Annotated in this window: 94 protein-coding genes and 2 pseudogenes (1 of these 96 running past the window's edge); 41 read left to right on the top strand and 55 right to left on the bottom strand. The window is 66.3% G+C overall.

Annotated features, from left to right (window positions below; genetic code table 11):
* Together AC1DGP_RS03755 and AC1DGP_RS03760 are read left to right on the top strand one after the other, a co-directional pair.
* Nucleotides 1-2,448, top strand: the 3' portion of a protein-coding gene (locus tag AC1DGP_RS03755; protein ID WP_441504720.1) for an efflux RND transporter permease subunit. Its footprint begins 747 nt before the window's first position; 2,448 of the gene's 3,195 nt are visible here — the last part of the coding sequence; the start codon falls outside the window, past its left edge; its stop codon occupies nucleotides 2,446-2,448.
* Nucleotides 2,449-2,453: 5 nt separating this feature from the next.
* The gene (locus AC1DGP_RS03760; RefSeq protein WP_441504721.1) at nucleotides 2,454-3,104 is read left to right on the top strand and encodes a TetR/AcrR family transcriptional regulator; all 651 of its coding nucleotides are present in this window, start codon (nucleotides 2,454-2,456) and stop codon (nucleotides 3,102-3,104) included.
* Nucleotides 3,105-3,171: 67 nt separating this feature from the next.
* Here AC1DGP_RS03760 and AC1DGP_RS03765 read toward each other — a convergent pair whose 3' ends face one another.
* Genes AC1DGP_RS03765 through AC1DGP_RS03775 form a run of 3 tightly spaced genes read right to left on the bottom strand, consistent with a single transcriptional unit; the run spans nucleotide 3,172 to nucleotide 5,404 of the window.
* On the bottom strand, nucleotides 3,172-4,449 hold the full coding sequence (locus AC1DGP_RS03765) for a c-type cytochrome (RefSeq protein ID WP_441504722.1): 1,278 nt from the start codon (nucleotides 4,447-4,449) through the stop codon (nucleotides 3,172-3,174).
* Nucleotides 4,450-4,454: 5 nt separating this feature from the next.
* Complete coding sequence (locus AC1DGP_RS03770; protein WP_441504723.1) at nucleotides 4,455-5,000, bottom strand: (2Fe-2S)-binding protein; 546 nt, start codon at nucleotides 4,998-5,000, stop codon at nucleotides 4,455-4,457.
* On the bottom strand, nucleotides 4,997-5,404 hold the full coding sequence (locus AC1DGP_RS03775; RefSeq protein ID WP_441504724.1) for a very short patch repair endonuclease: 408 nt from the start codon (nucleotides 5,402-5,404) through the stop codon (nucleotides 4,997-4,999). The genes AC1DGP_RS03770 and AC1DGP_RS03775 overlap by 4 nt, the downstream gene beginning before the upstream one ends.
* Before the next feature lie 269 nt (nucleotides 5,405-5,673).
* Between AC1DGP_RS03775 and AC1DGP_RS03780 the strand changes: the two genes are divergently transcribed.
* The gene (locus AC1DGP_RS03780) at nucleotides 5,674-6,027 is read left to right on the top strand and encodes a patatin-like phospholipase family protein (protein ID WP_441504725.1); all 354 of its coding nucleotides are present in this window, start codon (nucleotides 5,674-5,676) and stop codon (nucleotides 6,025-6,027) included.
* A 262-nt stretch (nucleotides 6,028-6,289) separates the two neighbouring features.
* On the opposite strand, the gene AC1DGP_RS03785 is transcribed toward AC1DGP_RS03780, so the two are convergent.
* Nucleotides 6,290-7,072 (bottom strand): hypothetical protein, encoded by a 783-nt coding sequence (locus AC1DGP_RS03785; protein ID WP_441504726.1) that lies wholly within the window; start codon nucleotides 7,070-7,072, stop codon nucleotides 6,290-6,292.
* Nucleotides 7,073-7,189: 117 nt separating this feature from the next.
* A complete protein-coding gene (locus AC1DGP_RS03790; protein WP_113518228.1) occupies nucleotides 7,190-7,435 on the bottom strand; it encodes a hypothetical protein in 246 nt (81 codons plus the stop codon).
* A 211-nt stretch (nucleotides 7,436-7,646) separates the two neighbouring features.
* On the opposite strand from AC1DGP_RS03790, the gene AC1DGP_RS03795 reads away from it, so the two are divergent.
* The 6 genes from AC1DGP_RS03795 to AC1DGP_RS03820 all read left to right on the top strand — a co-directional run bounded on the left by AC1DGP_RS03795 (nucleotide 7,647) and on the right by AC1DGP_RS03820 (nucleotide 10,554).
* Nucleotides 7,647-7,790 carry a hypothetical protein gene (locus tag AC1DGP_RS03795; protein ID WP_441504727.1) on the top strand — a complete coding sequence of 48 codons (144 nt, stop codon included), beginning with the start codon at nucleotides 7,647-7,649 and terminating at the stop codon, nucleotides 7,788-7,790.
* A 1-nt stretch (nucleotide 7,791) separates the two neighbouring features.
* Nucleotides 7,792-8,106: a hypothetical protein gene (locus AC1DGP_RS03800; RefSeq protein ID WP_441504728.1), complete on the top strand. Its 315-nt coding sequence runs from the start codon at nucleotides 7,792-7,794 to the stop codon at nucleotides 8,104-8,106.
* A gap of 5 nt (nucleotides 8,107-8,111) precedes the next feature.
* The gene (locus tag AC1DGP_RS03805) at nucleotides 8,112-8,657 is read left to right on the top strand and encodes a hypothetical protein (RefSeq protein ID WP_441504729.1); all 546 of its coding nucleotides are present in this window, start codon (nucleotides 8,112-8,114) and stop codon (nucleotides 8,655-8,657) included.
* A gap of 3 nt (nucleotides 8,658-8,660) precedes the next feature.
* On the top strand, nucleotides 8,661-8,837 hold the full coding sequence (locus tag AC1DGP_RS03810) for a hypothetical protein (RefSeq protein ID WP_441504730.1): 177 nt from the start codon (nucleotides 8,661-8,663) through the stop codon (nucleotides 8,835-8,837).
* Between the two features lie 174 nt (nucleotides 8,838-9,011).
* Nucleotides 9,012-10,016 carry an ABC transporter substrate-binding protein gene (locus tag AC1DGP_RS03815; protein WP_441504731.1) on the top strand — a complete coding sequence of 335 codons (1,005 nt, stop codon included), beginning with the start codon at nucleotides 9,012-9,014 and terminating at the stop codon, nucleotides 10,014-10,016.
* Between the two features lie 193 nt (nucleotides 10,017-10,209).
* Nucleotides 10,210-10,554 carry a hypothetical protein gene (locus AC1DGP_RS03820; protein WP_441488667.1) on the top strand — a complete coding sequence of 115 codons (345 nt, stop codon included), beginning with the start codon at nucleotides 10,210-10,212 and terminating at the stop codon, nucleotides 10,552-10,554.
* 41 nt (nucleotides 10,555-10,595) lie between these two features.
* Here AC1DGP_RS03820 and AC1DGP_RS03825 read toward each other — a convergent pair whose 3' ends face one another.
* The 9 genes from AC1DGP_RS03825 to AC1DGP_RS03865 form a co-directional block, all read right to left on the bottom strand.
* Entirely contained in the window at nucleotides 10,596-11,588 is a 993-nt protein-coding gene (locus tag AC1DGP_RS03825) for a succinylglutamate desuccinylase/aspartoacylase family protein (RefSeq protein ID WP_441504732.1), read from the bottom strand.
* 149 nt (nucleotides 11,589-11,737) lie between these two features.
* Nucleotides 11,738-12,733: an ABC transporter ATP-binding protein gene (locus AC1DGP_RS03830; RefSeq protein ID WP_441504733.1), complete on the bottom strand. Its 996-nt coding sequence runs from the start codon at nucleotides 12,731-12,733 to the stop codon at nucleotides 11,738-11,740.
* Nucleotides 12,726-13,706 (bottom strand): ABC transporter ATP-binding protein, encoded by a 981-nt coding sequence (locus AC1DGP_RS03835; protein ID WP_441504856.1) that lies wholly within the window; start codon nucleotides 13,704-13,706, stop codon nucleotides 12,726-12,728. Before AC1DGP_RS03835 ends, AC1DGP_RS03830 begins: the two co-directional genes overlap by 8 nt.
* An 11-nt stretch (nucleotides 13,707-13,717) precedes the next feature.
* Nucleotides 13,718-14,539, bottom strand: coding sequence for an ABC transporter permease (locus AC1DGP_RS03840; protein ID WP_441488670.1), 822 nt, complete (start codon nucleotides 14,537-14,539; stop codon nucleotides 13,718-13,720).
* A gap of 8 nt (nucleotides 14,540-14,547) precedes the next feature.
* Entirely contained in the window at nucleotides 14,548-15,483 is a 936-nt protein-coding gene (locus AC1DGP_RS03845; protein ID WP_441504734.1) for an ABC transporter permease, read from the bottom strand.
* Between the two features lie 88 nt (nucleotides 15,484-15,571).
* Complete coding sequence (locus AC1DGP_RS03850) at nucleotides 15,572-17,158, bottom strand: ABC transporter substrate-binding protein (RefSeq protein ID WP_441504857.1); 1,587 nt, start codon at nucleotides 17,156-17,158, stop codon at nucleotides 15,572-15,574.
* A 148-nt stretch (nucleotides 17,159-17,306) separates the two neighbouring features.
* Nucleotides 17,307-18,971: an amidohydrolase gene (locus AC1DGP_RS03855; RefSeq protein ID WP_476831721.1), complete on the bottom strand. Its 1,665-nt coding sequence runs from the start codon at nucleotides 18,969-18,971 to the stop codon at nucleotides 17,307-17,309.
* A 171-nt stretch (nucleotides 18,972-19,142) separates the two neighbouring features.
* Entirely contained in the window at nucleotides 19,143-20,630 is a 1,488-nt protein-coding gene (locus tag AC1DGP_RS03860) for a M81 family metallopeptidase (protein WP_441504736.1), read from the bottom strand.
* Nucleotides 20,631-20,852: 222 nt separating this feature from the next.
* A complete protein-coding gene (locus AC1DGP_RS03865; RefSeq protein WP_441488674.1) occupies nucleotides 20,853-21,980 on the bottom strand; it encodes a saccharopine dehydrogenase family protein in 1,128 nt (375 codons plus the stop codon).
* A gap of 119 nt (nucleotides 21,981-22,099) precedes the next feature.
* Here AC1DGP_RS03865 and AC1DGP_RS03870 point away from each other — a divergent pair, with 119 nt between their 5' ends.
* Nucleotides 22,100-22,531, top strand: a complete 432-nt coding sequence (locus tag AC1DGP_RS03870) for an Lrp/AsnC family transcriptional regulator (protein WP_043239300.1) — start codon at nucleotides 22,100-22,102, stop codon at nucleotides 22,529-22,531.
* A 92-nt stretch (nucleotides 22,532-22,623) separates the two neighbouring features.
* Nucleotides 22,624-22,848, top strand: a complete 225-nt coding sequence (locus AC1DGP_RS03875; protein WP_441488675.1) for a hypothetical protein — start codon at nucleotides 22,624-22,626, stop codon at nucleotides 22,846-22,848.
* Nucleotides 22,849-23,007: 159 nt separating this feature from the next.
* Here the strand turns inward: AC1DGP_RS03875 and AC1DGP_RS03880 are convergent, their stop codons facing one another.
* Together AC1DGP_RS03880 and AC1DGP_RS03885 are read right to left on the bottom strand one after the other, a co-directional pair.
* Nucleotides 23,008-23,631, bottom strand: coding sequence for an alpha/beta hydrolase (locus tag AC1DGP_RS03880; RefSeq protein WP_476831722.1), 624 nt, complete (start codon nucleotides 23,629-23,631; stop codon nucleotides 23,008-23,010).
* An 80-nt stretch (nucleotides 23,632-23,711) separates the two neighbouring features.
* The gene (locus AC1DGP_RS03885; protein ID WP_441504738.1) at nucleotides 23,712-24,644 is read right to left on the bottom strand and encodes a ring-cleaving dioxygenase; all 933 of its coding nucleotides are present in this window, start codon (nucleotides 24,642-24,644) and stop codon (nucleotides 23,712-23,714) included.
* A gap of 196 nt (nucleotides 24,645-24,840) precedes the next feature.
* On the opposite strand from AC1DGP_RS03885, the gene AC1DGP_RS03890 reads away from it, so the two are divergent.
* The 3 genes from AC1DGP_RS03890 to AC1DGP_RS03900 all read left to right on the top strand — a co-directional run bounded on the left by AC1DGP_RS03890 (nucleotide 24,841) and on the right by AC1DGP_RS03900 (nucleotide 26,636).
* Nucleotides 24,841-25,266 (top strand): DoxX family protein, encoded by a 426-nt coding sequence (locus tag AC1DGP_RS03890; RefSeq protein ID WP_113518213.1) that lies wholly within the window; start codon nucleotides 24,841-24,843, stop codon nucleotides 25,264-25,266.
* Nucleotides 25,267-25,476: 210 nt separating this feature from the next.
* Complete coding sequence (locus tag AC1DGP_RS03895; RefSeq protein ID WP_441488678.1) at nucleotides 25,477-26,409, top strand: LysR family transcriptional regulator; 933 nt, start codon at nucleotides 25,477-25,479, stop codon at nucleotides 26,407-26,409.
* 59 nt (nucleotides 26,410-26,468) lie between these two features.
* Nucleotides 26,469-26,636 (top strand): hypothetical protein, encoded by a 168-nt coding sequence (locus tag AC1DGP_RS03900; protein WP_176733240.1) that lies wholly within the window; start codon nucleotides 26,469-26,471, stop codon nucleotides 26,634-26,636.
* A gap of 40 nt (nucleotides 26,637-26,676) precedes the next feature.
* On the opposite strand, the gene sugE is transcribed toward AC1DGP_RS03900, so the two are convergent.
* A complete protein-coding gene (sugE, locus tag AC1DGP_RS03905; protein WP_069876975.1) occupies nucleotides 26,677-26,991 on the bottom strand; it encodes a quaternary ammonium compound efflux SMR transporter SugE in 315 nt (104 codons plus the stop codon).
* A 323-nt stretch (nucleotides 26,992-27,314) separates the two neighbouring features.
* On the opposite strand from sugE, the gene AC1DGP_RS03910 reads away from it, so the two are divergent.
* Nucleotides 27,315-27,776 carry a translation initiation factor 2 gene (locus tag AC1DGP_RS03910; RefSeq protein WP_441504739.1) on the top strand — a complete coding sequence of 154 codons (462 nt, stop codon included), beginning with the start codon at nucleotides 27,315-27,317 and terminating at the stop codon, nucleotides 27,774-27,776.
* Between the two features lie 35 nt (nucleotides 27,777-27,811).
* On the opposite strand, the gene AC1DGP_RS03915 is transcribed toward AC1DGP_RS03910, so the two are convergent.
* The 6 genes from AC1DGP_RS03915 to AC1DGP_RS03940 all read right to left on the bottom strand — a co-directional run bounded on the left by AC1DGP_RS03915 (nucleotide 27,812) and on the right by AC1DGP_RS03940 (nucleotide 32,415).
* Nucleotides 27,812-28,390 (bottom strand): MerR family transcriptional regulator, encoded by a 579-nt coding sequence (locus AC1DGP_RS03915; protein WP_441488680.1) that lies wholly within the window; start codon nucleotides 28,388-28,390, stop codon nucleotides 27,812-27,814.
* A complete protein-coding gene (locus AC1DGP_RS03920) occupies nucleotides 28,387-28,701 on the bottom strand; it encodes an integration host factor subunit alpha (RefSeq protein WP_069876977.1) in 315 nt (104 codons plus the stop codon). The genes AC1DGP_RS03915 and AC1DGP_RS03920 overlap by 4 nt, the downstream gene beginning before the upstream one ends.
* 188 nt (nucleotides 28,702-28,889) lie before the next feature.
* A complete protein-coding gene (locus AC1DGP_RS03925; protein ID WP_441504740.1) occupies nucleotides 28,890-29,867 on the bottom strand; it encodes a beta-ketoacyl-ACP synthase III in 978 nt (325 codons plus the stop codon).
* An 11-nt stretch (nucleotides 29,868-29,878) separates the two neighbouring features.
* Nucleotides 29,879-30,934, bottom strand: a complete 1,056-nt coding sequence (gene plsX / locus AC1DGP_RS03930) for a phosphate acyltransferase PlsX (RefSeq protein WP_069876979.1) — start codon at nucleotides 30,932-30,934, stop codon at nucleotides 29,879-29,881.
* 112 nt (nucleotides 30,935-31,046) lie between these two features.
* Nucleotides 31,047-31,607, bottom strand: coding sequence for a YceD family protein (locus AC1DGP_RS03935; RefSeq protein ID WP_441504741.1), 561 nt, complete (start codon nucleotides 31,605-31,607; stop codon nucleotides 31,047-31,049).
* Nucleotides 31,600-32,415: a ubiquinol-cytochrome C chaperone family protein gene (locus tag AC1DGP_RS03940; protein ID WP_476768166.1), complete on the bottom strand. Its 816-nt coding sequence runs from the start codon at nucleotides 32,413-32,415 to the stop codon at nucleotides 31,600-31,602. Before AC1DGP_RS03940 ends, AC1DGP_RS03935 begins: the two co-directional genes overlap by 8 nt.
* Here AC1DGP_RS03940 and AC1DGP_RS03945 point away from each other — a divergent pair.
* Entirely contained in the window at nucleotides 32,414-32,782 is a 369-nt protein-coding gene (locus AC1DGP_RS03945; RefSeq protein ID WP_476768165.1) for an outer membrane protein assembly factor BamE, read from the top strand. The two genes, AC1DGP_RS03940 and AC1DGP_RS03945, sit on opposite strands and share 2 nt — an antisense overlap.
* A gap of 205 nt (nucleotides 32,783-32,987) precedes the next feature.
* Here AC1DGP_RS03945 and AC1DGP_RS03950 read toward each other — a convergent pair.
* The 11 genes and pseudogenes from AC1DGP_RS03950 to glyA form a co-directional block, all read right to left on the bottom strand.
* Nucleotides 32,988-33,868, bottom strand: a pseudogene (locus tag AC1DGP_RS03950) (DMT family transporter); the annotation flags it as partial.
* A gap of 226 nt (nucleotides 33,869-34,094) precedes the next feature.
* A complete protein-coding gene (locus AC1DGP_RS03955) occupies nucleotides 34,095-36,251 on the bottom strand; it encodes a sodium-translocating pyrophosphatase (RefSeq protein ID WP_441504743.1) in 2,157 nt (718 codons plus the stop codon).
* A 251-nt stretch (nucleotides 36,252-36,502) separates the two neighbouring features.
* Entirely contained in the window at nucleotides 36,503-37,300 is a 798-nt protein-coding gene (allE, locus tag AC1DGP_RS03960; protein ID WP_441504744.1) for a (S)-ureidoglycine aminohydrolase, read from the bottom strand.
* A 76-nt stretch (nucleotides 37,301-37,376) separates the two neighbouring features.
* Nucleotides 37,377-38,582 carry an MFS transporter gene (locus tag AC1DGP_RS03965; RefSeq protein ID WP_476831723.1) on the bottom strand — a complete coding sequence of 402 codons (1,206 nt, stop codon included), beginning with the start codon at nucleotides 38,580-38,582 and terminating at the stop codon, nucleotides 37,377-37,379.
* A gap of 46 nt (nucleotides 38,583-38,628) precedes the next feature.
* Nucleotides 38,629-39,627 carry a thiamine-phosphate kinase gene (thiL, locus tag AC1DGP_RS03970; protein WP_441488690.1) on the bottom strand — a complete coding sequence of 333 codons (999 nt, stop codon included), beginning with the start codon at nucleotides 39,625-39,627 and terminating at the stop codon, nucleotides 38,629-38,631.
* Nucleotides 39,628-39,634: 7 nt separating this feature from the next.
* The gene (gene nusB, locus AC1DGP_RS03975; RefSeq protein WP_441478347.1) at nucleotides 39,635-40,102 is read right to left on the bottom strand and encodes a transcription antitermination factor NusB; all 468 of its coding nucleotides are present in this window, start codon (nucleotides 40,100-40,102) and stop codon (nucleotides 39,635-39,637) included.
* Nucleotides 40,099-40,608 (bottom strand): 6,7-dimethyl-8-ribityllumazine synthase, encoded by a 510-nt coding sequence (gene ribH, locus AC1DGP_RS03980; protein WP_441504746.1) that lies wholly within the window; start codon nucleotides 40,606-40,608, stop codon nucleotides 40,099-40,101. Before ribH ends, nusB begins: the two co-directional genes overlap by 4 nt.
* Nucleotides 40,609-40,642: 34 nt before the next feature.
* Nucleotides 40,643-41,290, bottom strand: a complete 648-nt coding sequence (locus AC1DGP_RS03985; protein ID WP_476831724.1) for a riboflavin synthase — start codon at nucleotides 41,288-41,290, stop codon at nucleotides 40,643-40,645.
* Nucleotides 41,290-42,420, bottom strand: coding sequence for a bifunctional diaminohydroxyphosphoribosylaminopyrimidine deaminase/5-amino-6-(5-phosphoribosylamino)uracil reductase RibD (ribD, locus tag AC1DGP_RS03990; RefSeq protein WP_476831725.1), 1,131 nt, complete (start codon nucleotides 42,418-42,420; stop codon nucleotides 41,290-41,292). Before ribD ends, AC1DGP_RS03985 begins: the two co-directional genes overlap by 1 nt.
* Nucleotides 42,413-42,910, bottom strand: a complete 498-nt coding sequence (gene nrdR / locus AC1DGP_RS03995) for a transcriptional regulator NrdR (protein WP_476831726.1) — start codon at nucleotides 42,908-42,910, stop codon at nucleotides 42,413-42,415. The genes ribD and nrdR overlap by 8 nt, the downstream gene beginning before the upstream one ends.
* A gap of 39 nt (nucleotides 42,911-42,949) precedes the next feature.
* Nucleotides 42,950-44,251, bottom strand: coding sequence for a serine hydroxymethyltransferase (gene glyA / locus AC1DGP_RS04000; RefSeq protein ID WP_441504749.1), 1,302 nt, complete (start codon nucleotides 44,249-44,251; stop codon nucleotides 42,950-42,952).
* A 213-nt stretch (nucleotides 44,252-44,464) separates the two neighbouring features.
* Here glyA and nhaA point away from each other — a divergent pair, with 213 nt between their 5' ends.
* Entirely contained in the window at nucleotides 44,465-45,673 is a 1,209-nt protein-coding gene (nhaA, locus tag AC1DGP_RS04005) for a Na+/H+ antiporter NhaA (RefSeq protein ID WP_476831727.1), read from the top strand.
* Between the two features lie 32 nt (nucleotides 45,674-45,705).
* Here the strand turns inward: nhaA and AC1DGP_RS04010 are convergent, their stop codons facing one another.
* The gene (locus tag AC1DGP_RS04010) at nucleotides 45,706-46,365 is read right to left on the bottom strand and encodes a GntR family transcriptional regulator (protein ID WP_441488697.1); all 660 of its coding nucleotides are present in this window, start codon (nucleotides 46,363-46,365) and stop codon (nucleotides 45,706-45,708) included.
* Between the two features lie 175 nt (nucleotides 46,366-46,540).
* On the opposite strand from AC1DGP_RS04010, the gene AC1DGP_RS04015 reads away from it, so the two are divergent.
* A complete protein-coding gene (locus AC1DGP_RS04015; protein ID WP_476831728.1) occupies nucleotides 46,541-47,518 on the top strand; it encodes a Bug family tripartite tricarboxylate transporter substrate binding protein in 978 nt (325 codons plus the stop codon).
* 72 nt (nucleotides 47,519-47,590) lie between these two features.
* Complete coding sequence (locus tag AC1DGP_RS04020; RefSeq protein ID WP_476831729.1) at nucleotides 47,591-48,700, top strand: isocitrate/isopropylmalate dehydrogenase family protein; 1,110 nt, start codon at nucleotides 47,591-47,593, stop codon at nucleotides 48,698-48,700.
* 90 nt (nucleotides 48,701-48,790) lie between these two features.
* Here the strand turns inward: AC1DGP_RS04020 and AC1DGP_RS04025 are convergent, their stop codons facing one another.
* The 4 genes from AC1DGP_RS04025 to AC1DGP_RS04040 form a co-directional block, all read right to left on the bottom strand.
* On the bottom strand, nucleotides 48,791-50,032 hold the full coding sequence (locus tag AC1DGP_RS04025; protein ID WP_441488700.1) for a L,D-transpeptidase family protein: 1,242 nt from the start codon (nucleotides 50,030-50,032) through the stop codon (nucleotides 48,791-48,793).
* Nucleotides 50,033-50,349: 317 nt separating this feature from the next.
* Nucleotides 50,350-50,862, bottom strand: a complete 513-nt coding sequence (gene ldtR, locus AC1DGP_RS04030; RefSeq protein ID WP_441488701.1) for a transcriptional regulator LdtR — start codon at nucleotides 50,860-50,862, stop codon at nucleotides 50,350-50,352.
* A gap of 309 nt (nucleotides 50,863-51,171) precedes the next feature.
* On the bottom strand, nucleotides 51,172-51,630 hold the full coding sequence (locus tag AC1DGP_RS04035; RefSeq protein WP_441488702.1) for a DUF6163 family protein: 459 nt from the start codon (nucleotides 51,628-51,630) through the stop codon (nucleotides 51,172-51,174).
* Between the two features lie 3 nt (nucleotides 51,631-51,633).
* Nucleotides 51,634-52,689, bottom strand: coding sequence for an enoyl-CoA hydratase/isomerase family protein (locus AC1DGP_RS04040; RefSeq protein WP_441488703.1), 1,056 nt, complete (start codon nucleotides 52,687-52,689; stop codon nucleotides 51,634-51,636).
* A gap of 181 nt (nucleotides 52,690-52,870) precedes the next feature.
* On the opposite strand from AC1DGP_RS04040, the gene hemB reads away from it, so the two are divergent.
* The 8 genes from hemB to AC1DGP_RS04080 all read left to right on the top strand — a co-directional run bounded on the left by hemB (nucleotide 52,871) and on the right by AC1DGP_RS04080 (nucleotide 60,386).
* On the top strand, nucleotides 52,871-53,944 hold the full coding sequence (hemB, locus tag AC1DGP_RS04045; RefSeq protein WP_476831730.1) for a porphobilinogen synthase: 1,074 nt from the start codon (nucleotides 52,871-52,873) through the stop codon (nucleotides 53,942-53,944).
* Nucleotides 53,945-54,069: 125 nt separating this feature from the next.
* The gene (locus tag AC1DGP_RS04050) at nucleotides 54,070-55,401 is read left to right on the top strand and encodes a branched-chain amino acid ABC transporter permease (protein ID WP_476831731.1); all 1,332 of its coding nucleotides are present in this window, start codon (nucleotides 54,070-54,072) and stop codon (nucleotides 55,399-55,401) included.
* 14 nt (nucleotides 55,402-55,415) lie between these two features.
* The gene (locus tag AC1DGP_RS04055; protein WP_441488706.1) at nucleotides 55,416-56,660 is read left to right on the top strand and encodes a threonine ammonia-lyase; all 1,245 of its coding nucleotides are present in this window, start codon (nucleotides 55,416-55,418) and stop codon (nucleotides 56,658-56,660) included.
* 69 nt (nucleotides 56,661-56,729) lie between these two features.
* Complete coding sequence (locus tag AC1DGP_RS04060; RefSeq protein ID WP_441488707.1) at nucleotides 56,730-57,203, top strand: RDD family protein; 474 nt, start codon at nucleotides 56,730-56,732, stop codon at nucleotides 57,201-57,203.
* Between the two features lie 76 nt (nucleotides 57,204-57,279).
* Nucleotides 57,280-58,035 (top strand): arginyltransferase, encoded by a 756-nt coding sequence (locus AC1DGP_RS04065; protein ID WP_441488708.1) that lies wholly within the window; start codon nucleotides 57,280-57,282, stop codon nucleotides 58,033-58,035.
* Between the two features lie 120 nt (nucleotides 58,036-58,155).
* Nucleotides 58,156-58,806 carry an RraA family protein gene (locus AC1DGP_RS04070; protein ID WP_476831732.1) on the top strand — a complete coding sequence of 217 codons (651 nt, stop codon included), beginning with the start codon at nucleotides 58,156-58,158 and terminating at the stop codon, nucleotides 58,804-58,806.
* Nucleotides 58,807-58,872: 66 nt separating this feature from the next.
* Nucleotides 58,873-59,190 (top strand): UxaA family hydrolase, encoded by a 318-nt coding sequence (locus tag AC1DGP_RS04075; RefSeq protein WP_441488710.1) that lies wholly within the window; start codon nucleotides 58,873-58,875, stop codon nucleotides 59,188-59,190.
* Nucleotides 59,187-60,386 carry a UxaA family hydrolase gene (locus AC1DGP_RS04080; RefSeq protein WP_476831733.1) on the top strand — a complete coding sequence of 400 codons (1,200 nt, stop codon included), beginning with the start codon at nucleotides 59,187-59,189 and terminating at the stop codon, nucleotides 60,384-60,386. The genes AC1DGP_RS04075 and AC1DGP_RS04080 overlap by 4 nt, the downstream gene beginning before the upstream one ends.
* Before the next feature lie 169 nt (nucleotides 60,387-60,555).
* On the opposite strand, the pseudogene AC1DGP_RS04085 reads toward AC1DGP_RS04080, so the two are convergent.
* Nucleotides 60,556-60,968: pseudogene (locus AC1DGP_RS04085) on the bottom strand (universal stress protein).
* A 653-nt stretch (nucleotides 60,969-61,621) separates the two neighbouring features.
* Here AC1DGP_RS04085 and AC1DGP_RS04090 point away from each other — a divergent pair.
* The 4 genes from AC1DGP_RS04090 (at nucleotide 61,622) to AC1DGP_RS04105 (ending at nucleotide 65,385) form a co-directional block, all read left to right on the top strand.
* On the top strand, nucleotides 61,622-62,005 hold the full coding sequence (locus tag AC1DGP_RS04090; RefSeq protein ID WP_441488713.1) for a hypothetical protein: 384 nt from the start codon (nucleotides 61,622-61,624) through the stop codon (nucleotides 62,003-62,005).
* 33 nt (nucleotides 62,006-62,038) lie between these two features.
* On the top strand, nucleotides 62,039-63,391 hold the full coding sequence (locus AC1DGP_RS04095) for a PepSY-associated TM helix domain-containing protein (RefSeq protein ID WP_476831734.1): 1,353 nt from the start codon (nucleotides 62,039-62,041) through the stop codon (nucleotides 63,389-63,391).
* A 191-nt stretch (nucleotides 63,392-63,582) separates the two neighbouring features.
* The gene (locus tag AC1DGP_RS04100; protein WP_441488715.1) at nucleotides 63,583-64,575 is read left to right on the top strand and encodes a DUF2336 domain-containing protein; all 993 of its coding nucleotides are present in this window, start codon (nucleotides 63,583-63,585) and stop codon (nucleotides 64,573-64,575) included.
* A 204-nt stretch (nucleotides 64,576-64,779) separates the two neighbouring features.
* The gene (locus AC1DGP_RS04105) at nucleotides 64,780-65,385 is read left to right on the top strand and encodes an outer membrane protein (protein WP_476831735.1); all 606 of its coding nucleotides are present in this window, start codon (nucleotides 64,780-64,782) and stop codon (nucleotides 65,383-65,385) included.
* Between the two features lie 257 nt (nucleotides 65,386-65,642).
* Here the strand turns inward: AC1DGP_RS04105 and parC are convergent, their stop codons facing one another.
* From parC to AC1DGP_RS04120, 3 genes are all read right to left on the bottom strand, one after another.
* Nucleotides 65,643-67,889, bottom strand: coding sequence for a DNA topoisomerase IV subunit A (gene parC / locus AC1DGP_RS04110; protein WP_476776842.1), 2,247 nt, complete (start codon nucleotides 67,887-67,889; stop codon nucleotides 65,643-65,645).
* A gap of 122 nt (nucleotides 67,890-68,011) precedes the next feature.
* Nucleotides 68,012-68,740: a DNA repair protein RecO gene (gene recO, locus AC1DGP_RS04115; RefSeq protein ID WP_441488718.1), complete on the bottom strand. Its 729-nt coding sequence runs from the start codon at nucleotides 68,738-68,740 to the stop codon at nucleotides 68,012-68,014.
* 103 nt (nucleotides 68,741-68,843) lie between these two features.
* Nucleotides 68,844-69,224 carry a tautomerase family protein gene (locus AC1DGP_RS04120; protein ID WP_441488719.1) on the bottom strand — a complete coding sequence of 127 codons (381 nt, stop codon included), beginning with the start codon at nucleotides 69,222-69,224 and terminating at the stop codon, nucleotides 68,844-68,846.
* A gap of 116 nt (nucleotides 69,225-69,340) precedes the next feature.
* Between AC1DGP_RS04120 and AC1DGP_RS04125 the strand changes: the two genes are divergently transcribed.
* Nucleotides 69,341-70,225 carry a LysR family transcriptional regulator gene (locus tag AC1DGP_RS04125; RefSeq protein ID WP_476831736.1) on the top strand — a complete coding sequence of 295 codons (885 nt, stop codon included), beginning with the start codon at nucleotides 69,341-69,343 and terminating at the stop codon, nucleotides 70,223-70,225.
* Here the strand turns inward: AC1DGP_RS04125 and era are convergent.
* The 3 genes from era to lepB are packed head-to-tail and all read right to left on the bottom strand — an operon-like array spanning nucleotide 70,189 to nucleotide 72,603.
* Nucleotides 70,189-71,100, bottom strand: coding sequence for a GTPase Era (gene era / locus AC1DGP_RS04130; protein ID WP_069877010.1), 912 nt, complete (start codon nucleotides 71,098-71,100; stop codon nucleotides 70,189-70,191). The two genes, AC1DGP_RS04125 and era, sit on opposite strands and share 37 nt — an antisense overlap.
* A complete protein-coding gene (rnc, locus tag AC1DGP_RS04135; RefSeq protein WP_441488721.1) occupies nucleotides 71,093-71,824 on the bottom strand; it encodes a ribonuclease III in 732 nt (243 codons plus the stop codon). Before rnc ends, era begins: the two co-directional genes overlap by 8 nt.
* An 11-nt stretch (nucleotides 71,825-71,835) precedes the next feature.
* Nucleotides 71,836-72,603: a signal peptidase I gene (gene lepB / locus AC1DGP_RS04140; RefSeq protein WP_441504768.1), complete on the bottom strand. Its 768-nt coding sequence runs from the start codon at nucleotides 72,601-72,603 to the stop codon at nucleotides 71,836-71,838.
* Nucleotides 72,604-72,938: 335 nt separating this feature from the next.
* On the opposite strand from lepB, the gene aqpZ reads away from it, so the two are divergent.
* Nucleotides 72,939-73,637 carry an aquaporin Z gene (gene aqpZ / locus AC1DGP_RS04145; protein ID WP_441488723.1) on the top strand — a complete coding sequence of 233 codons (699 nt, stop codon included), beginning with the start codon at nucleotides 72,939-72,941 and terminating at the stop codon, nucleotides 73,635-73,637.
* 207 nt (nucleotides 73,638-73,844) lie between these two features.
* Here the strand turns inward: aqpZ and AC1DGP_RS04150 are convergent, their stop codons facing one another.
* From AC1DGP_RS04150 to AC1DGP_RS04160, 3 genes are read right to left on the bottom strand one after another with little or no spacing between them, the layout of a single operon-like run.
* Nucleotides 73,845-74,909 carry a DUF2332 domain-containing protein gene (locus AC1DGP_RS04150; protein WP_476831737.1) on the bottom strand — a complete coding sequence of 355 codons (1,065 nt, stop codon included), beginning with the start codon at nucleotides 74,907-74,909 and terminating at the stop codon, nucleotides 73,845-73,847.
* Nucleotides 74,910-74,923: 14 nt separating this feature from the next.
* Complete coding sequence (acpS, locus tag AC1DGP_RS04155; RefSeq protein ID WP_113518170.1) at nucleotides 74,924-75,328, bottom strand: holo-ACP synthase; 405 nt, start codon at nucleotides 75,326-75,328, stop codon at nucleotides 74,924-74,926.
* A 9-nt stretch (nucleotides 75,329-75,337) separates the two neighbouring features.
* On the bottom strand, nucleotides 75,338-76,090 hold the full coding sequence (locus tag AC1DGP_RS04160) for a pyridoxine 5'-phosphate synthase (RefSeq protein ID WP_476831738.1): 753 nt from the start codon (nucleotides 76,088-76,090) through the stop codon (nucleotides 75,338-75,340).
* A gap of 193 nt (nucleotides 76,091-76,283) precedes the next feature.
* Here AC1DGP_RS04160 and AC1DGP_RS04165 point away from each other — a divergent pair, with 193 nt between their 5' ends.
* The 6 genes from AC1DGP_RS04165 (at nucleotide 76,284) to AC1DGP_RS04190 (ending at nucleotide 83,336) form a co-directional block, all read left to right on the top strand.
* Complete coding sequence (locus AC1DGP_RS04165) at nucleotides 76,284-78,035, top strand: ATP-binding protein (RefSeq protein WP_476831739.1); 1,752 nt, start codon at nucleotides 76,284-76,286, stop codon at nucleotides 78,033-78,035.
* Between the two features lie 97 nt (nucleotides 78,036-78,132).
* Nucleotides 78,133-78,525, top strand: a complete 393-nt coding sequence (rpoZ, locus tag AC1DGP_RS04170; RefSeq protein WP_069877018.1) for a DNA-directed RNA polymerase subunit omega — start codon at nucleotides 78,133-78,135, stop codon at nucleotides 78,523-78,525.
* A 148-nt stretch (nucleotides 78,526-78,673) separates the two neighbouring features.
* Entirely contained in the window at nucleotides 78,674-80,881 is a 2,208-nt protein-coding gene (locus AC1DGP_RS04175) for a RelA/SpoT family protein (protein WP_113518230.1), read from the top strand.
* Nucleotides 80,882-81,098: 217 nt separating this feature from the next.
* Nucleotides 81,099-81,683, top strand: coding sequence for an orotate phosphoribosyltransferase (gene pyrE / locus AC1DGP_RS04180; RefSeq protein WP_113518167.1), 585 nt, complete (start codon nucleotides 81,099-81,101; stop codon nucleotides 81,681-81,683).
* A 177-nt stretch (nucleotides 81,684-81,860) separates the two neighbouring features.
* A complete protein-coding gene (locus tag AC1DGP_RS04185) occupies nucleotides 81,861-82,481 on the top strand; it encodes a LabA-like NYN domain-containing protein (protein ID WP_441488727.1) in 621 nt (206 codons plus the stop codon).
* A gap of 120 nt (nucleotides 82,482-82,601) precedes the next feature.
* Nucleotides 82,602-83,336 carry a superoxide dismutase gene (locus AC1DGP_RS04190; RefSeq protein ID WP_441488728.1) on the top strand — a complete coding sequence of 245 codons (735 nt, stop codon included), beginning with the start codon at nucleotides 82,602-82,604 and terminating at the stop codon, nucleotides 83,334-83,336.
* Nucleotides 83,337-83,431: 95 nt separating this feature from the next.
* Here the strand turns inward: AC1DGP_RS04190 and smpB are convergent, their stop codons facing one another.
* The 3 genes from smpB to dapA are packed head-to-tail and all read right to left on the bottom strand — an operon-like array spanning nucleotide 83,432 to nucleotide 85,168.
* The gene (gene smpB / locus AC1DGP_RS04195) at nucleotides 83,432-83,905 is read right to left on the bottom strand and encodes an SsrA-binding protein SmpB (RefSeq protein ID WP_441488729.1); all 474 of its coding nucleotides are present in this window, start codon (nucleotides 83,903-83,905) and stop codon (nucleotides 83,432-83,434) included.
* On the bottom strand, nucleotides 83,902-84,222 hold the full coding sequence (locus AC1DGP_RS04200; protein WP_476831740.1) for an FMN-binding negative transcriptional regulator: 321 nt from the start codon (nucleotides 84,220-84,222) through the stop codon (nucleotides 83,902-83,904). Before AC1DGP_RS04200 ends, smpB begins: the two co-directional genes overlap by 4 nt.
* A 52-nt stretch (nucleotides 84,223-84,274) precedes the next feature.
* Nucleotides 84,275-85,168 (bottom strand): 4-hydroxy-tetrahydrodipicolinate synthase, encoded by an 894-nt coding sequence (gene dapA / locus AC1DGP_RS04205; RefSeq protein ID WP_441488731.1) that lies wholly within the window; start codon nucleotides 85,166-85,168, stop codon nucleotides 84,275-84,277.
* Between the two features lie 172 nt (nucleotides 85,169-85,340).
* Here dapA and AC1DGP_RS04210 point away from each other — a divergent pair, with 172 nt between their 5' ends.
* Nucleotides 85,341-87,422, top strand: coding sequence for a transglycosylase SLT domain-containing protein (locus AC1DGP_RS04210; RefSeq protein WP_476831741.1), 2,082 nt, complete (start codon nucleotides 85,341-85,343; stop codon nucleotides 87,420-87,422).
* 134 nt (nucleotides 87,423-87,556) lie between these two features.
* Nucleotides 87,557-88,450: an alpha/beta fold hydrolase gene (locus AC1DGP_RS04215; RefSeq protein WP_441504775.1), complete on the top strand. Its 894-nt coding sequence runs from the start codon at nucleotides 87,557-87,559 to the stop codon at nucleotides 88,448-88,450.
* Between the two features lie 60 nt (nucleotides 88,451-88,510).
* On the opposite strand, the gene AC1DGP_RS04220 is transcribed toward AC1DGP_RS04215, so the two are convergent.
* The 3 genes from AC1DGP_RS04220 to AC1DGP_RS04230 form a co-directional block, all read right to left on the bottom strand.
* Nucleotides 88,511-89,293: a hypothetical protein gene (locus AC1DGP_RS04220; RefSeq protein WP_476831742.1), complete on the bottom strand. Its 783-nt coding sequence runs from the start codon at nucleotides 89,291-89,293 to the stop codon at nucleotides 88,511-88,513.
* An 11-nt stretch (nucleotides 89,294-89,304) separates the two neighbouring features.
* Nucleotides 89,305-91,650, bottom strand: a complete 2,346-nt coding sequence (locus AC1DGP_RS04225) for an OmpA family protein (protein WP_476831743.1) — start codon at nucleotides 91,648-91,650, stop codon at nucleotides 89,305-89,307.
* A 178-nt stretch (nucleotides 91,651-91,828) separates the two neighbouring features.
* Nucleotides 91,829-92,596: porin (locus tag AC1DGP_RS04230; RefSeq protein WP_476831744.1), on the bottom strand; the 768-nt coding region annotated here is incomplete at its 5' end.

The raw sequence follows: 92,596 nt of genomic DNA on the forward strand, positions 1-92,596 counted from the left end.
GATGCAGGAGGACGCACCTTCCGGCTCGGCGATATCGCAACCGTGACGCGCGGCTTCGTCGACCCACCGAGCTTTCTTGTCCGCCAACGCGGCGAACCCGCGCTCGGCGTGGGCGTCGTGATGGCGCGCGGCGCCAATATCCTGAGTTTCGGCAAGGACGTGGCCGCCGCGACGCGCGCGTTCCAGTTGGACGTGCCGCAGGGGGTCAAGTTCGAGCAGATTGCCGACCAGCCCGAGATCGTCGCGGAGTCGATCTTCGAGTTCGAGCGCTCCTTCGTCGAAGCGCTCGCCATCGTGCTCGGCGTTTCCTTCCTGTCGCTCGGCTGGCGCACGGGGATCGTGGTCGCGCTTTCGGTGCCGCTGGTGCTCGCAGCGACCTTCGTCGTGATGTACATGCTCGGCATGGACCTGCACCGGATCACGCTCGGTGCGCTGATCATCGCGCTCGGGCTGCTGGTCGACGATGCCATCATCGCGGTCGAGATGATGGTGGTGAAGATGGAGCAGGGCTACGACCGCATCCAGGCCGCAGCCTTTGCCTGGCGATCGACCGCCTTCCCGATGCTGACCGGCACCGCCGTCACCGTCGCGGGTTTCCTGCCCGTCGGCTTCGCGAAGTCGGGTGCGGGCGAGTATGCCGGAGGCATCTTCTGGGTCGTCGGGATCGCGCTCGCCCTGTCCTGGATCGTGGCGGTGGTCTTCACGCCCTATCTCGGGGTCCTGCTGCTGCCGTCGTCGCTGTCCAAGGGCGGCGCGCATGGAGACCCTGGCGCGATCTACGATACCCGCCTGTATCGCGCCCTGCGCCGGGCGATCCAGACCTGCGTGCGTTGGCGGCTGACGACTGTCGTCGTCACGGTCGGCATCTTCGCTGCTGCTGTCGTCGGGTTCGGCTTCGTCCAGCAGCAATTCTTCCCGTTATCGGAGCGCAAGGAGCTGTTCCTGCAGCTTCGCCTTCCCGAGGGCTCGTCGATCGGAGCCACGTCCGGCGTCGTCGCCGAGGCCGAAAAGCTGATCGGCCAGAGCGATCCCGACATCCAGACCTTCACGGCCTATGTCGGACAGGGCTCCCCGCGGTTCTGGCTCGGCCTGAATCCGACGCTGCCGAACGAGGCCTTCGCCGAGATCGTGATCCTGACGAAGTCGATCGAGGGCAGAGAGCGCGTCAAGTCGCGCCTCGATGCCGCGATCGGCGCTGGCGCCTTGACCCAGGCGCGCGCGCGCGTCGACCGCTTCTCCTTCGGACCGCCCGTCGGCTTTCCCGTCCAGTTCCGCGTGATCGGCCCGGACCCGATGAAGGTGCGCGAGATCTCCTACCAGGTCCGCGACGCCGTTCGCACCAACAGGAACGCGGTCAACCCGCATCTGGACTGGAACGAGATGTCGCCCTCGGTGAGGCTGGTGGTCGATCAGGAGCGGGCCCGTGCCCTTGGGCTGAACGTGCAGGATGTCTCGCAGACGCTGCAGACCCTTGTCTCCGGGGCGACCGTCACGACCGTTCGCGACGGCGTCGAGCAAGTCGCCGTGGTCGCGCGGGCCGGCGAAAGCGAAAGGCTGGATCTCGGCCATGTCGGCGACCTGACCATCGTCGCCCGCAACGGCGTCGCCGTTCCGCTGTCCCAGGTGGCAAGGCTCGATTATGTCCACGAGGATCCGATCCTGCGGCGGCGCAACCGCGACACCGTCATCACCGTGCGCGCCGACGTGGTGGACGGGGTCCAGCCGCCGGATGTGACGGCGCAGATCCTGCCGCGCCTGCAGTCGATCAAGAATGGCCTGGAGCCTGGCTACCGTATCGAGACAGGAGGCGCAGTCGAGGAGTCGGAGAAGGCGAACGCCGCGCTGTTCGTGCTCTTCCCCATCATGTTTCTCGCGATGCTGACCCTGTTGATGATCCAGCTGCAGAACTTCTCCCGCCTGGCCCTGGTCTTCATGACGGCGCCGCTTGGCCTGATCGGGACATCGGCAAGTCTCAATCTCGCCCATCAGCCCTTTGGCTTCACCGCGCTGCTGGGGCTGATCGCACTCGCCGGCATGATCATGCGCAATACGCTCATCCTCGTCGACCAGATCGAGAGCGATGTCGCATCGGGATCGCACAGCCGGCGCGAGGCGATCGTCGACGCGACGGTCAGGCGAGCGCGGCCCGTGGTGCTGACGGCGCTTGCGGCGATCCTCGCCATGATCCCGCTGTCGTCGAGCGCATTCTGGAGCCCGATGGCCGTCACCATCATGGGCGGGCTCTTTGTCGCGACCTTTCTCACGATCCTGTTCTTGCCGGCGCTCTACGCGCTATGGTTCCGCAAGTCGCTGGATGAGCGTGGCGCGCCGGCGGGGCCGGAGCCAGTCACGCTTGTGCCGAGCTTCGCGACCTCGGTTGCCCACCAGATCATCGGACCGGAATCGTATCCGGCTCGACGATCGAACCTCACGATTGTCTCGGAGTAGCCTTGGTGACACATCCATCCCGTTACACGGCGCGCGTGACTGCCCAGAGCGAGAATGCGAGCCGGCGGCAGGACGGCATCGAGCCGCTGCAGGAGATTCTCGCGGTCGCCCGGCGGCTGTTCACGACCATTGGCTACCAGAAGACCACGGTCGCGGAGATCGCGGCCGAACTCGGCAAGAGCCCGGCACATGTCTACCGCTTCTTTGACAGCAAGAGGGCCATCAACGAGGCCGTGGCCGAGCTTTTGCTCAGTCAGATCGGCGACGAGCTCGCGGTGATCGCCGCCGGACAATCGTCCCCTCCCGAGCGTCTTGCCGCCTTCCTGCTTGCGCTCTCGGAGCTCAGCGAGCGGCATTTCATGACCAATAGCCGCGTGAACGACATGGTCGAGGACGCGATGGCTGAAAGCTGGGGCGTCTGTCTTCGCTACATCCAGCGCGTCGAAGGCCTGATCAGGACAATCGTCGAGGACGGCCAGTCTTCAGGCGATTTCAGCGTCGAGGATGCGGCAGCCGGGGCAGCCTGTGTGAAGACGACCATGGTCTGCTTCATGCACCCGACGATGATGGCGCTGAGCGCGGAGCATGCGAGGCCCGAGATCGAACAGGTCATCGCCTATGCATTGCGGGGGCTCGGGGCCAAGCCCCGGCGCTGAGGAACGAAGCCCGCGCCGACCTGAGTGCCCAGTTCGTCGCCCGCAGATTGCGCAGACGGCTGGCCGATTAGCGCAGCCGCCGGATCTCTTCCACCGTCACGGTCGGCTTCTGGCCGCCCCAGTTCGCCCGCAGCCAGTTGGAGAGGTCGGCGACCTCCTGGTCGCTGAGCTGCGCGGCAAAGCCCGGCATGGGCTGCATCCGCTCGAGCCCGGGGAAGCGCTGGGCCGGAATGCCGGAGAGGATGACCCGGTTCAGGTTGCGCGCATCTGCCAGCCGCAGCGAGGCGTTGGTCGCCAGCGGCACCACGACATGCGGGATGCCCTGCCCCTCGACGCCATGGCAGCTGGCGCAGACGGCGAGATAGGTGGCGCGGGCCGATGCTGCGGTCCCGGCGGCAACGGCAACCGGCTGAGGCGGCGCCGGCGGGGTCGCGCGCTCCGGCAGTGTGTCGAGATCGAACAGATAGGCCGACATCGCCGCAAGGTCGTCGGAGCTCAGATATTGCGTCGAGAAATGCACGACCTCGAACATCTGGTTGGTCATGGCGCCCTGCGCCGAGATGCCGGATTTCATGAAGTTTGCGAAGACCAGAGGATCGAAACCCATGCGCGTCAGCCCGGCCTTGGTGATGTCGGGCGCGACGATACCTTCCAGCTCCGAGCCCTGGAGATAGGCGCTCTCCTTCATGCCCATCGTCAGGTTGCGCGGCGTATGGCATTCGCCGCAATGGGCGAGCGCGTCGGTCAGATAKCGGCCGCGGTTCCAGGCCTCCGAACGCCCGGCCACCTCCGTCCCGGTGTCGCCCGACAGGTTGACGAGGTTCCAGAAGGTCAGCCCTTGCCGGATATTCATGGGAAACGGCAGGTGGTTGGCGCGGTTTGCCACCTTCATCGGCTCGCGGCTCATCAGGAAGGCGTAGACCGCGTCGACATCCCCGGCCGTCAGCTTGCGATAGGAGGCATAGGGCATCGCCGGATAGAGATGGCCGTTCTTGCCGACGCCGTCGCGCACCGCGCGGTGGAATTCGGCGCGCGTCCAGGCGCCGATGCCGTGCTCCTTGTCGGGCGAGATATTGGTCGAGTAGATCGTCCCGAACGGCGTCTCGAAGGGCAGCCCGCCGGCCCAGGGCGCGCCGCCCTTGGTGACATGGCAGGCATAGCAATCGGCGGCGACGGCGACATAGGCCCCGCGCTTGACGAGCCCCTTCATCTGCTCCGCCGTCAGCGGCTGCTCGATATCCCGGGAAACGACGCTGCGCTCCAACAGGCCGAGGAAGACGGCTCCCGCCGCGAGCGCACCGATGAAGGCGACCGTCAGCACGGCCAGAAGCAGCTTCCTCGCCATGCGCGCTACGCCTTCACCAAGCCGGGTGTCCTGAGGACGAGATCGCGCACCGCCTCGAAATAGCGGACATAGCCGGTGCAGCGGCAGATATGCCGGTCGAGCGCCTCGCCGATCACCTGTTCCAGCGCCTCGCGCCGGACCGGGTTGCGCTTCAACTGGTCGAGCAGCACCGTCGCACCGGTGACGAAGCCGGGGGTGCAGTAGCCGCATTGGAAGGAGAAATGCTCGATGAAGGCCTGCTGGACCGGTGAGAGCTGTGTAATCGCGCCAGTGGCGTCGCGCCTGGCCTGGCCCTCCACCGTCCTCACCTTGCGGCCAGTGAACCAGTGGGCGCCGGTGATGCAGGTGCGCATCTCCTCGAGCGAGCCGTCGCCCTTCTCGACGATCACGGTGCAGGCATGGCAGATGCCCTGGCCGCAGCCCATGCGCGAGCCGGTCAGGTTGAGATACTCGTAGAGGAAATCCTGCATCATCATCGTCTCCGGCACGTCGATGGGACCGACGGCCTCGTCGTTGATGGTCAGGGAGAGCGTGCGGGTCGCGATGGTCATGCCAGCGCCTCTCGGATTTTCTCGGGCGTGATCGGCAGGCTGTAGAAGCGCTTGCCGATGGCGTGGGCGACCGCGTTCACGATCGCCGGCACGACCGCGATCATCACCACCTCGGCCATGCCCTTGGGCGGATCGGTCTCCGACAGCGGCGGCAGGATTTCGGCCGGGCTGTAGGCGAGCCGGCAGCCAGGGTGACGGTGCCAGAAGCATCCGTGGACGAAGACGACCGCGCGGTGGCGGGGCAGCACGACGTCGGGGCGCCCCGGGAGCCCGGCGCAGTGCAGCCGAAAGCGCAGGCCGAGCCGGTGGATGGCGGAGCGGAGCGCCACCTCAGGCGCGGTATTCCGGCCACGGATCGACGCCATCATCCTCGAGCGGGTCGTTGAATCAACAATGTCGGCCATGGCGGACCCCGTTGCGGACGAATACCGCCCGCAGTGCAATGCTGAGCCACATTATGGCCACACGATCAACGGCGGCGTGGCGGCCGCGGGATGTCCAAAAAACCCGGGCGCCGCGGCTTCCGGCCTGTGTCCGCGCGCCCACGACGTCGGTGACCGTCGCAGCCGGTCGCCCAATAGCCGGGGATGTCGAAACGATTCGTGCAGGAACGGCGGGTTCACCGCGTGAAGTAGCGCCGTGCGAATACCACCGGTCAACTGCGCAAGCCACTATGGACGCGCTCGCCAGCTCAGCCGCGCACCTCGCCTTCGAGGGCTGGCACGGCGAGCCGTGGATCTTCAAGACCCCGCACCATCCCGACTACAAGCGCGATCGGGTCGAGCGCATGGTGAAGGTGGGCCTCTCGACCGCCGCGGCCCCGGCCTACTTCGAAGCCCTGCCGAACAATGGCTACGTGATGGTCGATGGCGGACTTTGGGCGAACAACCCGATCATGAACGCGCTCGTCGACGCCTTGGCCTGCTGCGACCTCGACCGGGCGCAGGTCGAGATCCCGAGCCGGGAGATCGCAAGGACCTTCTTTGCCAGCGACGTTGCCTCCGATGTGTTCGTAACGGCGGCATGAAGGTGAAGAACTTCGCTCTGAAATCGGCCTGGGCACCGCGATTGGTCCCAATGCCGCCTGACAGTAGTTCGAGCGTAATCAGCCAACTCTCAGGAAGCGGATGTTCCTAGCAGCGGCAATGAGCCAACACCGGCTGCCGCTGAAGTATCACTCCCAGCAGCGGACATCCAAGAAGCCGGCTCTGGGCCTACTCCGGTCACCAGACACCGCTCCTCAAGAGTCTCCGATAAATTGACGTCCCCATTGCCCTCCCCGCGCGCCCCTAACTCAGCCCCGCCCGCCCGGGATCGAACGCCCCTACCGCCGCCTTGATCTCAAGCATCCTCGCCATCGCCGGCGGCCTTTTCAGCCTGCCGCTGGCATCGTCCCCCACGGTTCCGCAGACCGGCAGGATGCTGATCTCGTCGTCCATGGCGATCGCGGTGAGGCCGAAGCTGTAATCGGGGAAGCGCGCCTTGAGATGAGCGAGCAGGCGAGGCTTGGCCGCGCCGAACTCCGCCTCCCGGCCGAGCGGCGGGAAGATGACGAACTGCGTGGCGTGTTCGAGCCCCTCGGTCCAATGGCGGTTCATGCGCTCCTCCTGAAGCTCGGCACGAGGGTGATGGTCGTGCCGAGCCCGCCGCGCTCGCGGCAGGCCGAGCAGGAGAGCCGGTTGTCGGGGGCGCATCAGGGTCCGCGTGCCCTGCCCGATCACCTCCTGGATTGCGCCCGGCCAGATCCGCTTCGTGCGCCCGCAATCCTCGCATGGAATGTCCAGCAACGCCCCCGCCCTGATCTCCAGCAGCCGCGCCATTGCCGGCGGCGTCTTCAGCCCTCCGCTGGCATCCTCGCCCACGAGACTGAGGCTGGTCCGGATGCGCTCACGGAGGGCGCTTCGTGCCTCGCCGGACAGGCCAAGCGTCTCGCGCATGAAGCCCCGGAAGAACGGTGCAAACGCCAGGGGTGTCTGATCGATCGGCGGGATGCTGCTGCATAGCTGCGGCATATGCCGGGGCACATGCTGCAGCATGTGCTGGGGCATTGCCGCGGCAGATGCTGCAGGCATGCCAATCACAATCACAATCACATACAACAGTATCTAACGATCCTGTTGTAGGGCGCGCCAGGGCGCCGCCGGCCATGTTCCGATCCTGGGTTGCCTGACGTCGGTTCGCTGGAATCGTCATGCGCTCCTCCTGAAAATCGGCACGAGGTTGATGTTCTTGCCGAGGCCGCCGCGCTCGCGGCAGACCGAGCAGGACAGCCGGTTGTGCAGGCCCATCAGGGTGCGCGTCCCCTGCCCGATCACCTCCTGGATCGCGCCCGGCCACATCCGCTTCGTGCGCCCGCAATCCTCGCATTGGATGTCCAGCGACGCGACGTAAGACAGTTCGGGCCGCTCACCACTTCCCGAATAGGCCAGGCTCATCACACATCCCTTCTGTTCGTGTTATGTTCTCATTTAAGCCAGAGGGCGGAGGACAAGTCGAGTCTCGATCGACGGTGCGCCCCGGGCGATTTCGATAACTTTCATTATTGACACGATGATAATTTAAGTTATCGTTCCAGTATCGAACGGAGAGGCGCGCCGCCCATCGGGCTGGCAGCGCCCTCCCCGGAGGGAGAGCGGGATGACGGGGATGAGCGAGATCAGTTTTGTCAGCACGGACGGCGATCGCGAGACCATCCGGCGGAGCGGCGAACGCGCTGGCGCGGCCGGGCAGCCAGCGGCTGACCTCTCGCCGCGCTGCGCCAAGCCCGCGGCCACGCTGCCGGGGGCCTGAGATGGCCCGCAACTTCCCGGTGAGTATCGAGACGCTGGAACTCGGTCATGACGACCGGTCGGAGGGGTTTTACGAGCTGGTGGTCGGCACCGATGCGGAGGCCACCTTCTTTGATCTCCAGGCGATGACCAGCGACGGCAAGACGGTGCGCTCCGGGGAATGGCGCTGGGGCATGGTGCAGGAATGGATCGCGATCCAGGCGCTGCGCAAATTCAGCCAGCTGCATGAGGCGATGATCGAGGCGACCAGCCCCGATGCCCGCGCCGCAGCCTATGCCGATTTCACCCGCGCCCGGCGCCTTGAGGCCGCGGAGTGAGCGCCATGGCGACGACCAGCCTTTCCAAACCCATCGCCTCCGAGGATTCGCAGATGACCCCGATCGCCATCAGGGAGGCCTTGCGCACGATTGCGGGGGAAGCCGGGCCGGCGGCCTGGGCCGATCTCTCGGTCAGCACGGAGCATCCGGATGAGTCCGCCGTGCGCGGCGTGCTCTACCCCGGGGGGATCGCTGCCGGCCATTGCATCCATGGCCGGGGCCCAAGTTTTGCCGAGGCGCTGGAGGATCTCCGCAGCAACTGGGCGCAGGCCCGTTCGCTCGCGGACACAAACAGCATCCGCAGGATGGCGCTCGCGATCATCGAGATCACCGGCGACCAGGGCGAATGCGCTGATGCGGCGCTGCGCGGCGCCGGCTTCGACCAGCAGCAGATCGCGCGCCTTGGCGCGCTGGCCTGCGCGGAAGCGACCCGGCTCGCGGCCGGCGGGCCGTTCCGGATCATCACTATCACGGGCGCGAATGCGCAAGCCGCCGGCCTGCCAGTGCCGTTCCGCGCCGACATCACCCACGCACTGCCGCTTGGAGGCTGACCGATGGCACCGACCATCCTGGAATATCTGATCGCCGCGCTGGTCGCCCTGATCCTCCTGGGGGCGCTGATGATGCTGTTCATCCGCGTGCTGTTCTGGAAGCCGATCCCAGACGAGGACTGGTCGCAGCACGGCGACGAGCGCCGGTTCGACCAGCGCTATCGCGATGCGGGCGAATGAGCGCGGCGCGACGGGTCCCCCTGGCCATTCCGGCGGCGCGCCGCAACCGCGGCCCCCGGCAGGGTTTGCTACCAAACGGCGCATTGATGCGTATGATGGGGAGCCGCTCGTGTCCGGCCGATCCGTCGACGAGAGGCCTGCTCCTGCTCAAGGCTGAGACCTGTGGAGTGACCGATGAAGCCAAGCTGGCGTCTCGCTTTCAGCCCCGTCCTCCTGGCCGGCCTTGTTCTGTTGGTCAGCCTCGTTCTTCCCGGCAATTCCGCCCATGCGCAAACGGGGCGCAAGCCCGCCCGGATCGGCTGGATTTCCCTGTTTCCGCTGGCTCAGGTCGAGAGCTATCTTGGCGCCTTCCGAAGCGGCCTCGCGGCCGAAGGCTATATCGAGGGCCGGAACATCGAAGTCCTCGCGCACTCGGCCGACGGGAATCCGGAACGGCTATCGGCCGTCGTCGACGAGCTCATCGGCCTCAGGCCCGATGTGATCATCGCTCAAGGCACGGCCATTTTCGGCCTGCGGGGGCTGACCGAGATCCCCGTCGTCTATGGCTTCAGCGGCGACCCCGTCGCGGCTGAACTCACCGACAGCCTGGCCCGCCCAAGCCGGAACCTGACGGGCGTCAGCTTCATGGCGATCGAGTTGAACGAGAAGCGGCTCGATCTCCTGCGGATGGCCGCGCCACAGGCCAGGAGGGTCGTCCTCATGGGCGACCCCGTCCATCCCGGCGCCGCGCTCGAAATCGCCGCGTCCCAGGCCATGGCACGCCAGCTCGGGATGGAGCTTCGGTGGGTTCCGACGCGCAATGTCCAGGAGGTCGGCGACCTGCTTGCAAGCCTCGCCGGGCATCCGCCGGACGCGCTCGTGGTGCTGCCTGACAGCGTCATGCTGCAGAGCCAGAAGCAGATTGCCGCGTTCGCCTCGGCGCACCGGATCCCCGCCCTATCCGGCTGGAGCACGTTTGCCCGCAGTGGCGGGCTCCTGACCTTCGGTCCTCGCCTCGAGGAGAGCTTCAAGAGGCTGGCCTATTATGCCGCTCGCATCCTCAAGGGAGCCAAGCCCTCCGAGCTGCCGGTTGAACGATCCTCCGAGTTCGAACTCGTGCTCAACCTCAGGACGGCAAGGCAGATCGGTCTGATCATACCCGATGCCTTGATCGCCCTGGCCGACGAAATCATCGACTGATCTCGCAGCGAGGCTGCCACGCAGGTGAGGCCGACCCGAAGCGGGCACGTGCCGATGCGCGTGGCAAGACTGCAACGGCTCCCGGCCGTATCAAGGGCCGCGTCGTATATCCCCTGAAGCCGCTTTGAAAATCGACAGTTGCACCGGACTATGCTGAGCTTGTCGCTGTCGGGTCGCGGGGGCTTGAGTCGCCATGAGAAGTCAGGCCTTGCTCGCGCTGGCGTTGGGGGCCGCCCTGTCGGGCTGCGCCAATTCCGTGCTGATTGATATTCCCGACGGCATCAACGCCCCGACCGGGCCGATCAAGTACTCGGTCGAGAAACTCGGCCTCTACAGCCATCTCCTGAAGATCCACACCAAGCGCGAGTTTGACGAGCCGCGCGCCTCGGTGGTGCTGCGCATGGATTCCTTCGCGAACCGCTATGCGTCGACGATCTGTCCATACGGTTTCGACTTCAACGACAATTCCGATCCGCCGGGCGGCCTGACCGACCGCCTGCTGCAGACCCAGAAAACCTATTCCTTCACCTGCTTCTGAGGCCGGGCAGAAGGCGGCGCCCCCCTGCCCGGCCGATAGCATCAGAGCGTTCTGGCGCTCTTCACCCCGAAATAGCAGATGCCTTCGCCGGGCTTGGCCGTCGTGCTCGGGAAGATGATGTAGCCGGCTTCCGGCGCGGTCACGGCCGCGCCATTGGCGCGGCGCGCGATCACCTGGCCCTTGGCGAGCGCGTCGCCGGTCTTCCAGTCGCCCTCGACCTTGTCGCCCTCGGCTTCGCAGATGATCACCTGCGTGATGTGGATGACGGTCCGGCCAGCGGTTGAAGGCGCCGGGGCATCGATCAGGCCGAGATGGGCGAGCGCGTTCAGGATCGCGGCATAGCCGATCTCGATCGAGGCCGGGTCGTCATGCGAGCCGCATTCGAGCGTCACGCCATAGCCGCCGGCAAAGCGCATATATTCGGTCGTGCCATAGCCTTCGGTGACCGAGAGGCGCGGCAGGTTCAGCTCCTCGCGGGCCGCGATCAGCCTGGCGTAATTGTCGAGCCAGCCATGGATCACCACCGGCACGCCGAGGCAGGCGGCAAAGGCGCCCTCGGCCTGCGCCTGGCGGAACGGCTCGAGCTCGCCCCGGTTGTCCTCGGGTCCGAAGAAGACGAAGGGCTCGCCCTCGCCCCGGAAGGAATGCACATCGAGCAGGACCTCATGCTGGCGCAGCAGCGCGCAGATGTGGTTGCCGATCCGGTCCTCGTAATTCGCCGGCAGCGGCTTCTCGCGCATGTCGCGGTTGAGGTTGCGGTCGCCCTCGCGGGTCTTCAGCCGGTAGGCCTTGGGGTTGGCGATCGGCAGGAAGGTGACCTCGCCGCGGCGAATGACCAGCTTGCCGGAGCGGCACTCCTCGATGATCCGGCGGATGGCGTTGGGTCCGCAGGTCTCGTTGCCATGGACGGCGCCGAGCACGATCAGTTTTGGGCCGGCGTTGAGGCCGGTGAAGCGGATGCTCTCGAGCGGGCCCTCATCGAGGCCAGCAGCGGCCTGAGCCGGGGCGGAATGGTTTGGCATGGGCTTGGCCATGGGTCTTGTCCTTCGGATGATCAATAATGCTGACGCGGTTAGATCATCGGACTGGAAATCGTATCCGGTCCGACGATCTAGTCCTTTGTGTTTGCATCGGCTTTGTCCCGAAAACCGCAATCCACTTTTCGGGCCGATGCTTAGGCCGCTCAGACCAGTTCTGCGGCCCTGATGCAGCGGACCTCGTGCGGGACTGCGTGCGCGCCACCGATCGAGGCCAGCGGCGGCGTCGGCAGGGCGCGGCAGCCCTCCCGCATCTCGGGGCAGCGCGGGTGGAAGCGGCAGCCGGAGGGCGGCTCCAGCGGGTTCGGCACCTCGCCCGACATTTTTACCGCCAGCCCGTGGTTGAACGGGTCGGGGATCGCGGCGATCAGCGCGCGCGTATAGGGGTGGCGCGGCTCAGTGAAGATCGTGTGCCAGTCGCCGGTCTCGACGATCCGGCCGAGATACATCACCGCGACGCGGTCGCTCATATGCTCGACCACACCGAGATCATGGCTGATCATGATGTAGGAGAGCGAGAGCGTGTCCTTGAGCTCGAGTAGCAGGTTGATGATCTGCGCCCGGATCGAGACGTCGAGCGCCGAGACCGGTTCGTCCAGCACCACGATCTTCGGCTTCAGGATCAGCGCACGCGCGATGCCGATGCGCTGGCGCTGGCCGCCGGAGAATTCATGCGGATAGCGCTCGGCCTGCTCCGCCCGCAGGCCGACATGGCGCATGATCTCGGCGATGCGGTCGTCGACCTCGCTCTTCGTCGTCACGCCATGCATGCGCAGCGGCGTTTCCAGCGTCCGGCGCACCGACTGGCGCGGGTTCAGCGAGGAATACGGGTCCTGGAACACCATCTGCGCGATGCGGGCGCGKGCCTTGCGGTCGACGCCGGGCGCCGCGATGTCCTGCCCGTCGAGAATGACGCGGCCGCGCGTCGGCGCCTGCAGGCCGAGGATCGAGAGCGCCAGCGTCGATTTTCCGCAGCCGGATTCCCCGACGAGCCCAAGGCATTCGCCCTTGCGCAGCACGAGATCGACACCGTCGACGGCATGGACGGTGCGGCGCTTGCCACCGAACAGCCCGCCGCCGAGATCGAACTTCACCTCGAGGTCCTCGACCTTGAGGATGGTCTGGTCGCCCGTGTCACTCATGATGATGGCACCTCACCAGGCCGTCCTGCGGCAACGGCGTCACTCCGGGATCCTGCGCCACGCAGATCTCGGTCCTGGCATAGCAGCGCGGGTTGAAGCGGCACCCGTCAGGAAAAGCCGTCACCGCCGGCACGACGCCGGTGATCTCCTTGAGCTTGTGGCGGCCATGGCGGGCGCGCGCACCCAGCAGCGGCAAGGAGGCGACGAGGCCCTTGGTATAGGGGTGGCTCGGCGTGCGAAAAACCTCCTGCGCCGGGCGCTGCTCGACGAGGCGGCCGGCATACATCACGCCGACGCGGGCGCACATATTGGCGATCAGGCCGAGATCATGGCTGATCATCAGCACCGCCGTGCCCTGCGCCGCCGAGAGATCGCGGATCAGGTCGAGGATCTCGGCCTGGACGGTGACGTCGAGCGCCGTCGTCGGCTCGTCGGCCAAGAGCAGGTCCGGCCGGCAGGCGAGCGCGATCGCGATCATCACGCGCTGGCGCATGCCGCCCGAAAGCTGGTGCGGAAAATCCTTGACGCGCCGGTCCGGCGCCGGGACGCGGACATTGGCGAGCGCCTCGACCGCCTTGGCTTCAGCCTCGTGCCAGGTCGCGCCCTTGTGCAGCACGAACATCTCGGCGATCTGGCGCCCGACCGGCGAAAGCGGGTTCAGCGCCGTCATCGGTTCCTGGAAGATCATCGAGATGGCGTTGCCGCGCAGCTTGCGCATCTCGCCCGCCGAGAGGTTCTGGATCTCGCGGCCCTTGAAGCGGATTGTGCCGCCGCCGATCGCGAGCGGATGCCTGAGCAGGCCGATCAGCGAGAGCGCGGTGATGCTCTTGCCGCAGCCGGACTCGCCGACGAGGCCGAGCGTCTCGCCGCGGCCGATGGTGAAGGAGACATCCTTCACCGCCGGGAAGCGCCTCGCACCGACGATCAGGTCGAGCCGCAGGTTCTCGACTTCGAGAAGCGCCTCGCCACTCATGCCCGTCCCATTCATGCGCGTCGCGCCCGTGACTGCGGATCGAGGATGTCGCGCAGGCCGTCGCCGAGCAGGTTCAGCCCGAGCACGGTGACGAAGATCGCCAGGCCCGGGAAGACCGAGATCCAGGGCGCGGTGGTGATCTGGTCGCGCGCATCCGAGAGCATGCTGCCCCAGCTCGGGAAGGGCGGACGGATGCCGAGCCCGAGGAAGGAGAGCGCGGCCTCGGCCAGCACCGCGCCGCCCATGCCGAGCGTGCCGATGACGATGATCGGCCCCAGGATATTGGGCAGGATCTGCGTCACCATGATGCGGATATCGCTGTAGCCCAGCACCTTGGCGGCCTGGACATAGCCCTGGTTCTTGAGCGAGAGCGTCGAGGCGCGCGAGAGCCGGCAGGTATAGGACCAGTTGGTCAGGCCGAGCGCGATCAGGAGGCTGGTCAGGCCGGGGCTCAGGATCGCCATGATCGCCAGCGCGAAGATCAGCGAGGGGATCGCCAGCATCATGTTGGTCAGGCCGCTGACCAGATCGTCCCACCAGCCGCCCCAATAGCCGGCCGACAAGCCGAGTGCGACGCCGATCACCGTGTTGATCAGCTGCGAGACGATGCCGACCGTCAGCGAGATGCGGGCGCCGTGCAGCACGCGGCTGTAGATGTCGCGCCCCTGCGCATCGGTGCCGAACCAGAATTCGCTGCCGGGCGGAACCTCGGCATTCATCAGGTTGGCGTCCATGACCGGGTCGGTATGGGCGAGGAACGGGGCGAAGGTACCGGCGACGACGACGGCCGCGAACAGCACGCCCCCGATCACGAGATTGGCTCTGAATTTCATCGGCACCCTCAGGTGTATCTGATGCGGGGGTCGATGATCGCGGCGAGAACGTCCACGAGCATGTTGACCAGCAGGAAGAACAGCACGATCACCAGGATGCAGCCCTGCACCACCGGGATATCGCGCAGCGAGACGCTGTCGACGAGCAGCGAGCCGAGGCCCGGCCAGGCGAAGAGCTTTTCGACCACGACGGCCTGGCCGATCACCGAGCCGAATTGCAGGCCGACGGTGGTGAGCACGATGACGAGCGCATTGCGCGCCAGGTGCCATTGCACGACGCGGCGCTCGCTCATGCCCTTGGACCGGGCGGTGCGGACGAAATCGGCATTCATGATCTCGAGCACGGAGGCGCGCGTGGTGCGGGCCAGCAGGGCGAGCGGGGCGACGCCGAGCGCAATCGAGGGCAGGATCAGGTTCTTCATCGCGCCGTCGCCATAGCCGAAGCTCGGCAGCCAGCCCAGGGTCAGCGCGAAGAGATACATCAGCATCAGGCCGAGCCAGAACTTTGGCAGGGAGAGGCCGGAAACGGCGGCCACCATCGAGACCATGTCGATCCAGCTGCCCGGCCGCAGCGCCGCCAGAAACCCCAGGGGGACGCCGATCGCGATCGCAAACAGCATCGAGGCGAAGGCGAGTTGGAGCGTCGGCCAGAGACGTTCGGCAATCAGGTGCCAGACCGGCTGGCGGGTGCGGAACGAGGTGCCGAGATCGAGCGTCACCAATTGCCCGATATATTTCACGAACCGGGTCGCGACGGGCTGGTCGAGCCCGAATTGCTGGTTCATGCGGGAGACGGCTTCCGCATCCATGACGGTGCGTCCGTCAGCCATCTGGCTGGAGGCGAAGCTGCCGGGGATGACGCTGAACAGTAGGAAGATCAGCGCCGCAACGGCAAGCAGAATCGGGATCGCCTGCAGCAGGCGCCGAAAGACATAAGACAGCATGCAGAACTCCTGGCCACGAACCCTTGGCCGCGAACTCTTGGCCGCGAACGCCCGGCAGCGAAGGCCGCCGGGCGCCGGGGTTTGGAGATTACTTCGCGGCCGGGGACGACGCGTCGACCCAGAGATCCTCGTAGTACTGCAGAGCGAGTTCCGTCGCGTTGGGCTGCAGGCCCTTCAGCCAGGGCTGATAGGCCATGACTGCCTTGTTGTAGTTGAAGAACCAGACCGGGGCGTCTTCATAGACGATGCCGTTGGCCTTCTTCAGCAGGTCGATGCGCTTGGCCGCATCGTCCGTCGCGGCGGCTTCGTCGATCAGCTTGTCGACGGCCGGGTTCTTGTAGGTGGTGTAGTTGCAGGCGCTCTGCGGGGTCGCGGAGTAGAAGCACTTCATCTGGGTCAGCGGATCGGGACCAGAGGTGTTCGACCAGATATAGGCCTGGAAATCACCCTTCGAGACGATGCCGCCGAGCGCCGAGCCTTCGACCGGCTTGATCTTCACCTTGACGCCGACCTTGGCCAGCATCGGGATCACGGCCTCGACGATCGGAACGCCCCAGCTCTCGTTCGGGGAAGCGGTCCATTCGAACTCGAAGCCATCGGGATAGCCGGCCTCGGTCAGGAGCTTCTTCGCCTTCTCCGGATTGAAGTCGTAGGGCTTCATGTCCTTGTCATAGGCCGGCGAGGAGAGTGGCAGCCAGCCGGTGGCGCGATAGGCCTTGTCGCGGACGAGGCGCTTGATGATCAGGTCGCTGTCGATCGCGTGATTGATCGCCTGGCGCACCCGCTTGTCGGAGAAGGGCTTGAAGTTCGGGTTCATGCCCATGTTGCGGGTGAAGACTTCCGCGACTTCGAGAATGCCCTTCTTCAGGTTCGGATCGGCCTGGTAGGCGACATATTGCGTCGGTCCCAGGATCGAGACGTCGATCTCCTTGTTGCGGAAGGCGATGTCGCGGGCAGCCGCCTCACCCATCGGCGAGATCACGACCTTGTCGGCATAGGGCTTGCCGGCCTGGTAGAACTTCTCCCAGCGCTCCAGCACCATGCGCGAGCCCGGAACATGCTCGACGAACTTGAACGGACCCAGACCGATCGGCTTGTTGAAGAAATCGGGTTCCTGCGCTTCCTTGGCCGGGAAGATCGAGGTGATCGCGGTGCGGAACAGGAAGCCGGGATCGGCCTTCTCGATCAGCGTGATCTCGAGGGTGAAATCATCGATCTTCTTCAGGCCGGAGATTTCCTTGGCCTCGCCCTTCTGGAATTCCTGGGCGCCCTTGACGCGCCGGACAAAGGCCGCGCCGGGATAGTTCTTCGTGGGATCCATCAGCCGGGTGTAGGTCCAGATGATGTCGTCAGCCGTCATCTTGCGGCCGTTATGGAAAAGCGCGTCGTCGCGCAGCTTGAAGGTGTGGACCGTGCCATCGGCGGAGGCGGTCACGCTCTTGGCGAGCTCCAGCACCGGCTTGTTGTTGGTCGAGTCCCACTTGTAGAGCGCGCGGTGCAGCGCGTTACCATAGATCTCGTCCTGGATCTGGTTCGAGACATGGCTGTCATTGCTGACGAAGGATGCGGCATAGGGCGCCGTGAAGCGGATCGTGCCGCCGCGGCGCGGTTCCTGCGCCTGGGCCGAGAACGCCATCGTCAGCGTCAGGGCAGTGGTCAAAGCCAGTCGTTTCAACACGTCAAATCCTCCCAAATTTCCCGTTGATCTTTTTGGTGGCGCCCCCCTTTTCAAGGGCGGCGCCGGTCAGTCCCGTACGGAACCTTACTTGGTTTTTCCGGTCTGTCTCCGTCGTCTAGCCGGCTGTCCCCGAGCAATTATCCGGTCAGGCATTCTGCGCGGCGCGGTCGAACACGACCTTGCCGTTCAGGATGGTGAGATCGCAGCGCGTGTCCTTCAGGATCTCTTCGGGCGCTGCGGTMAAAAGGTTGCGTGAGAACACGGCAACGTCGGCGAGATAGCCCGGCACGAGCCGGCCCTTCACGGCCTCCTGCTTCTGCGAGAAGGCGCCGAATTCGGTATAGGCCTGCAGCGCCTCGTCGATCGAGACGCACTGGGCCTCATCCATCACCGTGCCGCGCCAGGTCTTGCGGGTCAGCATGGTGTAGAAGTTCGGGAACGGATTGGGGTCGCAGACCGGTGCGTCGCTGCCCGTCGCCGGCTTCAGGCCGAGATCGAACCAGGTCCGCAAGGGGTAGCTCGACAGCGCCCGCTCCCGCCCGAGCACCTTCACATAGGCATCGCCGAAATCGTAGATGAAGACCTGCTGCGGGCAGGGATAGATGCCGGCCGCGACCATGCGTTCATGCTGCTCGGGCGTCGAGAAGCCGCAATGCTCGATGCGGTGGCGGCGGTCCGGATCGGGATGGGCGGCGAGCGCCTTCTCATAGGCCGTGATCAGCTGCTCGATCGCGGCATCGCCAATGGCGTGGCAGGCGAGCTGATAGCCCTTCACATGGGCGTCCATGACCTGGCGCTCGACATCCGCGTTCGAGCACATCTGCACGCCGGTGGTCTTGTCCTCGCCGAGATAGGGCGCGTTCATCCAGGCGGTGCGCCCGCCGGCCGAGCCGTCGAGGAAGAGCTTGACCGCGCCGACCATCAGCATGTCGTCGCCGGTGCCGGAGATCAGCCCGGCCTCGTAGCATTGCGGCACGACCGAGCGGCCTTCGTCGCCGAGCAGGGTCAGCCAGGTCCGCACCGGCAGGCGGCCGTCGCGCTTGGCGCGGTGATAGGCCGAGATCTCGCCGAAGGCGCCGCGCTGGCCGACCGCCGCATCCATGCAGCTGGTGATGCCGAGCGAGAGCAGGTAATTGCCGCCGCGTTCGATGCCGGTGACGAGGTCTTCCTCGGTCGGGCGCGGGATCGCGGCCCAGACCGGCGCGCGGGCGTTTTCCGCCAGCATGCCGGTGAGCCGACCGTTCTGCTGTTCGATCAGGCCGCCGGGCGGGGTCGGCGAGGCCTCGTCGATGCCCGCGAGCTCCAGCGCCATCGAATTGCAGATCGAGACATGGCCGCAGGTCCGGATCAGCATGACCGGATTGTTCGGCGCGGCGCGGTCGAGTTCCTCGCGATAGGGATGCCGGCCGGTATCGAGCTTGGTCTGGTCGTAGCCGCGCGACAGGATCCAGTCGCCGGGCTTGGTGCCGGCGGCACGCTTTGCGATGGCATCGAGCAGGGAGGCGAGATCGGGCGCGACCGCCGGGCGGGCGTCGACCCAGTCCATGGTCATGCCGAGCGAGACGAGGTGCAGGTGGGAATCGTTCAGGCCGGGCGTGGCGAGCCGGCCCTCGAGATCGATCACCTTGGTCCCGGGGCCGATCAGGGCGGCGATCTCGGCATCGCTGCCGGTGGCGAGCACCCTGCCCTGCCAGATCGCCAGGGCCTCGACGACCCCGTCCTCGCGGCCGCACCAGATCGGGCCGTTCCTGAGGACGAGATCGGCCTGCGGCCGGGCGCGGTGAGCCGGGGTTTGAGCGGAGAGCGTCATGGAAACTCCGAATTCATGTCAGGGCTTTAGTCCGAACGTCACGCCGGAGGCCAAAGCCCCCGGCTCGATCATCGGACCGGATTTCCTATTCGGTTCGATGATCTAACCTTCTGTGTTCGCATCGGTTTTCCCGAAAACCGCAATCCACTTTTCGGGCCGATGCTTTAGGCGCTAGATGTCGTCGAGCGGGAAGATCGGCCGGCGAACGCTCTTGTAGGGGCGCTCCTTGAAATTGCGCGTCGCCAGCGCGCCGGTATCGACCTCGACCACTTCGCGGGCGATCGGCTCGAAGGCGGCCCGGAAATGCTGCATCGACTTGACGATCACCGTCGATTTCCGCGTCGGGTCGACGCCGAGCGAGGTGAACTGCGCGAGGTCGGTCGCCTGGCCGTTATGGGTGATGATGACGAGCTCGACGCCGCCGATGCGCAGCATGACGCTGAGCCCGTAGCTGCGCCAGGCACCGCCGCCCATCGGGCCATAAGCGATGAAATGGCCGTCGGTGATCGAGACGACCCGGCCGGTGACCTCGAGCGGGCCGCCGCCCATGTTCGGATCGACCTTGCCGCCGAGCATCAGCGTCACGGTGTTGCCGACGCCGGCAGCCTGCGCCTGCAGCGCAGCCTCGCCGTCGCAGATCGCGTGGAAAGCGACATTCTCCAGGCCGGTGGCCAGGACCGCGCGCAGCAGGTTCGTGGCGTCGCCATAGGCGCCGGCGCCGGGATTGTCGGAATAATCGGAGATCACCAGCGGCTTGCCGGCCTTACCCTCGCCGTTCTGGCCCTCACCATTCTTCGCCTTCACCATGGCCTCGGCCACGGGCGTGAAATGGATCGAGGAGAAATGCCGCTGCTCCCAGGCATAATCCATCAGCTCTTCGGCGATGGCCTGGGCCTTGTTGCGGTCATTGGCGGTGACGACGACGGAGGGGCCGATATCGTGGACGTCGGCCGAGGAGAAGCCGGCCTGGACGCTGACGACCAGCGCCTCGCCCTTCGCCTCGAGCTCGTCGCCGCGGCGCAGCAGCTCCTTGAACGGGGGCGAGGTCGTGCGCCCGCCATCGAGAGCGTAGAGGATGGGCCGGCGGGCAACGGCGGCGGTCGGCGTGATCTCGCCATCCATCGCCTTCTGCAGCAGCTCGGCCGCCTGCCAGGTCCGCTCATACTGGTCGATATGCGGATAGGTCCGGTAGGAGATCAGCGCATTGGCGCTGTCGGCCATCAGCTGGGTGAGCGTCGCGTGCAGATCGAGCACCGCGACGACCGGAACGGAGGGGCCGACCTTGGCGCGGATGCGGGAGAGCAGCTCGCCCTCACCGTCATCGGAGCTTTCCGTCGCCATGGCGCCGTGGAGATGCAGCAGCACACCGTCGACGCCGGCGCAGGCCGCGACGATCTTGCCTGCGCATAGCTCGAAGGCCGCATCGGTGACGCGGCCTGAAGGGTTGGCATGGGCGACGATGGGGTGGGTCAGGCTCCAGCCGAACTTCTCGGCCGCCTCGAAGGCTGCGCCGAGCGATGTCCGCGTGCCGCTGAAAGCCGGGGGAATCTCGTTGTCGAGATAGAGGCCGGCGTTGCGAAAGACCTCTTCTCCGGTGAGCTGAACACTGAATGTGTTCGTCTCATGCATGAACTCTGCGACCAGAACGCGTCGTGCCATAATCCTCGTGTCCCTCCCGGACCCTTTTCGACTCTTTTTAACGGTCGTTCGGGTCTATGCCAGATGTGTATACAGCATGCGCTCCCTGCGTGGAGCGCCTGCCGTTCGTCGCAAGCGCGGCCTTAGGCCGCGCTGCGTCTGGACGAAATCGCCCAGACGCAGAAAACGTGATCGAACCTCATAGTCATGCGAAAAACCGTTGCCGCTTTTTCGCAGAATGCTCTAGGCCGCGCGGCTGCGCTCGATTTCGCCCTTGCCCGGGGTGCCGTCCTCGGCCCGCGCATAGGCCTTGCCGAAGCGGTTGGCGAGGAAGGAATCGAGCGTGATCTCTTCCTGGCGGACAAATCCCTGCTGCGGCAGCTTGCCCTGCGCCAGCATGTCCAGCACCGCGCAGATGCCCGAAGCGGTGGTGATCTGGATGGCGCTGCGCGTCACGCCGCCGACGGTCGCGCTGTAGACCTTGTTGGCATAGGTCTGCTGCAGCAGGCGGCCATCTTTCATGCCGCTGACGGTGACGAAGATCACCACGACGTCCTGCAGGGTGCTCGGCAGGGCGTTCTCAAAAATGTCCTTCAGCACGTCGCGGCGATCGGCCAGGCGCAGGTCCTGGAGCAGCGCCTTCATGATCGCGCAATGGCCGGGATAGCGAATCGTGCGGTAGTTCAGCGTCCGGACCTTGCCGGCCAGCGTCTCGCAGAGCGTGCCGAGGCCGCCAGAGGTGTTGAACGCCTCATAGGTGACGCCGTCGAGCGAGAATTCCTCGCGCTCTTCCATCGCCGGGACGAGGGTCAACTCGCCGTTGACGACCGCTTCGCAGGGTTCGCAATACTCGTTGATGACCCCGTCCGTGCTCCAGGTCAGGTTGTAGTTGAGCGCGTTGGAGGGGTATTGCGGCAGGGCGCCGACGCGCAGCCTGAGGCTGTCGAGCGTGTCGAAATCACGCGCCAGATCGGCGGCGACGATCGAGATGAAGCCCGGCGCCAGGCCGCATTGCGGAATGAGGGCTGCCTTCGCCGTCTTGGCGAGTTCCTTGACGCGCCTCGTGCTGGCGACATCCTCGGTCAGGTCGAGATAATGGACGCCAAGCGGGGCCGCGACTTCGGCGATCCGCGTCGTCAGATCGAAGGGGGCTGCGCTGAGCACGGCGAAACGGCCTTCGAGCAGGGCGGTCAGCGCCTCCTTGTCGGCGATATCGACCTTGCGGGTCGAAACCGTGGCGCTGGTGCGGATGCCGGCGAGCTGCGCCTCGGAGCGGTCGGCGACCGTGACGCGGTAATCCCCGCTGCTGCCGAGCATGTCGGCGATGGTCTGGCCGATCTTACCCGCGCCAATAACGACGATTTCCTTCATTGTGGCGCTCCGTGCGTTCGTTGATGTCCTATGCTGGCTGACGATTTCGTCGAATAGAAGCGGCCATCACGACGATTCATATGGGATTTTACGGCGATCTGCCGTAAGTACTCAGCATCATGCCGATCGACCGCACAGACAGACAGCTCCTTATCCTGCTGACCGAGAACGCCCGGGCGCCGGTGGCCGAGCTCGGCCGCCAGCTCGGCCTCTCACGCACGACGGTGCAAAGCCGGATCGAACGGCTGGAGCGGCGCGGCGTCATCACCGGCTACACGGCGCGGCTCTCCGACGAGCATGAGCGCGGGCAGGTCAAGGCCCATGTCCTGATCACCGCACTGACCAAGCTCGCTCCCAGGGTCGAGGCGGAACTGCGCCGCATTCCGGAGGTCCGGACCCTTCATTCGGTCAGCGGTCATTTCGACATGATCGCGATCGTGATCGCGCCGTCGATCGGCGAACTCGACGAGCTGATCGACCGGATCGGCGCGCTCGACGGTGTCGAGCGGACGATGTCGTCGATCATTCTCTCGACCCGCGTCGAGCGCTGAGCCCTCGCCTGCTCCCGGCAATCGCGCGCTCGTATCCCGCCACAATCAGGCGTACACTCACGACCAGGGGAAAACTGCGGTGGGAGAAGAAGATGGCAGGTGACGACCGTCGGCCACGCGTCTGGCATGACGTACACAGCGTGCAGGAGGCCCCGCGCGAAAGGCAGAAGGCCAGCGGGCGAATCGCAGCTGAAGAGGCTGCGGCACGCAAGAAGATCGAGGCCTTGCGGGCGCAGCGGCTGGCGAAGGAAGCAACTGAGCCGCCGCCCGAGCCCAAGCCGGCTGCACGCAGCAAGCCGAAGGCGACAGCGCCCTAGGACTGACTCGAACGGCAGCAGGGCCGTCATCCGGACGCCCGGGAGTTACGAGATTCGGCCCCGGATCCATCGAACGCCGCAGGGCGTTGCGACGGATCCGGGGTCTTTGTTTGTGCCGGAACGGCGCCCCCAATGCAGAGCGCCGATTCGCCGAGGCGTTCAGGCCTGGTCGAGCCAGGCGGTGAGCAGGCCGATATCGGCCTGCGACAGGCCATGGCCCGCCGGTAGGATGCGGTGCTCGACCGTCGCGCCATTGCCCGACAGAGTCGCGGCAAGCCGTGCGGCGTCGGCGGCCGGAATGATCGGGTCCTGCGCTCCCGACAGCATCAGCACGCGTTTGCCGGCGAGATCGGCCTTTGGTGGCTCCCGGAAGGGCGACATCGCCCGCAGCAGCGCCGCCCCGGCCAGCACCTCTGGGCGCAGCAACAGCAGGCTCGCCGCGATATTCGCCCCGTTCGAGAAGCCGACGGCAATCGGCGCGGCAAGATCATAGCGTCGGCGCGCATCMTCGATGAAATCCGCCAGCTCATGGGTGCGGCGGCTCAGATCGGCCTCGTCGAAGACGCCTTCGGCGAGCCTGCGGAAGAAACGGGGCATCGTGCCTTCCAGCACCTGGCCGCGCGGCGAGAGCAAGGCGGCGCCGGGCGCGACCATGCGGCCGAGCGGCAGCAGGTCATGCTCGTTGCCGCCGGTGCCATGGAGCAGCAGCAGGGGCTTGCGGGCGGTATCGCTGCCCGGCTCGAACGCATGGATGAAGGGTGTGGTCGCGACGGCGTCCAGCATGGGTCACTCCTCGATAATGCAGGGGACGGCCCTGCCCCGTCAGCGCGGCGAGGCAGGGCGTCTTGTTTGGTCAGGTGTCGTCAGGCGAGTTCCGGCAGCACGGCCTCGATACGGCTGCGCTGCGCCTCGTATTGCGGCGGCAGCTTCAGCGCCTGGCCGAGGCTCTCGCTCGCCTCGTCGATGCCGAAGCCCGGCGCGTCGGTGGCGATCTCGAACAGGACCCGGCCGGGCTCGCGGAAATAGACAGAGCGGAAATAGTTCCGGTCCCGCTGCTCCGTGGCGCGGATGCCATGGTTCTCCTTTAGGCGGCGCACCATCGCTTCCTGCTCGGCATCACCCGCCGCCCGGAAGGCGATATGGTGCACCGAGCCGGCCCCCTGGCGTGCCGGCAGGAAGCCGCCGGCGGTGCGCAGATCGACAATCCCGCCGCATGCCGCGCCCTCAGTCCGGAAGCGGGTCACGCTGCCTTCCCTCGCGATCTCGGCAAAGCCGAAGATGTCACTGAGGATCGCACCGGTCGGCGCCGCATCCTCGAGCAGCAGGCTGACGGAGTGGAAGCCGCGGATCGCATGCTCGGCCGGAATCGCGCCGCCCGTCCAGGCCGGCTCGGCGGCAATGCCGGGCAGGCCGATCAGGGCAAGCCGCATCCCGTCCGGATCCCGGAAGGGCAGCACGGTGTCGCCGAAGCGCTTCTGCGGCGCCTCATGGGCGACGCCAAGCTCGACGAAGCGATGCGTCCAGTAGCCGATTGCCCCCTCCGGCACGCGGAAGGCGGTTTCCTGGGTCTCGCCGACGCCGAGCCGGCCCGGAGCGGCGTGCTCCCAGGGGAAGAAGGTCAGGATCGTGCCGGGCGAGCCGCCCTCGTCGCCGTAATAGAGATGATAGCTGCTCGGATCGTCGAAATTGACGGTCTTCTTGACCAGGCGCAGCCCCAGCACGCGACCGTAGAAATCAAGATTGCGGCGCGCGGGGCCGGAAATGGCGGTGACGTGGTGGATGCCGTTGATCTGCATGGCCTGTCCTCCGAAAGGGCTTGAGGCGGGGCGCCTCGTTCCGGCCAAAGATCGGAGTGCGGCAGGCAAAGCACCAGCCCGGTATCATTGCACGGAAGCAATGAACGTCTTGGCATCTAACAATTTGCATTGCGCCGGAGAGAGGGCATTTTCAGTGCCGAGACCAACCCGGTCCCCTGCTTCTGGAGATGCAATCATGATCGACAATCGCCTCGCCCCTTACGGCGCCCTCGGCCTGCGTGTCGCGCTCGGCCTGATGTTCATCGCCCATGCCTATCTCAAGCTCGCCGTGTTCACTCCCGCAGGCTTCGCCGGCTTTCTGGGCCAGGTCGGCTTGCCCGGCTTCCTCGCCTGGCCGATCATCCTGGCCGAGTTCATTGGCGGCGTCGCCATCCTGACCGGCTTCTACGGCCGTCTCGTCTCGCTGGCACTGCTGCCGGTCCTGCTGGGTGCCCTGATGGTGCATGCTCCGAATGGCTGGCTCTTCACCGCGGCCAATGGCGGCTGGGAATATCCCGCCTTCCTGGCGCTGACGGCGCTGGCCCACGGCCTGATCGGCGACGGCGCCCTGGCCCTGCGCCCTGTGCGCTTCAGCCCCCGCGCTGCGGTCGCCACCGCCTGAGCGCAGTCGACTATCGGTGAGCGCGGCCCAAGGGCCCGCGCCACGTCTTCCCGATCGCCGCCGCATGGCTTACAGCATCCGACCGGGCATCCGGCCGGATGCTGTAGCGCATTGTTCTTGCATCGGCTTCTTCCGAAAACCGGTATCCAATTCCCGGGCCGATGCTCTGGCGCCATGACGGCGGCGGACGCATGAAAGGACGAAAAGCGGATGAGCGGCACGAGCAAGACCCTCGCCTGGGACGATTTCCGGCTGATCAAGGCGATCGCCGAAGCCCGCGCCCTGCCGGCCGCCGCCAGCCTGATCGGCCTGAACCATTCCACGGTGTTTCGCCGCCTCGGCCAGATCGAGGACGGGCTCGGCCTGAAACTGTTCGAGCGGCACCGCAGCGGCTATGTGCCGACGCCCGCCGGCGAGGAAATGGTGCAGCTCGCCGGGCGGCTGGACGAGGACATTACCGCCTTCACCCGCAAGCTCGCCGGGCAGGAAATCCAGCCCGCCGGCGAATTGCGCGTCACCACCAACGACACCCTGCTGGTCGACCTGCTGACCCCGGTCTTCGCGGCCTTCCTGCAGCAATGTCCCGAGATCCGCCTCGACATCCTGCTCAGCAACCAGGCGCTCAACCTTTCCAAGCGCGACGCCGATGTCGCGATCAGGGCGACCGATAATCCGCCCGAGACCCTGGTCGGCCGGCGCGGCGCCCGCATCGCCTGGGCGCTCTACGGGCTGGCGAGCCGCTTCCCGCCCGATGCCGATACCAGCATGGAGACGCTCCGGGACCAGAACTGGATTTCGCTCGGCGACCAGTTCGCCTGGCTGAAGGCCGTCCGCTTCCTGCAGGATTACGTGCCGCCGGAGCGCATCGTCTACAAGGTCAACACGGTGCTCGGCCTGGCCGAGGCCGTCGAGGCGGGCATCGGCATCGGCTTCCTGCCCTGCTTCATTGCAGACACCAAGCCGGCCCTCGTCCGCCTGGCGGCGCCCGATCCCGAATTCGCGGCCGATCTCTGGCTCTTGACCCATCCCGATCTCAGGCACTCGCCGCGCGTGCGGCTGTTCCTCGATTTCATGGCGGCCGAGATCGGCCGGATGAAGCCGCTGATCGAAGGCGAGCGGGCCGTCGCGGCGCGCGGCGGCTGAGCCGCGTTCAGGAGCACAGTCGGGTTCCCTTACGGCGCAGCCGGCGCTAGGCTCTCGTCATGGAGATGCTTATCCCCCTCGCGATCGGGCTCAGCCTGATCTGGCTGATCGGCCGCGGCGCGCCCTGGAACGCCAAGCTGATCACATTGGCGATCACGCTCGCCGTGGTCCTGCTGATCGTGCTGCTCGAAAGAAGCGGCAACTGGCCTGACGCCTTCCGCAGATGACACCGGTCAGACGGTGACGCTGGCCAGAACGTGACGCTGGTCAGGAGACCAGCTTAAGCCCGACGATCCCCGCCACGATGAGCGAGATGCAGGCAAGCCGCAGGGCGCCTGCCGGCTCGCCGAGCAGCACGATGCCGAGCGCCGCCGTCCCGATCGTGCCGATGCCCGTCCAGACCGCATAGGCTGTGCCTACCGGCAGCGTCTTCAGCGCCAGACCGAGCAGGCCGAGGCTGACGACCATGCTGGCGAGCGTCAGCAGGGTCGGGACGAGGCGGGTGAAGCCTTGCGTGTATTTGAGGCCGATCGCCCAGCCGACCTCGAACAGGCCTGCGACGAAGAGATAGAGCCAGGCCATGGCAGCGCGCTCCGCATGAGAAGGGGCCAGTCGAAACAAGGCGAGGTCGTCCACGCCCCGGGACGCGGCAGGAGACGCCGCCCTTAGCCCAAACTAGGCCGCGCCTCTGCCGGTTGGGAAGGAGCGCGCCACCGCTGACCTCTGCATGGCTCTCATGGCCAGCTCCTTCGCGGGAGCCCGACCGACATACCCCTACGTTAGTCTTGTGCATAAGGCTCGTGCCGCCCCCAGGAGTTCCGCCTGCGGCATGGCGCCCCGTTCGGGCGCTGACTACGGGCATTGCACCGGCATTGCCGGTGGGGGCAACAAGGGGCCAAGCAAAGATGAATCTGGGGAAATGGGTGGGCTTGATTGCGGTCGCCGCGGCGTTGGGCGGCTGCGCCACCGTCACACGGGGTACGACAAGCCAGGTTACGATCGACAGCATTCCGCCGGGCGCAGACGCACGCACCTCGACCGGGCATAGCTGCCCATCGACGCCCTGCACGATCGAGGTCAGCCGCAAGTCGGAGTTCACGGTCAGCTACAGCAAGCGCGGCTTCCACGACGCCCAGATTCCGGTCGCGACCCGGGTCGCCGGGGCCGGGGCCGCCGGTTTCGCTGGAAACGTCATCGTCGGAGGCATCGTCGGAATGGGCGTCGACGCCGCGACGGGCTCGACGCTGGAGCACTATCCCAATCCCGTCGTCGCCACGCTGGTGCCGACCTCGAGGATCGAAAGCCGCACGCGCAGCTCGCGCTTCAGCCGCCGCCTGCGCGCGGCACGGGCCACGCCGGTTTCCTGATCTCTGGGAAGACAGCCAATCGCGATGCGGGCCTCTCAGCCCGCGTCGCCGCCGAGCTCCGGCTGCAGCACGCCGCGCAGGACGCGCTGGCATTCCGTCATTTCGACGAGCGCGGCTCTCAGCAGGACAAGATCCTCGCCGAACTCGGCCCGGTGATCGGGCTCCTCCGGCTGCGCCGGCTCCATATCGAGCTGCCAGGGCAATTCATCGTCGGAGCCTTCCGGTGCGTTCGCCGGCGCGGGCCGACGCGGCGCCGGCACGGGTGCGGCAACCGCGGCGGGAGCCTGCCCGCCGATCGGCCCGCCCCGGCCAATGGCCTGGACATGGCGCGGCCCCTGATCCTTCAGGATCCGCTGCAAGCCCTTGATGGTATAGCCCTCGCCGTAAAGCAGCCGGCGAATGCCCTTCAGGAGGGCGACATCGTCCGGCCGGTAATAGCGCCGGCCGCCACCGCGCTTGAGTGGCTTGATCTGGGTAAAGCGCGTTTCCCAGAAACGCAGGACATGCTGGGGGATGTCGAGGTCGTCTGCGACCTCGCTGATTGTCCGGAAGGCATCTGGGCTCTTGGTGTCCAATTCGGCCTCTACGTTGCCGGTGTGGAACTCCAGACTCACTCCTCGTCGCCCTCGCCCGCCTGCCCGTTGATGCGCGCCTTCATCACATTCGAAGGCTTGAACACCATCACGCGACGCGGCTCGATGGGGACCTCAACGCCCGTTTTCGGATTACGCCCGATTCGCTCGCCTTTGTCTCGCACGACGAACGAGCCAAAGGACGATAATTTCACATTCTCGCCGCGCGCGACCGCATCGCAGATCTCGTCGAGCACCGCTTCGACAAGTTTCGACGACTCTGTCCGCGACAGACCGATCTTCTGATACACAGCCTCGCACAAATCGGCGCGAGTGACCGTTTGCCCCGCCATTCATAGCCTCCAAGGCGTTCATGGGCCGGTGACCTCGTCACCAGCCTTGCGCCATTACGGACGCCGGACGCTATGCGTCCCGGACGGTCCGGTCAATCCTCGAGCGCCGTTTAGTAGCGCCCTCGGTCGAAATGGCAAAAAAAGGGAAGAGAAACTGTCCTAAGTGCCAGCGTTCTCAGCTGAAATGCTCACCAGCGGATCAAGGCCGACCCCCAGGTGAAGCCRCCGCCCATCGCCTCGATCAGGACGAGCTGGCCGGGCTGGATTCGCCCGTCGTGATGGGCCTCCGCCAGAGCCAGCGGAATCGAGGCGGCCGAGGTGTTGCCGTGCCTGTCGACGGTCACCACGACGCGGTCATGCGCGATGCCGAGCTTGTCGGCGGTGGCATCGATGATGCGCCGGTTGGCCTGGTGCGGCACGAACCAGTCGATGTCGTTGCCGCTGAGCCCGGTCGCGGCGAAGGTGTGGCGGACGGTATCGGCGAGGTTCTGCACCGCATGGCGGAAGACCTCCTTGCCCTCCATGCGCAGGAAACCGACCGTCTTGGTCGAGCCTGCGCCGCCATCGACATAGAGCTTGTTCTTGTAGCGCCCGTCGGAGCGGATATGCGTTGTCAGGACACCGCGGTCGGCCAGCGTGCCCTCCCCCTGCTCCGCCTTGAGCACGACGGCACCGGCGCCATCGCCGAACAGGACGCAGGTGGTGCGGTCTTCCCAGTCGAGAATCCGGGAGAAGGTCTCGGCGCCGATCACGAGCGCGGCGCGGGCACTGCCCGTCTTGATGAAATTATCCGCGGTCGCGAGGCCGAAGACGAAGCCGGAGCAGACCGCCTGCAGGTCGAAGGCCGCGCCTTCGGTGATGCCCAGCGCCGCCTGGATCTGGGTCGCGGTTGCCGGAAAGGTATGGTCCGGCGTCGCGGTCGCGACGATGATCAGGTCGATCTCGGAGGCATCCATGCCGGCATCGGCCAGGGCCGCCTGCGCCGCCCTGAGGCCGACGACCGAGGTCGGCTCGTCATCGGCCGCAATATGGCGCTGGCGGATACCGGTGCGCTGGACGATCCACTCGTCGGTCGTGTCGACGCGCTCGGCAAGCTCGGCATTGGTGACGATGCGCTCCGGCAGATAGGAGCCGCATCCGCAAACCACAGATCGCAGAATGGACAAGTCAGAGATCCCTATTCGACGGCAGCGGCCTGAGGCGCCGTCTCCGGCTGCACCGAGGCAGCCACCATCTCGCGCAGCTTGGCCATCAGGTCATCGCGCGCCATCTCATAAGCCAGTTCGGTCGCGCTGGCGAAACCGATCGCGTCCGTCCCGCCATGGCTCTTGATGACGATGCCTTCGAGCCCGAGGAAGACGCCGCCATTGACCTTGCGCGGATCCATCTTGTCCTTCAACGCGGCAAATGCGCCACGTGCGAAGAGATAGCCGATCTTGGCCATCAGCGACCGGCTCATCGCGGCGCGCAGATACTCGCCGATCTGCCGGGCGGTGCCCTCGGCCGTCTTCAGGGCGATGTTGCCGGTGAAGCCCTCGGTCACCACGACGTCGACCGTGCCCTTGCCGAGGTCGTCGCCCTCGACGAAGCCGCGATAGTCGAGATGCGGCAGGTTGCCCTCGCGCAGGATGCGACCGGCCTCCTTGACGGCCTCGACGCCCTTGATCTCCTCGACTCCGACATTGAGCAGGCCGACGGTCGGCCGGTCGAGATCGAAGACGACGCGGGCCATGGCCGCGCCCATCACCGCGAGATCGACGAGATGGCGCGCATCGGCGCCGATCGTCGCGCCGACATCGAGCACCACGCTCTCGCCGCGCACCGTCGGCCAGAGCGCCGCGATCGCCGGGCGGTCGACCTGCGGCATCGACTTCAGGCAGAATTTCGACATCGCCATCAGCGCGCCGGTATTGCCGGCCGAGACCGTGACATCGGCCTCTCCGGTCTTGGTCGCGTCGATGGCACGCCACATCGAGGACTTGTAACGGCCATAGCGCAGGGCCTGGCTCGGCTTGTCGTCCATCTTCACCGACACTTCGGTGTGGTGGAAGGTCGTCACCGCCTTGAGCTTCGGGTGGGCCTCCAGAAGCGGCAGGACCTGGGCCTGATCGCCGAAGATGACGAAGCGCGCGTCGGGCCGCCGCTCGAGGGTCAGCGCCGCGCCTGGCACGACGACGGCAGGGCCATGGTCCCCGCCCATCGCATCGAGCGCGATTGTAACTGGTCGTTTCATTGGGTGCTGATTGTTCCCGAGGGGCTCGGCCGCTGTGGCGCAAAATAGGGCGGCGGCGGACAATAGCGACTTGGCGAGCCGCCGCAAGCCACTGCGCGTGCCGGTAAAGCCGTCATTCGCCGCGTTTCAGTTTGGCCAGGGCCGCAAAGGGCGATGCAAGCGCCGGGTCGTCGACCTGCGCTTCGAAATTCACTCCGGGCTTGCGCGGATAGGGATCGAGCCCGAGCGCCAGGAACTCGAGGGTGATCGCGCCAAGGTCGATCATGCCGTCGATGATCGGCTCCGGCGGGTCCTCCTCGTTGAGCATGACCTCGATGTCGATCTCGCCCTTCTTCTCGTCCTCCTCCTCGCGGCGGGCGGCGGCGAGAACCTCGGCCTCCGGCGCGAAATCGAGTTTCACGGGCAGCTTGATGCTGACCGGGAAGGCCTCGAGCGTGATGATGCAGGTCTGATGCAGCTGCGCCGCGATCTCGCCCTCCAGCTTCACGCGCTCGCCATTGCGGGCGAGTTCATAGCGCGCCTCGAGCGCTTCGATCGAAGGCAGGTCGAGCGCACGGGCGAGCCCGACGAGCGCAGAGCCCTCGGGCCTGACCACGATATGGGTGCCACGCGGCTTGATCGTCTCGACGCGGACGGGCTGGCTCAGCGGCAAGGCACGAGCGGAATCAGACACTGGGGGTACTTTCGTGAACCGGGAATGCAGGAAAGAGAGTCTCCTGCCCCAAAATTGCGTCAAGATCGAGCTGCGACAGACGTTCCAGCGCCTGGCCGACATAATCGGCCAGGGCTGTCGCCCCCTCGCCCGGGCTGACATTGCGGCGCAAGGCCTCGGCCAGCGCGCCCGGCTCAGGCGCAGCGAGCGCACTCTCATAGGCCTTGATGCGGCCGTAGAAGCTCTGCCCGATCTTCTTCATGCGCTTGGGCACGGCGATGTCGCTGATCCCGCCCTGGCGGAAGCCGAGCTCAAGATAGGCGAAGCAGGCATCGACGAAATCCTGCGCCAGATCGCTGGCCGGCGCCGGAAGTTCGCGCAGGCGCCGCAGAATCAGGAAGGCATGCAGCGTCAGCGATTCGAAGCGCCCTTCGAACGTGTCGGGGATGCCGCCGCCGATATAAAGACCGGGCTGGCGCGACGCGTCAGCCACGCGGGCCAGCAGCGCCTCGACCGGCGCGAGCCTTTTTGCGCGTTTTCCGAACAAGCCGAAGATCACCAGCGCATCTCCGCTCGCCGCCACTGCCTTGCCAAAGCCATTCTCGGGCGTTACGCCAACCTCTACCCGTTTGACAAGCGGCTTCGGATACCTCCTTGCCCACTCTGCTCCTGGATTCTCCCGCATGATCGACATGACCCGCCGCGCGGCCCTCTTCGGCCTTCTCGCGACCTCGTCACTCGCTCTAGCCGGATGCGGAGCAGATCGGGGCGGATTCGTCCTGCCGACATCGGCGGGGCTGAACGAACAATACACCCGCGGCTTCGTCATGGACGAGCGCCTGGTCGCGCAGATCAAGACCGGCATGGACGTGCAGCAGGTGCTGACCATACTGGGCACGCCCTCGACGACCTCGACCGTCGGGAACCGGACCTTCTACTATATCAGCCAGACGGTGCGCCGGCGCTTCCAGTTCCAGGAACCCAGCGTCATCGACCAGAAGGTGCTGGTGATCTATTTCAACAAGTCCTTCAAGGTCGAGCGCATCGCCCAGTACGGCCTCCAGGACGGCGTGATCTTCGACTTCATCAGCCGCACCACCGTCACCGGCGGCGAGGAGCAGAGCTTCCTGCGCAACCTCTTCCGCGGCGTCACCAAGTTCTCGCCGCTCGGCGGCCTGGGCGGGGCCAGCAACTGAGCCGACCCGACCGGAATGACCGAACACGAGAAACCCCTGCGGCCCACGCCGCAGGGGTTTTTCTTTGGGTTGCGGCATTCGCCAGAGCATCGGACCGAAAGGTGGAATCCGGTTTTCGGAAAAATCCGATGCTTGACCAAAGAGCTCGATCGCCGCTCCTGCGTCCGAATGGACGCACGGCGATCTGGGCCGGCTGCGCCAGCTTGCGCTCGGGCAGCGTCATCGCGATCACGCCCAGGATGACCAGGGTGAGCCCCACCCAGGCCGTCGGGCTCAGGCGCTCGCCGAGGAAGACGATGCCGATCGCGACGCCGACCGGCACGCGCAGATAGGACACCGCCGTGGTGCCGACGGGACCAAGCGTCCGGATCAGCCGGAAATAGATGGCGAAGGCGAGCGCGGTCGAGACCGCCGCCAGCGCCAGGAGCGCGATCAGCGAATCCTGCGAAGGGCTCAGCGTCCAGGGCCGGTCGACGACCAGCGCGACCGGCGTGAGCAGGGCTGCCCCGCAGATCAGCGAACCGGCGGCGGGGATGAGCGGATCGAAGCCGGTGAAGTTGCGGCCGAACAGGGCAGCGCAGGCATAGCAGACCGTGGCAAGTACGATGGCGATCTGCGCGGCCAGTTCGCTGCCGAACCCGCCCAGCGTCTGCATGCCGACCACCAGGGTGATGCCAGCAAGCCCGGCTGCGACGCCGAAGGCCTTGCGCAGGTCGACCTCCCGGCTCCGCGTCAGCGCCAGCGTGATCAGGAAGACGAAGACCGGGGTCGTCGCATTCAGGATCGCGGCAAGGCCGGCATCGACGCTGCGCTCGGCCCAGGCGATCAGGGTGAAGGGAACGGCGCTGTTCAGGCAGGCCTGGAACAGGAACTTGCGCCAGCTGTCGAGGGGATCACGCCTGCGATCAGGGTACGCCCGGCAATCAGGGTCAGCGGCGGAATCGTCTCCACGCCGATCTTGATGAAGGTGTAGGAGCCGCCCCAGAGGGTGGCGAGCAGGACCAGCAGGGCAAGCTCGACGGCGTGCCCGGACTCGACCTCCCCGGACTTGACCTCGGCGGGTGCAGCAGCGGCCTGGATCGTCATGATGGCTCTCCTTCTGTTGGAGAGACCATGCCATCGCGGGCCGCCCGGAGCTTGCAGGAACGCTACGGTCCCGGCCGTAGCTTCAGATCCTGATTCAAGTGGTCGCCATCCTGATTCAAGACGGGCCGCCAAGCCGTTGCAACATCAAGGGAAAGCCCTTGAGCGATCAAAGAAGAACCCCGCGGATTGCTCCGCGGGGCAGTGTCTCCGTGCCGTGCCGACCGGCTCAGGAATGCGCCAGGATCGCCAGCAGCAGCAGCGCGATGATGTTGGTGATCTTGATCGCGGGGTTCACCGCCGGGCCGGCGGTATCCTTGTAGGGGTCGCCGACGGTGTCGCCGGTCACCGAGGCCTTGTGCGCCTCGGAGCCCTTCATGTGGCGCACGCCGTCCTTGTCGACGAAGCCGTCCTCGAAGCTCTTCTTGGCGTTGTCCCAGGCGCCGCCGCCCGAGGTCATCGAGATGGCGACGAAGATGCCGGTGACGATGACGCCCATCAGCATGGCACCGACCGAGGCGAAGGCCTGGTTGCGGCCGGCAATGGCGTTGATGGCGAAGAAGGTGACGATCGGCGCAAGGACCGGCAGCAGCGAGGGCACGATCATCTCCTTGATCGCGGCCTTGGTCAGCATGTCGACGGCGCGGCCGTAATCCGGCCTGTCCGTACCCAGCATGATGCCGGGCTTCTCCTTGAACTGGCGACGCACCTCCTCGACGACGGAGCCGGCGGCGCGGCCGACCGCGGTCATGCCCATGCCGCCGAAGAGGAAGGGGATGAGGCCGCCGAGCAGCAGGCCGACGACGACGAAGGGGTTGGACAGGCTGAAATCGACCGTGACGCCCTTGAAGTACTGGAAGCTGGTCGAGCCCGCCTTGTTGGCCTCGGCGATGAAGAAGTTCAGGTCCGAGGTGTAGGCTGCAAACAGCACCAGGGCGCCGAGACCGGCGGAGCCGATCGCATAGCCCTTGGTGACGGCCTTGGTGGTGTTGCCGACCGCATCGAGCGCATCGGTGGAGTGGCGCACCTCCTTGGGCAGGCCCGCCATCTCGGCGATGCCGCCGGCATTGTCGGTGACCGGGCCGAAGGCATCGAGCGCGACGACGACGCCGGCCAGCGCCAGCATGGCCGTGGTGGCGATTGCGATGCCGAACAGGCCGGCCAGCGTGTAGGAGACGATGATGCCGGCGATGATCACGATGGTCGGCGCCGCGGTCGATTCCAGCGAGACCGCGAGGCCCTGGATGACGTTGGTGCCATGGCCGGTGACCGACGCCTGGGCGATCGAGACCACCGGGCGCTTGCCGGTGCCGGTGTAGTATTCGGTGATGACGACGATGAAGAGCGTCACCGCGAGGCCGACCAGCGCGCAGCCGAACAGGTTGGCGGAGGTGAAGCTGACGCCCTGCCCCGTCGTGAACGCGGTGGAGAAGCTGCCGAACATCAGCCAGTTGACGATGGCGATCGCGCCGACCGACAACACGCCGGCGGCGATGAAGCCCTTGTAGAGCGCGCCCATGATCGACTGGTTGGCGCCGAGCTTGACGAAGAAGGTGCCGATGATCGAGGTTACGATGCAGGCCGCCCCGATCGCCATCGGATAGAGCATCATCGTGCCGAGCACCGGCTGGCCGGCGAAGAAGATCGCCGAGAGCACCATGGTGGCAACCAGCGTCACGGCATAGGTCTCGAACAGGTCGGCGGCCATGCCGGCGCAGTCGCCGACATTGTCACCGACATTGTCGGCGATGGTCGCGGGGTTGCGCGGATCATCCTCGGGAATGCCGGCTTCGACCTTGCCGACGAGATCGGCGCCAACATCCGCGCCCTTGGTGAAGATACCGCCGCCGAGGCGGGCGAAAATCGAGATCAGCGAGGCACCGAAGCCCAGCGCCACGAGCGAGTCGATGACGGTGCGGCTCGATGGGGAGAAGCCGAGGAACGAGGTCAGGACGCCGTAATAGACGGCGACGCCGAGCAGGGCGAGGCCGGCGACCAGCATGCCGGTGACCGCGCCCGCCTTGAAGGCGACATCGAGCCCGTCACCGAGCGACTTCATCGCCGCCTGCGCGGTGCGGACATTGGCACGGACCGAGACGTTCATGCCGATGAAGCCGGCCGCGCCGGAGAGGACGGCGCCGATCAGGAAGCCGATGCCGACCCATTGGCCGAGCAGATAGGTCAGGACCACGAAAAGCACCGCGCCGACCATGGCAATCGTAACGTATTGACGCTTCAGATAGGCCTGCGCGCCCTCGGCAACCGCGCCGGAGATTTCCTGCATGCGCTGGTTGCCGGCGTCGCGCTTCATGACATCGCCATAGGCCCAGATGCCGTAGGCTATCGATAGCGCACTCAAAACTATGATGATGAGCAAGGCTGACATTCGGGATTCCTGACCTCGAGCTTCCGTCCAACGGGGCTTCAGACCCCGAATTCATTCGGTTTCTTGGGTCCGGAGACGAAGAATACGGGTCGAGGGAATCGCGCCCGCGTCGCGCATCGCCAGTACCGGCCAACTTTCTGCCAAGCTTTCGACAGAATCGCAAACGCGGAGGCTGACAATTTTACGCAGATGTCAGGGCGAGCCGGCCCGCTTCGAGGCGCGGCCGGCCGTTCGGGAGGTCTATGCGGGCGTCAGAGCGCCACATCCCGGTTGACGTTCTTGTAAAGCAGATAGGCCGCATCGGCAAAGCCGGTCGGGTAGAATTGCTGCGGGCAGTAGCCGCCCATCCAGATGAAATCGCCGGCCCAGATCTCGTGCCATTCGGTGCCGAGGAAATAGAGCCCCTGCCCTTCCAGCATATAGAGCCCGTGCTCCATGACATGGGTCTCGACATCGGGGAAATGCGCGCCGGGCTTGAACCACATCAGGTTCATCTCGAAATCGAAGCGCATGTCGCCCCAGGGCAGCAGGAACTGGAAGCCGCGCCCTTCCGCCCCGGTATGGTTGGTGACCGGGATCTCGTCGCGATGCGACAGGATCGGCTCGGGCGCTGGCAGGCCGATCGCCTCGAAGCGCTTGCGCAGCCCGAGCACGCGCAAGGGCTCGAAACCGGTATTGCTCAGCGTGAAGGCGGTGCCAGGCGGGACATAGGCGAAGTGGCCCGGCCGCAGGTCAAGCGCCGGAGCATCCGCCATGACGAACCGGCCCTGGCCGGAGAGCACATAATAGAAATGCTGGATGCCCTCCTCGCGAAAGGCCTCGGGCGTGCCGCCGCCGGGTGCGATCTCGAGCAGGTACTGCGCGAACTGGGCGCCCAGCACCGGCGCAGCCAGGATCCGCACGATCGTCCCGCTGAAATGCGGCAGCCGGCTGATCAGTACGCCTTCGGGCGGCATGAACGCATAGTTCGGCCGCACCACACCGCGATTATGGCCAATGGCGCCGGGCGGAAACCGGCCTGTCGTGACGGGCAACTGGTGCGGGCGCATCGTATCTCCTGCCGGGTCCTGGGGGATGAAGCTTGTTCTGCGGAGCCTTGCGACCGGCCACGCGCCGGGCCGGCCCTCAGGCCAGCTGGACGCGCTTCTGCGTGGCCTGCCAGGCGACCAGCGCCAGCGCGACGGCCACCGGCGGGAAGACCAGCCAGTTGACGCTCTGCCAGCCGCCGGTGTTCAGCAGCCCGCCAGCCGAGAAGGAGGCGATCGCGACCGAGCCGAAGACAAGGAAGTCGTTGGCGGCCTGGACCTTGACGCGCTCCTCCGGGCGATAGCAGTCGGTGACCAGCGCCGTCGCGCCGATGAAGCCGAAATTCCAGCCGATGCCGAGCAGGACCAGCGCGATCCAGAAATGCGCGACGCTGAGCCCGTTCAGGCCGACGACGGCGGCGCAGGCCAGCAGCAACAGGCCGGCCGCCGTAACCTTCTCCTTGCCGAAGCGGGCGATCAGCCGGCCGGTGAAGAAGCTCGGCCCGAACATCGAGAGCACGTGCCACTGAATGCCGAGCGCGGCATCGCCGATGCTGTGGCCGCAGCCGACCATGGCCAGCGGCGCAGCCGTCATCACGAAGCTCATCAGGCCATAGGAGACCAGTGCAGCCGTGACCGAGGCGATGAATTTGGGCTGGCGCATGATCTCGGAAAGCGGCCGGCCGCCGCTCGAACGCACGGCCGCAACCGGCGGTGCACGCAGCATCATGACGACGCCGATCGCCAGCAGCGCGAGCAGCCCCTGCGCCATGAAGCTGGCGGCGAAGGGCGCGTCCGGCGTCAGGTCGCGGGTCCAGTAGACCGATTGCGGGCCGATGACACCCGCGGCAAGCCCGCCGATCATGACCCAGGAGATGGCGCGCGGCTTGAAGCTCTCGCCTGCAGTGTCAGCCGCCGCGAAGCGGTAGCTCTGCACGAAGGCGCCGTAGAGGCCGCACATGAAGGTGCCGAGGCAGAACAGCCAGAATATCCGGCTGCCGGTACCGGCGGCGGCGATGCTGGAGGCGATGACGCCGGTCAGCGCCCCGATGAGATAGCCGTTGCGGCGGCCGAGCCGGCGCATCAGCATCGCGGCGGGGATGACGCCGCAAGCGATGCCGAGCTGCATCAGACTGACCGGCACGGTCGCGAAGGTCTTGTCGGTGACCAGTTGCGAGCCGACGATGCCGCCGAGCGAGACCACGATCGCCGGGTTCGCGCCGCCGAACGCCTGGGCGCAGGCGAGGACGAGGGCATTGCGCTTCGCCAGGGCATCGCCCTCGGCCACGGAAACATGCTGGTTCATCGCTGGGGCCGTCGTTCACATACCGGGCGGCCTGAGCGAGCGGCCCTCAGAAATGGGCGAAGGAGCCTTGCGCGAAGCTGCGCGCCCTGCCCCGTTCGAGATAACGCACCACGCCCGGCTCGGACGTGACCCGGCCGATGCAGGCGAGTCCAAGACCCGTCGCCTCGGCCGCAGCAGCCATAGCAGGAAATTCCCTTTCTGAGGCCGTGCAGAGAATTTCGTAGTCGTCTCCGCCGGTCCAGGCCAGTTCCGCCAGAGCGGGGTCAGCCATGATCGCGGCGCGGGCCGGGGCCGAGAGCGGAACGGTATCGAGGTCGATCTCGGCCCCGATACCGGACGCCACAACCAGCTTGGCGAGGTCGCCGACGAGCCCGTCCGAGACATCCATGGCGGCCGAGGCATGGGCTTGCAGGGCAGCCGCAAGCGCCAGGCGCGGGCGCGGATGCAGGTAGCGGCCKGCAAGATAGGCGCGATCGACCTCGCTGAGGCCGGCGACCCAGTCCGGCTTGGCCGGCGCATGGACCTTGAGCCCGAGCGCGCCGTCGCCGATCGTGCCGGAGACGAGGACGAGATCGCCTGGCTTGGCGCCTGAGCGCAGCACCATGCGACCGGCCGGAACGCTGCCGAAGGCGGTGATCGAGAGCGTCAGGGGCCCCGGCGTCGAGACGGTATCGCCGCCGACGAGCGGACAGGCGCTCTCGGCCGCGATCTCCCCCAGCCCCTGGGCGAAGCCGGCGAGCCAGGGCTCGGTCCAGCCCCTGGGCAGGACCAGCGAGAGCACGAAGCCCAAGGGAGATGCCCCCTTGGCCGCCAGGTCCGACAGATTGACCGCGAGCGCCTTGCGGGCGATCGAGGCCGGTGGATCGTCGGGCAGGAAGTGCACGCCTGCGACCAGCGCGTCCGTCGTGACCACAAGCTCGAAGCCGCGCGCCGGGCGCAGCAGCCCGGCATCGTCACGCAGGCCGAGGCCGCCCGCACCGGCGATCGGCGCGAAATAGCGCGCAATCAGTTCGAACTCGCCGGGTCGGTGGGGAGCGCCGGCCATCAGCGCGTCAGGCGGCCGGCGTGTCGAATTCGTCGGCGCGGAAGTCGCGGGCCATCTTGTCGAGCACGGCGTTGATCATGCCGATCTCCTCGCCTTCGTAGAAGGCACGGGCGACCGCGACATATTCGGAGATCACGGCGCGAGCCGGCACATCCTTGCGGAAGGCGAGTTCATAGGCACCGCCGCGCAGGATGGCGCGCACCACGGCCTCGACGCGCTTGAGCGGCCAGCCCGCGGCAAGAACATCATCGACCGAGCGGTCGATCAGACGCTGTTCGCGGACGACGCCGCCGAGCAGGTCCCGGAAGAAGGCGATCTCGGCCTTGGGAAGCTCGATATCCTCGACCTCCTTGCCGATCCAGAACGCCTCGAACTCGGCCATCGCCTCGATGACGCCGCGTCCGCCGATCTCCATCTCATAGAGCGCCTGCACGACGGAGAGCCGTGCACCGCGACGCAGTTCCGCGCGGCTCATGAGGATTTGTCCGCAAGCGAGCGCTTGTAACGCAGGACGGCGAGCGCCGCTTCCGCCGCGCCGCCGCCCTTGTCCATGTCGGCACGATTGGCGCGGGCCCAGGCCTGGGCATCGTTCTCGACGGTCAGGATGCCGTTGCCGAGCGGCATGGCATAGGCCACAGAGACATCCATCAGCGCGCGCGAGCTTTCGCCGGCGACGATGTCGTAATGGCCGGTCTCGCCACGGATGACGGTGCCGAGCGCGACAACCGCCTCATAGGGGTCGATTGCCTCGTCGGCGGCCCGCAGGCCGATGACGATCGCGGTCGGGATTTCGAGCGCGCCGGGCACGGTCACGACGTCGACGCGGCACTCGGCCTTGTCGAGCACCGCGAGCGCGCCTTCGAGCAGCTCGTCAGCCAGCTTGTCATAGAAGCGCGCCTCGACGACGAGCACGCGTGCGCCGTCCAGGGGAGCGGCGGGAGTTGCGGCCTTATCGGCCGAGATCTGCCGGGGTCCGGCCATCGTTCTTATCCTTGTTGGATTTCAAGTCGGCTGGTTACCCCCCCGGGCTCGCCTCCGCAAGCCGCGCGGCATACCGCGCCATCAGATCGACCTCGACATGAATGCGGTCCCCCTGCTTGCGCTCGCCCCAGGTGGTGACGCTGAAGGAGTGCGGAATCAGCAGGACGGTGAAGACATCGTCCTCGACGCTGTTGACCGTGAGCGAGGTGCCATCGAGGCAAATCGAGCCCTTGGTCGCGATGAAACGCGGCAAACCCTGCGGCGCGCGGATATGGAAGCGCGCGGTTGCGCCCCAGGGTTCGTCGGGATCGGCCGCGATCGGCTCGATCTTCAGGATCGTACCGACGCCGTCGACATGACCGGTCACCAGATGGCCGCCCAGCTCGTCGCCCATTTTCAGCGAGCGTTCGAGATTGACCTTCGTGCYCGCCTCCCACTCCCCGGCGAGGGTCTTGGACAAGGTCTCGGCAGCGGCCTCGACCTGGAAGATGCAGCCCGCCTCGCCGTCTTCACGGGGCTTCAGAGCCGTCACCGTCAGGCAGATGCCGGCGCAGCAGATCGAGGCGCCGATCTCGATTCCCGCAGCCTCGAACGGGCTCGCAATCGCAAGCCGCTTCAGGCTCGGCCCCTTGTTCTGGGCCTCCACGATCGTGCCAATGGCGGTGACGATGCCGGTGAACATCAGGCAATCCTCTCATAACGCTCGAAACGGTCGTGGCCGATCAGGTCACTCTCCGCAAGCCGGTACAGATCGGGGTCGGCCAGCAATCCGGCAAGGGCCGGACGGACGGCGACGATTCCGGGCGAACCCAGCATACGCGGCGAGGTCGAAACGATGACCTCATCAGTCAGGCCCGCCAAAGCCAGTTTCTCGCCGATCGTCGGGCCGCCTTCGGAAAAGACCCGGTTGATGCCGCGCGCGCCGAGCAAATGCAGGGCCTCGCGGAGATCGAGATGACCGTCCGGTCCGGCTGAGACGCGCATGACCTCGACACCTGCCGCGACCAGCTCGGCCTCGTTCGCAACAGGGGCCGTTTCCGCCGCGATCACCCAGACCGGAACCTCGCCTGCCGACTGCACGAGCCGGGAGCCCGGCGGCAGGCGCAGATGCGAATCGAGGATGACCCTGATCGGCGAGCGATGCGCCATTCCCGGCAGGCGGACCGTCAGCATCGGATTATCGGCGAGCACCGAACCGACGCCGAGCATGATCGCGTCGTGATGCGCCCGCTGGAGATGGACCCAGCCATTCGCAGCCTGGCAGGACACCGCGATGGGGCCGCCTGCCGCGCTGCCGGCATAGCCGTCGGCCGTGCGCGCCACCTTGAAGGTCACCATCGGCCGCCCCTCGGTGATGCGCAGGACATAGCCGCGATGGGTGTGCCTGGCCTCGTCTTCGAGAACGCCGGTGGTGACGCTGATGCCAGCGCTGCGCAACAGCGCGAAGCCGAGCCCGCGAAAGCGCGGATTCGGATCGGCCATCGCCACCACGACCCGCTTCACGCCGGCCCGAATGGTGCGCTCGACGCAAGGCGTCGCGGCGCGGATGGTGCGGTGGGAGCAGGGTTCGAGCGTGACATAGAGCGTGCCACCTGTCGCGGCAGCGCCCGCCCGGTCGAAGGCATGGGCCTCGCCATGCGGCCGGCCACCGATCTGGGTGTGGCCGCGTGCGATCACGACGGGGCCGTCCGGCGTGTCCTGCGTGATCAGCGCGCCGACGCTAGGGTTGGTGCCGGTGGTGCCCAGCCCGCGCGCGCCATAGGCGAGGGTCTGCTGCATGAAGGCGCGGTCGAGCGCGCTCTGCTCAGTCATCGCCACGAATGGGCGGAACCACGCCGGCGCCCTCGATCTCGTCGCCGCTGAGCTGACCGAGTAGCTCCTCGAAATCGCGGGCCTCGCGGAAATTCTTGTAGACCGAAGCGAAGCGGACATAGGCGACATCGTCGAGGGATTTCAGCCCCTCCATCACCAGTTCGCCGATGGTCGAGCTCGAAACCTCGCCCTCGCCCGAACTCTCGAGCTGGCGGACGATGCCGTTGACCATGCGCTCGACGCGCTCCGGCGCGACCGGGCGCTTGCGCAAGGCGACCTCGATCGAGGTCTGCAGCTTGTCGCGGTCGAAGAGTGTGCGCCGGCCGGAGCGCTTGACCACGGTGAGCTCACGCAGCTGCACGCGCTCGAAGGTGGTGAAGCGGCCGCCGCAGTCAGGGCAGACGCGGCGGCGGCGGATCGAGGCGTGATCGTCGGTGGGACGCGAGTCCTTCACCTGGGTCTCGAGGGAGCCGCAATAGGGACAGCGCATCGCGGCTCTTCTCCTTCAGGCGACGGGGTCGCCTTGCCTTCAATAGATCGGGAAACGTGCCGTCAGCTCGTGGGCCTTGGCCTTCACCGCCTGCTCGACGGCGTCATTGCCTTCCTCGCCATGCGCGGCGAGCCCGTCCAGCACCTCGGCGATCAGCTCGCCGACACGCTGGAACTCGGCGACACCGAAGCCGCGCGAGGTCGCAGCCGGCGTGCCCAGGCGGATGCCGGAGGTGACCATCGGCTTCTCCGGATCGAAGGGAATGCCGTTCTTGTTGCAGGTGATATGGGCGCGACCAAGCGCTGCTTCCGCAGCCTTTCCGGTAATCTTCTTGGAGCGCAGGTCGACCAGCATGAGGTGGTTGTCGGTGCCGCCGGTGACGAGGTCGAAGCCCTTGGTCTTCAGCGTCTCGGCCAGCGCCTTGGCGTTCTCGACGACGGCGCGGGCGTAGATCTTGAACTCCGGCTGCAGCGCCTCGTGGAACGAGACCGCCTTGGCGGCGATGACATGCATCAGGGGGCCGCCCTGGATGCCGGGGAAGATCGCCGAGTTGATCTTCTTCGCCAGCGCCTCGTCATTGGTCAGGATCATGCCGCCGCGCGGACCGCGCAGGGTCTTGTGCGTGGTGGTGGTGACGACATGGGCGTGCGGGAACGGCGAGGGATGCGCGCCGCCCGCCACCAGGCCGGCGAAATGCGCGATGTCGACCATGAAATAGGCGCCGACCTTGTCGGCGATCTCGCGGAAACGGGCGAAATCCCAGTGACGGGCATAGGCCGAGCCACCGGCGACGATGACCTTGGGCTTGTGCTCGACGGCGAGGCGCTCCATCGCATCATAATCGATGGTCTGGTCGACGACGCAGACGCCGTAGGGCACGACCTTGAACCACTTGCCGGACTGGTTGACAGGGGCGCCATGGGTGAGATGGCCGCCGGCAGCGAGATCGAGGCCCATGAACGTGTCGCCGGGCTGCATCAGCGCCATGAACACGGCCTGATTGGCCTGGCTGCCGGAATTCGGCTGGACATTGGCGAACTGGCAGTCGAACAGGCGGCAGGCGCGCTCGATCGCCAGCTTCTCGGCGATGTCGACGAACTGGCAGCCGCCGTAATAGCGGCGGCCCGGATAGCCTTCCGCATATTTGTTGGTCATCACCGAGCCCTGCGCCTCGAGCACGGCGCGCGACACGATGTTCTCCGAGGCGATCAGCTCGATCTCGTCGCGCTGGCGACCGAGCTCGAGACCGATGGCACGCGAGATCTCCGGATCGGAATCGGCGAGCGAAGCGCCGAAGAATGAGTTCGAGAGATGCTTCTCGGCAGCGGCGTCACGACTCATGGGATGCTCCATCGGCGCTTCGGATTGCCGCAGGGGCCGGCAAGGCCATGCGGCAGCCACGCAGTTCTGGCTGTTGCGGAATCTCGCGGCCGAGCCCGCTATCGCGCGCTCCGTAGCACGGTGGGGGCTGCCATTCCAAGGGCCGATGCGGGGTGACATGAGCGCGCGCCGCCTGCACAAAGGGCAGCGACAGCAGCCAGCAAGGAATTGAACGTGACGCAAGACATCGCCGGGAATGCTCCACCTGCCAGGCGCTCGCCATTGAAGGCCCTGCTGGCGAGCGAAGCGGCCGGCGGTCTCCTGCTCATGGGCGTGGCTGCGATAGCCCTGCTGATCGCCAATTCGCCGGCCGCTCCCGCCTATTTCAAGCTGCTCGGCAGCTATGTCGGCGGCCTCAGCGTGCTGCACTGGGTCAATGACGGGCTGATGGCGATCTTCTTCCTGCTCGTCGGGCTGGAGATCAAACGCGAATTCATCGAGGGGCAGCTCTCGACCTGGTCGCGCCGCGCCCTGCCCGGCATTGCGGCGCTCGGCGGCATGATCGCGCCCGCCCTGATCTATCTGGCGCTGACGCGCGGAGACCCGGTCGCGATGCGCGGCTGGGCGATCCCGGCGGCCACCGATATCGCCTTCGCGCTCGGCGTGCTCGCCCTGCTCGGGCCGCGCGTGCCGGTCTCGCTCAAGGTCTTCCTGACCGCGCTTGCGATCCTCGACGATCTCGGCGCCGTCCTGATCATCGCCCTGTTCTATACCAGCGAGATCTCGCTGCCGATGCTCGGCATGGCGGGCTTGTGCCTTGCCGTCCTGATCGTTCTCAACCGGATGAACGTGACGCGAATCTGGCTCTATCTCGCCATCGGCGCGCTGCTCTGGTTCTTCCAGCTGAAATCGGGCGTGCACGCGACGCTGGCGGGCGTCATCCTGGCGCTGACGATCCCGATCGGCGACGGCAGCGACAGCGACGAGCCCGAGCATTCCCCGCTGCATATGCTCGAGCACAAGCTGCACCCCTGGGTGTCCTTCGTAATCGTGCCGATCTTCGGCTTCGCCAATGCAGGCGTGTCCTTTGCAGGCATGTCGCCGTCGAGCCTGCTCGCGCCGATTCCGCTCGGCATCGCGCTTGGCCTGTTCATCGGCAAGCAGATCGGCGTCTTCGGCTTCGCCTGGGTGGCGGTGAAGAGCGGACTCGGCACCATGCCGGCCAAGGCGAATTACCTGCAGCTCTATGGCGTCGCACTGCTTTGCGGCATCGGCTTCACGATGAGCCTGTTCATCGGAGCGCTGGCCTTCCCGCAGAATCCCGAACTCGGCGACGCTACCAAGATCGGCGTGCTGATGGGCTCGCTGCTCTCGGCGCTGGCGGGAGCGCTCGTGCTGAAGCTGGCTTCGGCAGGCCCGACCGGCGGCAAGCGCGGAGCCTGAACAGCGCTCCCCCTCCTCCGCGGGGAGCGGCCCTAATCGCCGGTCACCAGCCGCCTCAGCCGTTCGCGCTGGGCCGAGCGGATATGGCTGCGCGCGGCGGCATCGGCCGCAACCGGGTCACGGCGCTCGACAGCCACGACCAGGGCCTCGTGTTCGGCATGGGCCTGCGCGGCGCGGACGGGGTCAAGCAGGGTCGAAGGGCCGAGCAGCGCGCGGGCGTCACGCAAAGCGTTCAGGGTCTTGAGCAGATAGCGATTATGCGCTGCGCCGTAGAGCGCGGAATGGAAGCGCTCGTTGTGGCGCGCCAGATCCTGCGGCTGCGCCAGCAAGCCGGCCTCCAACGTATGGAGATCGCGCAGCGCCTCGATTTCGACCTCTGCGGCATGGCGCGCGGCGAAGGCAGCCGCCGTGCCCTCGAGCACCTCGCGCATCGCATAGAGTTCCGACACCGCCTGATGATCGAGCGAGGCGACGACGAGACTGCGCGATTCGCGCGTGAAGAAGCCCTCCGCCTCGAGCCGGCGCACCGCCTCGCGCAGCGGCGTGCGGCTCATCTGCATATGCTTCGCCAGATCCTCCTCGCGCAGCCTGGCTCCGGGACGAAGCTCCCCACTGGCGATCGCGTCGCGCAAGCGCGCATAGGCCTGGCCTGCCAGCGAGGGCGCGGGCTGCATGTCGGCAAAATCACCCAAGACCATCTCCTCGCTTCGTCCGGCGCGCGCTCCGCCGGTCACGCGTGATCGCGTGAGCCAGCGCCGAAATCAACGCTTGCCTCGTATCAATTCATCTCAGTATAATTCGGTATACCGAAATTGAGAAACCGTCGGCGAGAGACCGACGGGCAACGATCGACGGGAGGAATTGACGATGCGGAGAGTTGCGGGACTGCGGCTGGGCGCGATGCTCGGAGCGATGCTGGGTATGTTCGGCGCCGCTCAGGCCCAGGACTGGCCGAGCCGGCCGATCACCATGGTGGTGCCCTATGCCGCGGGCGGCGGCACGGACGTGATCGCACGGGCCGTGGCCGAGAAGCTGCAGTCGCGCCTCGGCGTCGGCGTCGTGGTCGAGAACCGCGCCGGCGCGGGCGGCAATCTCGGCACGACGGCCGCGGCGCAGGCGCCGGCCGATGGCTATACCGTGCTGATCAGCAATATCGGCCCGATGGCCGTGAACCCGAGCCTGTTCAAGAATCTCAAATACGATCCGGCCGAGGTGCTCGAGCCCGTCACCCTGATCGCCAAAGCGCCGCTGCTCCTGCTGGTGCATCCGTCGGTCAAGGCCAACTCGGTCGCGGAGCTGATCGCGCTCTCGAAGGCGCAGCCGGAAGGCCTGACCTACGGCACGGCCGGCCACGGCTCGGCCAACCATATCGCGACCGCGCTGTTCGAGCTGATGGCGCAGACAAACCTGAAACATGCCGCCTATCGCGGCGCCGGCCCCGCCCTCAACGACCTGATCGGCGGCCATATCCCGATGATGTTCGCGACCCTGCCCTCGGCGATCGGCCATGTGCATGGCGGCACCTTGCGTGCGCTGGTCGTCACCACCGCGGAGCGCGCCCCTGCTCTGCCCACGGTGCCGACGCTCACTGAGGCCGGGGTGCCCGGCTACGAGGCCAGCGGCTGGTATGGCGTCTTCGTCCGCAAGGGCACGCCGCAGCCGATCATCGACCGGCTGCGCAGCGAGGTCGCGACCATCATCAACCTGCCCGAAGTGCGCCGGAACCTCGAACTGGAAGGCGCGCAGCCGATCGGCAACACGCCGCAGGAGTTCACGGCCTTCGTCAAGGCGGAGCGTGAGAAATGGGCGAAGGTGGTCGCGCAAGCGAACATCAAGGTCGAATAATCCCTGCTGCCCAGCCCGCGCGGCGGCGCGCCGGCCGGGCAGCTCCATCCCTGTTCCGGACGCAGCCCTGCAATGACCGATACATCACCGAAAAACGCCCCCTTGCAGCTTCTCGTCCTGGACGGAGACGGCATCGGCCCCGAGATCAGCGCCGCCACCCGTCGCGTGCTCGACGATGCGAGCCAGCTGTTCGGCTTCGCGCTCAGCTATGAGCATGCCGAGATCGGCTTTGCCGCGCTCGGCACGGTCGGCTCGACCTTCCCGGAGAGCGTCTTCGAGGCCGCGCGTCGGGCCGATGGCGTCATTCTGGGGCCCGTATCCCATAATGACTACCCGCCGGCCGAGAAGGGCGGGCTCAACCCCTCCGGCCAGTTGCGCAAGCGGCTCGACCTCTACGCCAATATCCGCCCTGCCCGTTCGCGCGAGGGTTTTGAGCCGCGCTGCGGCAAGCCGCTCGACCTCGTCGTGGTGCGCGAGAACACCGAGGGCTTCTATTCCGACCGCTCGATGCATCTCGGTCCCGGCGAGATGATGCCGACGCCGGACCTGGCCCTCTCCTTCCGGAAAGTGACGCGGCAGGCCTCGCTGCGCATCGCCGAGAGCGCCTTTGCCCTTGCCCGTCAGCGCCGGCGCAAGGTCACGGCTGTGCACAAGGCAAACGTGCTGCGGATCTCCGACGGGCTGTTCCTGGAATGCGTGCGTTCGGTCGCCGAACGCTATCCCGACGTCGCCTATGAGGAGAAGATCATCGACGCGATGGCGGCGCTGCTCGTCCGCGATGCCGGGGTGTTCGACGTCATCGTGACGACCAACATGTTCGGCGATATCCTCTCCGACCAGGCCTCGGAGATCTCGGGCAGCCTCGGGCTCGCCGCTTCACTCAATGCCGGACAGAACCATGCGGTGGCCCAGGCGCAGCATGGCTCGGCTCCCGACATCGCCGGCCGCGACCTCGCCAATCCCTGTTCGCTGATCGGCTCGGCCGCGATGCTGCTGAACTGGCTGGGGGAGCGCAGGCAGGACCCGGCGCTGCTGCGTGCCGGCCAGGCGATCGAGGCCGCGCTCGACCGCACGATCCGCCTGCCGGAGCAGCGCACGCGCGACCTCGGCGGAACGCTCGGGACCAAGGCCTTCACCGAGCGCGTCGTCGCCGTGCTGCGGGAAGTCGCGACGGCGGCCTGAGAGCAGCGCCCGACCGCAGCCCATTGGACGCMAAATGAAAACGGCCCGCCAGAACTGGCGGGCCGTCTCAGGATGAGAGAGCGCTTGCTCTCAGATGTTCTGGTCTTCCTGCAGCGCCGCAACCGGCGCCGGGCCCAGGCCATCCTTGTTGTAGATGTCGTCGCGGAACTGCACGCCGCCATCGGGCGTCGCCCAGGCGGTGATATAGACCCAGTAGCACGGCACGGGATTGCTGATCCGAGCGTTGATGCGCTCGCCGGACTGGATCACCTCGTCGATCTTGGCGCGATCCCAGCCGGGCGTCTCCTTGAGCAGCCAGGCGATATAGTCGCGCACGTTCTGAACGCGGATGCAGCCCGAGGAGACGAAACGGAAATCGTCGCCGAAAATGCCCTTGGCCGGCGTGTCATGCATGTAGACGCCGTGCGGGCTCGGGATATTGATGCGCACGAAGCCAAGCGAATTGAACTCGCCGCCGGGATCCTGGCGGAAGGTGTAGCGGGTCGCCTCGTCCGAATTCCAGTTGACGCGATCGGGCGCGATCTCGCCGGCAGGGCCGATGATGCGGATCTTGTTCTCGGTGAGGTAGTTCGGCTCCTTGCGCATCTTCGGGATCAGATCCTTGCGGATGATCGAAGCCGGCACGGTCCAGGTCGGGTTGAAATTGACCTCGGGGATCTTGGTCTGCAGCAGCGGCGACTGCCGGTCGGCCTTGCCGACACCGGCTGCATGGCGTGTCGCGACATGGCCATTCTCGACCGTCTCGACCGAGGCTGCCGGGATATTGGCGACGACATAGCGGTTGCCGAGATTGCCCGACCAGGAGCGCAGGCGCACCACATTGGTCTCGAGCTGGCGGATGCGCCGCTCGATCGGCACGTTCAGGGCGGTCAGGGTAGCGCGATTGATGGCGCCGGTCGTCGAGAGCCCGACGCGCGACTGGAAGCGGCGCACTCCGGCTTCGACATAGGAGTCATAGATATTGCTGGTGCCGGCAGCAGAATCGAGATCGCCGGTGATGATCAGGCGCTGGCGCAGCGCGACCACGCCGGGGCCGCGCGAGCCGACGCCAAGCTTGTCAGTCAGCTGGATCGGGGTCCAGCCGCCGCGGGCGGCAAGGTCGCGATAGGCGACGATCGCTTGCTCTGTCGCCTGCAGCGTCTCGGAAGACAAGGTCGGGGTCGAGGACCGGGCAACAGCATTGCGAGCGCCTGAATCATAGCTCTGGCGCCACTCCGCCTGCTGAGCCCAGGCTGGCGCGGTCGCGGCCGTTGCTGCACCCGAAAGCAGTGCCAGCACGGTTTCGCGGCGGGTCAGGCTGAAATTCGACATCGTATCCCTCTTCCCTCGTCCTCAAGGAGCAAGACCGCGCCTAAGCGCCGCAAACAACAAGACCGGCTCCGCCATGGACGGCGGCCCGGTTGCGAGCGACGATCCAATACCACAGTTAACGTCTCGTGATGAGCGCGGCGTTTTTAGGGCATTGGCGACGAAGGGGAAGCAGGGAATGCAGCATGGGCGCCCTGCGTCGCGAAACTGCAACAGCAGCAGACCCGAGCAATAGCGGCCCGAAAGACTCCCGCAGCGAGGCGGGAGTTTGCAAGTTCAGGTCAGGTCAGCGCCGATTGTCTGGCGGTTCAGGCCAGAAATCAGAGCTTGTAGCGGATCTGGTCGGTCCAGAAGCGCTCGAGACGCAGCAGCGCGTTGTTCATGCGCTCGAAGTCATCGGCCGCGATGCCACCGATCTGCTCGACCGTCTGGACATGCTTGTCGTAGACGCCCTTCACAAGATTGTGCACCTCGTGACCCTTCTCGGTCAGGCTGATGCGGACCGAGCGGCGGTCGATGCGCGACCGGGCATGGTGCAGGTAGCCGAGCTCGACCAGCTTCTTGACGTTGTAGGACACGTTCGAGCCGAGATAGTAACCACGCGTCCGGAGCTCGCTGGCGCTGAGCTCGGCATCGCCGATATTGTAGAGCAACAGCGCCTGGACGCTGTTGACGTCGTCACGGTTGCGGCGCTCGAATTCATCCTTGATGACATCGAGCAGGCGGCGATGCAGCCGCTCAACCAGGGTAAGGGACTCAAGGTAAAGGGGCTTCACCTTGAGTTGAACTTCTTCCGACTTCACAGGAGCCAAAGTCTTTACGCTCGTTGTCATGGTATATCCCGCCTGTTGCATGCCGGCCAGGATTTATCTCCCGGTCCGCTTCTGAAAACACCATAGGCCGGACCGATGAAAACGAGTTTAAATATCAGGATGAATCGGAGATTTACCCCTTTGGGTGAATCGTAAGTGAAGCCAGAAACGCTTAAGCTAAAGCGTTTGTTACCATGACTCCACGCAATCGAGGCGCTTTCGGGCGAAACGGGGCTCTCCGCGCCAAGGCCCGAGCGCCCGCCTCAGCAGCGCCATTGCCGGGGGCCCGGGCCGCGTGTCGCGCGCACGGCAGGCCCGCACCGGTCGGTCTCAGGTCTCCTCGTTTTCCGCCGCCCAGGTGGCCAGGAAATAGGCTGCCATCAACCCGACATAGGTCGCGATCAGATAGGGGGTCACCGGCAGCAGCCGCGGGAAGAAGAAGCCGAGCAGCAACTGGCTGACCGCGGCGAGGAGCCAGAGCACCCCGCCCCAGGTGCTGGTCAGCCAGAGCCCGACCGCGGCGACGAGATCGATCACCGCGAAATAGACCGTGATCGCCTGATAGCTCAGCAACTGCGACTCGAACGGCGTCTGCCCCTCCATGCCGATGCCGAAAATCACGGCCCAGGCCATCAGCCCCTTGGCCATCCAGGCGAGCGACAGCAGGCGGAGCAGCCAGACCAGCACGCGCCGCCAGCGGGTCAGCTTGCTCTTCTTCTCCTCGAGGCCGGCCGAGCCGATGACGCGCTGCCCGCGCAGGGGCTCGGCATCTCCCCTCCCCATTCCCATCGCTCAATGCTCCAGGACGAGTTCGTTCGCGCCAAGCGAAGCGAAGTAGTGCGCGATCGCCTGCGGATCGACCTCATCGAGCGTGGCCGGCTGCCAGCGCGGGGCATGATCCTTGTCGATCACCACCGCCCGCACGCCTTCGTAGAAGTCATGGCCCTCGGCAATGCGCGAGACGATGCGGTACTCGGTGCGCATCGCCTCGGCGAAATCGAGCCCCGCCCCGCGGCGCATCTGCTCGAAGGCGATGGCAATGCTGGTCGGGGATTTGACGGCAAGCGTCTGCAGGGTCTTGCCGGCGAAGGCATCGCCGGATTCGGCCTTCAGCTTCAACCGCGCCCTGATGCCGTCCAGTTCGGAAGCGCCAAAGCACTCGGCGATGGTCGCGCGCTCGGTGGCGAGCTTTTGCGGGCCGGGATCCTGGGTGTATCCGGCCAGGATCTCGTCGACGGCGCCGCGGCCGGTCAGGGCATCGGCGAGTTCCGCCATCCGGCTGCTCGGTACGGCATGGGTCGCAAGACCCAGCGCCAGGGCGTCCGCTGCGCCGACACGGTCGCCCGTCAGGGCGAGATAGATGCCGGCTGCGCCTTCCAGGCGCGGCAGTGCATAGGTCGCGCCGACATCCGGGAAGAAGCCGATGCCGACCTCGGGCATGGCGAAGAGGTAGCGGTCGCCGGCGATGCGATGGCTGCCATGCAGCGAAATGCCGACGCCGCCGCCCATGACGATGCCGTCGATCAGCGCGATATAAGGCTTGGGATAGTGCTTGATACGGTGATTGAGGATGTATTCCTCGCCCCAGAAGGCGAGCATCTCGCCCTGACGGCCGGCTCGGCCGAGATCATGCAGCGAACGGATGTCGCCGCCCGCGCAAAAGGCCTTCTCGCCAGCGCCCATCACCACGATGCGCGTCACCTGCGGGTCATGCTCCCAGGCATCGAGCGCGCGTGCCAGTTCGCGGACCATGACCAGGCTCAGCGCATTCAGCGCCTTGGGACGGTTGAGGATAACGACACCCGCCGCGCCCCGGATTTCGCAAATGATCTCTGGTTCCTGCGACATGCCGTGCTGATCCCTGATAACAGGGTCCGGTTCTGGGCCGGGGCTCGGGCGCTTGTCAACGCGCGGCGCTGCGTTGCCCTGAGCGCATGGTTGCGACCATCCACCTCTATTTTGGAACGGTTCCGATGTGCTAAGCATCCGGCAAAGGACAAGCCAACGCGCCCAGGCGGCGGAGGATTTTATGGCATCTCGGGTTGTAAGGCCGTTTCCGGCGCCCGTCGCGCGGCAGGATGATCTGCCGGCCACTGCTCTGCGCAGCAAGGATTCGCTCGACCTGACCCGCCGGATGCGGCGCAACCGCAAGGCCGAATGGTCGCGCCGGCTGGTGCGCGAGGCGGTCCTGACTGCGAACGACCTGATCTGGCCGATCTTCCTGGTGGATTCGAGCGAGGCCCGCTCCGCTGTCGAGTGGATGCCGGGCGTCGACCGGCTGAATATCGAGGAGGCGGTGCGCCAGAGCGCCCATGCCGCCAGCCTCGGCATTCCGGCGATCGCGCCCTTTCCCTATGTCGAGAAGTCGTTGCGCGACGCGACGGCGTCCGAAGCGCTGAACACGCGCAACCTGATGTGCCGCGCCGTGCGCGCCATCAAGGCCGAGGTGCCCCAGATCGGCATCATCTGCGACGCCGCGCTCGATCCCTACACCTCGCATGGCCATGACGGCGTCATGGCGGGCGAGCGCGTCCTGAACGATGCGAGCGTGCGTATCCTGACACAGCAGGCGCTGGCGCTGGCCGATGCGGGCGCCGATGTCATCGCCCCCTCCGACATGATGGACGGCCGCGTCGGCGCCATCCGGGTCGAACTCGACGAGGCCGGCTTCGAGGACGTCCAGATCATGGCCTATGCGGCGAAATACGCATCGGCCTTCTACGGTCCGTTCCGCGATGCGATCGGCACCAATGCGACGCTGATCGGCGACAAGCGCACCTATCAGATGGACCCCGCCAATTCGGACGAGGCCATTGCAGAGGTGGCGCTCGATCTCGAAGAGGGCGCCGACATGGTGATGATCAAGCCCGGCATGCCCTATCTCGACGTGATCGCGCGCGTGAAGGATCATTTCCGGGTGCCGACCTTCGCCTATCAGGTCTCCGGCGAGTACGCGATGATCCAGGCCGCCGCCCTGAATGGCTGGATCGAAGGCGACAAGGCCATGATGGAGAGCCTGATCGCGTTCAAGCGCGCCGGCGCCGACGGGGTGCTGAGCTATTTCGCGCCGCGCGTCGCCGAGAAGCTGATGGTTTGCGGCTGAAAGCGGCTGGCTGAAATGCGTGCGCCTCGGAGCGCACCGCCTCACGTCACGGGAGACCGGCAAAGCGCTGAATTGCGCGACGCATCGAGTATCAACGCGTCGCAACTGGCGCTAGCCTCCGCGCAATGCGCGCGCTCCTCCCGATTCTCATTGCCTTGCTGCTGACCGGCTGCAGCGAACGCTTCGATACGGACCAGACGCGGCTTTGCCGTCAGGCGATCCCGGCGCTCAACGCGCCGGACGCGCGGATCACCATCGACCGCGCGACCAATGGCCCGCGCGCCAATACCTTGCGCATCCTCTACCATGTCGAGACCGGCGGCGGCCCGGCGCGCCAACGCATGATCGATTGCCTCTTCGCCGGCGAGGGCGCGGGTCTGCAGCGCGGCGCGCTGCTCGGTGTCGCGGTCGACGGACGGCCGATGAACGATGCCAGCTTCTACCTGCTCCGGCGCTTCTACCTCGAGAACCGCGAGGAACCGCCGGTCGATCCGGGCTCGGCCCGCATCGACGGCCTGCCGCAGCTCCCGCCCGGCCTCGCCTATGCCCTGCAGCAGGGCTTGAGCGCCCTTCCCTCGGCCGCGATCTACGCCCTGCTCGCCTCGGCCTATGCGCTGATCTATGGCCTGACCGGGCGCATCATCCTGAGCTTTGGCGAATTCGCGGCGCTCGGCGCGCTCTCAGCCGTGATCGGCGTGGCGCTGCTCGTCTCGACGGCGATCTCGACCCCGGTCTCGGGGCTGCTGGTCGCCTTCGTCGTGGCCATGCTGGTCGCGGCCTTTCACGGCTTCGCCATGGGGCGGTTCGTGCTGCGCCATCTCGAGCGCGCCAGCGGCCAGCAGATGCTGATCGCGACGATCGGGCTCGCGATTGCGCTGTCTGAATATCTGCGGCTGGCGCAGGGGCCCGATCTGCGCTGGCTGCCGCCGGTCTACAACGAGCCCTGGCCGCTGGCCCGCTCCGGCAGCTTCATCGTCACCGCAACCCCGGTCGGACTGGCGCTTGCGGCCGGCGGCCTCAGCGCCGCGCTCGGGCTCGTGCTGCTGATCCGCTATTCCGCCTTCGGCCGGGCCTGGCGCGCGGTCTCGGACGATTCCGGCACCGCGGCGCTTTTCGGCGTCAACGCGCGTGCCGTGCATGACCGGGCGCTGATCCTCGCCTGCGCGGCCTGCGGCGCGGCCGGCGTCATCGTCACCGCGATCTATGGCGGCATGGGCTTTGCCGGCGGCTTCACGCTCGGGCTGAAGGCGCTCGTCGCCGCGATCCTGGGCGGCATCGGCTCGGTCGCCGGCGCCTGCCTTGGCGGCCTCAGCATTGCGCTCTTCGAGGTCATATGGTCATCAACCATGCCTATCGAACAGCGCGACATCGCCGTCTATAGCTTGCTCGCCGTGGTGCTGATCCTGCGCCCCGGCGGTTTCTTCGGCGAGGGCGCGATTGCGCCTCGTCAGGTCTGAACGGAACTCCACGCATGAGCGAGCCTTTTTCGATCACTCCCGCCGATATCGAAGCGGCCGCACAGCGTATCGAGGGGCATGTGCTGCGCACGCCGCTGGTGCCGGCGCCGCGCCTGTCCGAGCTCACCGGCGCGACCGTGCTGGTCAAGCACGAGAACATGCAGGCGACGGCCTCCTTCAAGGAGCGCGGCGCGGTCAACAAGCTGCTTGGCCTTACGGAAGCCGAGAGGGCCCGCGGTGTCATCGCCATGTCCGCCGGCAACCATGCACAGGCCGTCGCCTATCACGCACGCCGCTTCGGCATCCCGGCGACCATCGTGATGCCGGAGACGACCCCGCTGGTGAAGGTCGAGAACACAAGGGCCCATGGCGCCCGCGTCGTGCTCTACGGCGAAACGCTCTACGAATCGGCCGTGCGCGCCCGCGAGCTGGCGCAGGCGGAGACCCTGGTCTTCGTGCATCCCTATGACGATGCCGCCGTGATGGCGGGCCAGGGCACGATCGCGCGCGAAATGCTGGCCGACGCGCCCGATCTCGACGTGCTGATCATTCCGCTCGGAGGCGGCGGGCTGATGGCCGGCAACGCGATTGCGGCCAAGGCTCTGAAGCCGGAGATCGAGCTGATCGGCGTCGAGGCCGAGCTCTATCCCTCCTTCTACAACGCCGTGAATGCCGAGGACCGGCCGATCGGTGGCGCGACCCTGGCCGAAGGCATCGCGGTGAAGACGGTCGGCGAGCTGACCTTGCCGATCGTCTCCAGCCTGGTCTCCGACATCGTCCTGGTCGGCGAGGACCTGATCGAGCGCGCGGTCAATGCCTATGCCAGCCTGCAGCATTCGCTGGCCGAGGGCGCCGGCGCCGCGGGGCTCGCCGCAATGCTGAAGGAGCCGGAGCGCTATCGCGGCAAAAAGGTCGGCCTCGTGCTCTGCGGCGGCAATATCGACACCAGGCTGCTCGCCGCGATCATGGTGCGCGAATTGGAGCGCGAGGACCGCATCGCCGCCTTCCGCCTCACCGCCAGCGACCGGCCGGGCCTGCTCGGCAAGGTCGCGAGCCTGCTCGGCGACCACGGCGCCAACATCCTCGAGGTCAGCCATGGCAGGCTCTTCCTCGACGTGCCGGCCAAGGGCGTGACGCTCGACGTCACCGTCGAGACGCGCGGCGAGAGCCATACGCGCGCCATCGAGGATGCGCTGCGGTCCAACGGCTTCCAGCCGCGCCGTATCTTTCCGCGTGGCCTTGCGGAACAAGACCGCTGATCAAACATTATGGCGGCGGAGCGCACCACCACCGGATGCGCCCCCCGGAACAAAGGATCTCGACCTTCGATGAGCGAACGCAGCTATCAGCAACCCGCGATCACGCCGATCGAGCAGCGCCCGCTGCAGAATGTCAGCGGCGTGCTGGGGTCGCGCCTGTTCGCCTGGATCGGCGACATCATCGCCCTGTTCATTCTGGGCTGGCTCGTGGTCGCGCTCCTGATCTTCCTCGGCCTCGTCACCTTCGGCGCGACCTGGCTGCTCCTGCCGATCGCGACGGTGGCGACTGCGCTCGGCTATGCGGCGCTGACCATCGGCGGCCGGAAACAGGCGACCTGGGGCATGCGCATGGCGGGCCTCAGGGTCGAGACCGTCAATGGCGGCCGTCCCGACGGGCTCGCAGCCGCCGTCCACGCCCTGCTCTTCTACGTCGCGGCAGGCACGGTCGCGCTCTGGGTGCTCGATATTCTCTGCGGATTGGTGCGCGATGACCGCAGGCTCGGCCACGACATCCTGACGGGACTGGTCGTCGTTCGCGCCTGATCTGCATCGCAACTCTTGTTGCCGGCTGCGCTGCTGCTACACTCGTGGTTCAGGTCGTTTCCGGAGCGATACGAACGTGACGCGCCCGTTGCGGGATGCCCCGCAATTCTATCTGACGTCACCGACCTCCTGCCCGTATCTGCCCGGGCGGGAGGAACGCAAGGTGTTCACCCACCTTGTCGGCGGGCGAGCGCGCGACCTCAACGACGTGCTCTCGCAAGGCGGCTTCCGGCGCTCGCAGAGCATCGCCTATCGGCCCGCCTGCGAGACCTGCCGCTCCTGCGTCTCCGTCCGCGTCTGCGTCGACGACTTCCGGCCGTCGCGCGGTTTCCGGCGCGTGCTCGCGCGCAATTGCGACCTGATCGGCGAGGACCTGCCGCCGGAGCCGCGCTCCGAGCACTACTCGCTGTTCCGCAGCTATCTCGACGAACGCCATCCCGATGGCGGCATGGCCTCGATGTCAGCCCTCGATTTCGCAATGATGATCGAGGACACGCATGTCGAGACCAACCTGATCGAGTACCGCCGGCGCGGCCCCGATAGCGGCTTCACCGGGCGCGGCGTCGGCGATCTCTTTGCCATGGCCCTGACCGACCGCCTGAATGACGGGCTTTCCATGGTCTATTCCGTGTTCGACCCGATGCTGGAGCAGCGCTCCCTCGGCACCTTCATGGTGCTCGACCATATCGAGCGGGCCCGCAAGCTCGGCCTGCCCTATGTCTATCTCGGCTATTGGGTCGATGGCTCGCCCAAGATGGCCTACAAGGCCCGCTTCCTGCCGCAGGAGCGCCTCTCGCCCCAGGGCTGGGAACGGGTCGACTCGAACACCTAAACCGTTTGAAACGCATCGTCGAGGCGCGAAAAACGCGCTTGCGGCCCCTGCTCCCGGCCGGCACCTTGGCCGCAATGGCAGCGCGCCCCGGCGCGACGAAGCCCTGATACGGAGGAAGCCTTGAGCGATCAACTGACCGAGCGGCTGGAACGCTGCTATACCGGCATCATCCACGATGTCATGCGCGCGATGGGGCTGAAGGAGTTCACGCTCCCGTCCGATCTAAGGCCCCTCCTGCCCGGCCAGAAGCTCGCCGGCCCGGCCTTCACCGTCGAGGGCAAGACCGATCCCGATTTCGACGCGCATGAGACCCTGCTCGGCTGGACCGGGCTGCTCTCGCGCGCCAAGCCCGGCCATGTCTGGGTCTGCCAGCCCAATACCGACGAGGTCGCGCTGATGGGCGAGCTTTCGGCTGAGACGCTCAAGAACAAGGGCGTGCGCGGCTGCGTCATCGACGGCCTGTCGCGCGATACCGAGTTCATGGTCGACATGGGCTTCCAGGCCTATTTCCGCGCCTATACGCCACGCGACATCGTCGGATTCTGGATGCCGAAGACGATCGACGAACCGATCAAGATCGGCGCGGTCTGGATCCGGCCTGGCGACTACATCCTCGGCGACCGCGACGGCATCGTGCGCATTCCCGTCGAAGTGATCGAGGAAGTGCTGGAGAAGGCGGAGACGGCGATCTCGGCCGAGAACAAGGTCCGCACCGCGATCCTCGCCGGCACGGACCCGCAGGAAGCCTATCTCCAGTTCGGCAAGTTCTGATCGCTTGCGGCCTGCCTGCCCGGTCGCGCGGACTGACGCGGCCGGCTCCCCCAAGGAGTTAAGCCCATGGCTCAGCACGATCCCCGGCTCATCCTGCTCGATCCGCGCGACAACGTCTTTGTCGCGCGGATGCGGCTCGCCGCCGGCGAGACCGTGGAAACCGGCGCGGGCCCGGCCGTGCTCGACCGCGATATCGCGCTTGCCCACAAGGTCGCGCGAAAGCCGATCGTCACCGGCGAAAAAATCCTGAAATACGGGGCCCCCATCGGCGTCGCGACCGAAGCGATCGCGCCCGGCCAGCATGTCCATGTTCAGAACATGAAGAGCGACTACACCCCGACCTATCATCTCGAAGACGAGCGCAAGGCGGGAGCCGTCCCATGAACGACATGCGCGGCTATCTCCGGTCCGACGGACGCAAGGGCATCCGCAACACCGTCGCCGTCGCCTATCTCGTCGAATGCGCGCATCACGTCGCGCGCGAGATCGCCCTGCCCTGGCGCGAGAACGGCGTCCATGTCATCGGCTTTCCCGGCTGCTATCCCAATGGCTATGCCGAAAAGATGATGGAGCGGCTCTGCACCCACCCCAATGTCGGGGCCGTGCTGCTGATCTCGCTCGGCTGCGAGAGCTTCAACAAATATGCGCTCGAGCGCGTCGTGCGCGCCTCCGGCCGGCCGGTGAAGACCATCATCATCCAGGGCACCGGCGGCACGCGCAGCTCGATCAAGGAGGGCCGCGCCTGGGTCGAGGCCGAGCGCGCGCGTCTCGACGAGCAGGAGACCGTGCCGATGTCGGTCAGCGAACTCGTCGTCGGCACCGTCTGCGGCGGCTCTGACGGCACCTCGGGCATCACCGGAAACCCTGCGGCCGGCCGCGCCTTCGACCTGCTGATTTCGGAGGGCGCCGCCTGCATCTTCGAGGAAACCGGCGAGCTGATCGGCTGCGAACACATCATGGCGGCGCGCGCCGTGACACCGGAACTCGGCGAGGAACTGGAGAAATCGGTCGCCAAGGCGGCCCGCTACTACGCGACGCTCGGCTATGGCTCCTTCGCCGCCGGCAATGCCGAGGGCGGATTGTCGACGATCGAGGAGAAGTCGATGGGCGCCTATGCCAAATCGGGGGCATCGCCGATCTCGGGCCTGATCAAGCCCGGCGACATCCCGCCCCATGGCGGGCTCTATCTGCTCGATGTCGTGCCCGATGGCGAGGTGCGCTTCGGCTTCCCGAACATCAACGACAATGCCGAGATCGCGGAGCTGATCGCCTGCGGCGCCCATTGCGTGCTCTTCGTCACCGGCCGCGGCTCGGTCGTCGGCTCGGCGATCTCGCCGGTGGTCAAGATCTGCGCGAATCCGGAAACCTATCGCCGGATGGCGGACGACATGGATGTCGATGCCGGGCGGATCCTCGAGGGCCGCGCCGGGCTCGACGAGGTCGGCCGCGAAATCCGCGACCTCGTCATCTCGCTGGCCAAGGGCGGGAGCACCAAATCGGAGGAGCTCGGCCACCAAGAGTTCATCCTGACCTACAAAAGCTTCGAACCGCTCGGCCCCGCCTGCCTGCCGGCGGCGTGACGAGGGAGCGTGCGCGGTTCGTGCCCGATGGGGCACCATGGCACTGCCTAAGCTGCCGAAAGGGTTTAGACCGCTGATATAGTGTATGCTTCTTAGCGTATACTGTTACACATCGACCCCGAAAGAGCTCCAAAACCGCCGGAAACGGGGCAACGTCAGGGAGGATCGACTACCGGATCACCAGAACAGGGATAGTCGTACTTGCCAGCACCTCCAACGTCTGGCTCCCGAGCACGAGACCCTCTGCACGCCACGCCGGGCATGAGTAGACATCACGACGAGATCACAGCCGTTGAGCTTGGCCAATCTCACGATTGCCGCAGCCGGAGAAACATCGGTCTCGTGTTCCAGATTTACCGTGACGCCGTGTTCGGAAGCGCTTTGCTCAATGGAGGCTATGCGTTCCTTCATGAACGCATCAATCTGCAGGCGGGCTGCGTGCGAGATCTCCGGCCGCAGAGGTTCTGAAACGGTCAGGACCGTGACTTTAGCCCCGAGCGGTTTGGCGAGCGCCAAGCCATGTTCAAGACCCTTGCGAGCAAGTTCGGAGTCGTCTGTGGCGATCAGAATGTGTTTGTACATTTGCCCTCTCCGGCAGGGATTGCGCCGGCATACTGGATGACATTGATCGGTAGGCAAGCGCTTCCCGACTGAACCATTGAGCGAGCCAGCGCGCATACTGATCGTCAACAGCTGTCTCTGGCCAAAGGCCGCTGGATAGCAGGGTCCCGGGCCGGCATGCATCCGCAGCATGCCGCACCGTCGGTCGCACCGAAGAAAATTCTTCCTTATCCGGAAAAATCCGCGACGGACTTGAGACTTGAGCCCTTGAAGGCGCATTAGGCGAGATCGCGCTGCGTTCGCTGCCGCATCTCGAGGACGAGGCGCGCAAGGCCTATGCCGGCCATGCCGCTGCGGTGCCCCGCCTCGGGCTGAAGCTCCCTCGGGGCTGACCGACACCGACCTCGCCACGATCCCGGTGAGCCCGTCGCAGCACCATCTCGCGGCGATCGCCGAGCGCACCCGTCTCTCGGAAAGCGTCACCGACATTCTCGTCTAGCGCGGCGACCGCACGGTGCTGCACACGAGTAGCGCCCATGAAGGCGCGCATTACTCCGACAAGAGCTTCGAACCGCTCGGCCCCGCCTGCCTGCCGGCGGCGTGACCACGGGGCGCAGGCGCTTCATTCCCTTGGGTTATTGACCGCCGGCCTGCCGCGCCGTAGCGCTGCAGGCATGGGCGCGACGGCGACAGGGGCGAGATGGGGGCGCGGCATCGTTGCCGTGCTCTGCGCCTATGCGCTGATTCTCAACGCGGTCCTGATGTCGATCGGCGCGGGGCTCTCGGCCGCTCCCTCGCCCTTTCCGCGGCATGTCCTTTGTGCCCCCGGCGGATCGTCCGAACCGACGGCGCCCGCGAGCCCGGAGCAATCCAAGACCTGCTGCGCGCTCGGTTGCCTTGCGGGTAGCAGTGGCGCCCCTCCTGTCGCTGCCGCGGCGCTGCCGCTCCGCCGCAGCATCAGTGTCGCAAGAGACGTCACCTACCCGCCCGCACCGCGCATCGATTCCGGCCGCAGCGTCTACCCGCTTGGAGCGCGCGCGCCGCCTGCCCTGGCCTGAAACCAGACTTCCCCTTCAGGACAGGACACTCTCATGACCATCGTTTCATCGACGCAGGCAGCGCCTGCGCGCGCGGATACACGCGCCGCCTCCCTCTACCGCGCCGTCTGGCGCTGGCATTTCTATGCCGGGCTGTTGACGCTGCCCTTCCTCATCCTGCTCGCGGTCACCGGCGGGCTCTATCTCTTCCGAACCGACATCGACGGCCTGGTTCATCGCGATCTCAAGCGGGTGGAGATGCGATCGACCGCCCCGGCCCCCGCGACAACACTGGTCGCCAACGCGCTTGCGGCCTTTCCCGGCAAGGCCGTGAAATTCGTGCCCGCGGCAACAGCGTCATCGGCCGCGGAAGTCACCGTCCGGGACGCCACTGGTGCGCGCAAGGTCGTGCATGTCGACCCCTATGACGGGCGTGTGCTTGGAGAGATCCCCGACAAGGGCACGGTGATGTGGGTCGTGCGGCAGATCCACAGCCTCGCCTATTTCGGGCCGGTCGCGAATGGCGTGATCGAGATCGCCGGCGGCTGGTCGATCCTGCTGGTCGGGACCGGGCTCTATCTGTGGTGGCCTCGGGGCCGCCGGGGCGGCGTCGTTTCCGTGCGTGGCGATGCCGGCAAGCGCGTCTTCTGGCGCGACCTGCATGCCGTCACCGGCGCCTTCGCCGGCGTCTTCATCGTCTTCCTGGCGATCACCGGCATGCCCTGGTCCGTGCTCTGGGGCGACCAGGTCAATCGCTGGGCCAACGGGCATAATTTCGGCTATCCGGCCGGCATCCGCGTCAACCTGCCGATGTCGGATGAGCATCTGCACCATGCCGGGCCGACCTCATGGTCGCTGGAACAGGCGCGCGTGCCGAAATCGATCGCGACGGCGGCAGCGCCGATCAGCCTCGACACGGCCGTGGCGAGGTTCGACGCGCTTGGCCTGGCGCGCGGCTACGCCATCAACCTGCCGGCCGGTCCCAACGGCGTCTTCACCGGTTCTGTCTACCCAAACGACCTGTCGCAGCAGCGCGTCATCCATCTCGACCAGTATAGCGGCGCGCCCCTGCTCGACATGTCCTTCGCGGATTACGGCCCGATCGGGAAATGGCTGGAATGGGGCATCAACGTCCATATGGGTCAGGAATTCGGCCTGGCGAACCAGCTCTTCATGCTGGCCGTCTGCCTCGCGATCATCCTGCTTTCGGTCTCGGCCGGGGTGATGTGGTGGAAGCGGCGTCCGGCCGGGTCGCTCGGCGTGCCGCCCCTGCCGCCCGAGCGCCGGACGCTCTACGGCGTCTTCGCCATCCTGGCGGTCGGCGGGCTGGTCTTTCCGCTCGTCGGCGCGTCGCTGATCGTCATGCTGGTGGTCGACCGCTGCCTCTGGCCGAGGACCGCGCGATAGCGGCATCGCGGGCCGGCATGCATTCGCGGCGTGCCGGCCCGTTGAACACGCAGAAGAAAATCCTCGCTTCCCGCGAAAATCCGCGACGGATTTAAGACTAAATCAAACCGGACCGGCGCAGGTTGCGGATACTTGCCTGACGCGTATCTGGGGGGCCAATGCTGAGTTCTTTGACACGGATGCCCTCCGAGATGTCCTCGGAGGCACGCCGGCAGCTGCTCAATGCCGTCACGGACCTTTTTCTGCTCGACCAGGATCCGACCGAGCCCTCCAAGGCGCATTACGGCGAGATCGCACTGCGCTCGCTGCCGCATCTCGAGGACGAGGCCCGCAAGGCCTATGCCGGCCATGTCGCGGCGGTGCCGAGCCTGCCGCATGAGGTGGCGGTCACGCTTGCCGGCGACGCCGATTCCGAGGTCGCACGCCTCGTGCTGAAGCTCTCCCCGGTGCTGACCGACACCGACCTCGCTGCAATCGCGGTGAGCCAGTCGCAGCACCATCTCGCGGCGATTGCCGAACGCGCCCGCCTCTCGGAAAGCGTTACCGACATTCTCGTCCAGCGCGGCGACCGCACTGTGCTGCACACGGTCAGCGCCAATGAAGGCGCGCATTTCTCCGACAAGGGTTTTGACACGCTGCTGGAACGCGGCGGCAAGGATGCTGAGATCGGTGGCGCGCTGGCCAGGCGTTCCGACCTGACACCGAACCGGGCCAGCCGCGTCCTGGAGATCGTCGAGGGGCTCAGCGGCGGCTCCGGGCTGTGGTCCAAGCCCGCCGACGAGGCCGCGACGCTTGCCCGCCGTGCACGCCAGCAGCGGCTGGAGGTGAAGCTCCTGCTCGCCGATCTCGGCGCAGGCAAGCGCGAGCTCGACGAGATCGTGAGCATGCTGGCCGAGGAGGACCGGGCCTATCACCTTGCCGAGGTGATCGCGCAGGCCTCGGGCATCACCAACGAGCAGGCGCTTCGCGTCCTGCTGCAGCGCGATGTCAGCGGCATCGCCGTGACCTGCCGCTCGCTGAATCTCGGCATTGCGGCCTTCAAATCCGTTCTGGAACTGCGCTCGCGGCGGCTGCTCTTCGGCGCGCGCGATGCCGAGGGCGACCTGAAGAACTATGCCGGCCTCGACATCGCCACCGCCGAGCGGACGCTGCGTTTCCTCAAGCTGAAGACGAAGATCGGCTGAAGCATCGGCCCGAAAAGTGGATTGCGGTTTTCGGGGTAAAGCCGATGCAAAGATAGAAGGCTGGATCATCGGTTGGGATACGATATCCGGCCCGCCGATCCAGGGGCGGGCGGCCTGGGGGCCGCTTCCGCCACAAATCCGCGACATTCACGCGACCTTCTGCTAGGCTTACGCATAGGGGTTTGCCGAGAGGATGCCTTCGACGTGAGACTACCGATCCTTTCCGGCGCGCTCTGCGCGCTTGCGCTCAGCGCTGGGACCTCGCAGGCGCAGGCCTATCTGCCCTTCACGGGCTTTGCCGCCGTGCCGTCCTTCGCCTGGTCGGAGCCGACGCTGGCGCCCGGCGGTGTCAAGTGGGAAGGCTCCTATGCCCGCATCTCCACGGGCTTCCAGGTGACCAGCGCCAAGGGACTGGGCACGTCGGCCGGCCCGACGATCGGGCTCGCAGGCGGCAAGATGTGGCGCGATGGCGACTTCCTCTACGGCGTCATCGGCGCACTCGAATACGCCCCTGCGATCGGCGGCTACGGCACGCCGAGCTTCAACACGGCGGCTTGGACGCGCGATGTCGTCGGCGCCTTCCAGCTCAAGGCCGGCGTGTTCGCAACCGAGAACGTGCTGCTCTACACCAAGGTCGGGCTCGCTGCCGGCAACGAGACCTGGCGCTATGGCGCGACGCCCTTCAGTTCGCCGTTCAACCGCAGCGAGATCGCGGTCAGGCCGGAGGCCCGTGCCGGTGTCGAATGGGCGGTGACCAACAACCTGACGCTCGGCCTCGAGGTCGGCGTGGTCGGCCAGGCGATCAGGTAAGGCGCTCCTCCCGGCAGAGATGCCGGGACTGCCGACCAGGCTGAGAGATTGATTCACAGACCTGAGAAACTGATTCAACGCCCTGCCGCGTTGATTCAACGCGCCTGGTCAACAGGTTGATAAAACGTTACTTTTTACAGCCGTGAAACACGGACAAGAGCGCAGGCGAACGCGCGCCTTTGCATGGCCTCGTCTGCATTTGCCGCCGCAGCCAAACGGGCAGATGCCCGGGCATCAAGCCCGGGCAAGGCACAGCTTCAGCCGCCGAACCTGTTGTTCTTCGGGAAGCCCTTGGGCGGCAGGCGGCCCGATTCCGCACGGTGGCCGAGCCACTCGAGCAACTCGGCCGCCCCGACCGTCCAGGTCCGGTTCGAGGTGTCGAGCCAGGTCAGGCCCTCGGCCAGCTTGAAGGTCTTGGCGTCGGAGACGCCGCCATCCTTGTAGCGCTGCAGGCGCACGCCCTTGCCGCGCCCCATCTCCGCGACCTCGGAGAGCGGGAAGCAGAGCAGCTTGCGGTTCTCGCCGATGATCGCGACATGGTCGCCCTCAGCCGGAACGGCGAGCAGCGCCTTGACCGGTTCGGTGACGTTGAGCACCTGGCGGCCCTTGCGGGTATTGGCCACGACATCATCGCTGGGAGCGACGAAGCCGCGCCCATCCGTCGTCACCATCAGGAGCTTGAGGCCCGGCCGGTAGGGGAAGGCGGAGACGATGTCGGCCGTCTCCTCCAGCTCGATCATCAGGCGGATGGGATCGCCGAAGCCGCGGCCGCCCGGCAGCTTGGAAGCCTCCAGCGTGAAGACCTTGCCGTTCGAGGCCAGCACCAGGAGCTTCGCCGTGGTCTCGGTGTGGAAGCCGAGCTGCAGCGCGTCATCGCCCTTGAAGGACAGCGTCGAGAGGTCCTGGACATGGCCCTTCAGCGCCCTGATCCAGCCCTTCTTGGAGACGACGACCGTGATCGGTTCACGCTCAACCATGGCCTGCGTCAGGTCGATATCGGTCGTCTCCGGCATATCCGCGAAATCGGTGCGGCGCTTGCCGATCGCGGTTTCCGGGCCGAAGAGCTTCTTCACCTCGCGGATGTCCCAGGAGATGGTCTTCCACTGCGTCGCCTCGGAGGCCAGCAGCCCCTCGATCTGGCCCTTCTCGGTGGTCAGTTCGTCGAGCTCGGTCTTGAGCTGCATCTCCTCGAGCTTGCGCAGGGCACGCAGGCGCGTGTCGAGGATCGCATTGGCCTGGACCTCGCTGAGCTCGAAATAGCGCATCAGCTCGATCTTCGGCTCGTCCTCCTCGCGGATGATCTTGATGACGCGATCGAGGTCGAGATAGACGATCAGCAGGCCGCGCAGGATCTCGAGCCGCTTCTCGATCTGGCCGAGGCGGAAGCGCGAGCGGCGCAGCAGCACCTCGCGGCGATGGTCGAGCCAGGCGCGCAGGGCCTCGTTGAGGCCGAGCACCCGCGGCACCAGCCCGCCGGTCAGCACGTTCATGTTCATCGAAATGCGCGATTCGAGCTCGGTGAGCTTGAACAGCGATTCCATCATCAGATTGGCGTCGACGGCGCGGCTGCGCGGCTCGATGACGACCCGGATGTCCTCGGCCGACTCGTCGCGCAGATCCCCGACCAGCGGCAGCTTCCGATCGTTCAGGAGCTCGGCGATCTTCTCGATCAGCCGGCCCTTCGAGACCATGTAGGGGATCTCGGTGACGACAGCGAGCCAGGTGCCACGGCCCTGGTCCTCGACATGCCAGCGCGCCCGGGTGCGGAAGGCGCCGCGCCCGGTGCGGTAGGTCTCGGCCATCGAGGCCCGGGTCTCGACGATGATGCCGCCGGTCGGGAAATCCGGCCCGGGCACGAAGGTCATGAGCTGCTCGGAGGAGGTCTCCGGATGCTGGATCAGATAGAGCGCGGCATCGCAGAGTTCGGCGGCGTTGTGCGGCGGGATCGAGGTCGCCATGCCGACCGCGATGCCCTGCGAGCCATTGGCCAGCAGGTTGGGGAACGCCGCCGGCAGGACGATCGGCTCCTCGTCCTCGCCATTATAGGTCTCGCGAAAATCGACCGCGTCCTCCTCGATCCCGTCGAGCAGGAGGCGCGCGACCTCGGTCATGCGCGCTTCGGTATAGCGGTAGGCAGCGGCGTTATCGCCGTCGATATTGCCAAAGTTGCCCTGGCCGTCGACGAGCGGGTAACGCTGGGCGAAATCCTGCGCGAGGCGCACCAGCGCGTCATAGACCGACTGGTCGCCATGCGGGTGGAACTTACCGATGACGTCGCCGACGATGCGGGCGCATTTCTTGTGCACCTGGCCGGGGTCGAGACGCAGCAGCCGCATCGCATGCAGGATGCGGCGATGGACGGGCTTCAGGCCGTCACGCGCATCCGGCAGGGCACGGTGCATGATGGTGGACAGCGCATAGGCGAGATAGCGCTCTTCGAGCGCCGATTTCAGATCGATGCGCTCGGTCTCGTCCTCCGGTGGCGGCTCGACCGGCTTTCCCATGTGTCACTCAACCTCGATCTACGTTGCAGCCGCCGGGAAAGGCCGGCCGCGAATCACTTCCTATGACGATGCCGGCCCGATGCAAGCCGCGCAAAGCGTCATACCCGCAAACGCGCCAGAAATCAGTGAATTCGTGCGACCAGCTCCAGCAGCCGCGCGCGCTCCGGCGACTCGAGCAATCCGCGCGGCTCAAGCAGATGGCGGCGCAGGAAGAAGCCGGTCAGGGCAAAGCCCGCCGCGATATCGGCGGCCGAGGGTTGCCGCCCGCCCTGCCCTTCGCTGAGGAAGCGCGGCAGCGCCAGCAGACGATCCTGATAGGGCTCGGCCACCTTGCGGCTGACCGCCTTGCCCGATTTCGGCGAGACATGGGTGAGGTCATCGGGCGAGCCGGTGACGGCGCAGCGCGTCAGATCCAGCCCGAAGCCGAGTTCGGCCAGCATCGCGACCTCGAACCGCACGACAAGGGCCGGCGCCAGGGTCAGCTCGTCGAGATGTTCGATCAGCACCGCCAGCCCCTCATGCAGGGCCGGATGAGGATCACGCTCCGGCAGCAGCCGCAGCAGGGCCGAGATCACCCCCAGCCCATAGAGGGCGACGGGCGCCGCCATCAGCCGCGCCGCATGCGAGGTGATGAGCTCGACCTTGTATTCGCCGAGATGCTCGTCGAGCCGGGCCCGCCAGGTCAGCGAGACCGCATTGCCGGGCTGCAGCACCGGCTGCGCCCGGGCGGAGCGCCCTCCGCGCACGAGCCCGAGATGGCGGCCATGCAGACGCGTCAGCACCTCCAGGATCACGGCATTCTCGCCGTGCTGCCGGACGCCGATGATGGTGCCGTCGTCGCTCCACTCCATGACAAGGAGTTAGGCGGCGCACCCGGCCGGGTCAATTTCCGCAGGCCTCCCCTCCCGACAGCGCGCGTCAGCGGCGCCGGTCCGGACTGGCAGGCAGCCAACCTCAGACATACTGCGCGATGCCGCCGCCGAAGGACCAGTTCTCGCGCGCGGTCTCGATCAGGTTGATGAAGACGTCGTCGGGCCTCAGTCCGGGCTCCCGGCGCAGGTTCTCGGCGATCTTGGCAAACAGCGCCTTCTTCTGGGTGACGCCGCGGCTGTTGTTGCAGGTGATCTGGATGATGACGAGCCCCGCGCTGCGCTCGAAGCCGAAATAGCGGGCGTTGAAGATGAACTCGTCGGGGTCGTGCTGGTGGATCACGGCGAAGAGATCGTCCTCCGGCACCTCGAAGGTCTCGCGCATCGCCCGATAGACGCCATCGACGATGGCAGCTGGCTCGGAGGCGGGACGGCCGCGCCTCATGGAAATGCGGATCAGGGGCATGGTGGATCTCCGGTTCGCGCGAGGGCGTTCGCCTCGCTGTCCAGGGCAAGCTAGCGCTCTCCGAGCCATCGTTGTAGTGTATTATTGCAGATATCAATCATATAGATTCTTAATTTATGATCGTCGCCACCCTCGATATCGATGCGGTCGCCGCCTTTCTCGGTGCGGCCGATCTGCGCAGCTTCACGCGGGCCGCCGAGGCGCTGGGCACGACCCAGTCGCTGGTCAGCACCCGGGTCAAGCGGCTCGAGGAGGTTCTCGGCCGGGCTCTGCTCCAGCGCCACCCGCGTCTCGTCAAGCTCACCGCCGAGGGCGAGCGTTTCGTACCGGCGGCACGCGAACTGCTCGCCGCGCATGAACGGGCGCGTGCGGCCTTCACCGAGTCACCGGAGCGCATCTCAGTCGGGATCAGCGAGCAGGCGGTCGGCGCCGATGCGCCGGCCTTGCTGGCGCGTCTGTTCGGCCATGACCCGACGCTGGTGATCAGCCTGCGGATCGAACGCTCCAGCCTGCTCGAGACGGCCTTCGAACGCGGCGAGCTCGATGTCGCCGTGATGCTGCGGATCGGACAGGGGCGAACGGGCGAGGTGCTGCGCCGCGACGCCTTTGGCTGGTTCGCCGCGCCAACGCTGACGCGCGATCCATCGCAGCCGCTGCCGCTCGTCAGCCTGATGACGGAATGCGCGCTCAGGCGTCACGCCATCGAGGCGCTGGGCCAGGGCGGGCTCAGCTGGCGGGAGGCTTTTGTCGGCGGAGGCATGGCCGCGGTGCTGGCCGCCGTGCAGGGCGGGCTCGGCGTCACGCCGCTCGCCGCACGCATCGCGCCTGCCGGCGCGGTCGATGTCGGCGAGGACTGGGGCCTGCCAGTGCTCGGCTCATCCGAGGTCGTGCTGCGCAGCAATGTCGCGACGCCGCGCGCCAACGCCTTCGTCAGGGAGCTGGCGGCGGCGTTTCGCGGGCCGGCTCAGCCCTTGGGGAATTCCAGCCCCATCTCGCGATAGCGCTCCGGATCGTCGCTCCAGTTCTCGCGAACCTTGACGAAGAGGAAGAGATGGACCTTGGCCTCGGCCGCCTCGGCGATCTCGACGCGGGCCTTCTGCCCAATCGCCTTGATGGTCTGGCCGCCCTCGCCAAGCACGATCTTCCGCTGGCCCTCGCGCTCGACATAGATCGTCTGCTCGATGCGCACCGAGCCATCGGGCCGCTGCTGCCATTGTTCGGTCTCGACGGTCGAGCGATAGGGCAATTCGTCGTGCAGGCGCTCGAAGATCTTCTCCCGCGTGATCTCGGCGGCGAGGAAGCGCAGCGGCGCATCCGAGATCTGGTCCTCCGGGTAGAGCCAGGGGCCGAGCGGCAGGCGCGTCTCGAGCCAGTCGAGAATGTCCTTGACGCCATAGCCGGTCAGCGCCGCGACCATGAACGTGGTCTCGAACTTGCCCCGCTCGTTCAGCTGCGTCGTGATGGCGAGCAGCTTCTCCTTCTCGATCGTGTCGATCTTGTTGAGGACCAGGAACTTGGGCTGCTTCAGCTCGGCGAGCTTTTCGAGCAGCCTCGTGTTCTCCTCATTGTCGAAGCGCTCGACATCGATCAGCACGCCGATCAGGTCGGCATCGGTCGCGCCGCCCCAAGCGCTCGTCACCATGGCGCGGTCGAGCCGGCGCTTGGGTGCGAAGATGCCGGGCGTGTCGACAAAGATGACCTGCGCCGCGCCGGCGAGCGCGATGCCGCGCACCTGGGTCCGCGTCGTCTGCACCTTGCGCGAGACGATCGAGATCTTGGCGCCGACGAGCTTGTTCAGCAGCGTCGACTTGCCGGCATTGGGCGCGCCGATCAGCGCAACGAAGCCGCAGCGTGTGGGCTTGTCGGCCTCAGCCATTGTCATCTCCCATGGTTTCGTTCCAGAGCCCCTCGCGGCGCAGGAACGCCTCGGCAGCAGCTTGTTCGGCGAGGCGCTTGGAGCGCCCTTCGGCTTCGGCGTCGATCAATCCCGCGATCCGGGCCGCAACACGGAAGAGCGGGGCATGGTCCGGGCCCGAGCGGCCGCGCTCGGTATAGGTCGGCGTCTGGTAGCCCTTGCCCTGCGCCCATTCCTGCAACGCGGTCTTCGCATCGCGCAACGGGCGCACCGGCTTCAGCAGGCGCTCGCCAAAAGCGCGCTCGACCAGTCCTCTTGCTGCAGCATAACCGCCATCGATGAAGACCGCACCGATGATCGACTCGCAGGCATCGGCCAGGATCGCCTTGTTCTTGCGGGCGCCGCCCAGGATCTCGCCGTCGCCGAGCTTCAGGTAGCTGCCGAGATCCCAGCCCAGCGCGACTTCGGCGCAGGTCTCCTTGCGCACGAGATCGGCCAGGCGGCGCGACATGTCGCCCTCCTCGGCCTGCGGATAGCGCTCGAAGAGCATGTCGGCGACGCTCAATCCCAGGACGCGATCGCCCAGGAACTCGAGCCGCTGATAGCTGCCGAGCCGCGAGCTCTCGGCGCTCATATGGGTCAGGGCGGTTTCAAGCAGGGCGCGATTGGCGAAGACATGGCCAAGCTTCGCCTCGAGCCGAGCGAGGTCGGGCGTCTTACGCCCGCTGTCCCCCGGCTTCGTCACTTGCGGCTTCGTCACTTGATCGTGCTGAACAGGCGGTTCCAGCGCACGGTCCAGGGCCATTCCCAGACACGCCAGGCGGAGGCGCCGTCGTCGATGGAGAAGAAGATGATCTCGGCGCGGCCGACGAAGTTCTCGAAAGGCACGTAGCCGACGCTGCGGTCGCGCGAATCCAGCGAGTTGTCGCGGTTGTCGCCCATCATGAAGAAATGGCCTTCGGGCACGCGGAAGACCGGCGTGTTGTCGAAGGTGCCGGTGTCGCCCTCGCGCTCGATGATGTTGTGGCTGACGCCCTCGGGCAGCGTCTCGCGATACTGGATGACCTTGGTGCTGCGGCCCCAGTTGTCGGTGGTTTCGAAGTCGGCGATGCGCTCGCGCTTCACCGGCTGGTTGTTGATGTGGAGGATGCCGTCGATCATCTGGATGCGGTCGCCCGGCAGGCCGATGACGCGCTTGATGTAATCGGTGGAATTGTCGCTCGGCAGCTTGAAGACGGCGATGTCGCCACGCTTCGGCTCGGCAGCCCAGACCCGGCCCTTGAACAGCGGCGGGCTGAACGGGATCGAGTGCTTGGAATAGCCGTAGGTGTATTTGGAGACGAAGAGATAGTCGCCGATCAGCAATGTCGGGATCAGCGAGCCCGACGGAATGTTGAAGGGCTGGAACAACAGCGTGCGGATGACAAGCGCGATGAGAAGCGCCTGGACGACGACCTTGATCGTCTCAAGGATGCCGCCCTCGTCCTTGGCCGTCTTGCTCTTGATTTCGGCGTCGTTGGCCACCCGGGGCGCTCCTTCATCAGTTCCGAGGCGCGGCATAGCGGAATGTACGGCCGGGGACAACGCGATATCCTCGCACAAGATGGCGCGAACAGGGCCGCCCGGCATCGCAACGCAACATTGGTTCTGTCATCGCGAATTTCCCCGGCTGCCCGCAGGTCCGGACCTGCCGCAATTGAGGCGACGCAATCGCGCCGCCCCGACATTGCCCCAGGCCAAGCAGCAGCCGGCGAAGATCGACCCCTGCCGCAGGTGAAGGGCGGCCCCGCAGTAGCGTAATTGACGCATTCCGAGCCCAGGTTCACTGATAGCTGGTCACAACCTCTGGGGGAATCAGTATGAGCTCGAAGAAATATGCGGCTGAAGCCATCGGCACATTCTGGCTAACCTTCGCCGGCTGCGGCAGCGCGGTCATCGCCGCAGGTTTCCCGCAGGTCGGTATCGGGCTGCTCGGCGTCTCACTTGCGTTCGGCCTGACGGTCGTCACCATGGCCTATGCCATCGGCCATATTTCGGGTTGCCATCTCAATCCGGCGGTCACCGTCGGGCTCGCGGCCGGCGGGCGTTTCCCCACCGGACAGGTCCTCCCCTATATCGTCGCGCAGGTGATCGGTGCGATCGCCGGCGCCTTCATTCTCTACATGATCGCCAAGGGCGCGCCTGGCTTCGATCTCGCCAAGGGCTTTGCCTCGAACGGCTATGGCGAACATTCGCCGGGCCAGTACAGCCTGTTCTCGGGCTTCCTGATGGAAGTCGTCATGACGATGATGTTCATCTTCATCATCATGGGCGCGACCCATGGCAAGGCGCCGGCAGGCTTCGCACCGCTCGCCATCGGGCTCGGCCTCGCTCTCATCCACCTGGTCAGCATTCCCGTGACGAATACTTCGGTCAATCCGGCGCGCAGCACCGGCCCTGCCCTGTTCGTCGGCGGCTGGGCGCTGCAGCAGCTCTGGCTGTTCTGGGTCGCTCCGCTGATCGGCGGCGCTCTTGGCGGCGTGCTCTATCGCTGGCTGAAGTCCGACACGGCCGAATAGCCGTCAAGATGGCGCCGGCTCGGTCCGGCGCCTCGCTTCCTATGGCTCGAACGGGTCGGGTGCGCGCAGCTCCGGCCCGTTTTGCGTTGTCGATCTAGATCATCGGACAGGAAACCGCGTCCGGTCCGATGATCTAACCCTTTGTGTTTGCATCGGCTTTGTCCCGAAAACCGCAATCCACTTTTCGGGCCGACGCTCTAACCCGCCTCAGTGCCACTCGACCCAGCGGCCGTGATAATCGGCGCGCCCGAGTTCACGCTCCACTGCCCCCGGCCATTGCGTCAGGGCGACCGCGGCATGGCCAGGCTTGCCGTCCGGCTCCATGCGCAGCCAGGCCAGCGGGCGCTCGGCGGTCGCGGCAGCGCCCGCCGCAGCCATGGCCGCAACGATGCGCTGCTTGGTCGGCTCGGGCAGATATTGCCACATGATCGTGTGCATCAGCATGCGGGCGCTGCCCGGCGCGGCCGCCTCGGCCAGCCGCGCCTCGACCCAGGCGGCAGCATCGGCTCGCTCAACGCGCCACGAGGCAGCAGACGCCGCATCGAAGGCTGCTTCGGTCGTGTGCAGGCGGTCGGCCTGATCCGGCCAGATATAGGAGAGGACGCGGGCGCGATCGGCCGGTTGCGATGGGTCGAGCGGATTGAGGTCGCAGGCACGCCGCGCCGCAACGCGAAGCGCGGCATCGAGCGGAGGCAGCCTGCCGCGCCATTCGCTGCTGATGGTGACCGGCGCATCGTCGCGCCCCCAGCTGGCGGCACCAAATGCGTAGCGATAACGCTCGAAACCGAGATTGAGCCCGGCGCTCGCGCCGATCTCGATCAGATCAAGCGGCAAGCCGGTATCGCGGGCAACGATCAAGGCGCCCCCGAGCAGCACGGCGCAGCGCTTCACCTCATTAGTCTGCGGGGCGCTGTCGAGATAGGCGGCAAGATCCGCATCATGGGCGTCGATGGCTGCGGCAAGGCCGCTCCACAATGCGTCCGCGCGGGCAAGAGCCGGCGGGTAGAGCGCCTGCAGTGACGGCATCGTTCCGGAGCGCGCCAAGGCGTTGAAGGCACCGGCTGCCCGCAAGGGCAGCGCGTCGGCAACGGGGTCGCCCGGCCAGCCAAGCGCGCGCCGGCCAAAACCACTGGTTTGATCGAGCCGCGCCGCCATCACCTCGCAGAACAGCGCCGTGAAGGGGGATCCAAGCCTGCGACAGGCCTCGACCTGCCCTCTGAAGCTCGCACGGGCACGCTCCTCGCGTTCCGCGTCGCCGACACCACCAGACATGCCCGTACTCCCTGTCAGGGAAGAAGCGGTCGCGCCTCGATCACGACGAAAGCCTGCGCCATTGGCGGATCATCGGTCAGCGAGACATGGACGAAGGCTTCATGCCCTGGCGGCAGCATCGCTGCGAGGCGCTCGGCGGCGCCGCCGGTCAACCGCATCGTCGGCTGGCCGCCGGGCAGGTTCACCACCTCCATATCGCGCCAGAACACGCCGCGACTCAGACCGGTGCCAAGCGCCTTGGAGCAGGCCTCCTTGGCGGCGAAGCGGCGGGCATAGGAGGCCGCCCGGGTGGCGCGGCGGTCCGACTTGGCCCGCTCGCCCTCGGTAAAGATGCGATGGGTGAAGCGCTCGCCGAACCGCTCCAACGATTGCTCGATGCGGCGGATATCGCAGAGGTCGGAGCCGATGCCGAGGATCATGCAGCCGGTCTACTTGGCCGCGCGCCCTTCGTCCATGGCTGCACGCATCTGCACGATCGCCTGCTCCAAGCCGATGAAGAGCGCCTCGCCGACCAGGAAGTGGCCAATATTGAACTCGACGAAATCGGGAACGACCGCCAATTCGCGCGCGGTGTCGTAATCGAGCCCATGGCCGGCATGAACTTCGAGTCCAAGCGAGGCCGCAAGCGCAGCCCCTTCGGCAAGACGGCGGAACTCGGCATCGGCCTTGTCCCGCTTGCCGTCGATGACGGCATGGCACCAGGTTCCGGTATGCAGCTCGACCACCGGAGCGCCGAGCTTGGCCGCCATCCTGATCGGAGCAGCATCCGGCTCGATGAAGAGCGACACCCTGGAGCCCGCCGCGTTGAGCTGCGCGATCGCCGGCGCCAAAGCACGCTCCTGCCCGACGACATCGAGCCCGCCTTCGGTCGTGCGCTCCTCGCGTTTCTCGGGCACGAGGCAGGCCGCATGCGGCTTCAGGCGCTCAGCCAGCGCGATCATCTCCGTCGTGGCTGCCATCTCGAAATTCAGGGGCACGGTGAGTTCGGCCATCAGCCGCTCGATGTCGGCATCGCGGATGTGGCGCCGGTCTTCGCGCAGATGCGCCGTGATGCCGTCGGCTCCGGCCTCGACAGCAAGATGCGCGGCGCGGATCGGATCGGGCAGGGCTCCGCCACGCGCATTGCGCACCGTAGCAACGTGATCGATGTTCACGCCCAGTCGCAACCGGCCATTTGTCATCACAAGTCCCCTCGCCCGTTGCCAGCGTGCATACCGCCTGGCCCGGTCCGGCTCAAGGCACGGAAATTGATCGGCAAGACCACGTTCGCTGATGGATATCGCGAGAGCTTTCCCGGGCTTCTTCGCGATTTGCTAACCGCGCCGCCAAGCTGCCGCGGCTTGGAAACCAATCTTAAGCGCGCACGCTCCTTTCATGCCTGACCCAGATCAGATCGAGAGACCCAGGGCCGTGCAGATTTCCGTCAATCAGGGCCAGTTCGAAAACGATATCATTCCGGACCGTCGCACCGCCGGCCAGGTGGCCGACCGGTCGATCGGCCGCGTTCTGTCATGCAATGGCGCGCGTGCGACGATCGGCACCATCATCCCACGCGCCGGCACGGCAACGCCCGAGGCCTGGACAATCGGGCGGATGATCTCGATCAATCTCGGCCGCAGCCGGATCGTCGGCATGGTCTATGAGATCAAGGCCGTCAGGGAATTCTGGGACGAACTGGCCGACAATCCCGTCCATATCGAAGTGGAACTGCTCGGCGAGGTGCTGGAAGCCGAGGGCGGACGCACTTATTTCCAGACCGGCATCACCACCTATCCGCCAGTCGGCGCGATCGCGCACCGTATCCGGGCCCATGATCTTGCTCTGGTGCATGACCTCGGCGCCAGGGCCGGCGTCGCCATCGGACACCTGACGCAGGATGCCGCCATTCCGGCGACGGTCTGCATCGACGATCTGCTGTCGCGCCATTTCGCGCTGGTCGGCACGACCGGCGTCGGCAAGTCCAGCGCCGTCTCGCTGCTGCTGCGCAAGGCGATTGCCGCCAAGCCGCATCTGCGGGTGCTGATCCTCGATCCGCACAACGAATACGCCCACGCCTTTCCCGACAAGGCCGTGGTCACCGATGCGCAGAGCCTCGACCTGCCCTTCTGGATGTTCCGCCTCGAAGAATTTGCCGATGTCGTCTTTCGCGGCCGTCCCGATCTCGAGGAGATCGACATCCTGCGCGAGGTCATCGCCGCGGCCCGCACCCGCTATCGCAAGCCCGCAGCTCAGGACTTCGCCCGCGACCTCGGCGCCTCGCTGCTGAAGCGGCCGCTCGATCCGACGGCGCGGCGGTCGGCGGCCGGTGGCGCTGCCTCCAGCGGCGACGCCCCCCTGCCCTACAGGATGGTCGACGCGCTCGCCGTCCTGGACGAGTTGATGGGGCTCCATGAGATCCGTTATCCGCGTGCCGCGCTGCGATCGCTGAAGGTCCGTCTCGAAGCCCTCTATGGCGACCCGAGCTACCAGTTCATGTTCGCACGCGCGAACATGGTCGAAGGCATGGGCCAGGTGATCGGCCAGATCTTCCGGATTCCGCAGCATGGCCGGCCGATCTGCGTGTTCCAGCTCGCCGGGCTGCCGGCCGATGTCGTCAACGCCGTCGCATCCGTGCTGGCGCGCATCGCCTTCGACCTCGCCATGTTTAGCCATGGCGGCTACGAGGTGCTGCTGCTCTGCGAGGAAGCCCATCGCTATGTGCCGGCGGACCAGTCGCTCGGCTTCACGCCGACCCGGCAAGCCATCGCCCGCATCGCCAAGGAAGGCCGCAAATACGGCGCCTATCTCGGCGTCGTGACCCAGCGCCCGGGCGAGCTCGATCCCACGATCCTGTCGCAATGCTCGACCATCTTTGCGATGCGGCTCGCCAATGACCGCGACCAGCAGATCATCCGCTCGGCCATTGCCGACGCCTCGGCGAGCACGATCGGCTTCCTCTCGGCCATCGGCAATCGCGAGGCGATCGCCTTCGGCGAGGGCGTGGCGACGCCGATGCGCATGCGCTTTGCCGAGCTTGCGCCGCATGAGCTGCCGGCGATGGCGGGGGGATCGATCCTCGACGGCCTGGCCCATCGTGAGCCCAGGCTCGACGAGCTGGTCAGCCGGATGCAGGGCGAGAGCTGGTAAGCGCGCGCAGCAAAATCTTGCATCCGCCCGGCTTTGCCTGTATGGCCGGCTCACATCAATCTTTCCCTGCATCGCCAAGATCAGAAGGAGCCGTTCAATGGCTCGCGTTACCGTTGAGGACTGCATCGACAAGGTCGAGAACCGCTTCGAGCTGGTTCTGCTGGCCAGCCACCGCGCCCGCATGATCGCTTCGGGCACGCAGATTCTGGTTCCCCGCGACAACGACAAGAACCCCGTCGTGGCGCTACGCGAAATCGCCGAAGAGAAGCTCACTCCCGAAGATTTGAAGGAAGAGCTGATCCACTCGCTGCAGAAGCATGTCGAGGTCGACGAGCCTGAGGCCGAGACCGTGCCGCTCCTGACCAGCGGCCCGTCCAGCGCAGCGACGCCCGATTCGGAAGTCCAGTTCGATCGCATGAGCGAGGAAGATCTGCTGCGCGGCCTCGACGGCCTCGTGCCGCCGACCGAGAGCGCCGACGACGAAGACTGATCAAAGCGTTCACCAGTCTACGCTAAAGCCCGGCATTGCCGGGCTTTTTCATGCCTACCCTGCATAGAATCGCCTTGCCCCGCCGGAACGCCGTGCCGATATTGAACCTTTGCAATTCTTGGCAGGCGTTACAGGGGCCCGCATGGGCATGATGCGGCAATACGAGCTCGTTGACCGGGTCAGGAGCTATAATCCGAATACCGACGAAGACCTGCTCAACCGAGCGTATGTCTATGCCATGCGCGCGCATGGCACACAGAAGCGCGCCTCGGGCGACCCCTTCTTCGCGCATCCCCTCGAAGTCGCGGCGATCCTGACCGATCTCAAGCTGGACGATGCGACGATCGTCGCCGCCGTCCTGCACGACACCGTCGAGGATACGGCAGCCACTCTCGAAGAGATCGAGAGCATGTTCGGGCCGGATATCCGCCGGCTCGTCGACGGCCTGACCAAGATCAAGAAACTCGACCTCGTCTCGAAGAAGGCGGCCCAGGGCGAGAATTTCCGCAAGCTGCTGCTGGCCATCGCCGAAGATGTCCGGGTGCTCCTGGTCAAGCTCGCCGACCGGCTGCACAACATGCGCACCCTGCATTTCGTCCCGCCCGAGAAGCGGCTGCGCGTCGCCGAGGAGACGGCCGAGATCTATGCCCCGCTCGCCGGGCGGATGGGCATGCAGGAACTGCGCGAGGAGCTGGAAGAACTGGCCTTCCGCCATATCAAGCCGGAAGCCCACTCCACCATCACCAAGCGCCTGGAAGAGGTGACCGAGCGCGAAGGCTCCGTGATCAGCGCGATCGAGATCGATCTCAAGGAGAAGCTGGCCGCGCGCGGCATCCAGGCGGAGGTCGCCGGACGACGCAAGCGCCCCTACTCGATCTGGCGCAAGATGGAGCGCAAGTCGGTCTCCTTCGAGCAGCTTTCGGATATTTTCGGCTTCCGGGTCATCGTCGACCAGCTGGAGGATTGCTACCGCGTGCTCGGGATCGTCCACACGACCTGGCCGATGGTTCCGGGGCGCTACAAGGACTACATCTCGACGCCAAAGCAGAACGACTATCGCTCGATCCACACCACGGTGGTCGGCCCGGGCCATAGCCGCGTCGAACTGCAGATCCGCACCGACAAGATGGACCGCATCGCCGAATACGGCATCGCGGCCCATGCCCATTACAAGGACGGACGGACCACCGAGCTCTCCGGTGCGGCCGATGAAAGCCGGGCCTATCAGTGGCTGCGGCGCACCGTCGACCTGCTCGCAGAGGGCGACAATCCGGAAGAGTTCCTGGAGCACACCAAGCTCGAACTCTTCCACGACCAGGTCTTCTGCTTCACGCCCAAGGGCCGGCTGATCGCCCTGCCGCGCGGGGCGACCCCGATCGACTTCGCCTATGCGGTCCATACCGATGTCGGCAACACCGCGGTCGGTGCCAAGATCAATGGCCGCATCGCGCCGCTGCTCACCGAGCTGCAGAATGGCGACGAGGTCGAGATCACCCGCGCCGACGGGCAGGTGCCCCCCGCGGCCTGGGAATCGCTCGTCGTCACCGGCAAGGCGCGCGCCGCGATCCGAAGGGCGACGCGCGCGGCCGTGCGCAAGCAATATGCCGGCCTTGGCCGCCAGATCCTCGAACGCGCCTTCATGCGCGCCGAGCGTGTCTTCACCGACGAAAAGCTCAAAGCGGCGCTCAAGCGGCTGGCCCGCACCGCCGTCGACGACGTGTTCGCCGCTGTCGGGCGCGGCGAGATGTTCTCGGGCGACGTCGTCAAGGCGGTCTATCCCGATCTCGAGCCGGAGAAGCGGTCGACGCCCGAAGCCCGTGGCGAAAGCAACGGCAAGGGCTGGTTCGAGCTGCGCAAGGGCGACAATCTCAAGTTCAAGCTGCCCGGCGAGACGCCGGGCGCCAATGCCATCCCGATCCGCGGCCTCGGCGGCGATCTGCCGGTGCGCTTCGCGCCGAATGGCGGCGCCGTGCCGGGCGATCGCATCGTCGGAATCCTGACGCCTGGCGAAGGCGTGACGATCTATCCGATCCAGTCGCCTTCGCTGGCGGCCTTCGACAACGAGCCCGATCGCTGGCTCGACGTGCGCTGGGACCTCGACGACAAGACGCCCCAGCGCTTTCCGGCGCGCATCGCCCTCAACTCGATCAACGAGCCCGGCTCGCTGGCGCAGATCACCACCACCATCGCCGAGCATGACGGCAATATCGATGCGGTGACGATGGTGCGGCCGACGCCGGACTTCACCGATGTCACCATCGATCTCACGGTCTGGGACCTGAAACATCTCAGCGCCATCATCAGCGAGCTGCGGGAGAAACGGGTGATCAGCCGAGTCGAGCGCGTCGTCGGCTAAAGCATCGGCCCCAAAAATGGATTGCGGCTTTCGGGCAAGCCCATGCAATCACAGGCGGTCAGATCATCGGACCGGATACGATATTCCGGCCGATGCGCTGGCAGCCTTCCACAGCTCCGCTCGGGCCCACGCTTGAAACGCAGTCCATTCCGGCGCAAAAGCACTCGCCTGTGCCCGTCGCAGGCAATGGGATCAACTCCATCTGCGAGGCGCACCGATGACCGACGACGAGGTCCTGGCCGAATTCCGCGATGCCGGCGCATTGCTTGAAGGTCATTTCATCCTATCTTCCGGCCTGCGTAGCCCGGTCTTCCTGCAGAAGATGTTCATCTTCCAGGACCCGGTCCGCACCGAGCGGCTCTGCAAGGCGCTTGCCGCCAAGATCGAAGCCACATTCGGAAAGGTCGACTATGTCGTCTCGCCCGCGGTCGGCGGCATCGTGCCGGGCTACGAGACAGCACGGCACCTCAAGGCCAAGGCGGTGTTCGTCGAACGCGAGGACGGACAGTTCAAGCTGCGCCGCGGCTTCGCCATCCCCGCCGGGGCGCGCGTGGTGATGGTCGAGGACATCGTCACCACCGGCCTCTCCTCGCGCGAATGCCTGGCCTCGATCGCTGGTGAACCTGGCCAGATTCTCGGCGCCGCTTGCCTGGTCGACCGTTCCGCCGGCAAGGCCGATCTCGGCGTCAGACTGGTCAGCCTCGTCGCTCTCGATATCCCGGCTTATGCTCCTGACGCGCTACCGCCCGAGCTCGCCGCCATCCCGGCGGTCAAGCCCGGCAGCCGGGGGCTCGCCAGCTGAAGGGCCCTGCGGGGCTCAAGGAAACTGACCAGCCTGAGCAAGCGCACTTGCAAGACTCCAGCAAGTGGCCACATAATTAGTGCTTGGCTGATCAGAATTCGCCGATCTTTCGACATTGCCTGACCGCTATCCTTTCGATCTGACGTATTTGATTCGATTTTTACTGGAGTCGTTCCCATGGCGGAGCCGCGCATCGCGCTTTTTATCGATGGGGCAAACCTCTATGCCACATCGAAGCAGCTTGGCTTCGACATGGATTACCGTCGACTGTTGAAGGAATTCCAGGCACGAGGCAACCTCATCCGGGCCTTTTACTTCACTACGTTGGTCGAAAGCGAAGAGTACTCGTCGATCAGACCACTGGTCGACTGGCTCGACTATAACGGCTACCGGGTCATCACCAAGGCGGCCAAAGAATTCACCGATGCGACCGGTCGCCGCCGGGTCAAAGGCAATATGGACATCGAGCTCGCCATTGAAATGCTCGAACTAGCGCCGCATCTTGACCAGATCTACTTGTTCTCGGGCGATGGTGACTTTCGCCCACTGGTTGAAGCCGTGCAACGCAAGGGTGTAAAGGTCTCGGTGGTCTCGACCATCACGACCAATCCCCCCATGGTCTCAGACGAGTTGCGCCGCCAATGCGACGAGTTCCTCGACCTTTCGCATCTCATGGCGAAAATCGGGCGCGACCCCTCGGAGCGCGCGCCGCGCAGTGGCGCTGCGGGCACGCCCGGCCATCCCGGACTGGAACGCCGTTATGGCATCCGCCAGGGCGACGAACCGGTCGAAGGCTGATTTCGGCACGCCACTGACGTGTGGTCAGGGGCTGTGATACGACCGTTGGAGCGAGGCCCCAGGCCGCCATGTGATTCGGCCGGGCCGGCTATGGCAACAACGGGACTGGGAGGCCTCATCATGCATCGCCGTCATTTTCTCGCCGGGCTCGCGGGGAGCTCCGCGGGCGTTTTCGTCATCGCCAAGCCCGCCCTCGTCCTGGCGCAGGCTACGCCTGCTCCCGCCGCACCGGCGGCTGCACCCGCCTTCACGTTGCCGCCGCTCGGCTATGCCTATGAGGCGCTGGAGCCCAATATCGACGCCGCCACCATGCGTATCCATCACACCGCCCATCATCAGGCCTATGTGAACAACGCCAACGCGCTGGCCAATCAATGGGCGGACCTGAGGACGACGCCGATCGAGACCGTGCTGGCCGATCTCAGCGCGGTTCCCGAGAACGTTCGCACCGGCGTCCGCAACAATGTCGGCGGCCACTGGAACCACACGTTCTTCTGGGAACTGATGACGCCGGGCGGCGCGGAGCAGCCCTCACCCGAACTCAAGAGCGCGGTCGAGGCCTCGCTCGGTTCGGTGAGCGATATGGCGACCAAGCTCAACGCCGCCGCCCTGGGCCGCTTCGGCTCCGGCTGGGCCTGGCTGGTCGTCGGCAAGGACAAGAAGCTCGCGATCGTCAGCACCGCCAATCAGGACACCCCGCTCGAACTCGGCGCCAAGGCGGTCGTCGGTGTCGATGTCTGGGAACACGCCTATTATCTCAAGCACCAGAGCCGCCGCGCCGACTATCTGGCGGCGTGGTGGAAGACGGTGAACTGGGACAAGGCCAACGCCAATTTCAAGAAGGCGATGATTTAACCTTCTGTTTTTGGATGGACGCCCTGAGAAGGAAAAAGGGCCGCTCGCGCGGCCCTTTTTCCGTGACGATCGCCCTTTCGGAAAGCCCTGTCGGTTCAGCCGCCGGTTTTCATGATCCGCGCCTTGTCGCGGTTCCAGTCGCGGGTCTTTTCGGTCTCGCGCTTGTCATGCAGCTTCTTGCCGCGGCCAAGCCCGAGTTCGACCTTCGCGCGGCCCTTGTCGTTGAAATAGACCTTGAGCGGGATCACCGTGAAGCCGTCGCGCTGGATCGCGCCCATCAGCTTGTTGATCTGACGACGATGCAGCAGCAGCTTCCGCGGCCGGCGGACATCATGGTTGAAGCGGTTGGCTTCGAGATATTCCGGGATATGGGCGTTGAACAGATAGAGTTCGGTCCCCATCGGCCCGGCATAGCTCTCCCCGATCGTCGCCTTGCCACCGCGCAGGGACTTGATCTCCGTGCCCTGCAACGCGATGCCGGCCTCGAGCGTCTCGATGATCTCGTAATTGTAACGCGCCTTGCGGTTATCGGCCGCGAGGCGATAGCGCTCGGGATCGGGCTTGCTCATGCCGGGTGACCAAATCCATAGGTCTTCACGAGACCCGCCATGGCCTGCGACTCCGTTTCGGAGTCAGCACTCAGGCCGTTGAGAACTCCCAGCCTGTCGGCGTCCTGCCGGTTCTGGCTGAGTTTGAACTTGCCGATGATCGAGGCGATCTCGATTTCGATGCCGACAATGCCGCGGGCCTGCGCCGCAATGAACGGCTCGGGGTCGGCGAGAAGGCCGTCGGCGCCGGCCGCCACCGCTATGGCGAGCGGATACGCGCGAATGACGCCGTGCAACGCGTCCCGGTCTTCAACCTTGAAATGGCTCGGTTCGTACATCAGCGGCTCCGGGGCGGTTCGCCGAGCACCCCGGGCGAACGCAACTCTCTATCTAGGCATTCAACAGCCCGGCGTGAACCATGGCCTCGCGGATAACCTTGCCGGTCGGGGGCGTCACCGGCATCAGCGGCAGGCGAACCTCCTCCTCGATCCGGCCGAGCAGCTTGAGCCCATGCTTGGCGCCGGCAAGGCCCGGCTCCTTGAACACCGCGTCGTGCAGCGGCACGAGCCGGTCCTGGACCTTCAGCGCACCAGCGAAATCGCCCTTGAGCGCGGCCACCATCAATTCGGAGCAGAGGCGCGGCGCAACATTGGCGACAACCGAGATGCAGCCATGGCCGCCGGCCGCCATATAGGCCAGCGCCGTCATGTCCTCGCCCGAGAGCTGGATGAACTCCGGCCCCATGGCGTGGCGCTGCTGCGAGACGCGGGCGAGATTGGCGGTCGCGTCCTTGACGCCCGCGATGTTCTTCAGCTCGTAGAGCCGCGCCATGGTCTCGACCGACATGTCGACCACCGAGCGCGGCGGGATGTTGTAGATGATGATCGGGATGCCGACCGCGTCGTTCACCGCCTTGAAGTGCTGGTACATGCCCTCCTGGGTCGGCTTGTTGTAATAGGGCGTGACCACCAGCAGCGCCGGCGCACCGGCCTTCTCGGCATGGATCGCGAGGTCGATCGCCTCGGCCGTGTTGTTCGAGCCGGCTCCGGCGATGACGGGAACGCGACCCTTTACCGCATCGAGGCAGATCTCGATGACCCGCTTGTGCTCGTCATGGCTGAGCGTCGGGCTCTCGCCGGTGGTGCCCACGGGCACGAAGCCATGGCTGCCGCTTTCAATCTGCCAGGCGATCAGCGCGCGCAGCCCATCCTCGTCGATCCTGCCGCCCTTGAACGGGGTCACCAAGGCTGTGAGCGAGCCGGTGATAGGCGCATGCTTGGTCATGATCGAGCCGTCCTAAGAACAAAATCCGTGTGTAGCGGGCGACAGACATACCGCCTCCCACCGCATGCGCAAAGGCGAAAGCCCGTCAAAAATCGCTTGCACGTTAGTTAACGGTCCATCAAGACCCTTCGCCGACCATCGAAGTCCAAGCGCCATCCCGGGGAAATCCACCATGGTACGGCTGCCTGCCTCTCGACGGCTCCTTTCATGGGCCGTGCCTGCACTCCTTGTGACTGCGAGTGCCCAAGCGACCAACGACGCCGACCACGTCCTGCAGAAGGACCGTGTTGCGGCCATTGCCGATCCTGCGACGACGGCGACGCTCCTGCGCTCGCCCGACGAGCAGTTGCGCGCCGACGCGCCAGCCGATCAGGGCGCTCTCAAGACTGCGGTCGAGGCCTATCGCCGTGGTGCGGTGACCGAGGGCGATGCCCTCGCCTCGGCCTTCGACGACCGCGCGACGCGCGCCATGCTCGAATGGGCCGCGATCCGCTTCGGCGGCAGCACGGTGGGCTTTGCCCGCATCAACGCCTTTCTCGAGACCTATCCGAACTATCCGGCAACGACATTGTTCCGCCGCCGCGCCGAGGCCGCGCTGATTGCCGAGAAGAAAAGCGTGGCCGTGATCCGGGCCTTCTTCCATGCGCAGCGCCCGATCAGCCCGGTCGGCCGCGTGGCGCTGGCCATGGCCCTGAAGGCTGACGGCAAGCCCGACGATGCGATGGTGCTGATCCGCGAAACCTGGCGGCGCGACCATCTCGGCGCGCCGCTGGAAGCGATCGTCCTGAACAGCTTCGGCGACCGGCTCACAGTGACCGACCATCGCCTGCGCACGGAACGCTATCTCTTTGAGGAGAACAATGCGGCGGCGCTGCGCAATGCCGCGCGTGTCTCCACCGATTATGTCCTGCTCGCCAAGGCGCGGCTCGCCAGCGCGCAGTCCAAGGGCACGATCGCGCCCGCACTGATAGCGGCCGTACCGGCGTCGCTCCGCAACGATCTCTCCTTCACCTTTCTGCAGGTGCAGCAGGCCCGGCGCGCCAACAAGGCCGGCGAAGCCGCGCAGATTCTCGCCAAGGTACCGCGCGACCCGGCCCTGCTCGGCGATGGCGACGAATGGTGGACGGAGCGGCGCCTGATCGCGCGCAAGCTTCTCGACGAGGGCGATGCCGCCAAGGCCTATGAGGTCGCAGCCGGTCATGGCGCCGAAGGCGCCGCCGAGCGCATCGACGCGGAATGGCACGCAGGCTGGATCGCGCTGCGGTTTCGGGATCAGCCCGGCCTGGCTCTCGCCCATTTCGACGAGGCAGCCAAATGGGCGGAAACGCCGGTCTCGGTCGCGCGCGTCGCCTATTGGCAAGGCCGCGCGGCCGAAGCGATCGGGCTGAACGAGCGCGCCCAGGAAGCCTATGAGCGCGCGGCGGCTCATTCCGTCGCCTATTACGGTCAGCTTGCCCGGGCCAAGCTCGGCCTGCCGGACCTGCCGATCCGCACGACGGAATCGGCGGCGCTCGAGCATTTGCCCGGTCATCAGGGTGTGCGCCTGCTCTACCAGATCGGCGCGCGCGATCTTGCAGCCACCATGCTGGTCGATCTGTCGCAGCGCCTGCATACGACGACCGCGCTGGAAGCCGTGGCCGCGATCGCCAGCCGTGAGGGCGATGTCAGGACCCTGCTGACGATCGGCAAGACCGCCCTGCAGCGCGGCTTCCCGCTCGACACCGCCGCGTTCCCCACCTCCGGCGTGCCGGACTTCCCGGTGCTGGGCGACCCAATGGAGCGGGCGATCGTCCACGCCATCGCCCGGCAGGAGAGCGCGTTCGATCCCAATGCGGTCTCGCATGCCGGTGCGCGCGGGCTGATGCAGATGATGCCGGCGACGGCCCGGGAAACGGCACGGCGCGCCAATATGCCGTTCGACCTTCCGCGGCTCGGCAGCGATGCGCTTTATTCGGCGCAGATGGGCGCCGCCCATCTCAACGACCTGATCCGGGAATGGCGCGGCTCCTATATCCTGAGCTTCGCGGCCTATAATGCCGGCTCCGGCAATGTGAAGCGCTGGATCGACGCCTATGGCGACCCTCGCAAGAGCGATGTCGATGCCGTCGACTGGGTCGAACGCATCTCGATCTACGAGACCCGCAACTACGTCCAGCGTGTGATGGAGAACCTGCAGGTCTACCGGCAGAGGCTGAACCAGCGTACCGCCTATCTGATCGATTACGACCTGAAGCGGACCTGGACGCGGGATTAGGCGGGATCTCCGGCCCTTCACGGCCGGAGCCCCCCTCGCCTGCTCCGTTCCGGCGGATTTTCTTGACTGGGACCAGTGCCCATTTCGCCTGAAGATGCTTTAGTCCAGCCTCTTGCAGCGCCGCCGGAGGGCGAATGGATTCTGATAGCGGTTTCCGCTCCTTCTTTATCAGTGCCCGCGACGGCCTGAAGCTCCACGCCCGCGATTACGGTCCCCTTGCCTCGCACGCCCTGCCGGTGGTCTGCCTGCCGGGGCTGGCGCGAACGGCTGCCGACTTCCACGAACTGGCGATGGCGCTGGCAGGGGACGAGGCCAAACCACGGCGCGTCCTGGCGCTCGATTACCGCGGGCGCGGGCGCTCCGCCTATGACAGGAACTGGGCCAATTACGATATTCGGGTCGAGCTCGACGACATGATGCAGCTGCTCACGGCGGCCGGCATCGAGGCCGCCGTGTTCGTCGGAACCTCGCGCGGCGGCCTGCTGACGATGGCGCTGGCGGCGGCGCGCCCGGCCATGATCAAGGGCGTCGTCCTGAACGATGTCGGCCCGGTAATCGATGCGCGCGGATTGCTGCGGATCCGCGGCTATGTCGGCAAGCTGCCGAGCCCGCGCAGCTTTGTCGAAGGCGCCGAAATCCTCAAGCGCCTGTCTGACCAGCAATTCCCGGCTTTCGGCGAAAGGGAATGGGAGATAATGGCGCGTCGGACCTGGACCGAGCGCGATGGACATCTCGTCACCGATTACGACCCTAATCTGATGAAGATCCTGGAGGAACTCGACCTCGAGGCGCCGCTGCCCGTGCTCTGGACCTATTTCGCCGGGCTGAACGCCGTGCCGATTCTGGCGATCCGTGGCGCCAATTCCGATCTTCTCTCGGAGGAGACGCTGCGCGAGATGGGGGAGCGCCATCCCGATTGCGAGATCTTCGTCGCACCGGGACAGGGCCATGCGCCCCTGCTCGGATCGAAGGACATGGTGCGGCGCATCGGCAAGCTGATCGGCAAGGCGGAGAAGCGCGCCGCCTGAGTCTTGGGCCGGCCCACCCCCCGGCGGTCGCAACACGCCGGGCTCACTGAAATCGAGGATTTACCGCCGCTTGCCGTCGGCTCCGTCTTCGGGGACGCCGGCGACATTGCCCTGCCCCTGCGTACCATCGTCACGCGAGGCCTCGACCTCACCGGCGCGGGCCCGTGTCGAAAACGCGGTCTCGATGCCGGCTGCGAGCGAATGCGCCTGGGCGACCCAGTCCTCACGCTCGATCCGGCCGGGAAAGGCGAGATAATGGCCGACCCACTCGATGTTCTCGGGGGTCCAGGCGGCGATCTGCTCGAAATGCCAGATCCCGAGGCTGTGCAGCCTGCCTTCGTTCTGCTGGCCGATGCCCTTGATCAGTTTGAGATCGTCGGCCTTCCCGCTGCGCGCCGCGACAAGGCCGGACGGCCGCCTGCCGGGGATCTGATCCTCGCCCGCGACCTTGTCCAGCAGCGAGCCCGACTGCGCCAATCCCGGCTTCGCCACAGTGGCGGCAGACACCGACGGCGTCTCAGGGATCGAACCCGCATTGGCGCCGGCAATGGCGAGGACTGAATCGCGATGAGCGAAGATCGTGCGGACAAAGCAGGCGAGACAGCAGCCTGCCAGATAGGCCGCGACGTAGAGGAGCGCGGTCTCCAGCCAGAGCGCGGCAACACCATTCACCACCTGCAACCAGGTGAGCGCGGCGACCACGGCCCAGACGCCCACGAGCAGGGTGATCGGACTGGTCCAGAAACGGACCTTCCCGCCTGTGCAGGTGATCCAGCCCATGGCGAGGCCGATGCCGAAGGCCGCGAGCAGGAACCAGGCGAACTGGGTGGCGAGGTAGAGCATGCCAGCGATCCCTACTTCTCGACCGTGAACTGGACGCGACGATTCATGGCCTTCGCCTCCGGCTCGTCATGGGGAACGAGCGGTCGCTGCGCGCCAAAGCCCTTCGGCTCGAGCCGGGCAGCGCTGATGCCGCGTATGACCAACTCATCAAGCACGCGCCGAGCGCGCCGGTTCGAAAGATCGACATTGTCGAACCCGCGCCGCTCGCCATCGAGATTGGCATGCCCCTCGACCGTGACGCGCACATCCGGGCATTGCTTGAGGATCGCGGATGCTTCCGCCATGGCCCGTTCCGTGGTCGCATCGAGCACGACCACAGCTGTGCCCTGGCCGAACAGCACGGACTGGCGCTTGGTTAAGGCATCGAGGTCGTTCTGGCAGGTGTTGGGCGGTTCCGTGACGCAACCCGTCTGGCGCAAGCCGATCTCCGCCTGGCCTGAAAAGCCGGCAGGCAGCCCGCTCGCGGCGCTGGTCTCGACCTCGCCCTTGATCAGCTCGCGGCAGGTCAACCCCTGCAGCTCGACCTTGCCATCGACCAGGCGCGCGGTGCCGAGATCCAGCCTGAGCAGATCGGTCACGGCGACGCGAGCTGCGCCGCCGAAACCGGCAGGCGCTCCGGGCACGATGCGCGTCTCGTCCACGATCTTGCCCTGCAAGGGTGAGCCGTCAAGCAACGCCAGAAGCGCCGAGCGCGTCTGCTCATCAGGTAAATAGCCGGACAGGCCGACGCCCGAGCGATCCGCCGAAATCGTAAGCCCATAGGGGCGCAGGCCAAGGCCCGCCAGATCCGGCGCGCCCGTGAGGCCTCCCGGCAAAGGCTGCTGCCGGAGCGCGGCCTCGATTTCGCGCCAGGCCCCTTCCTCGGCAACGGCCCCCGAGAGCGAAGCCTGCGTGCCCTCAATGGAAACCACGCCGTTGCTCATCCTGCCGAGCAGATCCAGCAGGAAGCTGGTCGCCGTGCCGAAATCCGGAGCTTCACGCAGCTTCGGTTCGCCCGCCATGCGATCAGTGACCCGAACCGCAGCCGCCCCGCGGTCGACGGACTGCAGCACTCCCTGTCTCGCCGCCTCGTCGGGAACGAGGCCGCTCAGCACGACGCCCTGCTCGGTCTTCTCCGCCCGCCATTGCAGCGGAACCGTGCGCTCGGGCACAGCGAGTACCGGGATGGGCGCCTTCGCCTCACCGGCATTGGCGTGGGACCTGCCGGGCGATGTCAACTCACCGCGCTGAGGCGCAGAAGGCGCTGAAGGCTCCAAAGGCGCAGGAGGCTCGGCCGGAACAAAGAGCGGCGGAATCTCCGGCAGGGCTGGCATGGGCGGGGGCGCCGGCGGGCAGATGATGTTGGCCTGCGCAACCGAATCCGGCCCGTCCGTCTGTGCGATCAGCAGTTGCAAGGCCTGACAGGATTCGAAATCCTCGGGCCCGTCGCCGGACAACCTGTAGCTGCCGGCATCGAGCTCGGCCTTGCCGTTGCGGAGCCGGGCAAGATCGCCAATGGCGCGCGTGACCTTGACCAGGAAAGCGCCCGGCTCGCCAAGGGCCGGCTTGCTTTGATCGTCGATCCGAGTGGGCTCGGGAAAGCTGCGCCGCAGGGCCGCGGAAATCTGCTGCCTCGCCTCATCCGACGGGTAGAAGCCGGTGACGCTCAGCCCGCCATCCGCGCTCTTCTCCACAGACCAGCGATAAGGCGCGATCGTCGGCGGCTCGAGGCTGCACTCGACTGCGGTGAACCCACCCTGCCCCAGGGATGCAGTGCGCTCGCGCAACGCAAGGAAGCGCTCCGGCGTCGTCGCCTTGCCCTCGATGCAGAAGCGCGTGTCGTCCAGCGCCACCTTGCCGCTCGAGAGTCCGGCCAGCTCACCGAGCATCTTCTGCGTCACGGCGGCAAAACCGGCACGCGCGCCAAAAGCGAGCATCTGGCGATCGTCGACGCGCAATCCCGGGACGGCCGCACTTGCCGCGGCAATGTTGGCGGTTGCCGTCGCCTCATCGGGAACGAAGCCGCTCAGCGTCACCGCATCGCGCTCGCGCGTCGCCAACCAGCTATAGGGTTTCTGCGCGACGACCTGGGACAGGCCCCCGAGCGCCCGGCGTATGCCGAATTCGCCGCGCAACTGCACCATGGCCTTGGCAGCGCCATCGGCCGAGAGCGCCTCGCCCACGATCAGCACATCGCGTCCGGCAACGAGCGCCATGACCGGCCTTGCGCCGGGCGCCTCGCCGGCGACCTGCGTCGCCACCGCGATGGCACGGCGACTGACATCGTCCTGAATCGCATCATCGAGATAGAGGTTGCTGGCGCTCCAGAGCAGCGCCAGCGGCACGAGCCCCCATAACCAGTTTGCCGGCTGCGCCATTCCCGCTCCCCGCGTCGGCACAGACTTGTCAGGCCCTTACCGATCACCGTCCCCAGGGCGCCAAGTCAGGACGGTTCGCCCGCCCCTGTCAAGTGAGTGAACGGGCCTAACCCCCGATATCCAAACGAAAAAAGCCCCGGGTTTCCCCGGGGCTTTCCGACTAGGATCGGAGAACCGATCAGAAGTCGCGCTGGATGCGCAGACGGCCGGTGAGGGCGTCGTCCGACTTGATCAGCAGGTTGTTGTTGCGAACGCCGAAGTTGTTGACCTGAGCGATGCGGTTCTTCAGCTCAACCTTGGAGTAGAGAACTTCCACGCCGATATCGAGACCCGAAACCGGGGTCCAGACGAGGTTGGTGCCGATGATGAACTCCTTCGGGTCAAGCTTGACCGGACCGTTCGAGAGCGTGCCGAGGGGGGCCAGGCCGGTGTTCTGGAGCGCAGCGCCCATGTCGAGCTCGGAGTACGAACCATAGACTTCCGAACGGATGGTCGGGGTCCAGTAGTGCTTCAGGCCAGCGGTGATGGCGAAGCCCTTGGTCAGCTTCGAACGACCGGTGGTCTGGTCGATGACGATGTCCGCAGCGGCGATCGAGCCGAGGCGGCCGTAGCCAAAGTTGCCGCCGTAGCCGAGGTAGGCGCCCATGCCCTCAGCGTAAGCGGCCTGCAACCACAGGACGTCGCCAGCGGCGAGCATCGGCAGGTTGAACTTCAGGCCGCCCTGGATGGCCCAAGCGGTCTCGTCGCCACCGCGGATGGTGTTGACATTGCCAATGGTACCAGGCGCGAAGCTGGCGACGTTACGCTGACCGATGGCACCCGACAGCTGAGCGGAGCCCCAGCCCTGGGTCACGTTCAACGCACCGACGAGGTCCGGATACTGGCTGCCCTCGAGGGTCGGAGCAGCGCCGTTGAAGACGAGGGCGTTGCGGACGACCGCGTTACG

The organism is Allobosea sp. 05T433 (assembly GCF_056396065.1).

What these genes read in the sequence shown, in the direction of transcription:
- AC1DGP_RS03770 (WP_441504723.1), bottom strand. Translation starts at nt 5,000, where the DNA reads ATGACCATCGCGACCCGCACGCTCTCCCTGACCATCAACGACGAGGCC.
- AC1DGP_RS04160 (WP_476831738.1), bottom strand. Translation starts at nt 76,090, where the DNA reads ATGACAAATGGCCGGTTGCGACTGGGCGTGAACATCGATCACGTTGCT.
- AC1DGP_RS04050 (WP_476831731.1), top strand. Translation starts at nt 54,070, where the DNA reads ATGCGCGCGCTCCTCCCGATTCTCATTGCCTTGCTGCTGACCGGCTGC.
- ribH (WP_441504746.1), bottom strand. Translation starts at nt 40,608, where the DNA reads ATGGCCGGACCCCGGCAGATCTCGGCCGATAAGGCCGCAACTCCCGCC.
- AC1DGP_RS04040 (WP_441488703.1), bottom strand. Translation starts at nt 52,689, where the DNA reads ATGTCGCAGGAACCAGAGATCATTTGCGAAATCCGGGGCGCGGCGGGT.
- AC1DGP_RS03945 (WP_476768165.1), top strand. Translation starts at nt 32,414, where the DNA reads ATGGACGAGCGCCTGGTCGCGCAGATCAAGACCGGCATGGACGTGCAG.
- AC1DGP_RS03870 (WP_043239300.1), top strand. Translation starts at nt 22,100, where the DNA reads ATGCCGATCGACCGCACAGACAGACAGCTCCTTATCCTGCTGACCGAG.
- AC1DGP_RS04060 (WP_441488707.1), top strand. Translation starts at nt 56,730, where the DNA reads ATGAGCGAACGCAGCTATCAGCAACCCGCGATCACGCCGATCGAGCAG.
- AC1DGP_RS04200 (WP_476831740.1), bottom strand. Translation starts at nt 84,222, where the DNA reads ATGTACGAACCGAGCCATTTCAAGGTTGAAGACCGGGACGCGTTGCAC.
- AC1DGP_RS03795 (WP_441504727.1), top strand. Translation starts at nt 7,647, where the DNA reads ATGAGCGAGATCAGTTTTGTCAGCACGGACGGCGATCGCGAGACCATC.
- AC1DGP_RS04100 (WP_441488715.1), top strand. Translation starts at nt 63,583, where the DNA reads ATGTCCTCGGAGGCACGCCGGCAGCTGCTCAATGCCGTCACGGACCTT.
- AC1DGP_RS03895 (WP_441488678.1), top strand. Translation starts at nt 25,477, where the DNA reads ATGAGCGGCACGAGCAAGACCCTCGCCTGGGACGATTTCCGGCTGATC.
- AC1DGP_RS03835 (WP_441504856.1), bottom strand. Translation starts at nt 13,706, where the DNA reads ATGAGTGGCGAGGCGCTTCTCGAAGTCGAGAACCTGCGGCTCGACCTG.
- AC1DGP_RS04075 (WP_441488710.1), top strand. Translation starts at nt 58,873, where the DNA reads ATGGCTCAGCACGATCCCCGGCTCATCCTGCTCGATCCGCGCGACAAC.
- AC1DGP_RS04090 (WP_441488713.1), top strand. Translation starts at nt 61,622, where the DNA reads ATGGGCGCGACGGCGACAGGGGCGAGATGGGGGCGCGGCATCGTTGCC.
- nrdR (WP_476831726.1), bottom strand. Translation starts at nt 42,910, where the DNA reads ATGCGCTGTCCCTATTGCGGCTCCCTCGAGACCCAGGTGAAGGACTCG.
- sugE (WP_069876975.1), bottom strand. Translation starts at nt 26,991, where the DNA reads ATGGCCTGGCTCTATCTCTTCGTCGCAGGCCTGTTCGAGGTCGGCTGG.
- ribD (WP_476831725.1), bottom strand. Translation starts at nt 42,420, where the DNA reads ATGACTGAGCAGAGCGCGCTCGACCGCGCCTTCATGCAGCAGACCCTC.
- rpoZ (WP_069877018.1), top strand. Translation starts at nt 78,133, where the DNA reads ATGGCTCGCGTTACCGTTGAGGACTGCATCGACAAGGTCGAGAACCGC.
- glyA (WP_441504749.1), bottom strand. Translation starts at nt 44,251, where the DNA reads ATGAGTCGTGACGCCGCTGCCGAGAAGCATCTCTCGAACTCATTCTTC.
- AC1DGP_RS04225 (WP_476831743.1), bottom strand. Translation starts at nt 91,650, where the DNA reads ATGGCGCAGCCGGCAAACTGGTTATGGGGGCTCGTGCCGCTGGCGCTG.
- aqpZ (WP_441488723.1), top strand. Translation starts at nt 72,939, where the DNA reads ATGAGCTCGAAGAAATATGCGGCTGAAGCCATCGGCACATTCTGGCTA.
- pyrE (WP_113518167.1), top strand. Translation starts at nt 81,099, where the DNA reads ATGACCGACGACGAGGTCCTGGCCGAATTCCGCGATGCCGGCGCATTG.
- AC1DGP_RS03815 (WP_441504731.1), top strand. Translation starts at nt 9,012, where the DNA reads ATGAAGCCAAGCTGGCGTCTCGCTTTCAGCCCCGTCCTCCTGGCCGGC.
- AC1DGP_RS03890 (WP_113518213.1), top strand. Translation starts at nt 24,841, where the DNA reads ATGATCGACAATCGCCTCGCCCCTTACGGCGCCCTCGGCCTGCGTGTC.
- AC1DGP_RS03965 (WP_476831723.1), bottom strand. Translation starts at nt 38,582, where the DNA reads ATGAACCAGCATGTTTCCGTGGCCGAGGGCGATGCCCTGGCGAAGCGC.
- AC1DGP_RS04025 (WP_441488700.1), bottom strand. Translation starts at nt 50,032, where the DNA reads ATGTCGAATTTCAGCCTGACCCGCCGCGAAACCGTGCTGGCACTGCTT.
- AC1DGP_RS03845 (WP_441504734.1), bottom strand. Translation starts at nt 15,483, where the DNA reads ATGCTGTCTTATGTCTTTCGGCGCCTGCTGCAGGCGATCCCGATTCTG.
- AC1DGP_RS04120 (WP_441488719.1), bottom strand. Translation starts at nt 69,224, where the DNA reads ATGCCCCTGATCCGCATTTCCATGAGGCGCGGCCGTCCCGCCTCCGAG.
- AC1DGP_RS04175 (WP_113518230.1), top strand. Translation starts at nt 78,674, where the DNA reads ATGATGCGGCAATACGAGCTCGTTGACCGGGTCAGGAGCTATAATCCG.
- AC1DGP_RS03920 (WP_069876977.1), bottom strand. Translation starts at nt 28,701, where the DNA reads ATGGCGGGGCAAACGGTCACTCGCGCCGATTTGTGCGAGGCTGTGTAT.
- AC1DGP_RS03825 (WP_441504732.1), bottom strand. Translation starts at nt 11,588, where the DNA reads ATGGCCAAGCCCATGCCAAACCATTCCGCCCCGGCTCAGGCCGCTGCT.
- AC1DGP_RS04095 (WP_476831734.1), top strand. Translation starts at nt 62,039, where the DNA reads ATGACCATCGTTTCATCGACGCAGGCAGCGCCTGCGCGCGCGGATACA.
- AC1DGP_RS04150 (WP_476831737.1), bottom strand. Translation starts at nt 74,909, where the DNA reads ATGTCTGGTGGTGTCGGCGACGCGGAACGCGAGGAGCGTGCCCGTGCG.
- AC1DGP_RS04165 (WP_476831739.1), top strand. Translation starts at nt 76,284, where the DNA reads ATGCCTGACCCAGATCAGATCGAGAGACCCAGGGCCGTGCAGATTTCC.
- era (WP_069877010.1), bottom strand. Translation starts at nt 71,100, where the DNA reads ATGGCTGAGGCCGACAAGCCCACACGCTGCGGCTTCGTTGCGCTGATC.
- AC1DGP_RS04080 (WP_476831733.1), top strand. Translation starts at nt 59,187, where the DNA reads ATGAACGACATGCGCGGCTATCTCCGGTCCGACGGACGCAAGGGCATC.
- AC1DGP_RS03955 (WP_441504743.1), bottom strand. Translation starts at nt 36,251, where the DNA reads ATGTCAGCCTTGCTCATCATCATAGTTTTGAGTGCGCTATCGATAGCC.
- AC1DGP_RS03780 (WP_441504725.1), top strand. Translation starts at nt 5,674, where the DNA reads ATGGACGCGCTCGCCAGCTCAGCCGCGCACCTCGCCTTCGAGGGCTGG.
- recO (WP_441488718.1), bottom strand. Translation starts at nt 68,740, where the DNA reads ATGGAGTGGAGCGACGACGGCACCATCATCGGCGTCCGGCAGCACGGC.
- AC1DGP_RS04015 (WP_476831728.1), top strand. Translation starts at nt 46,541, where the DNA reads ATGCGGAGAGTTGCGGGACTGCGGCTGGGCGCGATGCTCGGAGCGATG.
- AC1DGP_RS04210 (WP_476831741.1), top strand. Translation starts at nt 85,341, where the DNA reads ATGGTACGGCTGCCTGCCTCTCGACGGCTCCTTTCATGGGCCGTGCCT.
- AC1DGP_RS03900 (WP_176733240.1), top strand. Translation starts at nt 26,469, where the DNA reads ATGGAGATGCTTATCCCCCTCGCGATCGGGCTCAGCCTGATCTGGCTG.
- AC1DGP_RS04215 (WP_441504775.1), top strand. Translation starts at nt 87,557, where the DNA reads ATGGATTCTGATAGCGGTTTCCGCTCCTTCTTTATCAGTGCCCGCGAC.
- AC1DGP_RS03810 (WP_441504730.1), top strand. Translation starts at nt 8,661, where the DNA reads ATGGCACCGACCATCCTGGAATATCTGATCGCCGCGCTGGTCGCCCTG.
- plsX (WP_069876979.1), bottom strand. Translation starts at nt 30,934, where the DNA reads ATGAAACGACCAGTTACAATCGCGCTCGATGCGATGGGCGGGGACCAT.
- AC1DGP_RS03860 (WP_441504736.1), bottom strand. Translation starts at nt 20,630, where the DNA reads ATGGCACGACGCGTTCTGGTCGCAGAGTTCATGCATGAGACGAACACA.
- AC1DGP_RS03785 (WP_441504726.1), bottom strand. Translation starts at nt 7,072, where the DNA reads ATGCCTGCAGCATCTGCCGCGGCAATGCCCCAGCACATGCTGCAGCAT.
- AC1DGP_RS03885 (WP_441504738.1), bottom strand. Translation starts at nt 24,644, where the DNA reads ATGCAGATCAACGGCATCCACCACGTCACCGCCATTTCCGGCCCCGCG.
- AC1DGP_RS03800 (WP_441504728.1), top strand. Translation starts at nt 7,792, where the DNA reads ATGGCCCGCAACTTCCCGGTGAGTATCGAGACGCTGGAACTCGGTCAT.
- allE (WP_441504744.1), bottom strand. Translation starts at nt 37,300, where the DNA reads ATGCGCCCGCACCAGTTGCCCGTCACGACAGGCCGGTTTCCGCCCGGC.
- dapA (WP_441488731.1), bottom strand. Translation starts at nt 85,168, where the DNA reads ATGACCAAGCATGCGCCTATCACCGGCTCGCTCACAGCCTTGGTGACC.
- AC1DGP_RS03805 (WP_441504729.1), top strand. Translation starts at nt 8,112, where the DNA reads ATGGCGACGACCAGCCTTTCCAAACCCATCGCCTCCGAGGATTCGCAG.
- AC1DGP_RS04185 (WP_441488727.1), top strand. Translation starts at nt 81,861, where the DNA reads ATGGCGGAGCCGCGCATCGCGCTTTTTATCGATGGGGCAAACCTCTAT.
- parC (WP_476776842.1), bottom strand. Translation starts at nt 67,889, where the DNA reads ATGGGAAAGCCGGTCGAGCCGCCACCGGAGGACGAGACCGAGCGCATC.
- hemB (WP_476831730.1), top strand. Translation starts at nt 52,871, where the DNA reads ATGGCATCTCGGGTTGTAAGGCCGTTTCCGGCGCCCGTCGCGCGGCAG.
- ldtR (WP_441488701.1), bottom strand. Translation starts at nt 50,862, where the DNA reads ATGACAACGAGCGTAAAGACTTTGGCTCCTGTGAAGTCGGAAGAAGTT.
- AC1DGP_RS04035 (WP_441488702.1), bottom strand. Translation starts at nt 51,630, where the DNA reads ATGGGAATGGGGAGGGGAGATGCCGAGCCCCTGCGCGGGCAGCGCGTC.
- AC1DGP_RS03875 (WP_441488675.1), top strand. Translation starts at nt 22,624, where the DNA reads ATGGCAGGTGACGACCGTCGGCCACGCGTCTGGCATGACGTACACAGC.
- AC1DGP_RS03910 (WP_441504739.1), top strand. Translation starts at nt 27,315, where the DNA reads ATGAATCTGGGGAAATGGGTGGGCTTGATTGCGGTCGCCGCGGCGTTG.
- AC1DGP_RS03820 (WP_441488667.1), top strand. Translation starts at nt 10,210, where the DNA reads ATGAGAAGTCAGGCCTTGCTCGCGCTGGCGTTGGGGGCCGCCCTGTCG.
- acpS (WP_113518170.1), bottom strand. Translation starts at nt 75,328, where the DNA reads ATGATCCTCGGCATCGGCTCCGACCTCTGCGATATCCGCCGCATCGAG.
- nusB (WP_441478347.1), bottom strand. Translation starts at nt 40,102, where the DNA reads ATGAGCCGCGCGGAACTGCGTCGCGGTGCACGGCTCTCCGTCGTGCAG.
- AC1DGP_RS04190 (WP_441488728.1), top strand. Translation starts at nt 82,602, where the DNA reads ATGCATCGCCGTCATTTTCTCGCCGGGCTCGCGGGGAGCTCCGCGGGC.
- AC1DGP_RS03840 (WP_441488670.1), bottom strand. Translation starts at nt 14,539, where the DNA reads ATGAAATTCAGAGCCAATCTCGTGATCGGGGGCGTGCTGTTCGCGGCC.
- AC1DGP_RS03790 (WP_113518228.1), bottom strand. Translation starts at nt 7,435, where the DNA reads ATGAGCCTGGCCTATTCGGGAAGTGGTGAGCGGCCCGAACTGTCTTAC.
- AC1DGP_RS03775 (WP_441504724.1), bottom strand. Translation starts at nt 5,404, where the DNA reads ATGGCCGACATTGTTGATTCAACGACCCGCTCGAGGATGATGGCGTCG.
- AC1DGP_RS04125 (WP_476831736.1), top strand. Translation starts at nt 69,341, where the DNA reads ATGATCGTCGCCACCCTCGATATCGATGCGGTCGCCGCCTTTCTCGGT.
- smpB (WP_441488729.1), bottom strand. Translation starts at nt 83,905, where the DNA reads ATGAGCAAGCCCGATCCCGAGCGCTATCGCCTCGCGGCCGATAACCGC.
- AC1DGP_RS04020 (WP_476831729.1), top strand. Translation starts at nt 47,591, where the DNA reads ATGACCGATACATCACCGAAAAACGCCCCCTTGCAGCTTCTCGTCCTG.
- AC1DGP_RS03940 (WP_476768166.1), bottom strand. Translation starts at nt 32,415, where the DNA reads ATGACGAAGCCGCGGGTGTATTGTTCGTTCAGCCCCGCCGATGTCGGC.
- AC1DGP_RS04220 (WP_476831742.1), bottom strand. Translation starts at nt 89,293, where the DNA reads ATGCTCTACCTCGCCACCCAGTTCGCCTGGTTCCTGCTCGCGGCCTTC.
- AC1DGP_RS03865 (WP_441488674.1), bottom strand. Translation starts at nt 21,980, where the DNA reads ATGAAGGAAATCGTCGTTATTGGCGCGGGTAAGATCGGCCAGACCATC.
- AC1DGP_RS04055 (WP_441488706.1), top strand. Translation starts at nt 55,416, where the DNA reads ATGAGCGAGCCTTTTTCGATCACTCCCGCCGATATCGAAGCGGCCGCA.